Here is an 85,904-nt window from a genome sequence, read left to right on the forward strand (position 1 = left end):
CGTTCGCTACCTTTTTCCTTCCCTTACTTTGTAACACATCAATTGTAATCCTACAACGCGTAAGAAACCGCATCGTGCCCGGCCGATTGATAATAGGGCGTGATTGTGATATAATGGCAGAGGTGTCGCATATTGGGCACCGGCCGGCAAAAAATAAATGCGCCCATGCAACTGTGAAGTCAGCACCCATTTCGTTTCGGAGGATATATGTCAGGCAAAAAGAACAGGATCATTATCGTCGCGCTGGTTGTGACAGCGTGTATCATCACCTCGGCAGTCATAGCGCTGCTCGGTTCGAAACCGTTTTCATCCGGGCAGACAGTAGATATCAAGAGCGAGGAACAGGGGCAGACCCGGAGCACTGCGAGAGTTGAAAACCCCTATGTTAAAAAATATCTCATTCTTGGAGGGGACGAGAACGGCCTCACGGACACGATAATCGTAGCCTTCTGTAATTATAAAACCAAAGAGGTAAAACTTCTGTCGATTCCACGGGATACCTATGTCGGAGGCGATATCCCGACCGGTAAGATAAATGCCGTCTATTCCCACGCAAAATATCCCTATCCCGAACGGCATGATATCCGTAATCTGGCTTGGTATCTGAAAACGCAGCTCGGCGTTGAACCGGATGGATATGTCAAAATCAGTTTCAAAGGATTTCGGGACGCAGTCAATGCCATGGGCGGAATCCCGATCACGCTGCCGAAATCTCTATATGACACCAGAAGCCAAAAAGTCGTTTTGGAGGCCGGAGAGCATGTCCTTGACGGTGAGATGGCGGAATTGTTCGTAAGGTTTCGCAGCGGATATATTCTTGGTGACCTGGGCCGTGTGGAAGCCCAAAAACGGTTTATGGCCGCGGCGATGAAGCGGGCGGGAGAATTGTCGATGTCAGACATCACTGCGTTGCTGAGCAGCGATCTGATGTCAGAAGTTGAAAGCGATCTTTCGGCCGGTCAGTTGTTGGACTTGGCAAAATTCCTGCATAACCTCTCGCTCGAAAACGTCAGCGATTATACGCTGCCCGGTGTGCAGTTTGACAGTTCCGAAGGGTTGGCCTGTTACGCGGTCGATAAAAAACAGCTGTTAACGCTTCTGAACACCGAATTTTACGGCGAAAGCGAGCAGCTCACTTTAGCTGATCTCGGCGCGCCGGAACCCGAGGGCGTCAATTACGAGGAGACCTATCAAAGCAAGAAGAATAATTTTGCCGATTTGATCGGTTAGGAGCGTAGCGGGGATTGAAAAAAAGATTACCTTTATGAAAGCCAGAAAAACTTCCTCTCCCGTTGTCTTTCTTTTGACGAGACAACTATGATGAGCAGGATGACGATAACAGCTGCATAATATACAAATCAGATACTTCGGAAGGGACGGTCACGGATTATGACGACAACGGAATTGGTGAAACTCGCGGTCAAGACCCTCGACGAAAAGAAGGCAAAGGACATCGAAGTTCTAAACGTCACCGAGCAATCCACACTTGCGGACTACTTCATCATCGCATCCGGCTCGAGCTTCACGCAAGTCAAGGCTCTGACGGATGCTGTCGATGCGGCATTCAGCAAAGCCGGGCACGAGCCGAAACATATCGAACGCGACACCTCGTCCAACTGGATTCTGCTCGACTACGGCGACATTATCATCCATGTGTTCTATTCCACGGCAAGAGAATTTTATAACCTGATCGGCATTTGGGGCGACGCGCCGAGGTACAGCGCGGAACAGATTCTGAATCAGTAATATAAAAGTTACAAATCGTAATTGGAAGGGATTGTTTCGTCATGGCTGAGCGCTACGACTTTGCCTCGATTGAAAAAAAGTGGCAGGATAACTGGGAAGTAACAAAACCATATAAAGCGGTTCAGGGCGGGGGAAAACCGCCCTATTACGTACTGGTCGAATTTCCGTACCCATCCGGAGAGGGGCTGCATATCGGCCACCCGAGGCCTTATACCGCAATGGACATCATTGCGAGAAAACGCCGGATGCAGGGCTATAACGTCTTGTTCCCGATCGGCTGGGACGCCTTCGGCCTCCCGACCGAGAACTACGCGATCAAAAACAAGATCCACCCCGCAAAAGTCACCAAGCGCAACATTGAGCGGTTTCGCAAACAGATCAAATCTATGGGCATGTCGTTTGACTGGGACCGCGAGGTCGACACCACCGACCCGTCTTATTATAAATGGACGCAGTGGATTTTCTTGCAGCTGTATAAAAACGGGCTCGCTTATAAAAAGGAGATCCCGGTCAACTGGTGCACCAAATGCAAAATTGTGCTTGCCAACGAAGAAGTTGTCGGCGGCGTCTGCGAACGCTGCGGCGGCGAAGTCGTGCGCAAGGTCAAGAGCCAGTGGATGCTTAAAATTACCGCGTATGCCCAGCGTTTGATCGACGACTTGGCCGACCTCGATTTTGTTGACCGCGTCAAAACGCAGGAGATCAACTGGATCGGCCGTTCCGAAGGCGCGGAAGTCAACTTCGAGACCACCGAGGGCGACATTGTCACAGTGTTTACTACACGGCCGGATACGCTGTTTGGGGCTACATACATGGTGATGTCGCCCGAACACACGTTGATCGACAAATGGAAAAATAAATTAAAAAATGCCGCCGATGTGGCTGCTTATCAGGAAGAAGCGGGCAAAAAATCCGATTTCGAGCGCACCGAACTGGTCAAGGATAAAACCGGCGTCAGCCTCGACGGTGTTATGGCTATCAATCCGGTCAACGGGCAAACGATTCCGATTTTTATCTCCGATTATGTCCTCGCGGGCTACGGCACCGGCGCGATTATGGCGGTTCCGGCGCACGATGAGCGCGACTGGGATTTTGCCAAAAAGTTCAACCTGCCAATTATTGAAGTCGTCGCGGGCGGCGATGTTCAAAACGCAGCCTACACCGATGTCGATGACGGTATTTTAGTAAACTCCGAGCTGATAGACGGCTTAAAGGTTGCCGATGCCAAGAAAAAGATCACCGAATGGCTCGAACAAAAAGGCATCGGAAAAAAGACGATCAACTATAAACTGCGCGACTGGGTGTTTTCGCGCCAGCGGTATTGGGGCGAACCCGTTCCGATGGTGCATTGCGAAAAATGCGGCTGGGCGCCGGTTCCCGAGGATCAGCTGCCGGTTACGCTGCCCGATGTCGAAGCCTACGAGCCGACCGATAACGGCGAATCCCCGTTATCCAAGGTAGACAGTTGGGTCAACACGACCTGCCCCCACTGCGGAGGACCTGCCAAACGCGAGACCGATGTCATGCCCAACTGGGCCGGTTCATCGTGGTATTTTATGCGTTACTGCGACCCGCACTGCGACACCGCTCCGGCCTCCAAAGAAGCGCTTGAATACTGGATGCCGGTCAACTGGTATAACGGCGGCATGGAGCACGTCACCCTGCACTTGCTCTATTCGCGCTTTTGGGCGAAGTTTTTATACGACATCGGTGTATCGCCCTGCAAAGAGCCCTATCTCAAGCGCACGGCGCACGCGATGATTTTAGCCGAAAACGGCGAGAAGATGTCCAAATCGCGCGGCAACGTCGTAAATCCCGATGACTATATCCGCGATTACGGAACCGACGTGCTGCGGCTGTATATCATGTTCATCGGCGACTTCGAAAAGGACGCCGTATGGTCGAATCAGGGCGTACGCGGCTGCAAGCGCTTTATCGACCGGGTCTGGGGCTTCAGGGATATTTTAGTAGATGGAAAAATGCGTCCTGAGATGGAATTCGATTTCCACAATTGCTTGAAAAAGGTCACCGAGGACACCGAAAACTTAAAATTCAACACCGCGATTGCCGCGATGATGACGCTTTCCAATACGATTTACGAAAAAGGAAGTATCACCAAAGAGGAATTTAAATTCTTTCTTTCGATGCTGTGCCCGTTCGCGCCGCATATCTGCTGTGAACTGTGGGAGATGTACGGATTCGGCGGTCTGGCAGTCAATGCGCCGTGGCCGGCGTTCGACCCCGCTAAATGTGTCGCGGACATGATTACGGTGGTCATTCAGATCAACGGAAAACTGCGGGGTGACATCCGGATTCCGGCCGGAAGCGACAACGCCGCGATGCTTGCCGCCGCCAAAGCCAACGATAAAGTTGCCGCATTGCTCGAAGGAAAGCAGATTATCAAAGAAATCTGCGTATCCGGCAAGCTTGTGAATTTCGTGGCGAAAGATTGAGTATCAATTCTCAAGCTGCCGCATAAGGATTGATTACATGATAAAACTGCTTGCAAAAATATTTATTAAGGACAGCAAAGACATCTCGTCGGAGCGGGTGCGCCGCTCCTACGGGGTGCTTTGCGGTTCGGTAGGCCTTTTCTTTAATATCTTGTTGTTTACAGGAAAATTTATTGCGGGCACGCTGGCGGGATCAATCGCAATCACCTCCGATGCGTTCAACAACCTGTCCGATGCCGGCTCTTCGACCGTAACGCTGTTGGGGTTCAAGCTGGCCGGACAAAAACCCGATCATCAGCATCCGTTCGGGCACGGGCGGCTGGAGTATATCTCCGGTTTGATCGTCTCGATGGTGATCGTGGTGATGGGTTTTCAACTGATGCTCGATTCGGTTAAGAAAGTGATTACCCCCGAAACCCCCGAGTTCTCGCTGCTTGCGATAGGAGTTCTGGTCGCCTCCATCTGTGTCAAGTCGTACATGGCCCTCTATTACCGCAGCTATTCCAAAAAGCTCGGCTCTCCCACACTGTTTGCCGCGATGATCGATTCGCTTTCCGACTGTGTGGCCACCTCTGTGGTCTTGATCACAACTCTGCTGACTAAATTTGTCGGTATTAATCTCGACGGCGTCGGCGGTATGTTCGTGGCCGGATTCATTCTTTACACCGGAGTTCGTGCAATGATTGAAACGGTAAACCCGCTGCTGGGCGGGCCGCCTTCGCGCGAGTTGGTCGGACATATCACGGATATTGTGCTGTCGCATGATCAAGTGACCGGCATTCACGACTTAATCGTGCATGACTACGGGCCCGGCAGATGCATGATCTCGCTGCACGCCGAAGTCCCGGAAGACGGCGACTTACTTGCGCTGCACGATGTGGTCGACAACATCGAACACGACCTGCGCGACGAACTCGGCTGTTTGGCGGTCATCCACATGGACCCGATCAGCAAAGACAACGAGAACGTGAATCAGCTCAAAGAACGGGTGGAGGGAAAACTCAAAACCCTCGGGGACGGCATCACGACGCATGATTTTCGGATCGTGCGCGGTCCGACACACACCAATGTGATCTTCGATGCGGTTATTCCGTATCAGGTGAAAATCACCGCTAAAGAAGCACGTGAAAAGATTGCAGTTCTGATAAAATCAATCGATAAAAATCTCAATGCCGTGGTCGATATCGACAGACCGTATGAGGCGGATGAGAATTCAGATGATGCGAAAGGATGAAAACAAAATGCTCGACATCAGAAACCTGACCAAAACTTACGGGGACAAAAAGGCGGTTGATAATCTGTCGCTGCACATCTATCCCGGGGAAATCCATGGGTTTATCGGACACAACGGCGCGGGAAAAACCACGACCATCAAGGCCTGCTGCGGGATTTTGGGTTTTGAAGGCGGACAGATTTTCGTGGACGGCATTTCCGTCGCCGAAAAACCGCTGGAGGTTAAAAAGCGGATTGCGTACATCCCCGACAATCCCGATCTGTATGAATTCATGCCGGCAATTAAATATTTAAATTTCGTTGCCGATGTATACAGCATCTCCAAAAAAGAGCGCGAGGAATCGATCGCGCGGTATGCCGATCTGTTTGAACTGACCTCTGAACTGGCCCAACCGATCAGCGCCTATTCCCACGGCATGAAGCAGAAGCTCTCCATCATCGCCGCGCTGGTCCATAAACCCAGGCTGATGCTGATGGACGAGCCGTTTGTCGGTCTCGACCCGGTCGCAGCGCACACGGTAAAGGAACTGATGCGCGGCATCTGCGACAAAGGCGGTGCCATTTTTTTCTCGACCCATGTGCTTGAGGTCGCCGAAAAGCTCTGCGACAACATCACAATCATCAAAAACGGCCGTCTGATCGTGACAGGAAAGACCGATACGGTGCGCGGCAACAGCTCGCTGGAGGATGTATTTCTTGAGCTTGCCGAGGATAAGTCCAAGTAACCGCCGTCTCTAGGGAAAGAAGGTCGAATATGTTTAAAACACTGCTTGCCACCCGGATGTCGATGTTGTTCTCGATGATGTTCGGAAAGTTTAATAAAGGCAAAAAGCGTTCTCCCGGAATCAAGGTCTTGTATATTTTGCTCGGTGTTTACGGAGTCGGCGCTGTGATGTTCGGGTTTGGGGCAATGTTCTCTTCGATGGCTCAGTCGCTGCCCCAGATCGGCCGCGCATGGCTGTATTTCGCTATGATCGCAATCATGAGCCTCGCGTTTGGCTTTATCGGAAGCATCTTTATGACCGAAAAGCTGCTGTTTGAGTCCACCGACAATGATATGTTGCTGGCAATGCCGATTCCGCCGGGTTATATTCTCGGTTCGAGATTGGTGACGCTGTTGATTTTGCAATATCTATACAGCGCGTTGGTTTTTATCCCCGCAGGCGTTGTCTATGCGATGTATGCCGGGACTTCGTTTTTGGGCTGGGTCTTTTATGTTCTGACGTTTCTGTTGCTGTCGCCCTTTGTGACCGCATTAACGGCGCTTTGCGGCTGGATTGTCGCACTGATCAATTCACGGATCGCCCGGAAAAACATCGTAAGCACCGTTTTCATGATGGTGTTCTTTTTAGGGTTTATGTACATCTACATGAACCTCAACAATTATATCGGCCGGGTTATTTTAAATGGCCAGGAAATCGCAAACTCCTGGCAGAGCGGTTTCCCGCCGATTTACTGGATCGGCAGCGCCTGCGCCGACGGGAGCGTCACAGGATTTATATTGTCTGCGGTCTTCTGTCTGGTGCCGTTCGCGGTTGCCTATGGGTTGCTTTCCGCCAATTTTCTCAAGATCGCAACCACCAAGAAGAGCGCTGCAAAAGTAAAATATGTCCGAAAAGAACTCAAGACGCAATCGGCGCGAAAGGCTATGATTGTCAAGGAGATCAAACGCTTTTTCACGCTTCCGATCTATTTCTTCAATTGCGGATTCGGCGCGATCATGTTGATCGCTGCGGCAGTGTTTATTGTGATCAAAGGACCCGATTTGGTTCCGATACTGAGCAAGGAATTCCAGCTGGAAAGTATGAGCGGTCTGGTATGCGCGTTGGTTTGCGGCGTAATCGGATTTTGCAATCTGACCATCGCTCCGGCTGCAAGCGCGCTGTCGCTGGAAGGGAAAAACATCAACCTGCTCAAATCGCTGCCGTTGGCGGCCAAAGATATCTTTACGGCCAAGTTGGTGCCGAACCTCGTGATCGGTTTGATTCCGTCGTTCCTTTGTTCGACCGTTGCGGTGATCTTCCTACCGCTGTCGCCGCTGGAAATTGTCGCGGTTTTTGTCTTCCCGTTCGCGTTTCAATCGTTTATCGCTTTTGGCGGCTTATTCGCAAATATCAAACTGCCGCGTTTTGACTGGACGAATGAGACCGTGGTCGTCAAACAGAGCGGCGCGATGATGATCGTCACGCTAGGCGGAATGGTGCTGCTCGGAATGATGGCTGCCGTTTATGCGATCGTGTTGAGCAAGATCTTGGCGGTGAGCGTTTACGCACTATTGATCTCGGCAGTGATGTTGGTCATCTGCGCAATCATTGAAAACATCATTGCCAAAAACGCAGAGAAATATATGCGTGATTTCACCTATTAATCGTTAAAAAATGAAAAACCCGCCCTGCCACCGCATAGGTGACAGGGCGGGTTTTTGTATCCGCTTCACTTATTTATCGGAAATTTTTAGAATTCGGGATTTAGAATTCAGATACGACATATCCGATAATTTATACGGGATAAATATGGACTTCGTATGATTACGGCATGAATGATTTGCCAATAATTGCAGTATAAATTAGGGGCGATACAGGCGGGATACCCGGGAACATGAACCGTTGAAAGAGTGCCCTAATTTATCGGCATCTGAAAGCAAATAGTTTGAAGCGAATCAGAAATGATTTCAGAGGGCCATAAATTACTGCAGAGGTGAAAGAGATGGACAACAGGAGGATTTACGAGCAGCTTCGGGAGGTCGAAATGGCCCTGCGCAGTGCGTATAATCGCTTCGAACAGCTTTGCGAACCCGATCTCGTGGAGTCCGAAATATTTTTTATTAAATGCCTTGAGGCAAAACGTAACCACTTGATCAAGCAGGCACGCGCAAAAGAAGAAGCCGAACGAGCCGCATCGAAGCAGGCAGCGCAGCAGGCTGAAGTAAAACCGAATATCAAGAAGAAAGCCACGGAAAAAATGGTGACATAAGGAGCTGGCCGAATGGCAAAAATCACGAGTTTTTTATTCTCATCCGCCCTGGGCATCGGGGCGCTGGCACTGTTGAATTTCACCGCACCGTACACCGGTCTTTCACTCGGGTGGAGCGCATGGACAATCGGAACAGGTGTTTTGCTGGGGCTGCCGGGTACGGTTCTGCTGGTCGTACTTAAAATATTATTGTAATAACAGTACATCAATGGTATAATTTCTCCGTCGAATATCATTCGGCGGAGGTGTGTTATGATCTGCGAAAAACCTGAAGGCCTTTCACAACGACAGCTCAAAGATGCGCTTGCCCAGTCGCTTTCGGGCAGGCGGTATTCACGTGTTTTGATTTTGCCGCCCGATTTTACGCGCATGTATTCCGGTGCCGGAAAGCTGACAGCGATCTATTGCGATCTGCTCAAGGACAAAGCCAAAGTTGATGTGATGCCGTCACTCGGAACCCATGTCCCGATGACCAAGGCGGAATGCGACTCCTTTTTCGAGGGCCGCGTCAGGCATGAGGATTTAATCGTACACAACTGGCGTAAAGACGTCGTCAAAATCGGCGAAGTGCCGAGTGAATTTGTCTCCGAGGTTTCGGACGGGCTTGTCACAGACAAAATCGACGTCGAAGTCAACAGGCGCATCGTCAGCGGCGATTATGATTTGATTATTTCAATAGGGCAGGTTGTGCCGCATGAAGTCGTCGGAATGGCCAACTACTCAAAAAATATTTTTGTCGGCTGCGGCGGCGCCTCAATGATCAATTCCTCCCATATGCTCGGTGCTTTTTACGGCATGGAACGGGTGATGGGAAAGGACTTTTCGCCGGTTCGTAAGGTTTTCGATTACGCCGAAGAACACTTTTTAAAAGATTTGCCGATTTTATATGTGCTCACCGTCACGACCAACTCGTGCGGCGAGGTAAAAATTCATGGGCTATATATAGGCCGTGATCGGAAGAATTTCGAAAAAGCGGTCAACTTAAGCCAATCTTATAATATCATTCAGCTCGACAAGCCGATCAAAAAAGCTGTGGCCTTTGTCGACGGGCGTGAATTCAAAAGCACCTGGATCGGCAATAAGGCGATCTACCGCACCCGAATGGCGATGGCAGACGGCGGCGAACTGTTCGTTCTTGCTCCCGGGGTTGATAAATGCGGAGAAGATCCCGAAAACGACCGGCTGATTAAAAAATACGGCTATATCGGGCGTGAAAACGTGTTGTATCTGGTCAAAGAAAACGCCGACCTGCGCGAAAACCTCTCGGTTGCAGCGCACCTGATCCATGGCTCTTCGGACGGCAGGTTCAACATCACCTACGCCGCGCCGAAACTCGGCGAAGAGACCATAGAAGCAATAAATTATAAATATGCCGACTTGGCTGAGCTGATGAAAAAATATAACCCCGCTGTGCTCAAAGACGGTTGGAACACCGTTGACGGCGAGGAGATTTTCTTTATTTCCAACCCGGCGCTCGGGCTTTGGGGATTAAAACAATAAAAGGGGAACTCTTTCAAGATGATTGATCTACACACGCATTCCACCTGTTCCGATGGCTCGATGACGCCTAAAGAGCTGATAGACCACGCGAAAAAGTGCGGATTGGAAGCCGTGGCACTGACCGACCACGACACTGCCGACGGCGTCAAAGAAGCGCTGGAAAGAGGAGCCGAAATCGGGATAGAAGTCGTTCCGGGGATTGAACTCTCGGCACAGAGTGAGACAGAAACCCATATTCTCGGCTATTTTATCGGCATCGACCATCCTGCGCTCACAGAAGCGCTTGTTAAGATAAAAGAAACACGCGCAATCCGCAGCCGCCGCAACTGTGAAAAGCTGCGAGCGCTCGGGTATGATGTGACGATGGCGGAGGCCGAACAGGTTGCGGGAGGCGAGATGTTGTGCAGGGCGCATTTTGCGCGAGTGCTTGTCGACAAGGGGTACATGCCCTCGGTCAAGGTCGCTTTTGATACACTGTTGGCTAACGGAAAACCCGCTTATGACGACACGCAGTATCTGACGGCTACACAGGCAGTGGAACTGATCAGCGAAATCGGCGGAATGGCGTTTTTGGCGCATCTGCACCTAACCCGCAAGCCGGATGACGTGCTGGAAAAATTCGTTTTGGAACTGAAAGAGGCAGGACTTGCCGGAATTGAAGGATATTATACCGAATACACGCCCGAATTGCAGGAAAAATATCATGCGATGGCAAAACGGTTGGGGCTTCTGATTTCCGGCGGCACCGATTTTCACGCGGCGATGAAGCCGCATATCTCGATCGGGGTAGGGCTTGGCGATATGAATATTCCATACAGTGTTTTAGAAAATATAAAAGAAGCTGAGGGCAAAGCTAAAAAGCGAAGTTTTTAAACTCTGTGTTTTACACTTTTTAAACAATGACTTATTATGTGTGCGAAGCAAAACCGTGTAAAGCACGCTTTAATGAAAGGAAGACAAATAAAATGAAGCTGAGACAGAATTGCAAATATGCATTGATTGCGCCTACCAGCATGGGCGTACGCATTACCCCGGCCGATCATGGCCCGGTGCATACCGCCGACCTTTATTCGATGCAGGCCACGAGCGCCGAGAGCAATGTTTTAAGCGTTTCGGCGGGGTTGGGACTGCCGACAAAGGTGTTGACCGCGTTTGTCAAGGACAGCCCGATTGCCGCATTCATCAAAGGTGATCTGCGCCGACGCGGCGTCGATTACGAGGGTAAGGAATTTGCGCAGGGCGGGCCGTGGGGTTACCGCCATCAGTTCAATATCGCCGACACCGGTTACGGCATGCGCGGCCCCCGGGTGCATAACGACCGCGCGGGTGAAGTCGGCAGAATGCTCTCGGCGGACGATTTTGACCTCGAGCGCATTTTCGGCGACGAAGGTGTTCAGATTTTGCATTTGTCGGGCCTGGTTGCTGCGCTGTCGGAACAGACCATCGGGTTCTGCCTTGAACTTGCCAGAACCGCGAAAAGATACGGGACATTGATTTCGTTTGATTTAAACCACCGCGCGTCTTTTTGGAAGGGCCGTGAAAAGCAGCTGCACGAGGCGTTTTCCGAGATCGCTTCGATTTCGGATATCCTCGTCGGCAATGAAGAGGACTTCCAGTTGTGCCTAGGCATCAAAGGCCCCGAAGCCGGCGGGCAGGGACTTGCCGGAAAACTCGACAGCTTCAAGGGCATGATCGAGGAAATTCGCAAGATTTATCCGAACGCCACCGTCTTTGCAACGACCCTACGCGAAGTGCTCAGCGCCAACGCCCACCTTTGGGGCGCGACAATGTTATGTGACGGCAATTGGGAGACGGTGGCCCCGCGTGAAATCGGCGTGCTGGACCGCATAGGCGGCGGAGACGGGTTTGTCGGCGGGCTTTTATACGGTATTTTGAAGGGCATGAACCCCCAAGATGCGCTGCATTTCGGGTGGGCAAGCGGCGCGCTGGCTGTTTCACTGCTGACGGATTACGCGCTTCCGGCGGACGAAGAACAGGTCTGGTCGATCTGGCAGGGCAATGCCAGAGTGAAAAGATAAAGAGTCATAACAGATTTTCATATTTGAAAGGATCAATGAATTATGAAAAAAGCGGATATCGGACTCATCGGGCTTGCGGTCATGGGCGAAAACCTCGTAATGAATATGGAGAGCAAGGGCTTCACGGTCGCGGTATACAACCGCACGCATGAAAAGGTCACCAATTTTGTCGAGGGCAGAGCCAAGGGCAAAAATATCATCGGAACTTATTCGCTGCAGGAACTCGTCGACAACCTTGTCGCTCCGAGAAAAATCATGATATTGATCAAGGCCGGGCAGGCGGTCGACGATATGATCGAGCAGCTGATTCCGTTGCTGTCCCCGGGCGATATCCTCATCGACGGCGGCAACTCCCATTTCCCCGACACCTCGCGCAGAACCGCGTATGTCGAAAGCAAAGGGCTGCTTTATATCGGCACCGGCGTCTCGGGCGGCGAAGAGGGTGCGTTGAAGGGCCCGAGCATGATGCCCGGCGGCTCTCCTGCGGCGTGGCCTTCGGTCAAACCGATTTTCCAAAGCATCTGTGCGCACACCGACGGCGAACCCTGCTGTGACTGGGTCGGCGAGAACGGCGCGGGGCATTTTGTCAAAATGGTGCATAACGGCATCGAATACGGCGATATGCAGATGATCTGCGAGACCTACCAGCTTTTAAAAGACGGCTTCGGCCTGACCGCAGATGAACTGCACGAGGTCTTTACGGATTATAATAAGGGCGAACTCGACAGCTATCTTATCGAGATCACCCGTGATATCTTCGGTTACCGCGACAACGGCGAGGTAACTGTGGACAAAATTTTGGACACCGCCGGACAAAAAGGTACCGGCAAATGGACGGCGATTGCGGCGCTCGATGAAGGTATCGCGCTGACGTTGATCTCCGAAGCGGTCTTCGCGCGCTGCCTGTCGGCAGTCAAAGAAGAACGTGTAGCGGCTTCAAAAGTTTTAAACGGTCCCGATAAGAAGATTATGACCGACAAAAATCAATTTATCGCCGATTTAAAAGACGCGCTGTTCGCTTCCAAGATCATGTCATACGCGCAGGGGTATTCTCTGATGCGGGCGGCGGCTGCGACCTACGGCTGGAATCTCAATTACGGCGGCATCGCGCTGATGTGGCGCGGCGGCTGCATCATCCGCAGTGTGTTTTTAGGCAGAATTAAAGACGCATTCACCAAGAATCCAAACCTCGACAATTTGCTGCTCGATGACTATTTCAAGTCGGCGGTTGAAAAGGCGCAGGCGGGTTGGCGCAGGGTTTGCGGCGCGGCGATTGCGGCGGGTATCCCGATTCCGGCGATGAGCGCGGCACTAAGTTATTTCGACGGCTACCGCTGCGAGCGGCTTCCGGCAAATCTGCTGCAGGCGCAGCGCGACTATTTCGGCGCGCACACTTATGAGCGGGTCGACAAACCGCGCGGGGAGTTTTTCCACACCAACTGGACAGGGCACGGGGGAGATACCAAAGCTTCGACTTACACGGCATAATAATGCGCATTAAGAGTGTAATCGGGCAGGGGCGATCTATTTATACGCCCGCTGTGATTCGATAAATGACCTTCAATTCAATATAAATCGACCTGATTATACAAAATGGAATACAAATTACCAAAATCACAACCCCAGCTAACAAAGTTCGGGGTTGTGTGTTATATGAGGGAACAGAATTTTAATATACAAGGCAAAAATAAAGTGAAGGTAAGTGTTACGTGTCAAGTTGACGGTTTCTTACGGAATCGGCAATCGGGGCAATACCCGTAAATGTCGAGTTTATGGCTTGTGATGACAAAATGCGTTTTGTTTTCGAGTGTCTGTTCATAATCGCCGAGCGGGCAGTTTTCGAGGGCCATGATCTTTTTGCAGCCGAGGCAAATCAAATGATGCCGGTGCAGATTGCTGTTGAACTCAAACAACGCTTTGTTGCCGCCTTCAATCGTGAGTTTCGTGATTAGTTCTTTTTCACACAAGGTGTCCAATGTCCGATAGACGGTCGATAAATTTATAGGAATGCTTTTGGCGATCATTTCAGAATAGAGCTGTTCAGCGGTGGAGGGCTGGTCGTTTTGTTCTAACAGTTCGAGAATAACGGCCCGGTGCCTTGTGTTCTTCAATCCGCTTTTTTGAATTAAAGTTTTTAAATGTTCTTCCACAATGATGCCGTCCTTTTGAAGATATCCTTAAGCGGCCGGTTCCGCTTTATTACTCATCTTCTTTGATTTGAGAAGCGCTTTCACCGCATAAGCACTCAGACAGCTGATGACCGAAAGAATTACGATCATCGCGCCCGAGGAAAAATTGAAAGTATAAGATAACCATAATCCCGCAAGGCAGAAAAACATGCCGAGCAAGACTGAATAGATCATGCGCCGCTGGAGGTTGGAAGTGAGAACGGAAGCCATTGCCGCGGGAGCTGTGAGCAGCGCAAGCACGAGGATAATGCCCACCAAACGGATTAACACGACCACCGTCATTGCGACGAGCACCAGCAGGAGATATTCCAAAAAGGTGGATTTGATACCTAATATGGCGGCAAATTCTTCGTCGAACAGCCAGGCCTTCCAGTTATCGAACAAGATTGTGATGACGAATACGACAATCACGGTCAGGGCGATGGTCAGCCATAATTCGGCTTTTGTCACCGAAAGAATGCTGCCGAAGAGATAGGAACTCAAGTCCGGCGGATATCCGGGGGTCAGGGCGATGAACAGGAGGCCTAAGGCCATTCCGAGCGACCAGAATAACCCGATTACGACGTCAGAATTGCCCGCGGCTTTGCGCTTGATCACGCCGATCCCGAATGCTGCCGCGACCGCGAAGATGAACGCGCCTAAAATCGGCTCGAATCCGAGCATATAACCGAGTCCTACGCCGCCGTAAGCCGTGTGGGCGATGCCGCCGCTCATCATAACGAGTTTTTTCTCGATGATGATCACGCCGATCACGCCGCAGACGATGCTTGCGAAAATGCTCGCAAGCACGGCTTTTTGTAAGTATTCATATTGAAACAATGCCGTCAGCATCCGTGCTCATCCCCCTCGTGTTCTTTTAATACCCGGTGCGGAACGCCGTGGGCAATCAGATCGACCGGGCAGCCGTAAAGATGGTTGACGACGTCCTGATTCAATTCCGGTTCCCCGTGATAGACCAGTTTCCCGTTCAGGCAGGCCAGCCGATGGATCTGTGACGATACCGCAAGAAGATCATGCGTGACTAAGACAATAGTCATTTTTTGATTGAGTTGTGCGAGCAATTCGTAAATTTGCTCTCTCGATGCGGCGTCGACACTGGCGGTCGGCTCGTCGAGCAGCAACAGTTTCGGTTGTACGGCCAGAGCCCGAGCAATCAGCATGCGTTGAAACTCTCCGCCCGAGAGCGCGGAGACCTGACGTCCCGAAAGCTCGGCGATGCCCACTTGTTCGAGGGTTTCCATAGCGCACTTTTTATCATCCTGCGTATAATGATGAAACGGGGTAAGACCCGTCTTCAAGGTACCGGTCAGCACGACTTCGAGCACGGTAATCGGAAACCGTCTGTCCAAAGAGGCAAACTGCGGCACATAGCCGATACTTATCTTGCGGGATTTTGCGTCTTCGCCGTAAATTTTTACCGTTCCCGAATCGACGGGGATCAGACCTAAAATCGTCTTCAGAAGCGTCGATTTGCCGCCGCCGTTCGGGCCGATGATACCCAGGAATTCGCCGTCGGCGACTTCGAGGCAGACGTCCGAAAGCGCGGGCGTCCGGTTATAATACACCGTCAGATTTTCAATATGGATTGCGGACTGCATAATGATGACCTTTCTTTGGTAGTTAGGTTTGAAAAATCTATTTTCAAATTTGCATAACCTCCGCCATCAGATTTGCCATTTTCTTCAGGTTGTTGATATAATCAGCGTTAAGCGGTTCAAGCTGAATGGTCTTTCCGCCGATTTCTTCGGCGAATGCGGCGGATTGGCTGCTGTCGATCTCACTCTGATAAAAGATCGCTTTGATGTTTTCGGCTTTTGCAAAGTCGATGACCTCCTGCAGGTGTTGTGCGGTGGCTTCTTTGCCCTCTTCCTCGAGTGCAACCATCGTCAGCCCGTAATCATCGGCAAGATAGCCGAAAGCGGGGTGAAAGACCACGAATTTCTTCATAGTCAAATTTGTAAAAGTCGTCTTAAGTTGGGTGTCCAAATCATCGAGCTGCGCAAGATATGCGGTTGCATTTTGTTCGTAAACCGACGCATTTTCGGGGTCGAGTGCCGACATCTCACGTGCGATGGCCGATACCATAACCTTGACGCGTTTCGGTGAAAGCCAGATGTGCGGATCGCGCTCACCGGCTTCAAAAGTCCGGTCGGGATAGACCGCCGCGGTCTCATCGGACAGCGCGACCACTTTGACCGTGTTTTTAATATTTGAGAGGATATATGCCGATTCAATCGGAACGCCGATTGAAAAATAAATCGAGGCCTGTTCCAACCGCTGCATGGTATCGGGTTTCGGCTCGTAATTCTCGGGACTGCTTCCCGGCGGCACCAACGTTACGACGTCGGCGAGATCGCCGCAGACGGCTTGTACAAAAGTCGCTTCGGGCACGATCGTGACGGCGACAATGGGCTTACCGGGTTGTGCGGATTCCGAAGAAGATGTCTTCGGCGCTTTTGCGCAGGCCGCAGTTAACAGTAATAAAACTATGAGAATGGCGATGATCAATCGGGAGACACCGTGAGTTGATTTCCGCTTCGGCATAGAACCTCCATAGATGCAAATCATTTGCATTTATTATAATTGACACAATCCGTTAAGTCAATACATATTCGGGAGATTTCTTTATTGAAGATTCATTATATCCGATTGAAAATTCCAAAAATCTTGAGATTTTAATATCAGTTTTACATGTCGTATGATATTCTTTTAACAGAAGGGAACGGATTGGTTTCCTTCTCAAAGTGAAATTTAACTTATATTCATATCAAGAGGAGTAGTTCTATGAATCCCAAAGAATTATTATTTTCGGTTTTGAGACACGAGACGGTAAACCAGGTGCCGTGGGTGCCGTTTGCCGGAGTGCATGCCGGGAAACTCGTCGGTTATGACGCACAAGAAGTGCTTACCGATGGCGATAAGCTCTTCAAAGCGCTCTCCGAAGCCAACCGCCTATATAAACCCAACGGCCAGCCCGTTGTCTTCGATTTGCAGATCGAAGCCGAGATTTTGGGCTGCGAACTGGTCTGGACCAAAGACGGCCCGCCGTCGGTCAAGACCCATCCGCTCGCCGAGACCAAACAGATCCCCTGCCGCTGCACTTTGCCCGACGAGACCGACGGGCGCATTCCGATGGTGCTTGACGTGATGCGGCGCATGAAAAAAGAATTCGGTGATACTACGGCACTCTACGGCCTGATCTGCGGCCCGTTTACATTGGCCTCCCATCTGCGCGGCAGCGAAATCTTTATGGATATGTTCGACGACGAGGAATATGTGAAACAGCTGCTTGTTTATTGCAACGACGCCGCAAAGCGTATGACCGACATGTATATCGCGGCGGGTATGGACGTGATCGCCGTCGTCGACCCGATGGTCTCGCAGGTCTCTTCGGCGCATTTTGAAGAATTTTTGAGCGCCCCGTTTTCCGAATTGTTTGCCTACATCCGCGCCAAGAACGTCTTTTCTTCGCTCTTTGTGTGCGGCGACGCCACCAAAAATATCGATGTCATGTGCAAGACCAACCCCGACTCGATCTCGATTGACGAAAATGTCAACATTGTGACCGCTAAACATATCGCCGACCACTATAATATCACAATCGGCGGAAATATCCCGCTGACGACCGTGATGCTGCACGGCACTCAGCAGGACAACATGAAGTGCGTCATCGACATCATCGACAGCGTCGAAAGCAAGAAGAACCTGATTATCGCCCCGGGCTGCGACATGCCTTATAATGTCCCCGCGGAAAACGCCATCGGCGTGACGCAGGCGGTTTTGCAAACCGAAGAAACACGTAAAATGATTGCGAATTATGTCGCGGTCAAAGATAAAATCGAGGTCACTCTGCCGGATTACGCCAACCTTAAAAAACCGCTTCTTGAAGTGTTTACACTCGATTCGGCAACCTGCGCGGCCTGCGGCTACATGAAGGAAGCCGCGCAAAAAGCCAAAGAACACTTCGGCGATAAGATCGATATGGTTGAATATAAATATACGATCAAGGAAAATATCGCGCGCTGCATCAAATTGGGTGTCAAGAACCTGCCGTCGATCTACATCAACGGACAGCTCAAGTTCTCGTCGATCATCCCGAGCCGTGAGGAACTCTTTGGTGCAATTGAATCGGTGATGTGATATAATACAGTCAAAAAGGGGGTGCGCGAGATATGACCGGACTCTATCTGATCACCGGCTTTCTCGGCGCGGGCAAGACTGTATTTTTAAAGGGCTTTATCCGGCGCAGTCCCAATATCCGTTTGAAAATCATTGTCAATGAGTTCGGAAAAGAGGGCATTGACGGCGCGTTGATCAGTGAGACAGGCGCAAAAGTAGAGGAGATCAGCAACGGCTCGATCTTTTGCACCTGCCGCATCGACCAATTCGAAAACGCGCTTATCAAAGCAACTGCCGATAAACCGGAATTGATTTTGGTCGAGGCCTCGGGCCTTTCCGACCCGACTTCGATGCAGGTGATTTTGAAGCAGGAGCGTTTTTCGGAAATTGACTATCTCGGGTGCATCTGCCTCGTCGATCCCAAGACCATTCAAAAAGTGCTCGCGGGCGTGCGCGTCGGCATCAAGCAGCTCGAAGCCGCCGATCTGGTTTTGGTCAACAAAGCCGATACGGTCTCCGAGCAAGTTCTTTGCGAAACCGAAGCGTTGCTTCGGGATTTACGTCCCGATGTGCGGATTCACCGGACAACCTTCGGGCGGATTGAGCCGGAATGGTTACAAAATATCCGTAATGGCAAAGAGACCGGCGGTATAACTTATCATCTGAAAGACGTGGGCTTACAAAAGCTGACGATTACAATCAAGGACTCAATGAGTTACTCGCAGTTCGGTTACTTTCTTGCGGGGTTCGCATCATTCACTTTCAGAGTCAAGGGTATTGTTCTGCTCGAAGGTAAGCTCTCGTTAGTAGACTGTGTGGGCGAAAAGATATCAATCACCCCGTATTCGGGAGAAGCCGCACATCCCAATAAAATCGTTGCGCTGGCCGGGGCGGGTATGCCGATGGAGAAAAAGGTTCAGGAAGCGGCTAAAAATCATTCGGAACACATCGAAGAAATCGAATGGGATTAACAGCAATATCGTAAACGGCGGCAGGATTCCTGCCGCCGTTTTTGTCGACAAGTAAAAACGGGTATGGTATAATGAGGACATTCGAGAAAGATGGTCTAAAGTGTGGTTTAAAAATTAAATCCGGTTTTAAAGTCTTTGTGAGAAAGGTTAAAGAATCATGAAAAATTATATGGATAATTTGAAAACCGGAAACCAGAAGCCCGGTAAAGAGATCAATAAAAAAGGAATGTTGGACATCGGCATGGTGGAAACCACCCCGGTCGTTTGGAAAGATCGGCTGTATCGTTTTGAATGGGTTCGTAACAACGAATGGGGCGGCGGTTATTGGAATAATCAAACCAATCACGGCTATTTCCGTTTTACCGATATGGAGACGGAGGAGGTCACGCCTGCCTTCGGCGTGGATTATGCGTTCGGCAGCGCCTATATAAAACAGGCATCGGAAGGAGATACCGCTTATGTCTACGGTGTTCAGGGAAAAGGCGGCGGAAACCGTCTCGATGTTTTTCGGTCGCAGGATTTAATAAGCTGGGAGTCCAAAAAGGTTTTTGAATTTCCCGAAAGTTGGTCTTTATTTAACACCTCCGTCTGCAAAGGCAAAGACGGCTATGTGATGGCGCTCGAAATCGGCAGCCCGAAAGAAATTTGCGGGGCACCTTTTACCGTTGTATTTGCAGAATCCAAAAATTTAATCGACTGGACCATGATGCCGGTGGAAGATCATATCTATACCAAAGAGCGTTATTCGGCCTGCCCGGTGATCCGGTTTGTCGAAGGTTGGTATTATATCATCTATCTGGAGAGCATCCCCGGTTACCGATGGGTGCCCTATATCGTCCGCACGGAGGACTTCGTGAATTTCGAAATGGGAATTAAAAATCCGGTGATGGTTTTTAATGCTCAGGACAAAGTGGTTCAGCGCCCGGAGAAGTTTTCCGCCGACCAGTTAGAGTACATCAAAAACGCGGTGGACAGCAACAACAGCGATATCGACTTATGCGAATACCGCGGAAAGACCGTTATCCTGTACAGCTGGGGCAATCAGTTGGGCAAGGAGTTTTTGGCCGAAGCCGAATATGACGGGCCGATGGATGACTTTTTAAAATCGTTCTTTAATTGAAGATTGCCTTATTTGTTTTTGATTTAGGCGGGAAAGGGCGGATTGGATGCTGAATTTGGACGTAAAAGTGCTTTGGCTTTCCAAGTGCGCCTATCTGCCCGCAAACGGCGTCGACATCCACAGCCACCCGTTTTTTCACTACCTCTATATCGCAGACGGCGCGGCGGAGATGACCATCGGCGAAAAGGTCTACTTAGCTGCGGAGGACGAATTTTACTTAATTTCACCCAGCGTCAGACACCGGTTTACCGCCGATACGGAAAAAGGCCTCAAGACCATCGAGATCAAGTTCACGGCGAGCGAGATGTTAAGCGCTCACCTGGCCGAACTCGGGGAACAGATGCGATTTTTCGACGGAAAAATCCGGCGTCTTGCCGAAAATCTGATCGGCGAGGGCATGTCGAAAGCCGCTTACCGAAACGACATTGTCAACCTGCGTTTTACCGAAATTTTAATGCATCTGCTGCGTGCATCGGACGAAAAAGAGGATGACGTGCAGGGCGTCGATGATCCGATTCCGGAATATGCACGTGAGACGGGCGGACCGAACGGCACCGATTTAATAAAAGCGCTGACTTTTATGGAAAAAAATTTGGATCAGCCGGTCGATTTGGACACGCTGGCCAAAGTCAGCGGAATGAGCCGGTTTCAGTTTAATCGGTCTTTTAAAAGTGCCTACGGAATCACTCCGATTCGGTATCTCGGCGATTTGAGATTCGCAAAAGCCAAGGAGCTGATGCGCTATTCGGACAAAAACGTGACCCAGATCGCCTACAGCGTCGGGTTCAACGATGTGCATTATTTCAGCCGTTTTTTCAAACAGCGTGAGAATGTCGCGCCGAACGAGTATCTGAAAAAGGCGCGGGGTTCGCTTTATATTTATCTGGATGAAAAGGACAAATAATCGTCATTGCGAGGGGCTTCAGCCCCGCGGCAATCAGACCGTTGGATGGTAAATGGCATACGGGCGATTGATAATTGCCCCTACAAAGCATTTGTATAACTAATCCGCAAAAAAGTGCATGGAAAACAACCCTAAACCGTGTTAAAATGAAACCAACCACGTTTCGAAGGGAGTTTTATTTTAATGGATAAATTACAATCAAAGGTCAGAGTAGCTCTGGTGGGCTGCGGAAGTTTTATCCGCGCCATGCATGTCCCGATTTTAAAGGCGAACCCAAAGTATGAGATTCGCGCGACCATGGACATCAGTGAGACCGCCGCTATGGATACCGCAAAAGAAACCGGGGCGGCTTATTTCACCACCGATATCGATAAGATTTTGTCCGATGATCAGGTTGACGCGGTCTTTATCGGCACACGACACGACACCCATGCGGCGCTGACCGTCAAAGCGGCTAACGCGGGCAAACATGTGCTGTGCGAAAAACCGATGGGCCTGAACCGCGAGGAATGCCGCGCCGTCGTCGAAGCTGTACGCAAAGCGGGCGTCAAATATACGGTTGGCTATAATCGCGGCATGGCGCCGATGATCGTCGCCGCGCGCGATCTGCTTAAGGATAACGAACATAAGAAAATGATATATCATCGCATTCAGGCACCATTCCCCGCGGACGTTTGGACGCATGACCCCAAGGTGGGCGGCGGGCGTTTTGTCGGCGAGGGCTGCCATATTTTCGATCTGCTCTGCGAGATCGTCGGCAAGCCGCCGGTGAGCGTCTATGCGTCGGGCGGCACTTTCCTAGACCCCGAAAAAGTCAGAATCCCCGACAGCGCCATCGTCACAATCACTTTCACAGACGGCTCGGTCGGCACAACGCTGATCACCAGCGCGGGCTGCTCAGCCTTCCCGAAAGAGTCCACGGAAATTTATTGCGACGGCAAGGCCATCTGGGTCAACGACTTCACCTCGATGGAATATTACGGTTTCGAAGGTCACGCCAAGACCACGCTGGCTTTTGATAAAGTCGACAAGGGACATGCGTCCGAGATCGACCAGTTCGCCGATGCGATTTTGCTCGGAAAAGACAGCCCGAACGGCCTCACCAAAGCGGCGCGCGCGGCGGTGCTGAGCTATATGGTCAACGAATCGGTCGCAAGCGGCAAGCCGGTTGCGATCTGCGAAAAGGACTATATCTTTTAAATGAATATCGCACTTGTTTTTGATCCCAAAAAGGTTCCCAAGCTCTTTTCAGCCGAGGCCATCGCTCGGTTGGAAGCGCTCGGAGCTATGACATATCACGCGGATTCGTCCGATGTGGCTAATGCGGATGTCATCATCACCTCGTGGGGCAGCCCGGCGATTGATAAAGAGATTTTAGATCGCTGCCCGAACCTGCGGTTGGTGGCACACGCCGCCGGAAGCGTCAAATCGGTTGTGACCGAAGAGCTTTGGGCGTGCGGTGTCCGGGTGACCAATTCGGCAAAGATGCTCGGGATGGGCGTTGCCGAGACCGCGCTGGGGTTCACCATCTGTGCGGCGAAAAATATCTTTGCACTCAATTCCGGGATTCACGGCGGCGGATGGGATGAGGGCAGGGAAAATGTGCGCGAACTCTATACCCTCACGGTCGGCGTTTTGGGCTCAGGTTGGGCGGGCGGGCATTACATCAAACTGCTGCAAAACTTCAATGTGCGCGTGCTATGCTATGACCCGTATTTGAGCGCGGAAAAAGCGGCTTCACTGGGTTGCGAAAGAGCGACGCTCGAAGAAGTTTTAAAAAACAGCGACGTCGTCTCGATTCACGCCCCGGCGATTGAGGCGACAAACCATATGATCAACGCCGACACGCTGAAGCTGATGAAAAAGGACGCGGTGCTCATCAATACGGCGCGCGGAACCATCATCGACGAGAAAGCGCTGTATGAACATCTTCTGGCGGGCAATCTGCGCTACGCATGCCTCGATGTCTTCGACCCGGAGCCTCCCGAGGCCGACAATCCCCTGCGGAAATTGCCGAATTGCATACTCACCCCTCATTTGGCGGGACTTGTCACGAACGGCTTACAACGGATCGGAATGCATGTCACCGAGGAAATCGGGCGGTTTTGCCGCAACGAAAAAATGGAATGCGAAGTGCTGAAAAAGAATCTTGAAACAATGGCGTAAAATTTATTTATATCATTATCATCTTTGAAAGGGTGGTCATTTTATGGTCAGAATCGGTGTTGTAAATATCGACGTCTCACATCCGAAGGCGTTTTCGGAGTATTTGAAAAAAGAGAACCGCGCACGCTATGTCGCGGTGTATAACGACGGTTTCCGCGGCGACGACGAGGTCGAGGGATTCATCAAAAATTACGGGCTCGAAAAGCGGTGCAAATCGGTCGAGGAACTCGCCGATACCGTGGATATCGGCTTTATTCAGGGCTGCAACTGGGATAAACACCTCGGCTACGCGATGCCCTTTATCGAGCGTAAAAAGCCGGTCTTTATCGACAAACCGATGGTCGGCAACCTCGCCGACTGCCGCAAAGTCGAACAGCTGGTCAAAAACGGCGCGGTGATTTTGGGCAGCTCGTCAGTGCGTTATGCCGAGGAGATTCAGGCGTTTTTGAGCATCCCCGAATCCGAGCGCGGCAAGATCGTCACGGTGTTCGGCACCTCCGGTATGGACGAGTTCAACTACGCCATCCATGTCGTCGAAGCCATCGGTGGAATCATGGGTACCGGAGCGGTCTCGACCCGGTATGCGGGGCGCGCAGACGTCGACGGACAGGCCTGCGAGACCTTTGTGATCAAATTCGCAAACGGCGCGACGGGCGTATATAATGCCTATTTGGGCGTTTGGCAGCCCTTTGATATGGTGGTCATGACCACCAAATCGACCTACCATTTTCGCATTGAAGCGGGCAAGGTTTACGGCCAGCTGCTCGACCGTATCTGTGACTATATGGAGACCGGGAAAAACCGGTTGGCTCCGGTTACGACGATCACCGAATCGATCCGCGTGATGTTAGCCGGACGCATTTCCCGCGCACAGGACGGAAAAGAGATCAAAATCGCCGACATCCCCGAAAACGATCCGGGTTTTGACGGCACCGAATTTGCACGCGGATATGCCAAAGCCGCAAGCAAGATTTATTTATAAGTTATGATTCAGATTAAGCGCGCCGACTGCAATTTCGAACGGGAGCCGTTGGTTGCGCCGTTCGGATTCAAGGGCGGTTATGTCAACGAAATTTGGCAGGCGGCGGCACGGCTCGAAAGCGAATCGGGGCAGAGCGGTGTCGGGCTTGCGATTCAGAGCATCCTGTGGTCGGACGCGGCGGTGTTTGCCGCCAATCTGCCGACCGCGGGCAACGCGCTGATGTACCTGATGACCGCGTTTGCGTTGCAAAAAGCCAAAAAGATCTCGTTCGAGACCCCGACGGATCTGCTCGAAAAGCTCTATCCGCTGACACTCGAATACGGCAAAAAAGTCACGGGCAACCCGAATCTTCGCCCGACTTTTGCGCTGAATGCGCTGGTCGCGGTGGACAACGCCGCGTGGCTTCTGTATGCCCGCGAAAAGGGGATTACGAATTTCGACGACCTGGTCCCGGACGACGTCAAACCCGCGCTCACGACAAGGCACGAAAAGCTCTCCGCAATCCCGCTGATCACCTACGGCATCTCGATGTCCGATGTGGTTAAGACGCTCGACGAGGGGTGCTTCTTCCTCAAGGTCAAGATCGGCTCCGACCCCGAGAAGAACGGAGACCTCAACAAGATGGTCGAGTGGGATAAAAAGCGGCTTTCGGACATTCACGAGGCGGCCAAAAACCGCACGACGCCCTACACCGCTGACGGTAAAATCCCGTATTACCTTGACGCCAACGGGCGGTATGATAACAAAGACCGCTTGCTCCGGCTGCTCGACCACGCCGATAAAATCGGCGCTCTGGAGCGGATTATGCTGCTTGAAGAGCCGTTCCCCGAGGACTATTTGGCCGATGTGAGTGATATTCCGGTGCGGCTTGCGGCGGACGAGAGCGCACATTCCGATGTGGATGCAAAAGAGCGCATTGATCTCGGGTACAAGGCCATCGCTTTGAAACCGATCGCCAAGACCCTGAGCATGAGTTTTAAGATTTTAAAGATCACCTATGAGCGCAAGATTCCGTGTTTCTGCGCCGATTTGACTGTCAGCCCCGTGATGATCGATTGGAACAAAAATATCGCGTCGCGTTTGGTTCCGCTGCCCGGTATGAACATCGGCGTGCTCGAGACCAACGGACATCAAAATTACACCCGCTGGGAGACGTTGAAGTCCTTCCATCCGTGCGCAGGCGCACCGTGGACGGAGGTCAAAGGCGGCACGTTCACACTCAATAAGGACTTTTACGACCGCAGCGGCGGCATTTTCCTGAGAAGCGAGCACTACGAGAATTTAGTGAAATAAAGAGGTGAATTCGCATGGCCAATTACGTGAAAATCAGCGCGATCGGCCCAGCAAGGCGGGAAGTGGACCGGAACATGGAAATAAACCGGTGCGTCCAAGACATGATGGATTACTGGGACGGGCTGCTTTCGGATGTTTTAGTTGAAAAGCCCGATCTGATCGTGCTGCCCGAGGCCTGCGACCAGCCCTGCAACCTGACGCCTGAGCGTCGCATGGCCTATTTCGAGGCAAGAGGCGACCGTTTCCGCGACCGCTTTATGAAAATCGCACGCGAAAACCGGTGCAATATCGCCTATTGCGCTTATCGCACCCTGCCCGACAGCACGATGCGCAACTCCCTCCAGTTTATCAACCGCAACGGCGGCATCGACGGCATCTATGATAAAAATTATCTGGTGATCGGGGAGCATACCGAGGAAAAGATCGCATACGGGCGTGAAATTGCGGTGGTGAACACCGATTTCGGTACGGTCGGTGGGATCATCTGCTTTGACTTGAACTATGACGAACTGCGTTTGCGGTATCAAAAAAACCCGCCCGAATTGATGGTATTTTCATCGATGTACCACGGCGGAATGATGCAGAACGTCTGGGCATATTCCTGCCGGTCGTATCTGGTCAGCGCCATCGCGGGGCCGCCCTGTCAGATCATCTCGCCGCAGGGCGTTGCGATTGCCGCCTCGACCAATTACACCAACCACGTCACCGCAACGATCAATTTGGATTACGCGCTTGCGCATATGGATGATAACCTTGGCAAACTGCACGCGCTCAAGCAGAAGTACGGCCCCAAGGTCACAATCTTTGACCCGGGGTATCTCGGGAGCGTGCTGATCACCAGCGAGACCGACGAGCGCTCCGCTGCCGACATGGTAGCGGAGTTCGAAATCGAACTGCTCGATGACTATTTCGCCCGTTCGACCAAAGCAAGAGAGGAATCGTTACGGAAGAAAAAGTAAAACGGTCTTTATAAAAATTGGAGCCGGTTTCCTTTCGAAAACCGGCTCTCATATTGTAATATAGGGCGGAATGAGGGCATCCCGCCCTACTTATCGCTTATATAATGATCTTTATTTTACGGCTGCATGGCGCCGAACAGGACCAGCCAGGCCAAAACGGACTTTGCTGCCAAGCTGAGAACGATGTAGATGCGCTCGCCGTGCAGATAATCCACCCACTTGCCGACGCGTTTATACTGTAAAATCATATTGATCGGGAAGGTGTTGAACGCCACGAAATAAGTGCCGACAATCGCCCAGACAAACCACGGAACCATGTCGTAATTGCCGGTTCCGGTCATGTACAGAATGATCACAACCCACGGCGCGATACCGGCGATCGAGCCCCAGACAAACGGACCCCAGTTGACCTTTTTCTTCTCCGCACCGGCGTTCAGCTGCTCCATCACGAGGCCGAACAGATTCATGGTAGCGTTGACAACGAAAATCAGAATCAAAGTGGCGATGTCGTAGATGCCGAACAGGGTGCTGATGAGCACGATCATAATCGACGAGCTCAGGGCGTATTCGAACCAGCGGAATTTGTTGATGCCTTTTTGCAGATCGCTGACATAAGTCTTGCCATTCAGGACGATGAGGGCGTGGGCGGCCGCCGAGATCAGCAAAAACACGGCGACCAGAATACCGAAGGGCAATTTGAAAAGCTCCCTGCTCGCCGATTCGAGCGACTGCGTGGCGGGGTTATAGGTGAGGTAATTCTGTGTAATTACCGGTTGAAACTCGGCGATTTTTTGAATCACATTCGTGGCGAGAAACAGCATAGCGATACCCTGAACCAGATGAAACGCACCCATAATCAGGTTGAAGCGTTTGAGTTTTGTAAACGTGTTTTCCATTTAGACGGCCTCCTTTAACGGTTTTATGGCTTGATTTTAATAGGAAAAACACATTTTATCCGTGATTTTATCACAATATGGAAAGGATTTTAGCAAAAATAAAAGCGCCTAACGACGCTTTTTTATTGATTTTTCTTTTCGAGCACCCTCCATAAAGGGAAATTTATTGAATCTGTTTTTCAAGAGCAGTAATACGCTTAAGCCAAGAAGCTGCCGAGGCGTCAGAGGGCATTCTCCAGTCGCCGCGCGGGGACAGGGAGACGCTGCCCACTTTGACCCCGTCGGGCAGGCAGCTTCGTTTATACTGCTGCGCAAAGAACCGCGTGTAGAAAACCCGCAGCCACTTTAAAATGGTCTTGTTGTCAAACTCGCCCCTGAACGCTAATGCGGCCAGATAAAAAATCTTTTCGGGTTCGAAACCGAAGCGCATGACATAGTAAAGGAAGAAATCATGCAGCGCATAAGGGCCGACGATGTCCTCGGTCTGCTGTGCGATTTTGCCGTCTGCATTGGGCGGGAGCAGTTCTGGGCTGATCGGCGTGTCAAGAATGTCACGGAGCACTTCGGTGCTTTTTTCAAAGATGTTATATTGGATAATGCCATCGATCATCCATCGAATCAGCGTCTTCGGAATACTGCCGTTGACATTGTACATGCTCATATGGTCGGCATTGTAGGTACACCAGCCGAGTGCGAGCTCGCTGAGGTCACCGGTTCCGACGACAAGCCCTCCGACTTCGCCGGCGTAATCCATCAACACCTGGGTGCGCTCGCGGGCCTGCGTGTTTTCAAAGGTGAGGTCGTGCTTGTTGATATCGTGGCCGATACTTTGATAGTGCAGCTCGCAGGCCTGCTTGATGTCGATCTCTTTGCTTGTGACGCCGAGGGTCTTCATCAGTTCAAGCGAGTTTTGATAGGTGCGGTCCGAAGTGCCGAAACAGGGCATGGTAATGCCGATTACATCCGTCAGCGGGCGTTTTAATTCCCGCATGACCTCGGCGCTGACCAGCAGGGCAAGCGTGGAATCGAGCCCGCCGGAGACGCCGACGACGGCCTTGCCCTTGGTATGCTCAAGGCGCTTTTTCAGCCCCGCGACCTGCATTCGGAAGATGTTCAGACAGCGTTCGAGGCGATCTTTTTGGGTGGGTGGGACAAACGGCAGTTTGCGCAGGGGATATAAGGTGCCGTCGCCGTGGAAGTCACTTTTTGAATCTGTAATATCAATAGTGCGAACAGGTTCGCTGACCCCGTAGAGGTCGACGCTGTCTTTGAAGCTCTTGTTTTTCATGCGGTCTGCGCGGATTCTGCCGAGGTCGATGTCCGAAACAAGTAAATAATCGGTGTCGATCAGCTGCTCATTTTCGCGGAGCAGCGCGCCGTTTTCCGCGATCAGCGAATGACCCGAATAGATCAGATCGGTGGTTGACTCGGTGCCTCCCGCGGAACAGTAGACATAACCGCAGAGGGTGCGGCCCGACTGCTGCTTGACGAGATCACGGCGGTATTCTCTCTTGGCGATGATCTCGTTGCTGCAGGAGATATTCACAATCAATTCCGCGCCTCCGAGCGCTAAAAACGTGCTCGGCGGGATCGGCACCCAGAGGTCTTCGCAGATCTCGACGCCTATACGGAGGCGGTTATTCAAATTGAAAACGAGGCCTCTTCCGATGGGGATGTCGTAGATCTCGGAGATACCAAATAGCGAAGAGGACAAAACTTTTTCTTTGAGGTCGCAGGAAGTCGAAAACCATCTGCGCTCGTAAAATTCGCTGTAGTTGGGCATAAAGGTCTTCGGCACAATCCCTTCGATCCTGCCATGATTGATCACAATCGCGCAGTTATAGAGCTGATTTTGAACGGTGACCGGCATTCCGACCACGGTAATAAAATCCCAAGAACGCGACGCCTCGAGAAGTTTAATAAGCGCTTTATTCGCTTCGTCGAGCAGCGTTTTTTGAAAGAACAGATCAGCGCAGGTATACCCGGAGATGCAGAGTTCCGGGAACACCAACAGATCGGCTTTTGCCTCCTGGGCCTGTTTGGCTTTATTTAAAATTTGAGACAGGTTATATTCGACATCGCCCACGCCGACATTCGGGACGGCGCTCGCGGCTCGGATAAAATCAAACATAGCACGACCATCCTTTGCAGAAAGATTCGTTTGAGATGGTATAGTGAAGCCACTAAAAAATCAAATACGAGAATAAGCGGTAAGTGGCTTCACATTGGGTAAAACCACTTTAATTTTGCCTTGAATTAAAAGTGGTTTTACTATAATTCGGCTGGCGGAAGAGAGTTTTTATCCCGCCTGATTCATTATACCATATTATTGCATAAATTACACCTAGGCAAATCTACTGCATTATGTAGGTGCTGTCCATTCTTTTTCAGGGCCGGGCGTACATCCTTTTAACGGCGTCTCGGATCTCCTGATAACTTGTGCAGCGACAGAGGTTGGACTGAAGCCAGTCTTCAATGACGATTTCATCGGGCAATATCGGTTTTTGCGTTTTGAGCGCATAGCAGACCATTAAAAAGCCCGAGGTGCAGTAGCCGCACTGGAAAGCATCGGCGTCAATAAAGGCCTTTTGAATCGCGGCAGTGCCGCCGAGACCTTCGACCGTCAAAATCTCGTGCCCCTCCGCTTCGACCGCGAGCAGCAGGCATGATTTATTCGGCCAGCCGTCGACCATCACAGTGCAGGCCCCGCAATCGCCGTTCAGGCAGCCCGGTTTTGCAGCGGTCAATCCAAGCTGTTCCCGCAGTACGTCGAGCAGGATGTCCGACGGGCGCACCATAACTTCGTGCGTTTCTCCGTTGATGTTTAAAGATACCACAACCTTGCCCTCATATCGAACCATTTTCCCATTCCTCCAACAATGTTTTCAAAGAGTTTTTAAAAACAAAAAGACGGTATTCGCCTGAACCCTCCGGATCGCTGTACGGAGGTTCCGGTAATAATCCGGCGGCCTCTTCCGCGCGAACGGCGCAGGGCTTTCTGTGGTCATTCAGGACGGTCTCAATCTCTGTGCTTCGAAACGGATGAGAGCAGACCCCCGAAAACGCGGTACGGAGTTTGCTGCCCTTCCAAAGCGCGGCGACGGTGACGAGCGGATAATCGATTTTCTCATTCGCGGATTTTTTTTGATGGGCATGACGTGCGATCAGTGCCCAGAGCGGAATTTGAACCCGCATGACAAATTCGTCCGGACAGCGCTCCAGGCGTCCGTGAAACACATTGCGAAACGGTGCGACGCGTTTTCCCTTCGGACCGAAAAAGATGATTTGGGCTTCGGAGAGCATCAGGGGCAGCGAGGTCTCCCGATAGATGATCGTGCCGCAAAGATTTCCGCCGAGCGTGATCCGGCACTGGTTGGTATGGTCGGCGATTCTGCCGCCGGCCAAACGCATCAGCGGAAACAAATTGGATTCGCTGATTTGACTCAGCGTACAGGCCGAGCCGATATACAGATATTCGTCGTCTTTAGATAACACACGGCACTCGGGGATATTTTTGATGTCGATCACGGCGTCCGGGCGAATCGCTCCTGCCCGGCTCATTGAAATGATCTCGCTGCCGCCTCCGTAATAAAGCGGGATTTTTCCTTCCGCCGCAAGAGACGAATAGATGTCCGCGGCTTCCTTGAGGGTATCGGGACGGCAATATATAAAATTAAACGGAATCATGGGTTTAATCTCCTTCCGGCGTTCGCCAAACGTTCTCGGGTGTGAGCGGAAGGGTGACCAATTGCCGCCCGAACGCGGCGGATAGAGCGTTTCCGAGAGCTGCGGGAATTCCGAGAATCCCATGCTCGGCGAAACTGCGCACGCCGTAGGGCGAATAGCTCTCCGGCGTCTCGACAAATCCGACGCGGTAATCGGGCTCTTGCCCGATATGCAGCAGTTTATAAGTCCGCAGGTTCGGCAGTTTCGGGACACCGTTTTGGTCATAGAAGAAAACCTCACGGCTCGATAAACTGATACCCATCGACATCCCCCCTGCGATCACAGCGCGCATCGATTCGGGGTTGATGACCTTACCGACATCAATCACGGTCGAGGCGTTGATGATCCGATAAGTCAATGTGGAAAGATCCGCTTCAACTTCGACAACCTGCGCGCCGACCGTCCATTCGGGCCCGGTTTTGCCTTTCCCGGTCAGCGGGTCAAGCGTACAAAGCCCTTTTAGTATATAGCCGCCCCGACCGATGGCCGGCTCCCCGAGGGACTGCCCGGAATCGGATTTATAACCCTGCACGATATCCTTAAAAGCGATGAATTGTTCGGGATTCTTTTTGGAGAAGACGCGGCCGTTCTCAACCTCGATTTCCTCCGGCGGACAATTCAAAACACTCGAGCCGTTACTGCGCAGTTGATTGACCAAGTCGTCGGCGGCGCGCATCACGGCATGTCCGGCCATGAATTCGGTCAAACTCGCGACCGATTTCCAGTGCTCGGGGGCGGCACGGGTATCGACGGAGTAGACGATATGCACCTGATCCGGACTCATCTTCAGTTTTTCCGCCAGCATCTGTGCCAGATGGGTCTGGCTGTTGGAACCCATCTCGACGACGCCGGTGTGCAGATTGAGCGAGCCGTCGGGATTAAAAGTGATCAGCGCCCCCGAAATCGCATCGGTCGGCGGATTCTCGGTTTTCCAAAAACAAGAGATTCCCTTTGCGCGTACAGTGTTTTCTTTGATGGTCACCGGTCTGCCGCCGTTCCAATTCGACAACGAGCGGATGTCATAGAGGCATTTGGTCAGATTGCCGGTGAGATCGTTTGTGCATAAAACCTGCGAAGGAGTCAGGCAGTCGGGGCCGATGGCGTTTCTTAAACGGAATTCAAACGGATCGAGTGCGTATTTTTTTGCTAAAAGATCGAGTGTCCGCTCAATACAAAAAGTATAGGACTCATGTGAAAAACCACGGAAAGAGGTCACATAGGTGTGGTTGGTATAGACGCACAGTGAATCACACCAAAGGTTGTCGACTCGATAAGGGCCTGTGCAGTCCATTGCGATGGCTTTTGCCATATAGGGGGAGGTGTCGGTATAGGCACCGCAGTCGAGCCGGTAAGTCAGCTCTGCGGCTTGAATCAGTCCATCCTTATCTGCTCCGATTTTGATATCCGCTTCAAGTCCCATACGGCAGGGAGCAGAAGCCATATCCTGCTCTCTCGGAATCGAGAGACGCACCGGCTTTCCTCCGACGCTGCGTGAAGCAAGGAAAGCTAAAATTTCGAGCATGACCGGTGCTTTACCGCCGAATCCGCCGCCGATGAACGGCACATGGACCCGGATTTTTCCGGATTCGATTAAAAAGGTTTCGGATAGTTGCTTGCGGACGCTGTATGGCGCCTGTGAGGAAGTGGTAATCAAAACCTCGCCGTCTGCGGAGATCTCGGCACGTGCTGTGCGTACCTCCATCGCGAGATGGCCGGAGGGCGGCAGATAAAAACGCTGTTCGACAACGGATGTACAACCTTTGAACGCCTCTTCAACGTTTCCTTTGCGCATGCGGTAGCGGCTTGCGATATTGGTTCCGGGTTCGGGGTAGATATCGGTCAGCGTTTTCCTGTAACTGTCGTTATCATGAAGCAGCGGTGCACCCTGAGCAAGTGCCTGCGTCGGTGTCAGCACAATCGGAAGCGGCTGATAATTCACTTGAATCAGACGCACGGCCTGTTCTGCGGCGGGCTTGTCCTGCGCGATGACCATCGCGATCGGCTCACCCGCATACCGAACGACACCGCGCGCGAGAGCGGGGCGGTCTTCGGTCAACGGTCCGAACAGCAGCGGACAATCTTTTCCGATCAAAATCGTTTTGACTCCATTCACCTCAAGCGCCGCAGAAAGATCGATATGGTCGATTTTGGCGTGTGCGCAAGTGCTCATGAAGAGTCGTGCTTCGAGCAAGCCGGTTGTCGGCAGATCGTCGGTATATTTCGCCTTTCCCGTAACTTTATCCCAAGCATCCTTTCGCCGAATGCTCTCTCCGACAGCCATATTCAATCGCAGTCCCCCCTTTAAAAATTCATAAAAAGAAAACAAGGGCTGTGGATAATTTGCCCTTGTTTACATTAAATATCCAAATTTTTAATCGTTACGTTTTGCGCCTGATGAGGTTTACGATCAGAAGTAAAATAACCGCGCCGCCTGTCGCCACCAACAAGCTCCAAACATTGAAGCCCGTGATGCCTTTTCCGCCGACCAGGTTCATGACAAGACCGCCGATAAAACCGCCGATGATACCGACGATGATATTTGCCCAAGCACCCATTTTTCGGTTGTTTTTCGTGATCATACTCGCAATCCAACCTGCCAGCGCACCGATGATAATCCATCCGATAATGCCCACTTCTTCGCCTCCTTTCATGCCTTTTACAGGCAAAACCCTGTAAGAAACATTATATTATAGGCCATTTTCAATAAAATAACCGAAAAAGGTCTATTTCATGAAAAACAATAAAATTCTATTTTAATATCATTTGTAAAACGACGTTTGTGCAAAGAAGCAGCGCCGTAATACCGGCGTGCAAAATCACGGAAGTCCGATATTGCTTTTTTTCATTTATTTTTTCAATCCGGTTTTCCAGAAACTCAACCGGTTTTAATAGATAGGGTTTGAATTGATATCCAATAAAAATAATCGCGCTTGTGATTAGATTTTGGGCGACAAAGAACAGGATGAACTTATCGACGCTGCTGATGACCGAGACGTCCCGGATCCAGGCGGGTACGAGAAACAGCAGATACAGAATATAAAGCACACGCCAGCCGGTGTTTGTTGCAAGCGCCGCTATCGCTTTGACAAACGGGTTTTTGCGTTTTGCAAGGCGATTGACCGCAAATACCACCGCCGCCATCGCGAGCGCCTCGAATACAATCGAAACCGCCGGATTGATCACTTTATCAATTCTGCCCGGCAAAAACAAATTTAACAGTTTGATCGCCGCGCAGAGTAACCCTATAAAACAGATCGACGAAATTTTACCGGTTTTTCGGTAAACATTCGACATAAAAAAGCAGGCAGCGGGATACCAGATCAGCCAGCTGTAGTCGAATGAGACGGCGTGCAGCAAATAATCGGCCGTCGCTTCAAAGATACCCCATAAAGCGCCCCAAGATAAAATGGTTAAAAAAATGCCGTATTGTTCGGATTTGTTGTTTTTTTTCATTTGCTCAGCTCCCGTCTCGCATTCGCTGCAAGCATATGAATATAAGAACAGATTCATACCGAGCGAGACTCCGGATAAATTTTTCAAATCGTTACAGATTGCAATTTTCAATAAAATTCGATATAATTTCAGTCGGTTCTTTTTATTAAAGTAAGGAAAAGAGGATATAATGATTCAAAAAGACCGCCTGCTTACCCTGTTCGGGCAGCTTGTCTCAATCGACAGTCCCTCGTTTTATGAACGGGATGCGGCAGATTTTGTCAAGGCCAAACTGAGCGAGCTCAACATTGCGGTTCAGGAGGATAACGCCGGGGTAAAGTCAAACGGGAACTGCGGAAATTTGTATGCCTGCATCGAAGGGACGTTAAAACTCCCGCCGTTATTATTTTGCGCTCATCTCGACACAGTCGAGCCTTCGCACGGAAAAAAGGCAGTGAGCGGTAAAAACGGTATCATTACTTCGGACGGGACTACCATTCTCGGCGCCGACGATTTTGCCGGAGTCGCCGCAATTTGCGAAGCGCTTTTTGCGCTCAAAGAAGCCGGGATACCGCATCGCCCGCTCGAGCTGCTGTTCACGGTTTCGGAGGAAAAATACAGCGTCGGCGTAAAATTGTTCGACTTTTCAAAAATCAAGAGTCGGGAGGCCTATGTTTTCGACCTCTCGGGTCCGGTCGGCGATGCGGCTTACGAAGCTCCGACGATCTTGTCGTTCAAAGCGAAATTTATCGGGCGTGCCGCTCACGCGGGATTTGTACCCCAAGAGGGCATTCATGCGATTAAAGCGGCGGCAGAGGCGATTTCAAAGATTCGATGCGGCAAGTACGACGGAATGACCGTGAATATCGGAACAATTTCCGGTGGAACGGCAACGAATATCATACCCGACAGCTGCGTGATCACGGGAGAAATTCGAAGCAATTCGGACGAAAATGCTCATCAAAAATTGGATGAAATCTCAAAGACAATCCGGGATGCTGTTGTGATGGCCGGCGCGGCGGTCGAATTGGAAAGTACCGTACATATCACTGCTTTTAAAACTGAGCTTTCGCATTCCGCTGTCAAAAGGTTCGAAAACGCCTGCAGACAGTTGCATCTCCAATCGAATTTATGCTCTACTTTTGGCGGAAGCGACCTCAACACGCTCACTTTACACGGAATAAACGGCATCGTGCTTGCAACCGCGATGAACAACTGCCATTCCTGTGCCGAATACACCAGCGAGCGGGAACTCTTGCGGATTACAGAACTCGCTTTCTCCTTAATGACGGCAAAGGATTGAGTACGGTGACAATAACTTTTCACAATTTTTTTAGGAGAATTTACAATGAAACAGACGAAACGAATCCTTGCACTCCTGCTGGCTTTATCAATGATTGTCTTTGCCGGATGCGGTTCGAAAACCATCGGAACCAGTTCGAAACCCTTCGCGAACAGTGACGGCATTAAAGAAAACGGATTTTGGGAAGGAATAAAAGCGCGCAAATATGTAAAATTGTGCGATTATTCGTCGATTACCATCCCGAGTGAAACCCGTGCGATTACCGGTAAGGCCGTTCAGTCAGAGATCGACGATATCCTCTCGGATTATGCCGTCGAAAATAAAGCGACAGACCGCGCTGTCGCGGACGGCGATTCCGTCAATATCGACTATGTCGGGAGCGTGGACGGCGTTGAATTTGACGGCGGAAGCACGAAAGGCACCGGAACGGACGTCGTCATCGGGAAGACAAATTACATCGACGATTTCCTGCAGCAGCTCATTGGGCACAAACCCGGTGAATCGTTTGACGTAAATGTGACATTTCCCGAAGATTACGGGGTTGAAAACCTCAACGGAAAAGACGCGGTTTTTGCCGTTACAATCAACTATATCACAGAGAGCTCCGTCCCGGAACTGACCGATGCGTTTGTCTCGGAACAATTGTCAGTTTCGCACGGATGGAAGACCGTGGCGGAAATGAAGGCGGATATATTAAACGATCTTCAGGAGGCTGCAATCACAAAATATATTCAGGATTACATTATCGGGAATTCCACAATAAAATCGCTTCCAAAGGCGATTTTAGAATATCAACAAAATTCAATGATGCTCTATTATCAAAATTATGCCAATCAATACGGGATGGAATTTGATGAGTTTCTGAAAACCTATGCGGGATATGCCACGAAAGAAGAATTACTTGAGAAAAATCTGGAAGACAATACGAAAAGCGCAAACTACAGCCTGGTGATGCAGGCCATTGCGGAAGATGCCGGCATCTCGGTAACCGCGGACGATGTCGCTCCTTATTTCCTTAAATATTTTAATACGGACGACTATTCCGAATATGAGACAAATTTCGGAATGCCTTATTTGATGCAGGTGGTATTGTATCAGAAAGTATTGGATTTTCTCAAGAGCAACGCGGTTTCGGCATAACAAATAATTTTTCTTTTAGTCACAATTGAGCCATAATTCATACCGATAATATAGTAAAGCCACTTGAAATCCGACAAGTGAATCAGCGTTAAGTGGTTTTCACGCTCTATGAATTTCTTTCGTAACGAATGAACTTGGCGAAAGCAGGTGAATTGATGGTTTATCATATCCTAATTGTTGAAGATCAGCCCGAAATCAGCGGCATGGTCGCAAAATACCTTGAAATCGAGGGATATCGCGTACTTATCGCAAATGACGGATTTAAGGCGCTTGAACTCTTTAATAAGAATGAAATTCATCTTGCGCTGTTGGACATTATGATGCCCGGCATCGACGGTTTCGACGTACTTAATGAAATTCGTAAAATATCCGATATACCTGTGATCATGCTGACAGCCAGAACCGAGGAGATCGACCGGCTGAAGGGTTTTGACACGGGCGCGGACGACTATGTCGTCAAACCTTTCAGCGTCAAAGAGATCGTGAAACGAGTCAATGCGCTGATGAAGCGCACCTACCATAACACCGATGAAATCGTATTCAGATGCGATTCGCTGAGATTACACATAAAAAGCATGAAACTTTATCAGGGTGAGAAAGAGATTCCGATCACGGCGGCGGAATTTGAACTGCTTCGAGTGCTTTTTAAGAACAAAGGACAGGTGCTAACTCGCGAACAGCTAATTAACGCGGCGTTCGGATTCGAATATGAGGGTTATGACCGGAATATCGACAGTGCGATCAAGCGGCTCAGGCAGAAAATCGAGGACGATCCCGCGAACCCGAAAATTTTGCGTACCAAGTACGGCGCGGGTTATGTGTTGGGAGGTGCGTAAGGTGACCATCAGACGGCAGTGGCTATGGGTTCTGACCATCACGGCGGTTTTGGCCATATGCATCAATTCCTGGATTTCATCTTCGCTGATCAATAAATATTTCTTGTCCTACAACACCGCGAATTACAACAATCACATTAGCCAAATCGAACAACTCGCGGCAAGCGCTTTAAAAGACGGAGGCATTACAAATCAACAGCTCTCCGTGCAGCTTGAATCGCATTTGGACGACCCGATTGTCAGCATAAAACTCTATAATGCAGCCGGAATGCTTGTTGCGGAAGCTGCGAACATGCCGGGCAACGGGTATGGGATGGGAAACGGAATGGGCAACGGAATGCACTGGAATTCCGAAGAGGTTGACACCTACCGGATCATGGACGGCGGCACGGTTTTAGGCGTCCTCAACGTCACAAGATACAGTTCACTGAGAAATTCACAGGTCGCAGTACAATTTCAAGCCGCTCTGCTTCAAAACAGCGCTCTCTCTTTCGCAATTGTTCTGGCAGTGCTGATTATTATCGGAATTTTTGTCAGCCGGAGATTGAGCCGGGATTTGACAAACACGGCCTCCCAGGCACTCAGCATCGACATGGACGGAGACACGAGTTTTAAGCCGTCAAGAGTCCGGGAAATCAGAGTGATTCAGTCGAGCCTGGATACGCTCCGCGACCGGTTGAAAATCAAACAGATCAGCAGAAAAATGACTGTGGACGAGCTTGTCCATCAGACCAGAACACCGCTCACGATTTTACAGACCCATCTGGAGGGGCTTGAGGACGGCATTACGACGATGTCGGAAGACGAGATCAAAGTGTTTCGGTCACAGATTGACAACATTACATCTATCATATCAAATATGAGCATTCTGATCGACGCCGACAGACCTGTGCAGGAACTTCACCCCGAAGAAATCGATCTGCATGTGCTGCTCAGCCAAGTTATAAGCGGTTTAAAAGTGCAGTTCGATAAAAAGAAGATTGAGCTTCAAATGCCGAATACTCAGAAAGTTATCTTGAAAACCGATCCGTATAAACTGAGCCAATGTATTTATAATCTGATCACGAACGCCTATAAATTCATGGCTTCCGGCGGGATAGTTGAACTGTCTTATGAGACGGCTGACGCAAAGGTCTTGATACATGTGAAAGACACCGGTGTAGGAATTGCCGAAGAAGATTTGCCGCACCTGTTTGACGCCTATTTCAGAGGACATAACACTTCCGGGCGCAAAGGGGACGGACTAGGGCTATATATCGTGAAAGAGAATCTGGAGCAAATGGGCGGTTCGATCGGCGTCCGGTCAAAGCCGGGAGAAGGCAGCGAATTCACGATCACCCTTCCATTATAATTAATAACATACTTTAAACACCTCCGTCTATATGAGAACGGAGGTGTTTTTATTACCGTAAAAGATTTTTAAAATTATTTTTATGAGCATATTTCTGCCACAGTCGAATTTTATGATAGAGCCATAACCACCGAAGACGGTGGGAATTCAAGGAGGTAAACATATACCATGTTCAATTCTAAGATGAAAAAGATTCTTGCAGCCGGCGCTGCGGTTCTCGCATTATCGGCATTGTCCATTACCGCTTTTGCGGCATCCGCTTATAAAAGCCCCGCGGAAGCCGTTGCCGCGCTGACCGGAAAAACGGTTGAAAGCGTCGTCGACCAGCGGCAGGAGACCGGAGACACCTACTGCACGATCGCAAGCGAAGGAGGCGTTTTGGATGAATACAAAGCATCTGTGCTTCAAATGAAAAAAGATACTTTGAATGCGCGGGTCGCCGCAGGCACATTGACGCAAGAGAGAGCTGATGAGATTATAGCGGCCATTGAAAAAAATATGGCCGACTGTGATGGAACCTGTGACGGTAACGGCGGCGCAATGATGGGCCGGGGCTTCGGCGCTGGCAACGGCAACTGCGCAGGCAATGAGAGCGGGACCTGCACGGGTAACGGTACCGGGAACGGAACCTGCACGGGCAACGGCAACACTGACGGAACTTGCACAGGCAACGGTTTCGGCGGCGGGCGCGGCGGTCAGTGCGGAATGCGCGGGCAGAACGGTTCCTGCCTGACAGCAAACAATAACGGCTGATACTGTTCAACGAAACCCTTGAAATAACAAGCAAGCGGGCGTCGGAAGACGCCCGCTTGCTTTTTCGATGATTCAGATTTGCTTTTTGTCGAACATGAGGATTGAAAGAAAGATAAAAGACACTGTGAGGCCACCGGCGACGATCATTGCAGGATAAAAATCTGTCGGTAAAACCTGCCCGGAGATTAAACCCGTGTTCAGATTGGCGCAGCTGATGGGGTTATACTTATTCCAGGTCGGTATGATACTCATGAGCAAGGTAACTGCGATAAGGCAGAAGGTAAACAGCAATCCGCCGTAGTTTCCCTTGAATAAAATACCGCCCAAAATCAATTCCGTGATCAACAGCACGCCGTATACCCAGAGACCTGCCGCCGAAAGAAACAGGTTCTTAACATTATCCATGCTCCAGAAATACGCTGTATAACCATAAGTGATACCAAAGCAAAGAGCATAACATGCTGTCCAAATCAACGTTGCGGAGGTGAATTTGGACAGGATCACAACGGGCCTCGAAAGCCCTTTTGTCAGCATATTGACCAGGGTGCCTTTGCTGAATTCACCGGACATGATGCCGCCGAACACGAGCACGACGACGATCAGCCCCATTTGGGAGACGTTTTTGAAAAATTGTCCCCAGGAGTCCAGCGCCGAGGGCGTCGGAAGCGTGATGCTCATGCCCTCAGGCATCACCGAGCTCATGATATCCGGCAGAATTTTAGCTGTGACGGGGCTCATGATTCCGAACAGCAGAAACACAATCAGCAGAATTAACAGCTTATGCGTCCGTGAACTTTCCATGAGTTCTTTCTTTAAAAATGCTGTATACATTATTAAACCGCCTCCAAAAACAAGGTCTCGATGCTCGGCTCGAGAAGTTCGAATTTAATAGGACGCAGCCCTTTTTGTGAAAGGATGTCGATGGTGTCCTTTTGCGCGCGGGCGGCGTTTGCGGCCCTTAAAATCACCGTTGTGCCGTTTGTCTCGGTTTTGTTCAGATAGTCCGGCGTATCGATCGCCGAGAGGAAAACTTTCAGGTCATCCGGTGAACTGAATTCGATTAAAAGGCCGTCTTCGCGGTGCTGCTTTTTAATATCAGCGATGGTGCCGCAGAGCGCCAATTTACCGTTGTTAAGCAGGGCGATGCGGTCGCAAATGCGCTCCACGTCCGAGAGGATGTGGGTTGAAAACAGCACGGTGGTTTTGCCTGTGACCTGCTCCAAAATATCGAGTAATTCTTTTCGGCCGATGGGATCGAGCGCCGAGGTCGGCTCGTCACAGATGAGCAGTTTCGGCTCGTTGATCAATGCCTGCGCGATGCCGAGACGCTGTTTCATACCTCTCGAAAAGCCGCCGATTCGCTTGTTGGCCTTTTCAAGCCCGACCAAATGGATCAATTCCTCGCAGCGGCTTTTCAGAGTTTTGTGATCCAACCCCGTGATTTCGCCGCAGAGCGTCAAATATTCGATGGGTTTCATGTAGCCGTAGAACTCGGGCACGTCGGGCAGATAGCCGATAAAACGGTTGGTCCTGGTCTGACCGTACCGGACAGACTCGCCGTTGACGCGGATGGTTCCGCTGTCCGTCTTTAGTAACCCCAGAATCATCTTCATCGTCGTGGTTTTGCCCGCGCCGTTTTGGCCGATAAAGCCGAAGATGGATTTTTCGGGCACCTCAAAAGAGATATCATCGATGACCTTATTGTCGCCGAAGCTCTTTGAGACATGTTCAAGCGTTAAGATATTCATGAATCGGATTTTCCTTTCGTATTAAGGTTGAAGTTTTATTTTTCAACCTTCCTCACCTTTACCGAAAACAAAGTAGACAATGGGGCCGATGATCTGGACAAAGCACATGATGATCCAAAAGACCTTGCTGCCGAACCGGTAATGAGGGTGTTTGAGAACATGTACCAGCGCCGCAACTGTCAGCGACAATTCCGCAATGAGGATCGGGATTAAAAACGGGAGATACTCAATCAATTTTTCCATAAGATGACCATCCTTTCATAAATAGCGCTCCCTCGAGATGATTGAGGATATTTTGATAAACGGGGTTTTGCGCCAAAAAAGTAAACGCGGGGTTATTTTTGATGATGTTTATAACATCCTGTCGAATTAACTTGATATCGCGGGGGACGCTTTTGTTGAGCTCGTTTTCCTCCAGCCAATCGTCGAGCAGGTCAAAGTATTGGTCGCCGTGCAATTCCACCGCAAAGCTCGCAGAGGTGCAGACTCGTTCGTAACCGGCTAACATTTCAAGCGTCTTTTCCGCGTTTTGATTTGTTGCATAAGTCAGCGCGGCCACATAGTAAATCGGGGCAAGCAGATCGGGCCGGAGCCGATCGAAATCAAACACCTCGGCGACTTTGAGAAAACGGGCTAACAGAGGGTCAAACCGCCCGTCTTTCATATACAGTGACAGATAGGACGGGGCAAGACTAAGGAGGATGCCGAGATACTGGTAGACGCCTACCTGCATGACTGTCGCGGCTTTTTTGGAATCGCCCTTCATCTGATAAGCGCCCGAGAGAATGACTTCGGTGCTCATCACGGGCTTGGTGGAGCCCTCCAAAAGTTCAAGAACTTCGAGCGGTTTTTGCAGGGTCAGATAACAAATCGCCTGCATCGAGTTGGCTTGTTTTGAGAGCCAGAGGTCGTCTCCGTCGGTCTTGATATGTTCGCATAACCTGATGATCTCATTCAAAATCTCCTGCTGCTTTTCGGGTTCTTTCGCCAGCGGATGGTGGTTCAATAACAGCGCCGCAATCTCAAAGACCAACGGGAAGCAGGCGTAATACTTTTTTACGAGTTCCCTGCACTCTGCGTAAACCTCCTCAAAGGGTTTACTGCTGAAATCATGTGCAAGGCGGTTATAGTTTTTTTTAATATCCTCGGCGGTCATCTGGGGCAGGTAGCCGATCAGCTCGTCGATGCTGATGTTGAAATAGGCGGCAAGGCGCGGCAGAAACGTGATGTCGGGATAACTCTGTCCGGTCTCCCACTTGGAGACCGAGGCCTTTGAGACGCTCATGTATTCGGCGAGCTCATCTTGCGTAATGTTTCTTTCGTGCCGCTTTGCGGCAATCACCGTCGAAATGTTGATCTCTTTCAAGAAAAATCACCTCACGAGAAACATTATCACCCTTTTCACATGGAATATCAAGGGATTTATAATTGATTTCAGTTGATTAAATCAACTAATTGGAAACATTAAAAAATAAGCGTTCCCGCAAGAACACTCCTGGCTTCGCTTATTTCGGTTGAAGGAGGGTAAATCTGTTGGAGCTATTCGCCCGATTTAAATTGAGCGGATATAGCTATATAAATTAAATGGTTTATTTCTTGCATTTTCAAGGGCTTCGCTCAATATATGCACGAATTCTTCAAGTCCGGCCCGGTCCGTTTCAGTGAAGCGCCCGACGGAAGGACTGTCGACATCCAGCACTCCGATGATTTTGCCTTGAACGCGAAGCGGGATAACGATTTCCGAATTGGATGCGCTGTCGCAGGCGATATGACCGGGAAACTCATGCACGTCTTTGTCCAGCATCGTCGTACCTTGCCGTACAGCGGCTCCGCAAACGCCCTTTCCGACCGGAATCTCAATGCACGCAGGTTTTCCCTGAAACGGGCCGAGGATGATTTTTTCGTTTTCAGCAAAATAAAACCCGGCCCAATTGATGTCTTCGAGCGTGTTGAAAATTAACGCCGAGGCATTGGCGAGATTTGCGATATAATGCGGCACCCCTTGGATCAATGCCCGCAGCTGCGCGTTCATTTCATTATAATCGGTCATGTTTATCCTCCGGAAGAGTTCAATTTTTGGGCTCGCTGAAAATAAAATCGAATATAAGGCAAAATCAAAAGCAGACAAATTGAAAAATATGCCGTGAGTCGTATTATAACATATAGTGCGAAAACCGCAACGCAATTTTTCGGGTGCTGACAAACATGCGGATATTGACATATTCTATGGAATATGATAAAATCAAAAACCGCGATAGGGAGAGCGCATACGGTTTTACCGATGCAAATCTTTCAGTCGCTGTAAAATACGGAGAGGTATCGAAGAGGTCATAACGGGGCTGACTCGAAATCAGTTTGGGGGCAACTCCACGTGGGTTCGAATCCCACCCTCTCCGCCAAAAAGCCGGTAACGCAAGTTAACCGGTTTTTTTATTGTTAGCAATTTTTTCCGAATGGCATCTTTTAATGTACTCCTTTTATTGCGCTTTATGTATATTTGTGATATAATATATTTGGGTAAAATGACGAAAAAGAATTCGGATCATTTGCCCGGAGCATTTGATTATGCCAAACGACATATAATTTGGCTCGGAAACCTTTGAAAGGGGTGTTTTTTTATGGGACCCATGATCTGGATATGGGCGGGCATTTTTGTGGTCACGCTTCTCATCGAAGGCGCAACTGTCAGCTTGGTCAGCATTTGGTTCGCTGCCGGCGCTCTGGTCGCCGGTGTCGCAACCTTGTTCGGCGCGCAGCTGTGGCTTCAGCTCGTCTTGTTCATCGTGGTCTCCGGCGCAACTTTAACGGCGACACGGCCTTTAATGCGTAAAATGCGCGGCAAAAAGGAACCGACCAATGCGGACCGCAACATCGGCGCAGAAGCGGTTGTTTTAACACCGATTGAACCGCATACATTGGGCACAGTCAATGTTAACGGGCTTGTCTGGAACGCAGTCGATGTGGACGGCGGAAACATTCCCGCCGGCGAAGTCGTCATCGTCAAACACATCCAAGGCACAAAACTGCTCGTTAAAAAACAATCATAACCCACGAATCATGAGAAGAAAACAGTCATAACAGACAGGAGGATTACTTATGATCTTTGCAGCAATCGGTGTCGGCGGAAGCGTCGCAATCGCAATTATCGCTCTTTTCGTTCTGATCGTTCTGGTATCGAATATCAAAGTCGTGCCGCAGGCACATGCTTATGTCATCGAACGCCTCGGTGCTTATCACACAACTTGGGAAACCGGTCTGCACGCCAAAATCCCGTTCTTTGATAAAATTTCGAAAAAGGTCTCGCTGAAAGAACGCATTGCCGACTTCCCGCCGCAGCCCGTCATCACCAAGGATAACGTCACCATGCAGATCGACACCGTCGTCTACTTCCAGGTGACCGACCCGAAACTGTTCTCCTACGGCGTTGAAAACCCGATGATGGCCATCGAAACGCTGGCGGCGACGACCCTGCGCAACATCATCGGCGAATTGGAACTCGACCAGACTCTGACTTCCCGTGACACCATCAACGCCAAGATCCGTGTGATTTTGGACGTCGCGACCGACCCGTGGGGCATCAAAGTTAACCGCGTCGAGCTCAAGAACATCCTGCCGCCGAAAGAAATTCAAAACGCGATGGAGCGTCAGATGAAAGCTGAGCGCGAACGCCGTGAGGCGATTTTGCGCGCTGAAGGCGAAAAGAACGCCGCCATCCTCGTCGCCGAAGGTCAGAAGCAGTCTGTAATTCTCTCTGCGGAAGCCGATAAGCAATCCAAGATTTTGGCCGCCGAAGCCGAAAAGGAAAAGAAAATCCGCGAAGCCGAAGGTGAAGCCGAAGCGATTCTCAAGGTGCAGTCCGCGCTGGCTGACGGTATCAAGATGCTGAACGAATCCGCTCCTTCTCAGCAGGTCATCGCGCTCAAGAGTTTGGAAGCGCTGACAAAAGTCGGTCAGGGCTCGTCTACAAAGATCATCATTCCGTCCGAGATCCAGTCGCTGGCGGGTCTTGCGACTTCTGTTAAGGAACTCATGAAAGAATAAAAGTTCTTTAGATTACATCCAAACGCCTGTCGAAGAGATTTTCGACAGGCGTTTCTGTATTAAGGAATTATAATGCAGCGCTTGACAATATTGCGAGATAAAGTATAATTTTAGCGAATCGGTTTTTTAATATTTCTTTGTAAAGTAAAATATCTATTATGAAAACGGAAGAAAACGCTTGATGATTGAAAAAGACGAATTAAGGGCATGGGCCATTCAAAAAGCGATGGTGATTCCCGAGCGGAGAAAAAAGGAAGCAGATCTTGCGGCGGCGGAAAAGCTGCTCTTATCAAAAGAATTTAATGAATCTAAGATAGTTTTTTGCTATATCTCCGTCCGCGATGAGGTTTCAACACTTGAAATACTAAAAGCGGCGATTCAGCTCAAAAAGAAACTATGCGTGCCGAGATGTCTGCCCGAATACGCCATGGAAGCTGTGACTATCGAAAATATCAATGATTTGGAAAATGATTTATACGGTATTCCGACCGTGAAAAAGGGCGGGCAAGTCATACCTGTTTCCTTGATTGATTTAGCAGTGCTGCCATGCCTGTGCGCCGATGAAAGAGGTTATAGAATCGGGTACGGAAAGGGATATTACGACCGCTTTTTGGCCGAATATCAGGGATTCTCGGTTGTGCTGTGCCGAAAAGAACTTTTAGTGAATGAGATTCCCGCGGAACCGCACGATCGAAAAGCCGATCTTGTCATCGCGTCATAACTAAATCCAAAGGAGAACATTTATGTTTCAACCTGTTTGTGAAACGCTTCAAAATCCGGAGCGCTACCTCAAAAAGACCGCCGAGCTGACGCCGGAAAAACTGCAAAAAGCCCTTGAACAGGCGCTTGTGCGCATCGACAGAGGCATTGAGTTATTTGGGGGGAAAACCTTTCCGCCGGCGGGCTCAGGCGCAGGATATCTCTATCAGGCGACCGTGAACAAGGGCTGGACCGAGGGCTTTTGGCCGGGGATGCTGTGGCTTGCCTATCAATTGACCAAAGACGATAAATACCGCACTGTCGCCGAGCAGAGCGTTGGCAGCTTTGCCGAGCGCATGGATAACCGGGTCAATGTCGATTTTCACGACATGGGCTTTTTATTCGGACTTTCCTGTGTGATGGCGTATATGCTCACAGGAAATAAAAAAGCCCGGACTTACGCACTCAAATCTGCGGATTGCCTTGCCAACCGCTATCAGGAAAAAGGGCGGTTTATTCAGGCCTGGGGACCGATGGGCGTGCCGGACAATTACCGACTGATCGTCGATTGCTATATGAATCTGCCGATGCTGTTTTGGGCAACCGAACAGACCGGTAATCAGCGTTATGCCGAGATTGCAAAGATTCATGCAGAAACTGCTTTCGAGACGGTTTTCCGTCCGGACGGGACGACTTTTCACACCTTTTTCTTTGATCCCGAAACCGGCGAACGGCTGCGCGGTGTGACCGCACAGGGCTATTCCGACGACTCCTGTTGGGCGCGTGGACAGAGCTGGGGCATCTACGGGCTTCCGCTCTATTTCGATGACAGCGGCGATAAGTCCAAACTGCCGTTATGGTATCAGATTACGAACGTTTTCCTGAATGCCCTTCCGTCCGATCTGGTTTCCTATTGGGATTTGATTTTCGGCGAGGGCAGCACAGAGCCGCGCGATACTTCAGCGGCTGCGATCACTGCCTGCGGGATATTGAGAGCGGAAAAATACCTGGCGGATAAAAACAAATATGACTCCGCTGCCAAAGCCATTGTTTGTTCGCTGATTGATCACTATACGACTGCGCAGGGTGAAAAGTCCACCGCGCTGCTCAGCGACGGCTTGTATAACTGGCCGGCGTCCAAAGCGCCCGAAGGCACGATCTTCGGCGACTATTTTTACATAGAAGCGCTGGCGAAATTGATCAAGCCGGATATCAAGCTATTTTGGTAAGGATGATAAATTAAAATGAAGTTTTTTGAACATGCAAACTATCGGGTGCTGCCGTTTAAGGAATACAAACTCTTTTCGGATTTAAATAAAACTCCCGCCGATATCCCTGCGGCAAAACAAAAAGTATTGATTGAGCGGGCTAAACAGATGGCAGGGAAAACGATTCCGGTTTTGCCGGCATCGTTATACCGGGAATTTACGATCAACGGCAATCGTACGAATTTTCAAGCCCTTTATTTCGAGCGCCGGGAGCGCCTGATCGCACTCACATTCGGAGAACTTTTCGAGAAAAAGAGTGTTTATATCACCGAAATCATCGATTTGATCTGGGCGATTTGCGAGGAGACCAGTTGGGTCATTCCCGCGCACAATGTTGCAAAAGATCAATCATTGCTGTCAAAACCGCTGCCGGATGTGTTTGACGACAATATTGTCGCCATCGACCTATTCAGCGCTGCAACGGGTGCGACGCTGGCGTGGGTGTTTTATTTGATCGGTGACCGGATTGACACAGAAATTCCCGAAATCATCCGCGAACGGGTGGAATATGAGCTCAACCGCCGCATCATCAAGCCGTATCTGACCTACACGATGCGGTGGATCACCGAATTCGTCAACAACTGGACTCCGTGGATTGTCTCGAATGTGCTTTCAGTGACGGCGCTGGCCGTCAGGGATACCGCAGCCCGGGAGGCCGTGGTCAAACGCTCTTTAGAATTCCTCGATATTTTCACCGAGACCTATGACGATGACGGCGGCTGCGACGAAGGCGCGGGGTATTGGGTTGCGGCGGGCGCGGCGTGGCTTGATGCGCTCGAACAGCTTTATGATATGACCGGCGGCGATATCAACATTTTCGGGCACGAATTTACCCGAAGAGTCGGCGAATACATTATGAACGTGAACATCGGCGGGAAAAAGTTTGTGACCTTTGCCGACGCGCATTTTAAGTTGAATTCATTCGACTTCGGGGTTGTATACCGTTACGGAAAGCGGGTAAACAGCGAACGACTGAAAAGCTTTGCCGCGGAGCATCTTGACAACGAGACCGTTATCACCGAGAGCAACCTGAACTTTTTTATGTATCGGTTTGTAAAAAACCTTGTTCAGAAGATCGAACCGCCGACAGGATATATCCCCCCGGAAACTGCTTATTACGATGGCATGCAGCTGGGCGTGATGCGCGGCAAACACCTTTTCACCGCGTTCAAGGGCGGGCACAACAACGAGAGCCACAACCACAACGATGTCGGCAGTTTCATCGTCTATTTCGACGAAGAACCGTGGCTGATTGACGTTGGCGTCGGGACCTACACCCGCGATACCTTCAGCGAAAACCGTTATAAAATTTGGACGATGCAGTCAAGCTGGCACAACCTCCCTGAGATCGACGGGGAAACGCAGCATAACGGCGGCGAATACAAAGCCGACAAGTTCACATTTGACGAGGATAAGAAGACCGCATTTGTCAGTTATCCGGACGCATATGAAAAAGGCGCAGACGTCAAGGTCTGCACCCGCGAGTGGATTTTTGACGGGGATGTTTTAATCGTAAAAGATTATATTGTCTGCGAAAACCCGACCGAGGTGTGCTGGAACTTTATGCTGCGTGATAAACCCGAACTGACCGAAAGCGGTTTTTCCCTGAACGGGCATACTTTAGCCGCCGATATTCCGATAAAAATCATCGTCGAGTCCAAAGAGTTGAACGACGAGAGTTTGAAAAAAGATTGGAATCGGGATTATTTGTATCGAGTGAAAATTATTACGGAGAATAAAAAAGAACACTTGATTGCGTTTGAAATCCAATAATTTCTTTCATTAAAAAAATGATGCAGCTTGGGTGTTTGCCGAAGCTGTGTTATATATATTTTTTTTAAAATGAACAAATGAAGCAATATATCAGGAATATCCTTAACTCTTAACTTTATGGATATTGGTTCTCACAGATAAAGTCCGATCAATCGTTGATAACGTTCCAAAACGGCATCGAGCAGGATATCCCAGGAGACCGGGATGGACTTTTGAGCATTTTTGCCGAGTTCTTTTAACTTCTTCGGATTTTTTAAAGCATCCTCGATCACACGGGCGAGCGCCATCGAATTATCGACCGAAAGCAGGCCGTTTTCTCCTTCGATAATACCTTCGGCAGTACTGCTGCCTCTTGTCATCACTGATGCCGTGCTCATTGCGGCGGCCTCCCGTATGACCATCGGCGCGTTGTCATAGACGGAAGGAAAAACAAACAGCGACGCCGCCTGGTACAAACCGTCTAATTTGGCAGTATCGAGTATATGGCCCGGCAAAACTGTGATATCACTGATTTCGAGTGCGCTGCATTTTTCCTCGATTTCGGCGCGGTGCGGTCCCTGTCCGGCTAAGACAAGGCGAAATTTGACTCCGGCTTTTTTTAAGACCGATGCAGCCTCAAGAATCCGCAGAATATTCTTTTTCCAATTGAGCTGTCCGACGAAAAGCAAAATCGGATCGCCATCGGGTGAATATTGTTTCAACGCTTTTTCTTTTTCATCCGGAACGGGTTTTCGAACATCGGTGCCGTTTGGCATTACGATGACGTCGCGGGAAAACCCGTAACTTTTCAATGTCTCTGCGCTGGATGCGCTGACCGCCCAGACCTCGTCGCATTTTTCATAGAACGCCACAACATATTTGACTCCGAAATCGGCCAAAACTTCCTGCTTTGTGACCTGCAGAAAATCGTCGTAATATTTGGAGTGGAAAGTGCCGACCAGCGGAACTCCTTGTTTTTTGGCGATCCGCAGGCCTTCCTGACCTGCGGTAAACGGGCTGTGGACATGGACAATGTCAAAATCGATCATCTCCATGCGGGCGTGGTAGTGTTGGTCGAACAGCGGAACCCCTGCGCGATACTGCGGCATTTTCGGCAGCGGCATTCCGGCGAAATCTACGATCTCAAACGGATATTTGCCCCGACAGCCGGTGTCTGACATCGGCGCGATCACATAACAGTCATGCCCTTTTTGGCCAAGTGTCTGTGAATATCCCAAAACGACTCTACCGACGCCGTCGGCAATCGGTAAAAAAGAGTCGGTGAATTCTCCGATGCGCATATATTTCATACCTCCCTAATGCTGTACTCCATGCTTTTTATTTCTCTTTCGAAAACATCGTAATTTTTTCGTACCAATTTTTATATTGCTTCAGCGAGAACGGCGGTGTTCCGGTGACAAAATGATTGGTACCGCGTCCGTTTTGGGTACGCCATTCGATTAAAAACAGCGCTTTGTCGCTGTACATCGCGGGGATGCGTTCGAGCACCGAGAAGCCGTCGGCAGGAATCGAGAATTCCCGTTCAAACAGCGGTACACCCCTCTCATCACAGATCCGGACTTCACCCGAGAGCGGTTTGAGAGTATCGTTCACCGAGACCACGGGCAGGTTCCAGCTCTCCATCGCGCCGATCATGACGCAAAACGGCGTTTGGGAACGCTTGATATAGTCATAGGCGAGTTTCTTTTCAAAATACCAGTCGACCACTGCGTCGGACATCTGGGGCCAGCCGTCGAGCAGGTTCCACCACAAAATGCCGCTCTTGACCGATTTTTGGGTGCGCACGTTTTCGATGAAAAACTTCTTTGCTTCGGCTTGCGAGACCTGCGAAGCAAAAGTATAATCATCGAGATTGTCCGGCACTTCGCCGAACAACTGCCGGATCTGTCTTTCCATCAAGAGCACGCGGTAGTCGTTGTCACGCTGGTCGGAGGAATGCAGATTCCATTCGCTGTTGTTGGTATAAGGCCAGAGCTTATCCGGTGAGATGAATTTTTTGAGCGATTTTCGGCCCGGGCAGCCGTGGTAGCCGGTCTCGCTGAAAAAATGCGCTTTGGCGGTGGTATAAAAACTGCTCTTAAAATAGTCGCGCGGCCCCCAGAGGTGGAATTCCGGCAGCAAATCGTCGCGCTGCGCAGCTGCAAGTTCGTCGCAGATATACGGCGAACTGGGCAGATAGGGTCGGTTATAATCGTTTAGTTTGACGGCCTCCGGCAGTACCTTGCGGGTCAAAATATTCAGCGAGGGCAGGGTATGGTTTTGGTAAAGAATTGCGTCGCACTCGTTGTCGCCTGCCCAGAGCACCAGCGACGGGTGGTTGCGAAACTTTTTAATAATAAAAGCGGCCTCATCCGCGAGTTTTTTACAAAATTTCTCGTCTTGAGGATAGGCGTGGCAGGCCATGGCGAAGTCCTGCCAGACCATAATACCATGCTCATCGCAGAAGTCAAAGAAACAGTCCTCAGGGTAGAGGTTGCCGCCCCAGCAGCGCACCATATTGCATCCGATGTCATAAAGCAAATCGAGGGCTTTTTCATAACGATCCCTATCGCGGCTGTGGAAAGCGTCGAGCGGCACCCAGTTGGTTCCTTTGCAAATGATGCGCTGCCCGTTGATGATAAATTCGAACTTGCCGTTCTGACCGTCGGTGACTTCGCTGCGCGCGAGTTTCACGGTGCGGATTCCGACTTTAAGTGTCTTGTAAGCGACTTTTTCGCCGCCGATAAATATATTGACGGTCACCTCGTAGAGATTCTGGCCACCGTAATCGCGCGGCCACCACACTTTCGGAGACGGAACTTTCACACGGACTAACACGTCTTTATAATATAGTTTTTCGGTCACCGAAAACCTGCTCTCACCGCACACGCCGGTAATCTCAATGCGGGAACCGGATTTAATCTGCTCTAATCCGAGATCGGTCATCACCGCAAAATCAAGTTCGGCAGTGTCGGCGGTCAGCTTTAATACGTCGAATGCGACTTCGGTGACCGAGAAAGCGGGTTTTTCGTAAAGAAAAACATCTTTATACAGACCGAAAGTCACCGCGCGGGGCATGATGTCCCAGCCGAATTCATGCGGCGGCTTGCGCACAAACACCGAGTCGTGGTTGAGCGGAACGGTATTGCGGGTCATAAACGCGTCGGGGGTCTCATTGTAAGCAGCCAAAATCGGGCTGTGCAAAAGAACCGCAAGGGTATTGTGCGCTTTCAACAGGGCAGTGACATCGAATTCATATTCGATGAAAGAGTTATCGCTTTGACCAAACTTTTCGCCATTCAAATAATATTCGGCGATACAGTCGACACCGGAAAAATGCAGAATTGCAAGGCCTTTATAACCGGGGTTATCGAAGTTTTTCGTATAACAAAACGCGCAGTCCTCGAGGTCTTTGAGCGCGGTGGTGTTCATCCCGAAATAGAGGTCGGACGGCAAAATTCCCGCCGTCGAGAGGTCGAGTTCGACATTTCCGGGCACCGTCGCCGGACAGGTATTTGTGGGTTCGGAAAGGTCAAAATTGCCCTCCTTGTCCCAGAAAAGCGTCCATTTTCCGTTAAGAGATACCGTACGCATCAATTGATTCCTCCGTCAAGTCAAACATTTTTTGTCGGAACAATTTTAACATAACGGGTTTTGAAAAGCAAGTAAAGCGCCCCCGTTTCATTTTTTCTCGCAATATGATATAATTCAGCATTGGGTAAATCAGACTGAAAAAACGTGAAAATCGCATAATGAATGACTGTTGATGACAGAGTAAAAGGAGTGTCGAATTTGATAATAGGCTGGCAGGCCGGAATCTCTTATGAGAGCCCGACGGCTGAGGGAAACGATTTGCCGCACATGCTGCGGCTGCTCGACGAGATGGCTGAGCACGGCATGAATTATCTGAGCTTGATGATGACGAGCTATGCCCGATTCGATCCGGGTCACGATGGTTTCTGCTGGCCGGTAAAAGATCAAAAACTCGAATGTTTACGGGATAAAACTTGCCTGAATGCCGACGCGAAAACCGAATTTATTTCAAAAGTAATTGACGAGGCCAAACAGCGCAATATCGGCATACAGCTTTTTTCAAATTTAACGATATATAACCCCGAGAGAATCCGGGTATCATTTCCGAATGCCGCCGAGCAGCAATTGAAAAACGGGGAATTGTGCTCGTGGCTATTTTGTCCCACCAGCGCCGATGTATGGGACTTAGAACAGCGCGAGATTGCGGATTTGTTGGCGCTTTATAACCATCCCAATGTGAAATCGGTGGGGTATGAGCGGCTCAGCTTTGCGCCGGGTTCGTGTTATTGTCCTGCCTGTGCCGAAGAATTCAAGGCTGATACCGGCGGAGACATTCACGATTTTACCGACGAAGACATGTTGTTTGATCGGTGGAAAACCGATGTGATCACGGCGAAGATGAAACTATTGAATGAGAAAATCAAGTCGATCAAGCCCGGTACACAGGTCTATTTGCACTCGTCGTGTGCCGAGGGTTGGGGCCATGACCCAAACCGTCTGAAAGGTGCCTTGATCGACGCCGTGATGCCGCATATTGCACACTTTGAAACCACGCAAGCCCATTTTAACGCGTTGCTCGATAGGTTAGCACCCAACGACTTAGTGCTGCAAGTATGCGTACGCAATAAAGCGTTAAATAATTATCCGATTTGGACGAAAACTCCCGAGATGATCGGGCAGTTCGGCGATTGGATCAATGAATATCACGAAAAAGACAATCGACTTAGAGGTGTTTTATTCTTTAACGAGAACACGGTGTGCTCCGAAAACCGAAAAGCTGTTTATGAAGTTGCAAAACGGTTAAAGTAATAAAATTTCATTCTGTTTCTATAATGGATTGACAAGCGCATTGCGGCCCATTAAAACGGCTTTGTTCGCTAAAAAAAGTTAAATTTCGAAGTGATACAGCCGTGTGATTTATTACATTGCTGTATGGTTTTTTAAGAAGAGGAAAGTGATAAACTCACTGATTATTTGGATCGGTATTCGTTAATATAAAAATATAAAAGCGGGAGAACCTGGAGGATTGGGCTTTATGAAGCGTTACATAATTTTTATATTAGCAGTGGTATTGTTATTTAGCAGCTGTGCTGATTTGGGGCTGAAACAACCGGATGGGATCAGCTCGGCATCGCTAAAATCGAGCCGGGTTTCGGTTCAAAGCGAGCAATCTCCGGAAGCGGTTGGGGCGAGCCAAAATTCGAATCAACAGCAGAGCAGTCAATTTAAAAGCAGCCGACAATCCTCGGTAACCTCGGAGAGCATGGCGGACGCGATTTCTTCAGCCACCCTAAGCCGTTACCGCGAAAACGAAGTCACGGAATACGAGGGATTTCGGCTGGATCCCGCCGTCGGATCGAGAGATAATTCGATTAAGGGGATACAATATGTTGATCCCGAGGGGTTTGTGATAAAAATTGATGGTTTGGTCGATAAAACTATTGAACTGGATATCGCAAAAGTGCGGGCGATGCTGGATTATCAGCGGCTGGTGACGCTGCATTGCGTCGAAGGCTGGGAAGCCACGATCTTATGGCGCGGGGCTTTGCTTGCCGACTTGATAGATTTGGCGGGAGCAAAATCAACTGCCGACACGGTGATTTTTGAAGCGGTGGACGGGTATACCACCTCACTTCCGCTGGAATATGTGCTTTCGAAAAAATTGATTTTGGCTTATGAAGCCAACGGATTGGATCTGCCGCCCGATATGGGATATCCGTTCATCGTGGTGGCCGAAGCCAAGCGCGGGTATAAATGGGCTCGCTGGGTCAACCGCATAACACTGTCCGATGATTTAAATTACCGGGGTTACTGGGAGAGCCGTGGATTTTCAAATAAGGGAGATCTAAAATAATTGTTGACAAATGAAAAATATGGGCATATACTATAGATACATCAAAAATATTTGATGTGAGGTGAACGATCTTGGAAGATAAAAATGAAAAGCAAGCAAGGGTTTTCAAGGCATTCTGTGATGAAAACCGTCTGCGGATATTGGAACTGCTGCGCGGCGGAGAAAAGTGCGCCTGTGTGCTGATGGATAAACTCGATATGAGCCAGTCGGCGATCTCGTATCACATGAAGGTTCTGGTCGAGTCGGGCATCGTCGAGAGCCGCCAGGAGGGCAAGTGGACGCATTACAAACTCAGTGAAACGGGCAGTGCGCAAGCCGTTGAATTGTTGAGAGAACTGACTACACCTAACACGGTTTGTGATAAAGAAACCTGCTGCCAAAAATAAAGCCATCGCAATGATCCGCGGATGGCTTTTATCAAAACCAATACATCAAAATTATTTGATATGAAAGGGTAGCGCAATGCAAGTATTAAAAGCTATTTGGGACTTTATACAAACCCAAATTCTCGGTATGAAGTGGTTAAATGACCTCATCGGGAGCGGGCTTTCCGCCCTTGGATTGGATCTTGAAAACCGGTGGGTCAACAGCGCACAGTTTTTCCTTTATGATGTAATTAAAATCACGGTGCTGCTGTGCCTGTTGATTTTTGTGATCAGCTACATCCAGAGCTATTTTCCGCCGGAGCGCAGTAAAAAGATTCTCGGACGCTTTCACGGCATCGGTGCAAATACCGTTGCAGCGCTGCTCGGTACGGTTACGCCGTTTTGTTCGTGTTCGTCCATTCCACTGTTCATCGGCTTTACCTCCGCGGGCCTGCCGGTCGGCGTGACGTTTTCGTTTCTGATTTCCTCGCCGATGGTCGACTTAGGTTCCTTGGTGCTGTTGATGAGCATTTTCGGGGTTAAGGTTGCAATAATCTATGTTTTGTTCGGACTGATTGTCGCGGTTGCAGGCGGTACGCTGATTGAAAAACTGCATATGGAGAGATATGTGGAGAGCTTTATTCTGACCGCCGGAAGCGTGGACATCGAATCGCCCGATCTGACTAAAAGAGACCGGCTGGTTTACGCCAAAGAACAGATGTTCGCGACTTTTAAAAAGGTGATCCTGTACATTTTAATCGGCGTTGCGGTCGGTGCTGTCATTCACAATTGGATTCCCGAGCAATGGATCAGCGCCGCACTCGGCAGCAACAACCCCTTCGGCGTGATCATTGCGACATTGATCGGCGTCCCGATGTACGCGGATATTTTTGGCACGATTCCGATTGCCGAAGCCCTGTTTGCAAAAGGTGCGCAATTAGGTGTGATCCTGTCTTTTATGATGGCCGTTACAACGCTGTCGCTTCCGTCGATGATCATGCTTCGTAAAGCGGTGAAACCCAAACTGCTGGCACTGTTTATCGCAATTTGTACCGTCGGCATCATCCTGGTCGGATATCTGTTCAACGCACTTCAGACACTGATTATATAAAAACTTATCGGAGGAAAAGAAAATGGCTAAAAAGTGGTATCCTGTTGTCAATTATCTGATTTGCGAGGACTGCGGCACCTGTGTTGCAAAGTGCCCGCACGGCGTGTATGACGTCAAAAAGGCGCCGTCGCCGGTTGTGATAAGCCCCGATGAATGCGTCGATCACTGCCACGGCTGCGGCAACCGCTGTCCCGTCGGTGCGATTACTTATGTCGGCGACGACACCGGCTGGACGCCGCCGAACAAAAAAGCGGCGGCTGAAAGTTCATGCGGCTGCGACGGCGGCAACAGCAGAGGCGGCTGTGATTGCTGACAATAAATTAAAACGAAAAGGAGCGAGTGATTATGTCAATCTTTAATAAGAAAAAGGAAGAATCCTGCTGCTGTGGAAACTGCGACGCAAAAAGTATGGAACAAGCAGAGAAGGCAAAAACCGAAGGCGCGAGTGTAAAAGTGCTTGGAAGCGGCTGCGCCAAATGCAATCAGCTCGAAGCGTCGGTCAAAGAGGCCTTGTTGTTGCTCGGAATGGATGCGGCGATCGACCATGTGACCGATTTCGCCCAGATTGCCGCATACGGCGTCATGAGCACGCCCGCACTGGTCGTGGACGGCAAGGTCGTTTCTTACGGCAAGGTGTTGAAGACCGAAGAAGTCATCAAAATTTTACAGAAAGTCAGGGGCTAAAAATGAAAGCTGTCATTGATAAGAGGAAGTGCTCTTCCGACCTGAGGATGTGCAAGCCGATGAAAGAATGTCCCACCGGTGCGATTTCGTGGATTGAAGACGACGACGAGCCGCTCGGTTCCCGCATGGAGATCGATGAGGGTAAATGCACCGGCTGCGGGCTCTGTGTCGAGTTGTGCTGCGGAAACTGCATCGAAGTAAAGTAAAACAAATATAACACGTTATAACTGCGAACCTTAAGGAGTTATTTATGAGTGGCAAAGAGGAAACCAGAGAGCAAATCCGAAAAAAGTATTCGAAAATTGCGTTGAAGGGCGGCGAAGATTGCGGCTGCAGTTCGGGATGCTGCGGTGCGAAACCCCGCCTTGACGTTAAGGAAATCACCAAAAATCTCGGATACTCCGATGATGACCTTTCAAATATGCCCAATCAGGTAAATATGGGCCTCGGCTGCGGGAATCCTCTTGCGATCGCCTCACTCAAAGAGGGCGAGACGGTTCTCGATTTGGGCAGCGGGGGCGGTTTCGACTGCTTTTTGGCCAGGAGAAAAGTCGGTGAATCCGGGCATGTCATCGGCATCGATATGACGCCCGAAATGATCAAGCTGTCGCGTGAAAACGCCCGAAAAAGCAAAGTCGCGAATGTGGAGTTTCGCCTTGGCGAAATTGAGCATATGCCGGTTGCGGACGGCGTCGTGGATGTGATTATCTCAAACTGCGTGATCAATTTATCGGTTGAAAAAGAAAAGGTGTTCAAAGAGGCCTACCGGGTTTTGAAAACCGGAGGGAGAATCTGCGTTTCCGACGTCGTTGCGACTGCCGAACTGCCCGAGGAATTGAAAAAGAACATCGCCATGCTGACGGGCTGCATTGCGGGAGCGGAATATGTTGAAAACCTCAGAGCGATGTTAACAAACGCCGGTTTTAAAAACATTCGAATGACCCCGAAAGACAACAGCAGAGAAATCCTGTCCTCTTGGGCGCCCGGAAAAGGCGTCGAAAATTACGTGGCTTCCTATATCATCGAGGCGGAAAAATAATAATTTTCGAAATTGTTCGGTATTCAAACACGAATCGGAGATGGTGTTGTGGATAAAATAAAAAAACAGGGCATCGGATTTTTTGAAAAATATCTGACGGTTTGGGTGCTGTTATGTATGGCGGCGGGTATCTTGATCGGCAAATTTTTGCCCGGAATCCCCGGTTTTCTCGAAAAAATTCAATATGCGGGGCAAAATATCCCGATTGCCGTCCTCATTTGGATTATGATCTACCCGATGATGATGAAGATTGATTTTCAGTCCATAAAAAATGTGAGAAAGAACCCGCTCGGATTGGTGATTTCATCCGGAAACAGCTGGCTGGTAAAACCGTTTCTGATGTTCGGTCTGTCGTCTCTCTTTTTCTATGTCATCTTCAAAGCGTTTATCCCGCATGATTTGGCGCAAAGCTATGTGACAGGCGCCGTATTGCTGGGCGTTGCCCCGTGTACAGCAATGGTTTTTGTGTGGAGCAACCTCACAAAGGGCGATCCCGCGCACACGCTGGTGCAGGTTTCCGTCAACGATCTGTTGATCATTGTTTTGTTTGTCCCGCTGACAACTCTACTGCTCGGAATCAATCAAAGTCAAATCCCTTGGGATACACTGATTTTTTCCATCGTTCTCTTTGTCGTAATTCCTTTGTCGGCAGGCGCTGTAACGAGGAGTTTAATGATCAGGAAAAAAGGTTTGGAATATTTCAACGAAAAGTTTGTTCCGAAATTCGACGGGATTACCACTTCCGGTTTGTTGCTGACGCTCGTTATCATTTTTACATTTCAAGGCGATGTGATTCTGGAAAATCCGTTTTATGTGCTCTTGATCGCCGTTCCGCTGATTCTTCAAAATATCATCTCCGCGACGATTGCCTATCAGTTGTGCAGGTGGGCGAAACTGCCTCATAACATTTCCGCGCCCGCCTCTCTGATCGCCGCTTCCGATTTCTTTGAATTGTCGGTGGCTGTCGCGATTTCGCTGTTCGGGCCGGATTCCCCGGTGGTGCTTGTCTGCACGGTCGGCGTACTGACAGAAGTTCCGGTGATGCTGCTGCTTGTGAAATTTATCAACAAAACAAAGCATTGGTTTCCCGAGACCGGCAAGGAAACAGCAAAATGAAGAAAGTCGCTTTTATCTGCGTCCATAACTCCTGCCGAAGTCAAATCGCCGAGGCGCTCGGAAAGCATTTCGCCGCAGATGTTTTTCAGAGTTATTCCGCAGGCACGGAAGTAAAAGACCGCATTAATCCCGACACCGTTCGGCTGATGAAGCAGCTTTATGGAATCGACATGGAGTTGACCCAGCGTCCCAAGCTGCTCGCCGATCTGCCGCCGGTGGATGTGGTCATCACGATGGGCTGCAATGTCGAGTGTCCTTATCTGCCGTGTAAACGTCGGGAGGATTGGGGACTCGACGATCCTACAGGCAAATCGGATGATCATTTCATTACTGTAATCAAAACGATTGAATCAAAAATCATTTCTTTAAAGACGGAACTTGGGGGGCGTTCATGAAAAGAGCAATTATAAATTCCGCGATATGTGAAAATTGCAGCCCTTGTAATGTGGAAATTAATTGTCCTAATAATGCGGTAATCAGAGAAACAAATAGCGATAAACCATGGATAGATTTTTATAAATGCTGCGGGTGTATGAAATGTAAATCTTTTTGTCTCATTAAAGCGATTGAAGAAATTTCTCGTCCTTGCGGTGAGAAAAGAAAAGGCTGGTAATAGTTTCGCTGGTTCCAATTTTTAAGGTTATCATGCGATCGGAGTTTATAGAGCAAGGCGATTTGACAACAAATCGCCTTTACTATTTTGCGTCAGTCTTCGGATTGACATCGTAAGCAATCGCTTTTATAATGAAATTAACGGAAGAAGATCGAAGGGGTTGCGATGGAGCAAAACAATATGGTCGACCTGGTTATTTTTATAGGGCAGTCGAATATGTCCGGGCGGGGGAATGCCGCCGAAAGCGTCGTGTGCAAAAGCGGACATGGCTATGAGTTCCGCGCCGTCAGCGACCCAACCCGGCTGTATGATCTTGTCGAGCCGTTCGGCGTCAATGAGCATAACCCCGAGAGCGGCGTCAACGACCATGCGATGGCAGGTTCCATGGTTTCGGCTCTTTGCGAGTCCTATTTTTCCCTGACAAACATCCCGATCGTCGCGGTATCGTGCAGCATGGGCGGAACCGACACCGAATTCTGGCATCCCGATAAACCGCCGATTCAAGACGCAATAGCCCGTTTGAAAGCAGCAGAGAAGTATTTAACTGATCATAGTTATTCGATTCGGCACCGGTTTATGATCTGGTGCCAGGGTGAGCAGGACGGGTTTAATGGACTGCCGGGCGAGGAGTACAACGTCCGGCTGACTGCGATTATCAATCGAATGAAAACGGCCGGAATCGAGAAATGCTTTGTCATTCAAATCGGGCACCAACGCGATAATGACTCTTTCGATGAGATTATCGCGGCACAGGAAACACTCTGCCGTGAAAATCCAGACGCGGTTTTAGCCTCGGTCAGGTTTTCCGAAATGCGGGAATTGATGAAAGACAACTGCCATTTTACGCAGCAGGGGTATAATATCACAGGTGCCGACGCAGGATTGAATATGGCGCGGTGTGTTTTGACCGGTAAAAAACCGCTGCTATACCGTAAATAATCACATTTCCGCTGTTTCATCAACTCTAATAAAAGTTTTGATTGGAGGGATTCGAGTGAGTAAAATATTTCAATCGGTCTTTCATGTTTTTGCGGGCGCATGGAAAGCATTGAAACGATATCCGGTCTCTATCGGCTGCGCAGCGGCTTTTTCGGTTGTGGTGCTGATCCGGATTCAGCTTGACTGGCAGCAGCAGGAGCCGTATAACTTCTTGTTCAACTGTCTGAACTGGTCGTTTGCGCTCGGAGCCATCGTCAGTCTGGCTGCGGTCGTATTGGCTGTCAGCCGCTTCGGGGGTAATAAGGTATTTATTATCGCCAATCTATTCGGCATTATTGCCGCCGCTGTGACATTTGCTTTGCTGTACTTCCTTCCCGAATTCAATGCCCCAAACAGCTATGCAATGCTCAGAAGTATTGCCCAAATTCGCGTCGCCGTGCTGATTTTAATCAGCTTAATCCTGTTTATCCTTTTCGCGGGTTTCCGCGAACACCGAACCGAGTTTGATTCGGCTCTGTTCATGGCGGAAAAGGCCTTTTTTATCTCTCTGATTTACGGACTTGTCATTTTTGCAGGTACGTCCGGCATTGCCGCGGCATTTAAATATCTGATTTACAGTGACATGAGCGAAAAAGTGTATCAATATATCGGTACGCTGTCGGGGCTCATCGGATATACACTGTTTGTCGGATATTTCCCGGACTTCACTAAGGGCATTGACGACCCGAGACGGGACGAAGCGCAGCGGCAGCCGCGGTTTATTGAGATTCTGTTTTCCTACATCATGATCCCGATTGTTTTGGTCCTGACGCTCGTATTGCTCATTTGGACGGGGCGGACCGTTCTGACCGGGATGCAGGTCGAATTCATTCAGCTTTATTCCATTGCGGCAGCATACACCCTCGGCGGTCTGTGGCTGCATGCAATGACCATCCGCAGCGAATCTGCCCTCGCAAAAATATACCGGATTGTCTACCCGATCGCCTCTTTCATCATCCTGATCTTTGAGGCCTGGGCGGTGATCCGTCAGCTTCTGAATACCGGTTTAAAGACGACCGAATATATTTTTATCCTCTTGTGGGTGCTTGCGTTCGTGGGGTCTATATCGATTCTCACGAAAAAACTGCGCGCGCATGTTTTTATTGCGCTGACGGCATGTTTTCTGGCGGCCATATCGATTCTGCCGGTTATCGGTTATCGGGATTTACCGGTCACTGCTCAAATCAACCGGTTGGAAAAACTATTGGTCAGTCAGGATATGCTGCCGGGCAATACCTTGTCAAAAGCCAAGACAGAACCCGTAGAATCGATAAAAATCGCCGTTACCGACGCGGTGTATTATCTCATCAACGAAGACCAAAACAGATTGCCGGTATGGTTCGATGCGGCCGCGGTTAAAGAAAAGGGTTTTAAAGAGGTCTTCGGGTTTGAGCAAACCCAAGCACAAACGCAAAATCCCGAAACGCCCGAAACCCCTAAAAGTCTGTTTATCTCTCTCAACTCATCAGCAATGCCGATTAAAGATTACGATTGGGTTGTCGGCTTCCGGAAAAACGGTTCGGAACCGATTCGATTCACCGGTAAAAACGGCGATTACGAAGTAAAATGGATCACGGAGTCGGAGAAAAAAGCCCCCTTAATCAGCATTTCATTGAATGGTCAGGTACTGATCGAGCAGAGTTTGGATAACTATTTTAAAAAAATGACCGAGCAATACGGGCTAAATGTGAAAGATTCCATCACCGGAACTTTGGACAATATGAGCATTGGCTTTGAAACCGACTCGTTCAAAGCCCTGTTGGTTTTAAATTCGGTGCAAATTTCGGTGAACACATCAACCGGAGAGGACTTTTATTGGGCTGAACCGGGAGTGCTGTATATTTCGGAAAAATAAATTAAAATTGCCGATTATATCATTACGAGGGCTAGGCTTCAGAGGATTCGGCCTGCTCTTTTTTGGCTTGCTTTTCGGCAAGCTTATTGGTATCAATGGTATTGCGGAAAACCACAAACCGCTGGAATAAAAACTCGGTCACAAAATTAATAAACATGTTAATAAAGGTCACTAAATATTCGTTCCAAAGCAGGTCTTCGACCAACCAATCGCCGAAAACGGTTGAAAGCGGCGTGAAAATGGCATAATAACCGAATACCTTGAGCATTGCGATCGGCACGTTGTTCGCGGATTTAAAAGTGAATTTACTGTTTAGGGTGAAATTCCAAAGGACGGACAGCACCAGCGCGATCAGATAACTTCCCCAATAAGGCAGCCGGATGATTTCGTTCAGGAAAGCGAAGCTGCCCATCTGGATGAGACCCGCGCTGACGGAAAACAACAAAAACTTAATCCACCGCCAAAATTCTTTTATGTTCTGCTTTTTCATTTCAATTCCGCCTTTCGCGGCTTTTGGAATTATTATAGCATAAATGGGCAGGCAGTCAAATAGTCAAATATATCGTAAAAACCCGCAAGCCACGGCATTTGCCATGGCTTGCGGGTTTTCTATATCGGAGGACTGTTGATGTATCATCAAGTAAAGATTATTTATCCTTTGCCTTTTACGCCGTTGTTGGCACCGTTATTACCGTTCGGAGTGCTCACGCAGGAAGATGAACAAGACGAGGGGCAGGAGGATGTGCAGGAAGACGGGCAGGAGGATGTGCAGCTGCTTGTGTTCTTATTATTACCATACCCGTTGCCGTTACCATTGCCGTTATTTCCGGGTGTCGTCGAAGATGCGGTCGGTTTGTTTCCCTTGTTTTCTTTCTCTTTTTCCTGGTTAGAAGAGGTCTTATTCGAGTTTTTGTTTTGATTGCCGTTTCCGCTTTGGCCGATCGTGCCGCTTTGGCCGATGGTCACGTCTTCGTCATCATCTTTCAATCCTTGGGTTTTCAAAGCTGCGTTGCGGATGCGCTGGAGCGAATCGGCATTAGAGCCGTTGCCCTGGCCGTTGCCGTTGCCGTTGTTTCCGGGTTGATTGCCGAGCAGTGCGTTTCCTGCCGCGATGATTTCGCTGATCTTGGCGTTTTTATATTGTTCAATGGTGATCGAGGGGTCAAGGGACTGCAGGATTTGAATCAGTTTATACTTTCCGGGAGACACGCCGAGTTCCCGCGCTTTCTGTGCGAAATGCAGGGTGATTGCATCGGTGTAGACGGTCGCAGTGGTTTCGCCTTTGTTTAAAGTAAGCGTAATACAATTTTCACAGATGGTTTGAATCCGTGCGGCTGTTTGTTCGTTGTTGGATTCGGCGGTGACTGCAATGACCGAAGAGCCGTCATCCTTGATGTAGCCCTGAGCGCCGGCTTGCTCGACCAGACCGCTGACGGCGTCTTCCAAAGACAGATTTTTGACATCGACTCCGGCAAGCAGATTTTCACCGTCGTCGTTATAGGCCTTCGCCGAGACAACGCTTCCGAAGGCGTTGACGCCGAGTTCCACACTCGGATTGATGTCAACACTGACATAATTGACAGGGGTGGCGTAAAGGACGAACCCACCGACCGTAAGCAGCGCGCAGGCGGCGACGGCAGAGATGGCACCGAGGATTTTCTTCATAAACGGATTCTCCTTTTTATTTGTTTTAGTCCGGATGGTTCCCATGCGCTCATATTCCGATTTCGCAAGTTCCGTCCGAACGAAGGCCTTGGTCTTTTCTTTCAAGGTCCCTTCGGCTTTGATTTTGTTCAAATCATCGGAAAAGGATGTCATTCGAGTTCACTCACTTTCTTTTTCAGGCGGGACTTTGCGCGGCGGAGCAAGGAATAGGCAGTGTTCGGGTTGATTTGCATGATTTTTGCGATCTCCGGGATCGGTCTGCCCTCGTAATAATGCAGGTAGACAACCTCTTTTTGATCGGGAGGCAGTTCCAGCACCGCTTTTGTCACATCGCTCTGCTCGGGGAGTTCATAAGGGATCTCCTGTTCGTCGATATCGACAACGTTTTTGCGCCAAAAGCTCTTGTGCAGGTCTTTGCATTGATTGAATGCAACGCGGCACAGCCACGCTTTTTGGTGTTCCTCGCTCTCGAATGTGTCGAAGTTTTGGAAAAACTTCAGAAACACTTCTTGAAACACATCCTCGACGTCGGCGTTGTTTTTCAGGTAAAGAAAGCAGATACGGCGGACCATGTCGGAGTATTTTTCAATTGCCGTCGTGATGTAGTCGTTGGAACCGGATGGACTCACTGCCTTCCCCCCTTCCACCATAAATACGAATGAAAGTGACGAATCCGTTTATGATTTAAAAAAATTTTATCATATTTTTTTATTTTTCACAAGAAAGCCGCAAAGGCCATCTGTCCTTTGCGGCTTAATCAATGAAGTCTATGTAGGGCGGGATGCATCGAACCGTGTCGGTTCGTTACATCCCGCCGCAAATCTTTTTTAACAACGATTTCAGAACCTCAGTGATTATTTAAATGTAGGGCGATTCATAATCGCCCGCTGTGATTATATGATATCACCCTACATTTTTCTTGCCAACATGTTTTTAAAGATTTAATAATTTCATAACCTCGGCATTATCTTTGACAAACAACGGGATCACCCCGAGCGGCGCGTCGACGGTAACGATCTGCCCGCCCTGATATGCCTGTTTGCTCCATGCATCCGTCCATGTCGCGCCTGCGGGCAGATAAACGGTCTTTTTCGTCTCACCCTCGCCGGTAACCGGGGCGACCAGCAGATCATGTCCGAACAGGTAGGCGTCTTCAACCTTCCATGCGGTCTCGTCATTCGGGAAATCATAAAAGAACGGCTTCATCACCGGAGTGCCTTTTTCGTGGGCTTCGGCCATCGTCTGTTTGATGTAGGGTTTGAGGCGGTCGCGAAGTAAGATATACTTACACAAAATTTCCTCGACCTGCGGTGTAAAACTCCAGATTTCGTTCGGGCCGCCGGTCGAACAGGTGCCGCCGCCCTTGGGGCCGAGTTTGGTCTTGTCGCGCGGGGTGCGATCGCCGTGCAGCCGCATGACCGGGCAAAAGGTGCCGAACTCAAACCAGCGCATGAGCAGCTCATGAAAGCGCGGGTCGTGGACATTGCCGCTGTGAAAGCCGCCGATGTCGGAATTCCACCACGGGATGCCCGCAAGCCCGGTGTTCAAGCCTGCCGGAATCTGATTGCGCAGCTGCGTGAAAGTGGACGAGGTATCGCCCGACCAGAGCAGCGCCCCGTATTTCTGAGAACCCGCCCAAGCACAGCGGATCAAGCTGATCGGGTTTTCGACGCCCGCAGCTCTCTCGCCGTCGTAAAAGGCCTTGGCGAACCCGATCGAAAAAACGTTTGCGCATTCGAGCGCGCTGCCCGCGTAATAACGATAGATATCAAAATCGGGATTGGTGAAGTTGGGCTCGGCTTCGTCGAGCCAAAATAACGCCGCGCCGTTATCAAAATAGTTCTTTTTACAGGCGTCCCAGACATATTTCTGCGCTTCGGGATTTGTCATGTCGACAAACTGAGTGTAGCCGATACAGTCCTGCGTAAATTTAAGGCCGCGGTCGACCCGCACCGGCAGGCCGCGGTCGGTCATCTCTATGAAATTTTCGGAACCCGGTTCGAGTGTAGGCCATACCGAGACCATCAGCTTCATGCCCATATCGTCGAGCTCACGCGCCATCGCCGCCGGGTCGGGCCAGTAGTCGAGGTCGAATTTCCAGTCGCCCTGAAAAGGCCAGTGGAAAAAGTCCGCCACAATCACCCCGACCGGCAGGCTCCTGCGGTGATATTCGCGCGCCACGGACAGCAGTTCCTCCTGTGTGCGGTAACGCAGCTTACACTGCCAAAAGCCCATCGCAAAATCGGGCATCATCGGGGCTGTGCCGCTCACCTTTGCATAATTTTCTTCAATTTCGGCGGGGGAATCTCCTGCGGTGATCCAGTAGTCGATCTGCTTGCCCGAGCAGGCGTGCCACTTGGTCAAATTCTTGCCGAATTCCGCGCTGCCGACGGCGGGATTATTCCATAAAAAGCCGTAACCCATACTCGAGATCAAAAACGGGATCGGCGCCTGGGTATTGCGCGGCGCGAGCTCGAGCGTGCAGCCCTTTATGTCGAGATAGGGCTGTTGAAACTGCCCCATGCCGAAGATGTGTTCTTTATCGTTGGAGTCAAAATGCACCGTGATCTCAAAATTTTCGCCCGGCAGTCCACGGTATTCACGGCCATATCTTCCTAGGTCGATGACCTGATTGAGGTCGTCACCGCCGTGCTGGGTGCTGCGGTAATATTCGCCGAGCAGCAATTCGTCTTTTTGGTTATAAAAACGCAGTTTGCCGAAGGAATTGATTTTGGCGGTGATTTTGCCGTTTGTGATAGCTGCAACATCGCCGCTAATTTCAATCACAGCTTCTTTTTTCGCCGGAATCGACAGCGCCCAATCGTTGTCCGCGAAAGCCGTGTTTTGAGTGGCAAGGACGCGGACGCCGTCGCCCCATGCCATCAGCTGCACAAGCTCCTTGCGCCGTCTGAAGTGCAAAACCTCGTTTTCGATTGAAAAATACTCCATATCATTACCTCCCGTCCGGAATTTGTTAAATTTCAACCCCATTATAGCGCCGGGATTGCAATAAAAAAATAAACAGATATAATAAAAGATATAGAAAATGAAACCGGAGGGACGACGGTGATTTTTAAACTCAACCTCGAAAAAGATTTTACGGTAAATCTGATCGGGCACTCGATCTGCGCGCAGGGTTGGTGCATTCCCGACCGGTTTATTCCCGATATCGAGATGATCGCGGTGCGCAGCGGCATGATGCGCTGCAGAGTCGGCGAAAATATATTCGATGTGCATGAGAGCGAAGTCATCTTGGTGCCGCCCGGCGAGGTATTTTGCCAGTCCGCCCCTGACGGCCCCTGCCGTGCTTATTACACGCATTATTCGGTGTTTACCGAGCAGCTTGAACAAGCCGATATCCCTTCGGCGGTCACGGAGATAAATGAGCCGAAATCCGGAAAGACGTCCTATTTTTTCGAACTCAAACAACCGTCCTCCGCTGAGATGGCGGTTTGTCTTCCACCGGTGATCAGGACGGGAAAATTCCGGGATGAGGTCTGGACATTATTCGAGCGCGCGTTACTTGAGCGCAATCGACCCGCCGCTAGGTATCAAATCATGATCTCGTTTTACATCCGGCAGATTTTGATTTTATTATATCGCGCCTGCCTGAACGAGGCTCCCGAAGCGGCAAAGGGTGAAAAGGAACAAAAAAAAGTGGTGCAGGAAGCCCTGCACCATATCAAAAACCACTATTCCGAAGAAATCGATATCCAGCAGCTAAGCAGGCGGCTGTTTGTTTCGTATCAATATTTGACGCGCCAGTTTAAGCTGAGTACGGGCGTTTCCCCGGTCAAGTATCTCAATCGACTGCGGATTGATGAGGCCAAAAAGCGCATCCGCACCACCGGTCGGACATTAGAGCAGATTGCACGCGAAGTCGGCTTTGAAAACGGGTACTATTTTAGCCGGGTCTTTCGGCAATACGAGGGAATTTCACCTTCAAAATATCGCAGTTGGCTCAACAGTAAAAACAATGAATAAAAATTATTTGATTTTTATGGAATCGCGAATATGTTATACTGATTAACGAATGGAGTGGATGATGATGATCACAAAAATCGCACCCTACGAACCGTTTGAACAAGGCGCGCCCAGATTGAACATGCCGGGCGTTTACGGGGCATCCCCCGGAAAACCCGTGCTTTTTAAAATTCCCGCCGTGGGCAAAACGCCTTTGCGTTTTTCCTGCACGCCTAAATTGCCGGACGGGTTGACGCTTGATACGGACATCGGAATTCTTTCCGGAATCGTGGAAATCGCCGGGGAATATCCGATCAAAATCATTGTTGAGAATGCTCTCGGGCGAACCGAAAAACCGCTTTTACTGCGAATTTGCAAAGACGGCGTCTGCCGTACCCCGCTGCTCGGATGGACGAGTTGGAACGCGTTTCGCAATCGTATTACGCAAAATGATATCGCACAGACCGCTAAGCTGCTCGACGAGACGGGTCTTTCGGCTTATGGCTATCAATATGTCAACATCGACTCGGGCTGGCAGGGCGAATACGGCGGAAAACACAACGCCATCCAACCAAACGCCAAATTTCCTGGCATGAAAGCGCTGGCTGATGAAGTCCACGCAAGCGGACTCAAACTCGGCATCTATTCCACACCAATGCAGCGGGCTTGGGGCGGCGGCGAATACCCCGGCTGCACGCGCGGAAAACTCGACAAGACCAATATGGATGCCTATTACGGCATCGGCTGTGATCACTTTGAAAAAAACAACGTCGAGCAGTGGGCCGAGTGGGGAATCGATTATCTCAAATACGACTGGACGCCCTGCGATATCAAAAACGCAGATTTAATGAAACAGTGTTTGCTAAATAGTGCGCGGGATTTTGCTTATTGCATCACGGTCAAAGCGGGCATTGAAGACGCATCCTACTGGAGTGAAAATTGCAGTTCATGGCGTGACAACACCGACACCGACGACCGGTGGGAGAGCATTATCGCTCGCTTTTCGAATGATTTTTGGGCTGAACATTGTAATCCGGGGCACTTTTACGATCTCGATATGTTGGATACCGGCGTTATCGACGGGCATAAGAACCGACTGACGCCGGACGAGCAATTGATCTCGTTTTCAATTCGGGCAATTTTCCCGTCCCCGATTCAACTAAGCTGCGACCTGTCCAAACTGACCGAATTTGATTTGGCGATGCTGTGCAACGATGAAATTTTGGCGATTAATCAAGATATTCTCGGACTCGGCGCGGTCTGCATCTTTGAACAGCGAACCCGTACCATGGACAGAAGCGAAAAAGAGAACCTGAAGATCTATATAAAACCATTATCAGACGGCACATCGGCGATTGGGTTTTTTAACCTCGGCGAAACGGAAGCCATAATGCCGCTTCCGGTTGAAAAAGGTGCGGTGATTCGTGACCTCTGGGCCAAGGAGGATATTATAGTTCGAGAACCGACATTAATTTTACAGCCGCATACCTGCAGAATGCTGAAAGCCGTAAACATAATCCGCTGAGGATGCTGATATAGTGAAGCCGCTTACCATTTATTCTTACCTTGGTTTTCTAGTAGCTTCACAATGGATACAATAATAAAGGGCCGATTGCAAATGAACTGCAGCGGCCTTTTTGGTTGTTGCTGACATTTATAAACACTGTGCGGTTACTGTTTTTTTTACGCCCGAACCATTCCGTAAAAGTGCAAAATGTTCATATCCTCAATCATCTTGCTGCCGTGAGAACCGCGATTTCCCGCGGTTTCGTGCTGCCCGTGGTCGGGCGCATAGCACAGAAGGGTGTTATGGTCAGTATAGTGTTGTTTGATGGTTTTCACGATTTCGTCAAAGCACTCCGCTTCAATGGAAATGGCGTTTAGCGCCTGTTTGGACTCCGGGCCGAACGCGTGCGCGGCGCTGTCGTATTCAAACGTATGGATGCTGATGAGGTCATATTTGTTTTCGGTAATCAAACGTTGGGAGGTTTCTTTGATTCGGATTGCGTTGGGCTCTTCAAAGTAATCCAGTTCACGCCCGGCGAAAATGTGCAAAAACGAGGAATCCGTGCCGGCGACAATGGCGATTTTCTTCCCTTGTGCCAGCAGCACATCATACAGAGTTTCGCATTCCAGCTTCGGTCTGACATAGGTGAGAATGCCGTGCACCTCAGGCTCCACGCCGGTATACATGGACGCGTGGGCGACCGGGGTGACCGATTCCACGGTACTGCACATGGGCAGCGCCATTTGCGTATGCGCATACACAGGTGCAAACAGCGAAATTTCTTTTTGCCACACATACATGGGCACAGCATCGGCATGGTATATCACCGCGCGGTCGGCAAAAAAGGACAGACGGTCGGTCAAAATATCCATCGCCCATTGAATCGGCTGTTCAAATTGTTTCGGCAGTTGGAAGCCCATGCAGTAAGCGAGGTTGCCCGCAAAATGCTGAAGCGGCAAAGCATTATAATGATCCATATTGAAAAGCACCTTTCGTTTTTATCGACTTTTGAGCGGCGTTATATATTATATTGTGAAGCCCCTCTTATCGCTTATCTCCGCCTTGATTTTTAAGCGGCTTCACAATATTAAACCAAAAAAGGCCGTTGCAAACGGCAACAGCCCTTGTTGTAACTCACCTATTACTGTTTTCTAAAGCAATCGCTGCAGTAGACGGGACGGTCGCTGCGCGGTTCAAAAGGAACCTTGCAGGATTTTCCGCATTCCGCGCAAACTGCATCGTACATTTTACGCGGACCTGCGCCGTTGCCGCCGCCGGTGCTGGCTTTACGGGCACTGCGGCAGGCTTTGCAGCGCTGCGGCTCGTTTGTGAAGCCCTTTTCCGCGTGAAATTCCTGCTCGCTGGCAGTGAAAGTGAATTGTTGACCGCAGTCTTTGCAGGTCAGGATTTTGTCTTTGTACATGAAATACCTCTTTAATTATTTGCAAATCTTTTGATTCGCTACCTTATCATACAGTATGATTAACTAAAATGCAACTAATATTTTTAAAATAACGAAAATAATCCGAGAAAATGCTGATTAAAATAAAAATTATGCCGAAAACAGCCGTAATTTTAAGTTAATTTCTTATGACTCTCTCTTTTTTTCCGCAATATGCTTACCGCAACCGCGGCAAGCGTCACACAAGCGCAGCCTGCCAAAAATCCGATCCGGAGCGAATGCTGTTTTTTGAGCCGATGGGAGAGATCGTCGTAACCGCTGCCGATGTTGATGTCCGAGACCTCAGGCCTGCGAACCGTTAATTTCGCGGTTCTTGCGTATTGCTGGTATTGCTTACGGCAGGCGGAGCAGACGCGCAGGTGTTCCCGGACGGCTTCACGGGTTGAGACGCTGAGTGTATTATCCCGATACAGAGTGATCATATCCAAAACGGCGTCACAGTTCAAGTTCATTTTTCAATTCCTCCGTCAGCATTTTTTTGGCGCGAAAATAAATGACCTTTGCTGAGTTTTCGCTGATTCCGAGTGCCTCCGCGACTTCGGTAAAGGGAAGCTCGGCATAGATGCGCAAGATTACGACATCGCGGTATTTATCGGGCAATTTGTGCACCAGCCGTTTGACCGAATCACAGACCGCCCTGCGTATCAATGAATCCTCCGGATTGTCGAGATTCGTCCGGCAGAAAGCATCGGTAACCAGATCGGTGTTGATGGCATCAAGGCCCTGATTATGTTTGCGCAAGTATTTATAATAGGTGTGTTTTGCGATTGCGGCGAGCCAGGTAAACAGCTCGCTCTTTCCTTTGAAGCGGTGAAAAGCCGAAAAGGCCTGAAAAAAAGTCTCCTGTGTCAGTTCTTCGGATAAAAGCGCGTCGCCGCAGAGCGCGAACAGGAATGCATGAACGCGGGAGGCGTTTTCACGGTAGATTTTTTCAAATGGGTCCAATTCGCACCTCTTTTCCTCTTTGATAAATGCTTAATATAGTTAGTACCCGTTTACGGGTAAAAGTTACAAAATATTTTTTTAAAACTGATTAAAATATTGTAACTTTCTCCCGTTTGATCGGACTAACTCTCTGTGGCTGAATCCACGGGAGGAACATGAATGAGTTTTAAAATCGTCGGCACGGGCATGTGCGTGCCGGAACGCATCGTCACAAACGACGAGCTTTCACAGTTGGTCGACACCAATGACGAGTGGATTTCACAGCGGGTGGGTGTTCGTCAAAGACATATCTGCACTTCGGAGACAACAACGGATTTAGCGTTCACAGCCGCCAAACGCGCGCTCGACGACTGCGGCATGAAAGCCGAGGAACTGGACCTGATCTTAGCTGCCACAGTCAGCGGAGATACTGTGACGCCGTCTCTTTCCTGCGTGATTCAAAAAAGGCTCGGGGTACATTGCATGGCGATGGACATCAGCGCGGCATGTTCGGCGTTTGTGTTTTTGCTCGAAACGGCGGCCTGCTTTTTCGCCCGCGGCACATCGCACAGCGAGTATCAAAATATTCTCGTCGTGGGTGCGGAACGCCTGAGCCGGATCACGGACTGGGAAGATCGCTCGTCCTGTGTGATCTTCGGTGACGGGGCGGGGGCTGCGGTGCTCTCCCGCGGCGAAAATTATCTCGACGCCGTATTCACGGTAACAGGAGACGAAAATGCGCTGCGGGTTCCGAATTACGCCGGGAAGAGCCCGTTTTCGATGCTCGCGCCCGAATCGCCCTATATCCATATGAGCGGGCAGGAGGTCTACAAGTATGCAGTTCTGTCGATGGCGCAGGATATCGGCACGCTGTTAACCCGAAACGGCCTCTCGGCAGATGCCTTAAAATTCATTATACCACACCAGGCCAACCGGCGCATCATCGAAGCGGCGGCAGAGCGCTCGGGCATACCGATCAATAAGTTTGTGATCAACATCGACCGTTACGGCAACACCTCATCGGCCAGCATTCCGATTGCGCTGGACGAACTCAACAAAGAGGGTAAACTGGAAAAAGGCGATCTGCTGCTGCTGACGGCATTCGGCGGAGGTCTTGCAAGCGCATCCTGCCTGTTAAAATGGTAACATTCGAAATATAAAAAATAAAGGAGAAATTGACATGGTAACCGAAAAAATCAAATCACTGTTAGTCGAAAAGCTTGAGTACGACGCCTCTAAAATCACGAACGAGACCATTATGACCGATCTCGGCATCGATTCGCTTGACATCACAGAGTTGGTCATGGATCTCGAAAACGAATATAAAATCGAGATCGAACTGGCTGAAGACATTAAAACGGTAGCCGATCTGGCAAACGTCATTGAAGAAAAGATAAAGGGTTAAATTATGATCAAATCAATTATTTGCGAACGGTTAGGCATCCGTTATCCGGTGTTTCAGGGCGGTATGGCCTGGATCGCCGACGGGAAACTGGCCGCCGCCGTCTCGAATGCGGGCGGACTCGGTCTGATTTCGGCGATGAACGCGGGGCCCGATTATCTGCGTGAGCAAATTTCGGTCGCCCGTTCGCTGACCGATCAGCCGTTCGGCGTCAACATCATGCTGCAAAGTCCGTTTGCCGAACAGGTTGCCGATGTGGTCGCCGAAGAGAAAGTCAAAGTCGTAACCACCGGAGCGGGTATGCCGACCGATTTTATGGCGCGCTGGAAGGCCGCAGGCGTTGTAATTATCCCGGTGATCGCCTCGGTGGCGATGGCGCAGAAGATGGAAAAACTGGGCGCTGACTCCGTCATCGCTGAAGGTGAGGAATCCGGCGGGCATATCGGCGAACTGACGACGATGGCTATGGTACCGCAGGTGTGCGATGCGGTGAAAATCCCCGTGATCGCAGCGGGCGGCATCGGCGACGGCAGAGGCATGGCGGCGGCATTGATGCTCGGGGCGTGCGCAGTCCAGATGGGCACGCGGTTTTTGGTCGCCAAGGAGTGCGGCGTACATCAAAATTATAAGGATATGGTGCTCAAAGCGACTGATATTTCGACCGTCACAACCGGACGGCGTTTTGCCGCAAGCACTTGTCGTCAGCTGAAGAATCAATTCAGCCGGAATTTTAAACAGGTTGAATTTTTACCCGAGACCACGGTTGAAATGATCAACGCACTCGGCGTCGGCTCTTTACGAAAAGCGGCTGTCGAGGGCGACACCAAAGCCGGATGCTTTTTGGCGGGGCAGATTGCGGGAATGGTAAACCGCGAGCAGACCGCCGAGGAGATCATCACCGAGGTTGTCGGACAGGCGGAAACGCTGCTCAAAGGGGCCTGCAAATGGGTCGGATAGCGTTTCTATTCTCGGGGCAGGGCGCGCAGTTTCCGGGTATGGCAAAAGAATTTTACGAAACCGGCGCCATTGTTCGGGAATTGTTTGACGCGGCGGAAGTGATTCGCCCCGGGACTCTGCGGCAGTGTTTTGAAGGCACGCCCGAGGAACTCAAGCAGACCGAAAATACGCAGCCGTGTCTATATTTAGCTGACTTTGCGGCGGCAATTGCGGCGCGTGAAGCGGGAATCAAACCGGACACGGCGGCGGGATTTTCACTCGGCGAGCTGCCCGCGCTGGCGTTCGCCGGAGCTTTCGATCCGTTGGACGGTTTTCGGCTGGTCTGTGAGCGAGGTCGAATCATGGCAAAGTACGCAAGCAAGATCAAAGCGTCGATGATGGCGGTGGTCAAACTGCCGCATGAGACGGTCGAATCCGTTTGCGCCGAATTCGACGGAGTCTGGCCGGTGAACTACAACACACCGGAACAGCTTGTAGTGTCCGGATTGGACGAACAACTGAAGCTGTTTGAGGAAAAAATCCGCGAAAAGGGAGGTCGGTGCGTTCCGCTTGCAGTCGGCGGGGGTTTTCATTCTCCGTTAATGGACGGCGCGGCAGAAGAATTTGAAAAAGCGCTTGAAAAATATGAAATCAGAACACCTGTTTTGCAGTGCTATACCAACTGTACAGGGGAACCGTATACAAAAAACCCGAAATATTTATTAAACCGGCAGATCAATCACCCGGTCCGTTGGCAGCAAACCGTCTCGGCAATGCTCGCCGACGGCGTGACTGTTTTTATCGAGACCGGAGTGGGATCGGTACTGACCAAAATGGTGCAGCGTATGGCTCCCGGGGCCGTCTGGCGTTCGGTGCAGACGCCGCGGGAAATCGAACTCGTTTTGGAGGAACTAAAATGATGTTACAGGGAAAGGTTGCGGTCGTGACCGGCGGTTCACGGGGCATCGGGCGCGCAATCTGCTTGAAATTAGCCGAAGAGGGCGCTTCGGTCGCGTTTTTATTTGCCGGGAATACCGAAAGCGCAGAAAAGACGCTTGCCGAATTAAAAGCGCTCGGAACGAAGGCGGCTTGTTACCGCAGCGATGTCTCGGATTTTGCGGCGGTCTCCGCTGTGTTCGGCGAGATTGTTAAAGAGTTCGGAACCGTCGATATTTTAATCAACAATGCGGGCATCACCTGTGATAAGTTAATGCTAGCGATGATAGAAGACGAATTCGACCGTGTGGTAAATGTCAATTTAAAAGGCGCGTTCAACACCATCAAGCAGGTCTATCCGATTTTTGCGCGCAAGCGTTCGGGTAAGATTATTAACATCTCCTCGATCGCGGGTATCACGGGCAACGCCGGGCAAGTGAATTACGCTTCCGCCAAAGCCGGGTTAATCGGCTTGACAAAATCGGTGGCGCGCGAACTCGCGGGGCGCGGAATTTGCTGCAACGCGGTGGCTCCCGGCTTTATCGAAACCGATATGACCGCCGCAACGCCGCTCAATCAGCAAATGCTTGCGTCGGTACCTCTAAACCGCATGGGAAAACCGGAGGAAGTGGCCGAACTCGTGTCTTTTTTGGCTTCTCCGAAAAGCGATTATATCACCGGAAGCGTAATTCAAATCGACGGCGGCCTGGCAATGTGAATATTCGAAGGGAAGAAGTGTTTTCGGTAAAATCGATTTTTTTATCAAGCATTATAGAGAGGATGAAAACAACATGAGACGCGTGGTTGTCACCGGAATGGGCGCATTGACACCGATCGGAAACGATGTTCCGACCTTTTGGGAAAACCTGAAGGCGGGGTCTTTGGGTATCGGCCCGATCACCAAATTTTCCGTCGAGGACTGCAAATATAAGCTGGCAGCACAGCTGAAGGACTTCGATGCGCTGAGCTGCCTGGATAAAAACACGGTGCGCAGAACCGATTTATTCGTGCAGTACGCACTCTTTGCCGCCGCGGAGGCCATGGAGGACAGCGGTTTGGAAGGCACGATGCAGCCCGAGGACTTGAGTGTGGTTTTCGGCTCGGGCATCGGCGGTTTTGAGACCTTCTGCGCCGAACATGTCTCCATGCTCGAGGGCGGCCCGCGAAAGGTCTCTCCGCTTTTTGTGCCCAAAATGATCTCAAATATCGCGGCGGGCAACATCGCCATCCGTTACGGCGCGCGCAATTCCTGCCTGTCGGTGACGACGGCCTGCGCGACCGGAACAACCGCCATCGGCGAAGCGTTCCGTGCGATCCGCGACGGTTATGCCGAAGCCGCCATCTGCGGCGGTAGCGAGGCGGCGATTACACCACTGGCTATGGCCGGATTTACGAATGCGTTGGCGCTCTCCACTTCCGACGATCCCAAAGCGGCATCTCTGCCTTTTGATAAGCGGCGCGGCGGTTTTGTGATGGGCGAGGGCGCGGGAGCATTGATTTTAGAAGAATACGAACACGCGGTCAGACGCGGCGCGAAAATTTATGCCGAGGTCTGCGGCTACGGCGCAACCTGTGACGCTTATCATGTGACCGCTCCGGCACCGGAACCCGATACCGCGGCAAGAGCTGTCAAAAACGCATTGCTCGGCTCTGAAAACGTTGATCCGACCCGGATTTACGTCAACGCGCACGGCACCGGCACCGCGCTCAACGACCGCTGCGAGACGGCGGCTTATAAAAAGGTCTTCGGCGAAAAAGCGGGCGAGCTGCACATCAGCTCCACCAAGTCGATGACCGGACATATGCTCGGGGCAGCGGGTGCGATTGAGGCTGTTGCGGCGATTCTGGCGCTGCGCGAGGGCATCATTCCGCCCACCATCAACCTGAATGAACCCGACCCCGACTGCGATTTGAATTATACGCCCAACAAAGCGAAAAATACCGATCTCGATCTGTCGATTTCAACTTCGCTGGGATTCGGCGGTCACAACGCCTGCATCGCTTTTCGGAAAGTAGTTTAAAGTAAATTTTCAACCCGGAGTTTGGTTCCTACAGCAAAAGAATTTTACTCCGTAAACCATGCCAAACTTCCAAAAAGGAGGTCACATTATGCAATTACAACTTGTCAAAGATTTGGCCGAATTGATGCGCCAATACGGACTCGGGCGGCTTGAAGTGCGCGACAGCGAAGTCCATGTGCTGCTCGAGTCGCAAAAACACGCCTCCGATCCGGCAGCCATTGTAACGCCGTCTGTTGCCGTGGCGAATACCGTTGTGCCGGCTGTTAATACCGAAAAACCGGTACCCGCATCTGCACCGGAAACACCAAAGACCGATGCCTACTGCCAGAAGTCACCGTTGGTCGGTACGCTGTATTTAGCCCCGTCCGAGGACAGCCCGCGTTTTGTCGAGGTCGGCACAAAAGTCAAAAAAGGCGACACCCTCTGCATCGTCGAAGCCATGAAAGTGCTGAACGAGCTGACCGCCGAAACTGACGGCAAAATAGTCGAGGTCTGCGGAAAAAACGCCGCGCTTGTAGAATTCGGCCAGCCGCTGTTTTTAATCGAGAAGGTTTAAACTATGACGCAAGAGCAAATAAAACAGATTTTGCCGCATCGGGATGCGATGTTATTGATCGACGAGGCCGAAGCCGTCGACGGCGTTTCGCATGCCAAAAAGCTGATAAAAGGCGACGAGTGGTTTTTACGCGGGCATTTTCCGGGCGACCCGGTGGTGCCGGGCGTGATTTTATGTGAAATTTTAGCGCAGTCCACCTGCGTGTTACTGGCACCCGGAGGACGAACCCTCTTCACGGGACTCGATAAAGTGCGTTTTAAAAATATTGTCAAACCGGGCGATTTGTTCGAGACGGAATGCGTGATCACCAAGGCGCGCGCCCCATTTTATTGGGCGTCCGGAAAGGGATTCGTGGACGGAAAACTCTGCGTAAGCGCGGATTTTTCGTTTGCCATGATCACAGAACCCCATGTTTAAAAAGATTTTAGTCGCAAACCGCGGTGAAATCGCCGTACGCATCATCCGCGCCTGCCGCGAGATGGGCATTGCCACGGTCGCGGTGTATTCCGAACCGGACAAAAACGCCCTGCACGCCGCCCTTGCCGACGAGCGCATCTGCATCGGCCCGGCTTCGGCGGTGCAGAGCTACTTGAATATGCAAAATATCATCAGCGCCGCGTTGGCCACCCATGCCGAGGCCATCCACCCCGGCTACGGATTTTTATCCGAGAACAGCTTGTTCGCCGCGCTGTGTGTTCAAAACGATATCGTTTTCATCGGTCCGGAGAGCGAAGTCATCGACCGGATGGGCAACAAGGATCAGGCGCGCCGGCTGATGATATCGGCGGGCGTTCCGGTTATTCCGGGCAGCGGCGTTGTAAAAGACGTAACAGCAGCCAAAAAAGCGGCGGCTAAAATCGGCTATCCGCTGCTCGTGAAAGCCAGTGCGGGCGGCGGCGGCAAGGGCATCCGCATTGTCGAGCGCGAAGAAGACCTCGAAAAATCGGTGGTCGCGGCTTGCGAAGAGGCCAAAAAGGCCTTCGGGTGCGGCGACGTGTTTTTGGAAAAATACCTGACCTCGGTGCGCCATGTCGAGGTGCAGATTCTGGCCGATCAGGCCGGGAACGTGGTCTGTCTCGGCGAGCGCGACTGTTCGCTGCAAATCGGCAGGCAGAAGGTGATCGAGGAGACCCCCTGTCCCGCGATTGACGAGTCCGTCCGCAAAAAGCTTTGGGAAGCAGCGGTCAAAGCGGTCAAGGCGGCTAAATACACCAACGCCGGAACCGTGGAATTTTTACTCGCACCCGACGGAAATTTTTATTTTATCGAGATGAACACCCGCCTGCAGGTCGAGCACCGCATCAGCGAGGAAGTCAGCGGCATCGATCTGGTCAAGTGGCAGATCCGCATCGCCTCGCAGATCGAGCTGCCGTTTAAGCAAGAGGATATCCGCTTACACGGCGCGTCGATTGAGTGCCGCATCAACGCGGCGGGCGGCGGCAAAGTGTCGTTTTTGCATATTCCGGGCGGCACCCGCGTCTCTTTTGACACCGCATTGGTTCAAAACGCCGAGGTCACCCCGTTTTACGATTCGATGATCGGGAAATTAATCACTGCCGGAAACGACCGCGAAGAGGCCGTGCGCAAGATGGAAGCGGCTTTGTGCGAGCTCGTCATCAGCGGCGTTCCGACCAACATCGAAAAGCAGTCGGAAATCATCCGCAGCCCGGAATTTCACGGAGCCGAATATGATACGGCATGGTTACAGAGAAAAATGAAAAATGAAGAGATAAAAAATAAAAATTGACGTATGGGGAGGAACCCATGAGCGAATTCAACATAGCGGATCTTTTCCGCAAACCCGCCAACCAGCTTGAGCCCGGCGGCGTCCCCCGAAAACCCGCCGACGACCGCGAGCAGTGCCCGCGCTGCAAGCAATATTTTCCCCGCAAGCGGCTCGAAAAGAATAACCGTGTCTGCCCCTCCTGCGGACACCATATGTCCCTGTCGGCCCGGCGCAGATTGGAAGCGGTCTGCGCCGTCGGAAGTTTTTCGGAGTTGTTTTCCGACATCACGGCGCGGGATTTTTTGAATTTTCCGGGATATGAGGAAAAATTGAAAAAGGCGCGCGACGGCAGCGGGGAAAATGAGGGCGTGATCTGCGGCACCGGCATCATCGGCGGTGTCCGTTGTGCGCTGTTCGCGATGGAATCGGCTTTTATGATGGGCAGCATGGGTGCTGCGGTCGGCGAGCGCATCACCCGCACCTTTGAATATGCCACCGTAAACCGTCTGCCCGTTGTCGGCTTCACGGCCTCGGGCGGCGCGCGGATGCAGGAGGGCATTATCTCCCTGATGCAGATGGCAAAAATCAGCGGCGCGATTCAACGCCACGGCGAAGCGGGCGGGTTTTATCTCGCAATATTGACCCATCCGACCACGGGCGGTGTCACCGCCAGTTTTGCGATGTTAGGCGACATCATTATTGCCGAACCCAAGGCGCTGGTCGGCTTTGCGGGTAAGCGTGTGATCGAACATACCACCAAAAGCAAACTGGCAGCCGATTTTCAGACCGCGGAATTTGTACTGAAACATGGCTTTCTCGATGCCATTGTCGAGCGCAAACAGCTCGGAGATGTGATCGGTCGCTTATTAAAACAGCACACAACGGAGAAAAAGATATGACCGCTTACGAAAAAGTCAAAATCGCACGCGACCAACAGCGGCCCACGGCATCGGCCTATATCGGTCAATTGCTGCATGAGGTCACTTTGCTGCACGGTGACCGCAACTTCGGCGACGACGACGCCATTTTGGGTGGCATCGGGCTGCTCGGGGATACCCCCGTCACGTTCATCGGCATCGAGCGCGGCACCGATCTCGAGAGCCGCATTCGCTGCAATTTCGGCGCACCGAGACCCGAGGGTTACCGCAAAGCGCTGCGGCTGATGAAGCAGGCCGAGAAGTTCCACCGGCCCGTGATCTGCCTTGTCGACACCTCCGGCGCGCACTGCGGTGCGGACGCCGAGGAGCGCGGGCAAGGGCAGGCGATTGCCGAAAATCTGATGGAGATGATGGGCTTAAAAACGCCCGTGATTTCGGTGATCATCGGCGAGGGCGGTTCGGGCGGGGCGTTGGGCCTCGCGGTCGCCGACCGGATCTATATGCTCGAAAACGCGGTGTATTCGGTGATTTCGCCCGAGGGCTGCGCAAGCATTTTGTTCAAGGAGCAGGGCGCGGAGGCCGAGGCGGCCGAGTGCCTGCATTTGACCGCGCAGGACAACAAAAAACTCAGGGTGGCGGAAGACGTCATCCCCGAGGATTTTAAGCATTTTCACGCGATGTGCCTCTCGCTGCGCGAGCGGCTTTTGGGCGACATTGCTTTGCTCTCGGCACAATCGGTTGAAACATTATTAAACAACCGGTATGCACGGTTTCGCCGCCTCGGTATTTATGAAGGGGGCAAGGGGAGGAGTATATGAGGCTAAAAAGTGTAAACCATGTCTCCGCACATTCTGTAAACTATGTTACCATACTAAATACTACGTTCACACGCCGAAGAAAAATAAATTATCCGAAATTATAGAACGACATTTTTAATAAACGGGCGAACGAAGTTCGCCCCTACCCGTCTTTGCAAGGAAAACGCAGGGCGAGCTTTGCGTTATTACGAAGCAATCCAGAGAAAAAGCGTTCGGTTTATCGCATTGTCAGAATGCTATGTAGTCAGGATGCCGCGCGTCTGGATTGCCGTGAAATCTAGATTGCCGCGGGAGTAAACCCCTCGCAATGACGATTGAATACGATTAAAACATAAACTTGGTAAGTGGAACGCGGGCGGCCACATGGGGCCGCCCCTACGAGGTGAATCCGTCCACCGCTGCAGGCGGAAGATGAATTGCTATGCAATTCATCCGGGAGTTCGTAAACGAACTCCTTTCCCCAATCCCTTTAACACCATGCCGAAACGGCATGGCGGGAGGTAAAGATTTTTCTATTGACTCCGGGGATGGATAACGATAAAATAAGAGCGACGAAATGGTGCAGGCCATTCTGATTTTGATGGGCTGCGAAAAATGAAGGGAGTACTATCATGGCTTTCAAAGTGTGTTTTATCGGCGCGGGGAGCATCGGGTTTACCCGCGCGCTGTTTACCGATCTGATGTCGGTGGAGGCATTCCGGGGCAAGATCGCGGTCTCATTTACCGACATCAATCCGCACAACCTTGAGATGGTGCGGGCGCTCTGCCAGCGCGATCTGGACGAGAACGGCGTCAAGACGACCATCGAGGCCACCACCGACCGAAGCGCCGCCCTTAAGGAATCCAAATACATCATCAACTGCCCCCGCATCGGCGGGCTGGAGGCGTTTGAAACCGATATTGAGATACCGTTAAAATACGGGGTCGACCAATGCGTGGGCGACACGCTCTGCGCGGGCGGCATCATGTACGGTCAGCGGGTCATCGCCGCGATTTTGGATTTTTGCAAAGACATCCGCGAGGTTTGCGAGCCAGGCGCGCTGATGCTGAACTACAGTAACCCCAACGCCATGGCGACCTGGGCGGCGAACAAATACGGCAAAGTGCGCACCATCGGCCTGTGCCACGGGGTCATGGGCGGACATGCCCAAATCACCGACGCATTCGGACTGAAACAGGAAGAAGTCGACATCATCTGTGCGGGCATCAACCACCAGACCTGGTACATCTCCATCAAACATAACGGCGAGGACCTGACCGGCAAGCTGCTGGCGGCCTTTGAGAGCAACCCCAAGTATGCCAAGACCGAAAAGGTGCGCATCGACATGCTGCGCCGTTTCGGGTATTACTCCACAGAATCCAACGGGCACTTGTCGGAATATGTGCCGTGGTACCGCAAGAACGCGGACGAGATCAATAAATGGATTGACCTGTCGGTCTGGATCAACGGCGAAACCGGCGGCTATCTGCGGGTCTGCAAAGAGAGCCGCAACTGGTTCGAGACCGATTTCCCGAACTGGATGAAAGAGCCCTTCCGCAAATACGACGGCAGCGAACGGGGACACGAGCACGGCAGTTACATCATTGAGGGGCTTGAGACCGGAAAACTCTATCGCGGACATTTCAACGTGGTCAACAACGGCTGCATCACGAATCTCCCCGACGACGCGATTGTGGAGGTGCCGGGTTATGTCGATTATAACGGCGTCAACATCCCGCAGGTGGGCGATCTGCCGCTCGGGTGTGCGGCGGTCTGCAACGCGTCGATCAGCGTCCAGCGGCTGGCGGTAGAAGCGGCTGTCCGGGGCGACGACACGCTGTTGCGGCAGGCCTTTATGATGGACCCGCTGACCGGTGCGATTTTAACCCCGCCGTACATCTGGCAGCTTGTGGACGATATGCTGGTCGCGCAGGAGCAGTGGCTGCCGCAGTATAAAGCCGCAATCAAAGCGGCGAAAAAGCGTCAAAAAGGCGAGCGCCTGCCCCTGAAAGAAGTGAAAGCCGCCGCCCGTCTGAAAGAGAAGACCGTTGAGGAAATGTCTAAGGCCAAAGAAGAAACCCGCCGTATTGCCGCCGCAGCCGATAAGGCCGCCGACGCGAGGGCGAAGCAGAAGTAAAACTTATTATAAAAAATCAGAGGGGACGAACGCAGTTCGTCCCCTCTGATTTTACGATCGACAAGGGCGTTGCTGGCAACGGAGCGGAATCCCTCCACCACTGCAAGGCGGAAAGAAGAATTGCAATGCAATTCTTCCGGGGAATTCACTTGTGAATTCCCTTCCCCCATTCCCTTTAACAAGGGAGGTAAAAGGATGGAAGCGCGGCGGGAGATTTTAATCCAATCACCGCGGCATTACCAATAAAGAACAATGCGGGCGGATGCTCTCCGCCCGCATTTGTTATAACCTTCGATTATTCAATTGGAAACAATTCGGCGGCGTTTTCGTAAAGGACACGGCGCTGTTCGCGCGGGGATAAGCCGACGCGGCTGAAAAGCTCCATTTCGCTCGAGGGCGACCACATCGGGTAATCGGTGCCGAACAATACTTTTTCGGGGCCGAAAACCTCGAACAAGTGTTTGGCTTTTTCGGGGCTGAGCGCATACAGCGAAGACGAGCAATCGACATAGAAGTTTGGTAACCCCGGCAGTTCCTTTTCGGCGTCATCCCAGCAGCTCCAGCCGCCGAAATGCGCGGCGATCACCGTGAGGTCGGGAAGTTTCTTTTTCAAATTTAAAATCTGCTGCGGGTGCGAATAATGAAAACGCGTGTCCCCCGCATGGACTAAAACCGGCAGTTTACCGATGAGCTTTCGACAGAGATTGACGGCTTTAGCGGAATCTGCGGCGAATTTTTGAAAATCGGGGTGTATCTTAACGCCTTTTAAGCCGAGTGAAAGCAAGTGCTGTAAATCACCGTCAAGGTCTTTGCTGTCGGGGTGCAAAGTCCCGAAACCCGTAATGACGCCCGGATGTTCGTTGACCTGCGCGGCGATGAACTCGTTGATCGAGCGCACCTGTGCGGGCATCACCGAGACGCTGTGAATTAAGTAATGGGTGATTCCGGCGCGTGTGCCCTCTTGCAAAAGGGTGGAAGCCGTTCCGTCGAAGCGGACGGGCATATCGTAAAACTCGGCGATGCTCTGTGCGGCGCGGGATGCGATTTTATCGGGGTAGACATGGCAGTGCGAATCGAAGATGGGGAGCATTTGATAAACGACCTTTACTCAAAAATAGGTTGCGAATCCCGGAGAAATCCGCCGGGAATAATTTATGATAGCATAAAAACGGTTGGTTTGCCAATGTTTTTGAGGCTGGTTTCAAATTTGCTTGATAACCTATTAAAATAGTGTATAATAGGGAATAAGGAGGGATCGAGATGATGATTTCGACAAAGGGACGTTATGCGCTGCGGGTGATGATTGATCTGGCCGAGCACAACAAAGGCGAATATATTCCGTTGAAGGAAATTGCGGACAGGCAGGATATTTCGGAAAAGTACTTGGAGAGCATTATCGCGGTGATGTCAAAAGCCGGGTATCTGACCGGAATGCGCGGCAAGGGCGGGGGGTACAAGCTGACCCGGCTGCCCGAGCAGTACACGGTCGGGGAGATTTTAAAGCTTACCGAGGGTTCTTTGGCTCCGGTGGCTTGTCTTGAGGTGAGCCCGAATCGCTGCGGCAGGGCTGCCGAGTGCAAGACGCTGCCGATGTGGCAGAAATTCGCCAAACTGACCGATGAGTTTTTTGAGGGGATCACACTGGCTGACCTTGTCGAAAATCCCGGTGAGCAGATGAACTATACGATTTAAAATTAAAAATGGGTCTTGACTAGAACAGCGAGGAGTAGTAAGCTGTAAACGAGGTCAAGAT

General features: G+C 50.5%; 85 protein-coding genes and 1 tRNA gene. 59 read left to right on the forward strand and 27 right to left on the reverse strand.

Features of this window, described 5'->3' with window-relative positions; genetic code table 11:
* The first annotated feature begins 207 nt into the window (after nucleotides 1–207).
* The 12 genes from PKH29_01675 to gnd all read left to right on the forward strand — a co-directional run bounded on the left by PKH29_01675 (nucleotide 208) and on the right by gnd (nucleotide 13,432).
* Entirely contained in the window at nucleotides 208–1,230 is a 1,023-nt protein-coding gene (locus PKH29_01675) for an LCP family protein (GenBank protein ID HNX13547.1), read from the forward strand.
* A gap of 159 nt (nucleotides 1,231–1,389) precedes the next feature.
* On the forward strand, nucleotides 1,390–1,746 hold the full coding sequence (rsfS, locus tag PKH29_01680; protein HNX13548.1) for a ribosome silencing factor: 357 nt from the start codon (nucleotides 1,390–1,392) through the stop codon (nucleotides 1,744–1,746).
* A 41-nt stretch (nucleotides 1,747–1,787) separates the two neighbouring features.
* A complete protein-coding gene (gene leuS, locus PKH29_01685; protein ID HNX13549.1) occupies nucleotides 1,788–4,199 on the forward strand; it encodes a leucine--tRNA ligase in 2,412 nt (803 codons plus the stop codon).
* Between the two features lie 37 nt (nucleotides 4,200–4,236).
* The gene (locus PKH29_01690) at nucleotides 4,237–5,433 is read left to right on the forward strand and encodes a cation diffusion facilitator family transporter (protein ID HNX13550.1); all 1,197 of its coding nucleotides are present in this window, start codon (nucleotides 4,237–4,239) and stop codon (nucleotides 5,431–5,433) included.
* 7 nt (nucleotides 5,434–5,440) lie between these two features.
* Nucleotides 5,441–6,157 carry an ABC transporter ATP-binding protein gene (locus PKH29_01695; protein ID HNX13551.1) on the forward strand — a complete coding sequence of 239 codons (717 nt, stop codon included), beginning with the start codon at nucleotides 5,441–5,443 and terminating at the stop codon, nucleotides 6,155–6,157.
* A gap of 29 nt (nucleotides 6,158–6,186) precedes the next feature.
* Nucleotides 6,187–7,800: a hypothetical protein gene (locus PKH29_01700; protein ID HNX13552.1), complete on the forward strand. Its 1,614-nt coding sequence runs from the start codon at nucleotides 6,187–6,189 to the stop codon at nucleotides 7,798–7,800.
* 338 nt (nucleotides 7,801–8,138) lie between these two features.
* Complete coding sequence (locus tag PKH29_01705; protein HNX13553.1) at nucleotides 8,139–8,405, forward strand: hypothetical protein; 267 nt, start codon at nucleotides 8,139–8,141, stop codon at nucleotides 8,403–8,405.
* Nucleotides 8,406–8,417: 12 nt separating this feature from the next.
* Complete coding sequence (locus PKH29_01710) at nucleotides 8,418–8,600, forward strand: pro-sigmaK processing inhibitor BofA family protein (protein ID HNX13554.1); 183 nt, start codon at nucleotides 8,418–8,420, stop codon at nucleotides 8,598–8,600.
* A gap of 57 nt (nucleotides 8,601–8,657) precedes the next feature.
* Complete coding sequence (locus PKH29_01715) at nucleotides 8,658–9,905, forward strand: lactate racemase domain-containing protein (GenBank protein HNX13555.1); 1,248 nt, start codon at nucleotides 8,658–8,660, stop codon at nucleotides 9,903–9,905.
* An 18-nt stretch (nucleotides 9,906–9,923) separates the two neighbouring features.
* Nucleotides 9,924–10,778: a PHP domain-containing protein gene (locus PKH29_01720; GenBank protein ID HNX13556.1), complete on the forward strand. Its 855-nt coding sequence runs from the start codon at nucleotides 9,924–9,926 to the stop codon at nucleotides 10,776–10,778.
* Between the two features lie 92 nt (nucleotides 10,779–10,870).
* The gene (locus tag PKH29_01725) at nucleotides 10,871–11,944 is read left to right on the forward strand and encodes a sugar kinase (GenBank protein ID HNX13557.1); all 1,074 of its coding nucleotides are present in this window, start codon (nucleotides 10,871–10,873) and stop codon (nucleotides 11,942–11,944) included.
* 42 nt (nucleotides 11,945–11,986) lie between these two features.
* Nucleotides 11,987–13,432, forward strand: coding sequence for a decarboxylating NADP(+)-dependent phosphogluconate dehydrogenase (gnd, locus tag PKH29_01730; GenBank protein HNX13558.1), 1,446 nt, complete (start codon nucleotides 11,987–11,989; stop codon nucleotides 13,430–13,432).
* A 224-nt stretch (nucleotides 13,433–13,656) separates the two neighbouring features.
* Here gnd and PKH29_01735 read toward each other — a convergent pair whose 3' ends face one another.
* Genes PKH29_01735 through PKH29_01750 form a run of 4 tightly spaced genes read right to left on the reverse strand, consistent with a single transcriptional unit; the run spans nucleotide 13,657 to nucleotide 16,677 of the window.
* A complete protein-coding gene (locus PKH29_01735; GenBank protein ID HNX13559.1) occupies nucleotides 13,657–14,094 on the reverse strand; it encodes a Fur family transcriptional regulator in 438 nt (145 codons plus the stop codon).
* A 27-nt stretch (nucleotides 14,095–14,121) separates the two neighbouring features.
* Nucleotides 14,122–14,964, reverse strand: a complete 843-nt coding sequence (locus tag PKH29_01740; protein HNX13560.1) for a metal ABC transporter permease — start codon at nucleotides 14,962–14,964, stop codon at nucleotides 14,122–14,124.
* On the reverse strand, nucleotides 14,958–15,731 hold the full coding sequence (locus PKH29_01745) for an ABC transporter ATP-binding protein (protein HNX13561.1): 774 nt from the start codon (nucleotides 15,729–15,731) through the stop codon (nucleotides 14,958–14,960). Before PKH29_01745 ends, PKH29_01740 begins: the two co-directional genes overlap by 7 nt.
* A 43-nt stretch (nucleotides 15,732–15,774) precedes the next feature.
* Nucleotides 15,775–16,677 carry a zinc ABC transporter substrate-binding protein gene (locus tag PKH29_01750; GenBank protein HNX13562.1) on the reverse strand — a complete coding sequence of 301 codons (903 nt, stop codon included), beginning with the start codon at nucleotides 16,675–16,677 and terminating at the stop codon, nucleotides 15,775–15,777.
* A 240-nt stretch (nucleotides 16,678–16,917) separates the two neighbouring features.
* Here PKH29_01750 and PKH29_01755 point away from each other — a divergent pair, with 240 nt between their 5' ends.
* The 9 genes from PKH29_01755 (at nucleotide 16,918) to PKH29_01795 (ending at nucleotide 26,647) form a co-directional block, all read left to right on the forward strand.
* Nucleotides 16,918–18,273, forward strand: a complete 1,356-nt coding sequence (locus tag PKH29_01755) for a uroporphyrinogen decarboxylase family protein (GenBank protein HNX13563.1) — start codon at nucleotides 16,918–16,920, stop codon at nucleotides 18,271–18,273.
* Between the two features lie 32 nt (nucleotides 18,274–18,305).
* Entirely contained in the window at nucleotides 18,306–19,223 is a 918-nt protein-coding gene (locus PKH29_01760; protein HNX13564.1) for a GTP-binding protein, read from the forward strand.
* A 157-nt stretch (nucleotides 19,224–19,380) separates the two neighbouring features.
* On the forward strand, nucleotides 19,381–20,343 hold the full coding sequence (locus tag PKH29_01765; GenBank protein ID HNX13565.1) for a hypothetical protein: 963 nt from the start codon (nucleotides 19,381–19,383) through the stop codon (nucleotides 20,341–20,343).
* 46 nt (nucleotides 20,344–20,389) lie between these two features.
* A complete protein-coding gene (locus PKH29_01770; protein ID HNX13566.1) occupies nucleotides 20,390–21,247 on the forward strand; it encodes an AraC family transcriptional regulator in 858 nt (285 codons plus the stop codon).
* Between the two features lie 183 nt (nucleotides 21,248–21,430).
* Nucleotides 21,431–22,447 carry a Gfo/Idh/MocA family oxidoreductase gene (locus PKH29_01775; GenBank protein HNX13567.1) on the forward strand — a complete coding sequence of 339 codons (1,017 nt, stop codon included), beginning with the start codon at nucleotides 21,431–21,433 and terminating at the stop codon, nucleotides 22,445–22,447.
* Nucleotides 22,448–23,413, forward strand: a complete 966-nt coding sequence (locus PKH29_01780; GenBank protein HNX13568.1) for a hydroxyacid dehydrogenase — start codon at nucleotides 22,448–22,450, stop codon at nucleotides 23,411–23,413. It begins immediately after the preceding gene.
* 43 nt (nucleotides 23,414–23,456) lie between these two features.
* Nucleotides 23,457–24,395 carry a Gfo/Idh/MocA family oxidoreductase gene (locus PKH29_01785; protein ID HNX13569.1) on the forward strand — a complete coding sequence of 313 codons (939 nt, stop codon included), beginning with the start codon at nucleotides 23,457–23,459 and terminating at the stop codon, nucleotides 24,393–24,395.
* 3 nt (nucleotides 24,396–24,398) lie between these two features.
* A complete protein-coding gene (locus PKH29_01790; protein HNX13570.1) occupies nucleotides 24,399–25,688 on the forward strand; it encodes a hypothetical protein in 1,290 nt (429 codons plus the stop codon).
* Between the two features lie 14 nt (nucleotides 25,689–25,702).
* The gene (locus PKH29_01795) at nucleotides 25,703–26,647 is read left to right on the forward strand and encodes a nitrilase-related carbon-nitrogen hydrolase (GenBank protein ID HNX13571.1); all 945 of its coding nucleotides are present in this window, start codon (nucleotides 25,703–25,705) and stop codon (nucleotides 26,645–26,647) included.
* Between the two features lie 116 nt (nucleotides 26,648–26,763).
* Here the strand turns inward: PKH29_01795 and heR are convergent, their stop codons facing one another.
* From heR to PKH29_01830, 7 genes are all read right to left on the reverse strand, one after another.
* On the reverse strand, nucleotides 26,764–27,543 hold the full coding sequence (gene heR / locus PKH29_01800; protein HNX13572.1) for a heliorhodopsin HeR: 780 nt from the start codon (nucleotides 27,541–27,543) through the stop codon (nucleotides 26,764–26,766).
* Nucleotides 27,544–27,706: 163 nt separating this feature from the next.
* Nucleotides 27,707–29,674: an NAD(+) synthase gene (locus PKH29_01805; protein ID HNX13573.1), complete on the reverse strand. Its 1,968-nt coding sequence runs from the start codon at nucleotides 29,672–29,674 to the stop codon at nucleotides 27,707–27,709.
* Nucleotides 29,675–29,930: 256 nt separating this feature from the next.
* The gene (locus tag PKH29_01810; protein ID HNX13574.1) at nucleotides 29,931–30,404 is read right to left on the reverse strand and encodes a (2Fe-2S)-binding protein; all 474 of its coding nucleotides are present in this window, start codon (nucleotides 30,402–30,404) and stop codon (nucleotides 29,931–29,933) included.
* Complete coding sequence (locus PKH29_01815) at nucleotides 30,391–31,230, reverse strand: FAD binding domain-containing protein (GenBank protein ID HNX13575.1); 840 nt, start codon at nucleotides 31,228–31,230, stop codon at nucleotides 30,391–30,393. Before PKH29_01815 ends, PKH29_01810 begins: the two co-directional genes overlap by 14 nt.
* 4 nt (nucleotides 31,231–31,234) lie before the next feature.
* Nucleotides 31,235–33,556: a xanthine dehydrogenase family protein molybdopterin-binding subunit gene (locus PKH29_01820; GenBank protein HNX13576.1), complete on the reverse strand. Its 2,322-nt coding sequence runs from the start codon at nucleotides 33,554–33,556 to the stop codon at nucleotides 31,235–31,237.
* 91 nt (nucleotides 33,557–33,647) lie between these two features.
* Nucleotides 33,648–33,902: a GlsB/YeaQ/YmgE family stress response membrane protein gene (locus tag PKH29_01825; protein HNX13577.1), complete on the reverse strand. Its 255-nt coding sequence runs from the start codon at nucleotides 33,900–33,902 to the stop codon at nucleotides 33,648–33,650.
* Between the two features lie 115 nt (nucleotides 33,903–34,017).
* Nucleotides 34,018–34,722 (reverse strand): hypothetical protein, encoded by a 705-nt coding sequence (locus tag PKH29_01830; GenBank protein ID HNX13578.1) that lies wholly within the window; start codon nucleotides 34,720–34,722, stop codon nucleotides 34,018–34,020.
* A gap of 169 nt (nucleotides 34,723–34,891) precedes the next feature.
* On the opposite strand from PKH29_01830, the gene PKH29_01835 reads away from it, so the two are divergent.
* From PKH29_01835 to PKH29_01855, 5 genes are all read left to right on the forward strand, one after another.
* Entirely contained in the window at nucleotides 34,892–36,004 is a 1,113-nt protein-coding gene (locus PKH29_01835) for a M20/M25/M40 family metallo-hydrolase (protein HNX13579.1), read from the forward strand.
* Between the two features lie 45 nt (nucleotides 36,005–36,049).
* On the forward strand, nucleotides 36,050–37,144 hold the full coding sequence (locus tag PKH29_01840; protein ID HNX13580.1) for an FKBP-type peptidyl-prolyl cis-trans isomerase: 1,095 nt from the start codon (nucleotides 36,050–36,052) through the stop codon (nucleotides 37,142–37,144).
* 155 nt (nucleotides 37,145–37,299) lie between these two features.
* A complete protein-coding gene (locus PKH29_01845; GenBank protein ID HNX13581.1) occupies nucleotides 37,300–37,980 on the forward strand; it encodes a response regulator transcription factor in 681 nt (226 codons plus the stop codon).
* Between the two features lies 1 nt (nucleotide 37,981).
* On the forward strand, nucleotides 37,982–39,331 hold the full coding sequence (locus tag PKH29_01850) for a HAMP domain-containing sensor histidine kinase (GenBank protein HNX13582.1): 1,350 nt from the start codon (nucleotides 37,982–37,984) through the stop codon (nucleotides 39,329–39,331).
* Between the two features lie 168 nt (nucleotides 39,332–39,499).
* The gene (locus PKH29_01855; GenBank protein ID HNX13583.1) at nucleotides 39,500–40,084 is read left to right on the forward strand and encodes a DUF2680 domain-containing protein; all 585 of its coding nucleotides are present in this window, start codon (nucleotides 39,500–39,502) and stop codon (nucleotides 40,082–40,084) included.
* Between the two features lie 72 nt (nucleotides 40,085–40,156).
* On the opposite strand, the gene PKH29_01860 is transcribed toward PKH29_01855, so the two are convergent.
* From PKH29_01860 to PKH29_01880, 5 genes are all read right to left on the reverse strand, one after another.
* Entirely contained in the window at nucleotides 40,157–40,915 is a 759-nt protein-coding gene (locus PKH29_01860) for an ABC transporter permease (GenBank protein HNX13584.1), read from the reverse strand.
* 2 nt (nucleotides 40,916–40,917) lie between these two features.
* Nucleotides 40,918–41,832 (reverse strand): ABC transporter ATP-binding protein, encoded by a 915-nt coding sequence (locus tag PKH29_01865; protein HNX13585.1) that lies wholly within the window; start codon nucleotides 41,830–41,832, stop codon nucleotides 40,918–40,920.
* A 42-nt stretch (nucleotides 41,833–41,874) separates the two neighbouring features.
* Nucleotides 41,875–42,075, reverse strand: coding sequence for a PLD nuclease N-terminal domain-containing protein (locus tag PKH29_01870; GenBank protein HNX13586.1), 201 nt, complete (start codon nucleotides 42,073–42,075; stop codon nucleotides 41,875–41,877).
* On the reverse strand, nucleotides 42,059–43,198 hold the full coding sequence (locus PKH29_01875) for a helix-turn-helix transcriptional regulator (GenBank protein ID HNX13587.1): 1,140 nt from the start codon (nucleotides 43,196–43,198) through the stop codon (nucleotides 42,059–42,061). The genes PKH29_01870 and PKH29_01875 overlap by 17 nt, the downstream gene beginning before the upstream one ends.
* Before the next feature lie 186 nt (nucleotides 43,199–43,384).
* Entirely contained in the window at nucleotides 43,385–43,882 is a 498-nt protein-coding gene (locus tag PKH29_01880; GenBank protein ID HNX13588.1) for a GAF domain-containing protein, read from the reverse strand.
* 260 nt (nucleotides 43,883–44,142) lie between these two features.
* Between PKH29_01880 and PKH29_01885 the strand changes: the two genes are divergently transcribed.
* The 6 genes from PKH29_01885 (at nucleotide 44,143) to PKH29_01910 (ending at nucleotide 49,613) form a co-directional block, all read left to right on the forward strand.
* Nucleotides 44,143–44,231, forward strand: a tRNA-Ser gene (locus PKH29_01885).
* Between the two features lie 219 nt (nucleotides 44,232–44,450).
* Entirely contained in the window at nucleotides 44,451–44,879 is a 429-nt protein-coding gene (locus PKH29_01890; protein ID HNX13589.1) for an NfeD family protein, read from the forward strand.
* A gap of 49 nt (nucleotides 44,880–44,928) precedes the next feature.
* Nucleotides 44,929–45,873 carry an SPFH domain-containing protein gene (locus PKH29_01895; protein ID HNX13590.1) on the forward strand — a complete coding sequence of 315 codons (945 nt, stop codon included), beginning with the start codon at nucleotides 44,929–44,931 and terminating at the stop codon, nucleotides 45,871–45,873.
* 181 nt (nucleotides 45,874–46,054) lie between these two features.
* Entirely contained in the window at nucleotides 46,055–46,594 is a 540-nt protein-coding gene (locus tag PKH29_01900; protein ID HNX13591.1) for a 5-formyltetrahydrofolate cyclo-ligase, read from the forward strand.
* 22 nt (nucleotides 46,595–46,616) lie between these two features.
* Nucleotides 46,617–47,801 carry a glycoside hydrolase family 88 protein gene (locus tag PKH29_01905; protein HNX13592.1) on the forward strand — a complete coding sequence of 395 codons (1,185 nt, stop codon included), beginning with the start codon at nucleotides 46,617–46,619 and terminating at the stop codon, nucleotides 47,799–47,801.
* Between the two features lie 15 nt (nucleotides 47,802–47,816).
* Nucleotides 47,817–49,613 (forward strand): heparinase II/III family protein, encoded by a 1,797-nt coding sequence (locus PKH29_01910; GenBank protein ID HNX13593.1) that lies wholly within the window; start codon nucleotides 47,817–47,819, stop codon nucleotides 49,611–49,613.
* Nucleotides 49,614–49,744: 131 nt separating this feature from the next.
* Here PKH29_01910 and PKH29_01915 read toward each other — a convergent pair whose 3' ends face one another.
* Both PKH29_01915 and PKH29_01920 read right to left on the reverse strand, forming a co-directional pair.
* Complete coding sequence (locus tag PKH29_01915; GenBank protein ID HNX13594.1) at nucleotides 49,745–50,893, reverse strand: glycosyltransferase; 1,149 nt, start codon at nucleotides 50,891–50,893, stop codon at nucleotides 49,745–49,747.
* 37 nt (nucleotides 50,894–50,930) lie between these two features.
* The gene (locus PKH29_01920) at nucleotides 50,931–53,186 is read right to left on the reverse strand and encodes a glycoside hydrolase family 2 TIM barrel-domain containing protein (GenBank protein HNX13595.1); all 2,256 of its coding nucleotides are present in this window, start codon (nucleotides 53,184–53,186) and stop codon (nucleotides 50,931–50,933) included.
* A 198-nt stretch (nucleotides 53,187–53,384) separates the two neighbouring features.
* On the opposite strand from PKH29_01920, the gene PKH29_01925 reads away from it, so the two are divergent.
* The 12 genes from PKH29_01925 to PKH29_01980 all read left to right on the forward strand — a co-directional run bounded on the left by PKH29_01925 (nucleotide 53,385) and on the right by PKH29_01980 (nucleotide 63,240).
* Complete coding sequence (locus PKH29_01925) at nucleotides 53,385–54,434, forward strand: hypothetical protein (protein ID HNX13596.1); 1,050 nt, start codon at nucleotides 53,385–53,387, stop codon at nucleotides 54,432–54,434.
* 226 nt (nucleotides 54,435–54,660) lie between these two features.
* Entirely contained in the window at nucleotides 54,661–55,479 is an 819-nt protein-coding gene (locus tag PKH29_01930) for a molybdopterin-dependent oxidoreductase (protein HNX13597.1), read from the forward strand.
* A 71-nt stretch (nucleotides 55,480–55,550) separates the two neighbouring features.
* Nucleotides 55,551–55,865 (forward strand): metalloregulator ArsR/SmtB family transcription factor, encoded by a 315-nt coding sequence (locus tag PKH29_01935; protein ID HNX13598.1) that lies wholly within the window; start codon nucleotides 55,551–55,553, stop codon nucleotides 55,863–55,865.
* A gap of 76 nt (nucleotides 55,866–55,941) precedes the next feature.
* Entirely contained in the window at nucleotides 55,942–56,955 is a 1,014-nt protein-coding gene (locus tag PKH29_01940; protein ID HNX13599.1) for a permease, read from the forward strand.
* Between the two features lie 22 nt (nucleotides 56,956–56,977).
* Nucleotides 56,978–57,268, forward strand: a complete 291-nt coding sequence (locus tag PKH29_01945) for a ferredoxin family protein (protein ID HNX13600.1) — start codon at nucleotides 56,978–56,980, stop codon at nucleotides 57,266–57,268.
* Nucleotides 57,269–57,300: 32 nt separating this feature from the next.
* Nucleotides 57,301–57,639, forward strand: coding sequence for a thioredoxin family protein (locus PKH29_01950; protein ID HNX13601.1), 339 nt, complete (start codon nucleotides 57,301–57,303; stop codon nucleotides 57,637–57,639).
* 2 nt (nucleotides 57,640–57,641) lie between these two features.
* The gene (locus PKH29_01955) at nucleotides 57,642–57,845 is read left to right on the forward strand and encodes a 4Fe-4S binding protein (GenBank protein HNX13602.1); all 204 of its coding nucleotides are present in this window, start codon (nucleotides 57,642–57,644) and stop codon (nucleotides 57,843–57,845) included.
* 44 nt (nucleotides 57,846–57,889) lie between these two features.
* Complete coding sequence (locus PKH29_01960; GenBank protein ID HNX13603.1) at nucleotides 57,890–58,678, forward strand: arsenite methyltransferase; 789 nt, start codon at nucleotides 57,890–57,892, stop codon at nucleotides 58,676–58,678.
* Nucleotides 58,679–58,726: 48 nt separating this feature from the next.
* Nucleotides 58,727–59,794, forward strand: coding sequence for an ACR3 family arsenite efflux transporter (gene arsB, locus PKH29_01965; protein HNX13604.1), 1,068 nt, complete (start codon nucleotides 58,727–58,729; stop codon nucleotides 59,792–59,794).
* Nucleotides 59,791–60,189, forward strand: a complete 399-nt coding sequence (locus PKH29_01970; GenBank protein ID HNX13605.1) for an arsenate reductase ArsC — start codon at nucleotides 59,791–59,793, stop codon at nucleotides 60,187–60,189. The genes arsB and PKH29_01970 overlap by 4 nt, the downstream gene beginning before the upstream one ends.
* A 383-nt stretch (nucleotides 60,190–60,572) precedes the next feature.
* Nucleotides 60,573–61,346 carry a sialate O-acetylesterase gene (locus tag PKH29_01975; protein ID HNX13606.1) on the forward strand — a complete coding sequence of 258 codons (774 nt, stop codon included), beginning with the start codon at nucleotides 60,573–60,575 and terminating at the stop codon, nucleotides 61,344–61,346.
* Nucleotides 61,347–61,401: 55 nt separating this feature from the next.
* Nucleotides 61,402–63,240: a DUF4153 domain-containing protein gene (locus PKH29_01980; protein ID HNX13607.1), complete on the forward strand. Its 1,839-nt coding sequence runs from the start codon at nucleotides 61,402–61,404 to the stop codon at nucleotides 63,238–63,240.
* A 31-nt stretch (nucleotides 63,241–63,271) separates the two neighbouring features.
* Here PKH29_01980 and PKH29_01985 read toward each other — a convergent pair whose 3' ends face one another.
* From PKH29_01985 to PKH29_02000, 4 genes are all read right to left on the reverse strand, one after another.
* Nucleotides 63,272–63,730, reverse strand: a complete 459-nt coding sequence (locus PKH29_01985; protein ID HNX13608.1) for a GtrA family protein — start codon at nucleotides 63,728–63,730, stop codon at nucleotides 63,272–63,274.
* 161 nt (nucleotides 63,731–63,891) lie between these two features.
* On the reverse strand, nucleotides 63,892–65,058 hold the full coding sequence (locus PKH29_01990) for a hypothetical protein (protein HNX13609.1): 1,167 nt from the start codon (nucleotides 65,056–65,058) through the stop codon (nucleotides 63,892–63,894).
* Nucleotides 65,055–65,534 carry a sigma-70 family RNA polymerase sigma factor gene (locus PKH29_01995; GenBank protein ID HNX13610.1) on the reverse strand — a complete coding sequence of 160 codons (480 nt, stop codon included), beginning with the start codon at nucleotides 65,532–65,534 and terminating at the stop codon, nucleotides 65,055–65,057. Before PKH29_01995 ends, PKH29_01990 begins: the two co-directional genes overlap by 4 nt.
* A gap of 304 nt (nucleotides 65,535–65,838) precedes the next feature.
* Nucleotides 65,839–67,854: a glycoside hydrolase family 31 protein gene (locus tag PKH29_02000; GenBank protein HNX13611.1), complete on the reverse strand. Its 2,016-nt coding sequence runs from the start codon at nucleotides 67,852–67,854 to the stop codon at nucleotides 65,839–65,841.
* Between the two features lie 117 nt (nucleotides 67,855–67,971).
* Between PKH29_02000 and PKH29_02005 the strand changes: the two genes are divergently transcribed.
* Together PKH29_02005 and PKH29_02010 are read left to right on the forward strand one after the other, a co-directional pair.
* Nucleotides 67,972–68,889 (forward strand): AraC family transcriptional regulator, encoded by a 918-nt coding sequence (locus PKH29_02005; GenBank protein ID HNX13612.1) that lies wholly within the window; start codon nucleotides 67,972–67,974, stop codon nucleotides 68,887–68,889.
* 58 nt (nucleotides 68,890–68,947) lie between these two features.
* Nucleotides 68,948–70,393, forward strand: a complete 1,446-nt coding sequence (locus tag PKH29_02010) for a hypothetical protein (protein HNX13613.1) — start codon at nucleotides 68,948–68,950, stop codon at nucleotides 70,391–70,393.
* A 158-nt stretch (nucleotides 70,394–70,551) separates the two neighbouring features.
* On the opposite strand, the gene PKH29_02015 is transcribed toward PKH29_02010, so the two are convergent.
* The 4 genes from PKH29_02015 to PKH29_02030 form a co-directional block, all read right to left on the reverse strand.
* The gene (locus PKH29_02015; GenBank protein HNX13614.1) at nucleotides 70,552–71,352 is read right to left on the reverse strand and encodes an alkaline phosphatase family protein; all 801 of its coding nucleotides are present in this window, start codon (nucleotides 71,350–71,352) and stop codon (nucleotides 70,552–70,554) included.
* Nucleotides 71,353–71,516: 164 nt separating this feature from the next.
* Entirely contained in the window at nucleotides 71,517–71,798 is a 282-nt protein-coding gene (locus PKH29_02020; protein ID HNX13615.1) for a zinc-ribbon domain containing protein, read from the reverse strand.
* Between the two features lie 152 nt (nucleotides 71,799–71,950).
* Complete coding sequence (locus PKH29_02025; GenBank protein ID HNX13616.1) at nucleotides 71,951–72,289, reverse strand: zf-HC2 domain-containing protein; 339 nt, start codon at nucleotides 72,287–72,289, stop codon at nucleotides 71,951–71,953.
* Nucleotides 72,273–72,782 carry a sigma-70 family RNA polymerase sigma factor gene (locus tag PKH29_02030; protein HNX13617.1) on the reverse strand — a complete coding sequence of 170 codons (510 nt, stop codon included), beginning with the start codon at nucleotides 72,780–72,782 and terminating at the stop codon, nucleotides 72,273–72,275. The genes PKH29_02025 and PKH29_02030 overlap by 17 nt, the downstream gene beginning before the upstream one ends.
* A 159-nt stretch (nucleotides 72,783–72,941) precedes the next feature.
* On the opposite strand from PKH29_02030, the gene PKH29_02035 reads away from it, so the two are divergent.
* From PKH29_02035 to PKH29_02090, 12 genes are all read left to right on the forward strand, one after another.
* Nucleotides 72,942–73,907 carry a beta-ketoacyl-ACP synthase III gene (locus PKH29_02035; GenBank protein HNX13618.1) on the forward strand — a complete coding sequence of 322 codons (966 nt, stop codon included), beginning with the start codon at nucleotides 72,942–72,944 and terminating at the stop codon, nucleotides 73,905–73,907.
* Between the two features lie 34 nt (nucleotides 73,908–73,941).
* Complete coding sequence (locus PKH29_02040; GenBank protein ID HNX13619.1) at nucleotides 73,942–74,166, forward strand: acyl carrier protein; 225 nt, start codon at nucleotides 73,942–73,944, stop codon at nucleotides 74,164–74,166.
* 3 nt (nucleotides 74,167–74,169) lie between these two features.
* Entirely contained in the window at nucleotides 74,170–75,120 is a 951-nt protein-coding gene (locus tag PKH29_02045; protein ID HNX13620.1) for a nitronate monooxygenase, read from the forward strand.
* Nucleotides 75,108–76,019 carry an ACP S-malonyltransferase gene (locus tag PKH29_02050; protein ID HNX13621.1) on the forward strand — a complete coding sequence of 304 codons (912 nt, stop codon included), beginning with the start codon at nucleotides 75,108–75,110 and terminating at the stop codon, nucleotides 76,017–76,019. Before PKH29_02045 ends, PKH29_02050 begins: the two co-directional genes overlap by 13 nt.
* Nucleotides 76,016–76,753: a 3-oxoacyl-[acyl-carrier-protein] reductase gene (gene fabG, locus PKH29_02055; protein HNX13622.1), complete on the forward strand. Its 738-nt coding sequence runs from the start codon at nucleotides 76,016–76,018 to the stop codon at nucleotides 76,751–76,753. The genes PKH29_02050 and fabG overlap by 4 nt, the downstream gene beginning before the upstream one ends.
* A gap of 73 nt (nucleotides 76,754–76,826) precedes the next feature.
* On the forward strand, nucleotides 76,827–78,056 hold the full coding sequence (gene fabF, locus PKH29_02060) for a beta-ketoacyl-ACP synthase II (protein HNX13623.1): 1,230 nt from the start codon (nucleotides 76,827–76,829) through the stop codon (nucleotides 78,054–78,056).
* A gap of 88 nt (nucleotides 78,057–78,144) precedes the next feature.
* Nucleotides 78,145–78,612, forward strand: coding sequence for an acetyl-CoA carboxylase biotin carboxyl carrier protein (gene accB, locus PKH29_02065; protein HNX13624.1), 468 nt, complete (start codon nucleotides 78,145–78,147; stop codon nucleotides 78,610–78,612).
* Between the two features lie 3 nt (nucleotides 78,613–78,615).
* Nucleotides 78,616–79,029: a 3-hydroxyacyl-ACP dehydratase FabZ family protein gene (locus tag PKH29_02070; protein HNX13625.1), complete on the forward strand. Its 414-nt coding sequence runs from the start codon at nucleotides 78,616–78,618 to the stop codon at nucleotides 79,027–79,029.
* Nucleotides 79,022–80,359: an acetyl-CoA carboxylase biotin carboxylase subunit gene (locus PKH29_02075; GenBank protein HNX13626.1), complete on the forward strand. Its 1,338-nt coding sequence runs from the start codon at nucleotides 79,022–79,024 to the stop codon at nucleotides 80,357–80,359. The genes PKH29_02070 and PKH29_02075 overlap by 8 nt, the downstream gene beginning before the upstream one ends.
* 17 nt (nucleotides 80,360–80,376) lie before the next feature.
* The gene (accD, locus tag PKH29_02080) at nucleotides 80,377–81,237 is read left to right on the forward strand and encodes an acetyl-CoA carboxylase, carboxyltransferase subunit beta (protein ID HNX13627.1); all 861 of its coding nucleotides are present in this window, start codon (nucleotides 80,377–80,379) and stop codon (nucleotides 81,235–81,237) included.
* Entirely contained in the window at nucleotides 81,234–82,034 is an 801-nt protein-coding gene (gene accA, locus PKH29_02085) for a carboxyltransferase subunit alpha (protein ID HNX13628.1), read from the forward strand. Before accD ends, accA begins: the two co-directional genes overlap by 4 nt.
* A 611-nt stretch (nucleotides 82,035–82,645) precedes the next feature.
* The gene (locus PKH29_02090; protein ID HNX13629.1) at nucleotides 82,646–84,151 is read left to right on the forward strand and encodes an alpha-glucosidase/alpha-galactosidase; all 1,506 of its coding nucleotides are present in this window, start codon (nucleotides 82,646–82,648) and stop codon (nucleotides 84,149–84,151) included.
* A 295-nt stretch (nucleotides 84,152–84,446) separates the two neighbouring features.
* Here PKH29_02090 and PKH29_02095 read toward each other — a convergent pair whose 3' ends face one another.
* On the reverse strand, nucleotides 84,447–85,241 hold the full coding sequence (locus tag PKH29_02095) for an amidohydrolase family protein (protein ID HNX13630.1): 795 nt from the start codon (nucleotides 85,239–85,241) through the stop codon (nucleotides 84,447–84,449).
* A gap of 170 nt (nucleotides 85,242–85,411) precedes the next feature.
* Here PKH29_02095 and PKH29_02100 point away from each other — a divergent pair, with 170 nt between their 5' ends.
* On the forward strand, nucleotides 85,412–85,843 hold the full coding sequence (locus tag PKH29_02100; protein HNX13631.1) for an Rrf2 family transcriptional regulator: 432 nt from the start codon (nucleotides 85,412–85,414) through the stop codon (nucleotides 85,841–85,843).
* Nucleotides 85,844–85,904: the final 61 nt, after the last annotated feature.

The sequence above is a fragment of the Oscillospiraceae bacterium genome (assembly GCA_035353335.1).
Lineage (GTDB): Bacteria > Bacillota > Clostridia > Oscillospirales > JAKOTC01 > DAOPZJ01.

Coding starts and splice junctions, on each gene's coding strand:
- PKH29_01675 (HNX13547.1), top strand. CDS start 208: ATGTCAGGCAAAAAGAACAGGATCATTATCGTCGCGCTGGTTGTGACA.
- rsfS (HNX13548.1), top strand. CDS start 1,390: ATGACGACAACGGAATTGGTGAAACTCGCGGTCAAGACCCTCGACGAA.
- leuS (HNX13549.1), top strand. CDS start 1,788: ATGGCTGAGCGCTACGACTTTGCCTCGATTGAAAAAAAGTGGCAGGAT.
- PKH29_01690 (HNX13550.1), top strand. CDS start 4,237: ATGATAAAACTGCTTGCAAAAATATTTATTAAGGACAGCAAAGACATC.
- PKH29_01695 (HNX13551.1), top strand. CDS start 5,441: ATGCTCGACATCAGAAACCTGACCAAAACTTACGGGGACAAAAAGGCG.
- PKH29_01700 (HNX13552.1), top strand. CDS start 6,187: ATGTTTAAAACACTGCTTGCCACCCGGATGTCGATGTTGTTCTCGATG.
- PKH29_01705 (HNX13553.1), top strand. CDS start 8,139: ATGGACAACAGGAGGATTTACGAGCAGCTTCGGGAGGTCGAAATGGCC.
- PKH29_01710 (HNX13554.1), top strand. CDS start 8,418: ATGGCAAAAATCACGAGTTTTTTATTCTCATCCGCCCTGGGCATCGGG.
- PKH29_01715 (HNX13555.1), top strand. CDS start 8,658: ATGATCTGCGAAAAACCTGAAGGCCTTTCACAACGACAGCTCAAAGAT.
- PKH29_01720 (HNX13556.1), top strand. CDS start 9,924: ATGATTGATCTACACACGCATTCCACCTGTTCCGATGGCTCGATGACG.
- PKH29_01725 (HNX13557.1), top strand. CDS start 10,871: ATGAAGCTGAGACAGAATTGCAAATATGCATTGATTGCGCCTACCAGC.
- gnd (HNX13558.1), top strand. CDS start 11,987: ATGAAAAAAGCGGATATCGGACTCATCGGGCTTGCGGTCATGGGCGAA.
- PKH29_01740 (HNX13560.1), bottom strand. CDS start 14,964: ATGCTGACGGCATTGTTTCAATATGAATACTTACAAAAAGCCGTGCTT.
- PKH29_01745 (HNX13561.1), bottom strand. CDS start 15,731: ATGCAGTCCGCAATCCATATTGAAAATCTGACGGTGTATTATAACCGG.
- PKH29_01750 (HNX13562.1), bottom strand. CDS start 16,677: ATGCCGAAGCGGAAATCAACTCACGGTGTCTCCCGATTGATCATCGCC.
- PKH29_01755 (HNX13563.1), top strand. CDS start 16,918: ATGAATCCCAAAGAATTATTATTTTCGGTTTTGAGACACGAGACGGTA.
- PKH29_01760 (HNX13564.1), top strand. CDS start 18,306: ATGACCGGACTCTATCTGATCACCGGCTTTCTCGGCGCGGGCAAGACT.
- PKH29_01765 (HNX13565.1), top strand. CDS start 19,381: ATGAAAAATTATATGGATAATTTGAAAACCGGAAACCAGAAGCCCGGT.
- PKH29_01770 (HNX13566.1), top strand. CDS start 20,390: ATGCTGAATTTGGACGTAAAAGTGCTTTGGCTTTCCAAGTGCGCCTAT.
- PKH29_01775 (HNX13567.1), top strand. CDS start 21,431: ATGGATAAATTACAATCAAAGGTCAGAGTAGCTCTGGTGGGCTGCGGA.
- PKH29_01780 (HNX13568.1), top strand. CDS start 22,448: ATGAATATCGCACTTGTTTTTGATCCCAAAAAGGTTCCCAAGCTCTTT.
- PKH29_01785 (HNX13569.1), top strand. CDS start 23,457: ATGGTCAGAATCGGTGTTGTAAATATCGACGTCTCACATCCGAAGGCG.
- PKH29_01790 (HNX13570.1), top strand. CDS start 24,399: ATGATTCAGATTAAGCGCGCCGACTGCAATTTCGAACGGGAGCCGTTG.
- PKH29_01795 (HNX13571.1), top strand. CDS start 25,703: ATGGCCAATTACGTGAAAATCAGCGCGATCGGCCCAGCAAGGCGGGAA.
- heR (HNX13572.1), bottom strand. CDS start 27,543: ATGGAAAACACGTTTACAAAACTCAAACGCTTCAACCTGATTATGGGT.
- PKH29_01805 (HNX13573.1), bottom strand. CDS start 29,674: ATGTTTGATTTTATCCGAGCCGCGAGCGCCGTCCCGAATGTCGGCGTG.
- PKH29_01810 (HNX13574.1), bottom strand. CDS start 30,404: ATGGTTCGATATGAGGGCAAGGTTGTGGTATCTTTAAACATCAACGGA.
- PKH29_01815 (HNX13575.1), bottom strand. CDS start 31,230: ATGATTCCGTTTAATTTTATATATTGCCGTCCCGATACCCTCAAGGAA.
- PKH29_01830 (HNX13578.1), bottom strand. CDS start 34,722: ATGAAAAAAAACAACAAATCCGAACAATACGGCATTTTTTTAACCATT.
- PKH29_01835 (HNX13579.1), top strand. CDS start 34,892: ATGATTCAAAAAGACCGCCTGCTTACCCTGTTCGGGCAGCTTGTCTCA.
- PKH29_01840 (HNX13580.1), top strand. CDS start 36,050: ATGAAACAGACGAAACGAATCCTTGCACTCCTGCTGGCTTTATCAATG.
- PKH29_01845 (HNX13581.1), top strand. CDS start 37,300: ATGGTTTATCATATCCTAATTGTTGAAGATCAGCCCGAAATCAGCGGC.
- PKH29_01855 (HNX13583.1), top strand. CDS start 39,500: ATGTTCAATTCTAAGATGAAAAAGATTCTTGCAGCCGGCGCTGCGGTT.
- PKH29_01860 (HNX13584.1), bottom strand. CDS start 40,915: ATGTATACAGCATTTTTAAAGAAAGAACTCATGGAAAGTTCACGGACG.
- PKH29_01865 (HNX13585.1), bottom strand. CDS start 41,832: ATGAATATCTTAACGCTTGAACATGTCTCAAAGAGCTTCGGCGACAAT.
- PKH29_01870 (HNX13586.1), bottom strand. CDS start 42,075: ATGGAAAAATTGATTGAGTATCTCCCGTTTTTAATCCCGATCCTCATT.
- PKH29_01880 (HNX13588.1), bottom strand. CDS start 43,882: ATGACCGATTATAATGAAATGAACGCGCAGCTGCGGGCATTGATCCAA.
- PKH29_01890 (HNX13589.1), top strand. CDS start 44,451: ATGGGACCCATGATCTGGATATGGGCGGGCATTTTTGTGGTCACGCTT.
- PKH29_01895 (HNX13590.1), top strand. CDS start 44,929: ATGATCTTTGCAGCAATCGGTGTCGGCGGAAGCGTCGCAATCGCAATT.
- PKH29_01900 (HNX13591.1), top strand. CDS start 46,055: ATGATTGAAAAAGACGAATTAAGGGCATGGGCCATTCAAAAAGCGATG.
- PKH29_01905 (HNX13592.1), top strand. CDS start 46,617: ATGTTTCAACCTGTTTGTGAAACGCTTCAAAATCCGGAGCGCTACCTC.
- PKH29_01910 (HNX13593.1), top strand. CDS start 47,817: ATGAAGTTTTTTGAACATGCAAACTATCGGGTGCTGCCGTTTAAGGAA.
- PKH29_01915 (HNX13594.1), bottom strand. CDS start 50,893: ATGCGCATCGGAGAATTCACCGACTCTTTTTTACCGATTGCCGACGGC.
- PKH29_01920 (HNX13595.1), bottom strand. CDS start 53,186: ATGCGTACGGTATCTCTTAACGGAAAATGGACGCTTTTCTGGGACAAG.
- PKH29_01930 (HNX13597.1), top strand. CDS start 54,661: ATGAAGCGTTACATAATTTTTATATTAGCAGTGGTATTGTTATTTAGC.
- PKH29_01940 (HNX13599.1), top strand. CDS start 55,942: ATGCAAGTATTAAAAGCTATTTGGGACTTTATACAAACCCAAATTCTC.
- PKH29_01945 (HNX13600.1), top strand. CDS start 56,978: ATGGCTAAAAAGTGGTATCCTGTTGTCAATTATCTGATTTGCGAGGAC.
- PKH29_01950 (HNX13601.1), top strand. CDS start 57,301: ATGTCAATCTTTAATAAGAAAAAGGAAGAATCCTGCTGCTGTGGAAAC.
- PKH29_01955 (HNX13602.1), top strand. CDS start 57,642: ATGAAAGCTGTCATTGATAAGAGGAAGTGCTCTTCCGACCTGAGGATG.
- PKH29_01960 (HNX13603.1), top strand. CDS start 57,890: ATGAGTGGCAAAGAGGAAACCAGAGAGCAAATCCGAAAAAAGTATTCG.
- PKH29_01970 (HNX13605.1), top strand. CDS start 59,791: ATGAAGAAAGTCGCTTTTATCTGCGTCCATAACTCCTGCCGAAGTCAA.
- PKH29_01975 (HNX13606.1), top strand. CDS start 60,573: ATGGAGCAAAACAATATGGTCGACCTGGTTATTTTTATAGGGCAGTCG.
- PKH29_01985 (HNX13608.1), bottom strand. CDS start 63,730: ATGAAAAAGCAGAACATAAAAGAATTTTGGCGGTGGATTAAGTTTTTG.
- PKH29_01990 (HNX13609.1), bottom strand. CDS start 65,058: ATGACATCCTTTTCCGATGATTTGAACAAAATCAAAGCCGAAGGGACC.
- PKH29_02000 (HNX13611.1), bottom strand. CDS start 67,854: ATGGAGTATTTTTCAATCGAAAACGAGGTTTTGCACTTCAGACGGCGC.
- PKH29_02010 (HNX13613.1), top strand. CDS start 68,948: ATGATGATGATCACAAAAATCGCACCCTACGAACCGTTTGAACAAGGC.
- PKH29_02015 (HNX13614.1), bottom strand. CDS start 71,352: ATGGATCATTATAATGCTTTGCCGCTTCAGCATTTTGCGGGCAACCTC.
- PKH29_02020 (HNX13615.1), bottom strand. CDS start 71,798: ATGTACAAAGACAAAATCCTGACCTGCAAAGACTGCGGTCAACAATTC.
- PKH29_02025 (HNX13616.1), bottom strand. CDS start 72,289: ATGAACTTGAACTGTGACGCCGTTTTGGATATGATCACTCTGTATCGG.
- PKH29_02035 (HNX13618.1), top strand. CDS start 72,942: ATGAGTTTTAAAATCGTCGGCACGGGCATGTGCGTGCCGGAACGCATC.
- PKH29_02040 (HNX13619.1), top strand. CDS start 73,942: ATGGTAACCGAAAAAATCAAATCACTGTTAGTCGAAAAGCTTGAGTAC.
- PKH29_02045 (HNX13620.1), top strand. CDS start 74,170: ATGATCAAATCAATTATTTGCGAACGGTTAGGCATCCGTTATCCGGTG.
- PKH29_02050 (HNX13621.1), top strand. CDS start 75,108: ATGGGTCGGATAGCGTTTCTATTCTCGGGGCAGGGCGCGCAGTTTCCG.
- fabG (HNX13622.1), top strand. CDS start 76,016: ATGATGTTACAGGGAAAGGTTGCGGTCGTGACCGGCGGTTCACGGGGC.
- fabF (HNX13623.1), top strand. CDS start 76,827: ATGAGACGCGTGGTTGTCACCGGAATGGGCGCATTGACACCGATCGGA.
- accB (HNX13624.1), top strand. CDS start 78,145: ATGCAATTACAACTTGTCAAAGATTTGGCCGAATTGATGCGCCAATAC.
- PKH29_02070 (HNX13625.1), top strand. CDS start 78,616: ATGACGCAAGAGCAAATAAAACAGATTTTGCCGCATCGGGATGCGATG.
- PKH29_02075 (HNX13626.1), top strand. CDS start 79,022: ATGTTTAAAAAGATTTTAGTCGCAAACCGCGGTGAAATCGCCGTACGC.
- accD (HNX13627.1), top strand. CDS start 80,377: ATGAGCGAATTCAACATAGCGGATCTTTTCCGCAAACCCGCCAACCAG.
- accA (HNX13628.1), top strand. CDS start 81,234: ATGACCGCTTACGAAAAAGTCAAAATCGCACGCGACCAACAGCGGCCC.
- PKH29_02090 (HNX13629.1), top strand. CDS start 82,646: ATGGCTTTCAAAGTGTGTTTTATCGGCGCGGGGAGCATCGGGTTTACC.
- PKH29_02095 (HNX13630.1), bottom strand. CDS start 85,241: ATGCTCCCCATCTTCGATTCGCACTGCCATGTCTACCCCGATAAAATC.
- PKH29_02100 (HNX13631.1), top strand. CDS start 85,412: ATGATGATTTCGACAAAGGGACGTTATGCGCTGCGGGTGATGATTGAT.